107 protein-coding genes, 4 pseudogenes, 1 riboswitch and 1 other annotated feature (1 of these 113 cut by a window edge) are annotated in these 100,818 nt (G+C 34.5%); of the genes and pseudogenes, 39 read left to right on the forward strand and 72 right to left on the reverse strand.

Translation table 11 applies throughout. The annotated features are described in order from the left end of the window. Together JR050_RS11080 and JR050_RS11085 are read right to left on the reverse strand one after the other, a co-directional pair. Positions 1-264: the 5' portion of a hypothetical protein gene (locus JR050_RS11080; protein ID WP_204203558.1), read on the reverse strand. It extends 171 nt beyond the left edge of the window; 264 of the gene's 435 nt are visible here — the first part of the coding sequence; it begins with the start codon at positions 262-264; its stop codon lies beyond the left edge, outside the window. Positions 265-304: 40 nt separating this feature from the next. Further along, on the reverse strand, positions 305-604 hold the full coding sequence (locus JR050_RS11085) for a hypothetical protein (RefSeq protein WP_239454290.1): 300 nt from the start codon (positions 602-604) through the stop codon (positions 305-307). A gap of 311 nt (positions 605-915) precedes the next feature. Between JR050_RS11085 and JR050_RS11090 the strand changes: the two genes are divergently transcribed. After that, the gene (locus JR050_RS11090) at positions 916-1,677 is read left to right on the forward strand and encodes a hypothetical protein (protein ID WP_204203559.1); all 762 of its coding nucleotides are present in this window, start codon (positions 916-918) and stop codon (positions 1,675-1,677) included. A 21-nt stretch (positions 1,678-1,698) separates the two neighbouring features. On the opposite strand, the gene JR050_RS11095 is transcribed toward JR050_RS11090, so the two are convergent. The 3 genes from JR050_RS11095 to JR050_RS11105 form a co-directional block, all read right to left on the reverse strand. Continuing rightward, positions 1,699-2,049 (reverse strand): hypothetical protein, encoded by a 351-nt coding sequence (locus JR050_RS11095; protein WP_204203560.1) that lies wholly within the window; start codon positions 2,047-2,049, stop codon positions 1,699-1,701. A 61-nt stretch (positions 2,050-2,110) separates the two neighbouring features. Continuing rightward, on the reverse strand, positions 2,111-2,467 hold the full coding sequence (locus tag JR050_RS11100) for a hypothetical protein (protein ID WP_204203561.1): 357 nt from the start codon (positions 2,465-2,467) through the stop codon (positions 2,111-2,113). A 200-nt stretch (positions 2,468-2,667) separates the two neighbouring features. Beyond that, the gene (locus tag JR050_RS11105) at positions 2,668-3,525 is read right to left on the reverse strand and encodes a hypothetical protein (RefSeq protein ID WP_204203562.1); all 858 of its coding nucleotides are present in this window, start codon (positions 3,523-3,525) and stop codon (positions 2,668-2,670) included. Between the two features lie 171 nt (positions 3,526-3,696). On the opposite strand from JR050_RS11105, the gene JR050_RS11110 reads away from it, so the two are divergent. After that, entirely contained in the window at positions 3,697-4,533 is an 837-nt protein-coding gene (locus JR050_RS11110) for a vanadium-dependent haloperoxidase (protein ID WP_204203563.1), read from the forward strand. Positions 4,534-4,570: 37 nt separating this feature from the next. Here the strand turns inward: JR050_RS11110 and JR050_RS11115 are convergent, their stop codons facing one another. Beyond that, on the reverse strand, positions 4,571-5,431 hold the full coding sequence (locus tag JR050_RS11115) for a bifunctional 5,10-methylenetetrahydrofolate dehydrogenase/5,10-methenyltetrahydrofolate cyclohydrolase (RefSeq protein ID WP_204203564.1): 861 nt from the start codon (positions 5,429-5,431) through the stop codon (positions 4,571-4,573). A 39-nt stretch (positions 5,432-5,470) separates the two neighbouring features. Continuing rightward, positions 5,471-5,556, reverse strand: a riboswitch (ZMP/ZTP riboswitch). A gap of 195 nt (positions 5,557-5,751) precedes the next feature. Between JR050_RS11115 and JR050_RS11120 the strand changes: the two genes are divergently transcribed. Next, positions 5,752-5,946, forward strand: coding sequence for a hypothetical protein (locus JR050_RS11120; RefSeq protein ID WP_204203565.1), 195 nt, complete (start codon positions 5,752-5,754; stop codon positions 5,944-5,946). 51 nt (positions 5,947-5,997) lie between these two features. Here JR050_RS11120 and JR050_RS11125 read toward each other — a convergent pair whose 3' ends face one another. The 3 genes from JR050_RS11125 to JR050_RS11135 all read right to left on the reverse strand — a co-directional run bounded on the left by JR050_RS11125 (position 5,998) and on the right by JR050_RS11135 (position 10,173). After that, the gene (locus tag JR050_RS11125) at positions 5,998-7,287 is read right to left on the reverse strand and encodes a UDP-N-acetylmuramoyl-tripeptide--D-alanyl-D-alanine ligase (protein WP_204203566.1); all 1,290 of its coding nucleotides are present in this window, start codon (positions 7,285-7,287) and stop codon (positions 5,998-6,000) included. A gap of 100 nt (positions 7,288-7,387) precedes the next feature. Then, positions 7,388-8,764: a Mur ligase family protein gene (locus tag JR050_RS11130; protein WP_204203567.1), complete on the reverse strand. Its 1,377-nt coding sequence runs from the start codon at positions 8,762-8,764 to the stop codon at positions 7,388-7,390. Between the two features lie 110 nt (positions 8,765-8,874). Further along, entirely contained in the window at positions 8,875-10,173 is a 1,299-nt protein-coding gene (locus tag JR050_RS11135; protein WP_204203568.1) for a YheC/YheD family endospore coat-associated protein, read from the reverse strand. 145 nt (positions 10,174-10,318) lie between these two features. On the opposite strand from JR050_RS11135, the gene JR050_RS11140 reads away from it, so the two are divergent. Continuing rightward, positions 10,319-11,419 carry a YheC/YheD family protein gene (locus JR050_RS11140; RefSeq protein ID WP_204203569.1) on the forward strand — a complete coding sequence of 367 codons (1,101 nt, stop codon included), beginning with the start codon at positions 10,319-10,321 and terminating at the stop codon, positions 11,417-11,419. Positions 11,420-11,491: 72 nt separating this feature from the next. Next, complete coding sequence (locus tag JR050_RS11145) at positions 11,492-12,826, forward strand: YheC/YheD family endospore coat-associated protein (RefSeq protein ID WP_204203570.1); 1,335 nt, start codon at positions 11,492-11,494, stop codon at positions 12,824-12,826. A gap of 91 nt (positions 12,827-12,917) precedes the next feature. Here JR050_RS11145 and JR050_RS20695 read toward each other — a convergent pair whose 3' ends face one another. Both JR050_RS20695 and JR050_RS11155 read right to left on the reverse strand, forming a co-directional pair. Then, positions 12,918-14,222 carry a YheC/YheD family protein gene (locus JR050_RS20695; RefSeq protein ID WP_204203571.1) on the reverse strand — a complete coding sequence of 435 codons (1,305 nt, stop codon included), beginning with the start codon at positions 14,220-14,222 and terminating at the stop codon, positions 12,918-12,920. Between the two features lie 41 nt (positions 14,223-14,263). After that, the gene (locus JR050_RS11155; protein WP_204203572.1) at positions 14,264-14,467 is read right to left on the reverse strand and encodes a hypothetical protein; all 204 of its coding nucleotides are present in this window, start codon (positions 14,465-14,467) and stop codon (positions 14,264-14,266) included. Positions 14,468-14,604: 137 nt separating this feature from the next. Between JR050_RS11155 and JR050_RS11160 the strand changes: the two genes are divergently transcribed. The 3 genes from JR050_RS11160 (at position 14,605) to JR050_RS11170 (ending at position 17,065) form a co-directional block, all read left to right on the forward strand. Then, complete coding sequence (locus JR050_RS11160) at positions 14,605-14,763, forward strand: hypothetical protein (RefSeq protein WP_204203573.1); 159 nt, start codon at positions 14,605-14,607, stop codon at positions 14,761-14,763. Positions 14,764-14,899: 136 nt separating this feature from the next. Further along, positions 14,900-15,688, forward strand: a complete 789-nt coding sequence (locus JR050_RS11165) for a YheC/YheD family protein (RefSeq protein ID WP_283244074.1) — start codon at positions 14,900-14,902, stop codon at positions 15,686-15,688. A 69-nt stretch (positions 15,689-15,757) separates the two neighbouring features. Next, complete coding sequence (locus JR050_RS11170; RefSeq protein WP_204203575.1) at positions 15,758-17,065, forward strand: YheC/YheD family endospore coat-associated protein; 1,308 nt, start codon at positions 15,758-15,760, stop codon at positions 17,063-17,065. A gap of 53 nt (positions 17,066-17,118) precedes the next feature. On the opposite strand, the gene JR050_RS11175 is transcribed toward JR050_RS11170, so the two are convergent. The 5 genes from JR050_RS11175 to JR050_RS11195 all read right to left on the reverse strand — a co-directional run bounded on the left by JR050_RS11175 (position 17,119) and on the right by JR050_RS11195 (position 20,189). After that, positions 17,119-18,423 carry a YheC/YheD family endospore coat-associated protein gene (locus JR050_RS11175; protein ID WP_204203576.1) on the reverse strand — a complete coding sequence of 435 codons (1,305 nt, stop codon included), beginning with the start codon at positions 18,421-18,423 and terminating at the stop codon, positions 17,119-17,121. Between the two features lie 69 nt (positions 18,424-18,492). Then, positions 18,493-18,891: a hypothetical protein gene (locus tag JR050_RS11180; protein WP_204203577.1), complete on the reverse strand. Its 399-nt coding sequence runs from the start codon at positions 18,889-18,891 to the stop codon at positions 18,493-18,495. Positions 18,892-19,219: 328 nt separating this feature from the next. After that, positions 19,220-19,573, reverse strand: coding sequence for a YheC/YheD family protein (locus JR050_RS20700; protein WP_346726744.1), 354 nt, complete (start codon positions 19,571-19,573; stop codon positions 19,220-19,222). Positions 19,574-19,690: 117 nt separating this feature from the next. After that, positions 19,691-19,948 carry a CotY/CotZ family spore coat protein gene (locus JR050_RS20830; RefSeq protein ID WP_204203673.1) on the reverse strand — a complete coding sequence of 86 codons (258 nt, stop codon included), beginning with the start codon at positions 19,946-19,948 and terminating at the stop codon, positions 19,691-19,693. After that, positions 19,887-20,189, reverse strand: a complete 303-nt coding sequence (locus JR050_RS11195) for a hypothetical protein (protein WP_204203579.1) — start codon at positions 20,187-20,189, stop codon at positions 19,887-19,889. The genes JR050_RS20830 and JR050_RS11195 overlap by 62 nt, the downstream gene beginning before the upstream one ends. Positions 20,190-20,425: 236 nt before the next feature. Between JR050_RS11195 and JR050_RS11200 the strand changes: the two genes are divergently transcribed. Together JR050_RS11200 and JR050_RS11205 are read left to right on the forward strand one after the other, a co-directional pair. Further along, a complete protein-coding gene (locus JR050_RS11200) occupies positions 20,426-21,058 on the forward strand; it encodes a DapH/DapD/GlmU-related protein (RefSeq protein WP_204203580.1) in 633 nt (210 codons plus the stop codon). Beyond that, the gene (locus tag JR050_RS11205) at positions 21,058-21,885 is read left to right on the forward strand and encodes a beta-keto acid cleavage family enzyme (RefSeq protein ID WP_204203581.1); all 828 of its coding nucleotides are present in this window, start codon (positions 21,058-21,060) and stop codon (positions 21,883-21,885) included. The genes JR050_RS11200 and JR050_RS11205 overlap by 1 nt, the downstream gene beginning before the upstream one ends. A gap of 142 nt (positions 21,886-22,027) precedes the next feature. Here JR050_RS11205 and JR050_RS11210 read toward each other — a convergent pair whose 3' ends face one another. Further along, positions 22,028-23,416: a UDP-N-acetylmuramoyl-tripeptide--D-alanyl-D-alanine ligase gene (locus JR050_RS11210; protein WP_204203582.1), complete on the reverse strand. Its 1,389-nt coding sequence runs from the start codon at positions 23,414-23,416 to the stop codon at positions 22,028-22,030. A gap of 165 nt (positions 23,417-23,581) precedes the next feature. Here JR050_RS11210 and JR050_RS20550 point away from each other — a divergent pair, with 165 nt between their 5' ends. Further along, positions 23,582-24,913: a YheC/YheD family protein gene (locus tag JR050_RS20550; RefSeq protein ID WP_204203583.1), complete on the forward strand. Its 1,332-nt coding sequence runs from the start codon at positions 23,582-23,584 to the stop codon at positions 24,911-24,913. Between the two features lie 398 nt (positions 24,914-25,311). Here the strand turns inward: JR050_RS20550 and JR050_RS11220 are convergent, their stop codons facing one another. The 4 genes from JR050_RS11220 to JR050_RS11235 form a co-directional block, all read right to left on the reverse strand. Then, positions 25,312-25,746: a CotY/CotZ family spore coat protein gene (locus tag JR050_RS11220; RefSeq protein ID WP_204203584.1), complete on the reverse strand. Its 435-nt coding sequence runs from the start codon at positions 25,744-25,746 to the stop codon at positions 25,312-25,314. 82 nt (positions 25,747-25,828) lie between these two features. Next, positions 25,829-26,848, reverse strand: coding sequence for a YheC/YheD family endospore coat-associated protein (locus tag JR050_RS11225; protein ID WP_204203585.1), 1,020 nt, complete (start codon positions 26,846-26,848; stop codon positions 25,829-25,831). A gap of 11 nt (positions 26,849-26,859) precedes the next feature. Next, positions 26,860-28,083 (reverse strand): ATP-grasp domain-containing protein, encoded by a 1,224-nt coding sequence (locus tag JR050_RS11230; RefSeq protein WP_204203586.1) that lies wholly within the window; start codon positions 28,081-28,083, stop codon positions 26,860-26,862. A 55-nt stretch (positions 28,084-28,138) separates the two neighbouring features. Further along, the gene (locus JR050_RS11235) at positions 28,139-29,461 is read right to left on the reverse strand and encodes a YheC/YheD family endospore coat-associated protein (protein WP_204203587.1); all 1,323 of its coding nucleotides are present in this window, start codon (positions 29,459-29,461) and stop codon (positions 28,139-28,141) included. Positions 29,462-29,596: 135 nt separating this feature from the next. Here JR050_RS11235 and JR050_RS11240 point away from each other — a divergent pair, with 135 nt between their 5' ends. After that, on the forward strand, positions 29,597-30,691 hold the full coding sequence (locus JR050_RS11240; protein ID WP_204203588.1) for a YheC/YheD family endospore coat-associated protein: 1,095 nt from the start codon (positions 29,597-29,599) through the stop codon (positions 30,689-30,691). A gap of 57 nt (positions 30,692-30,748) precedes the next feature. On the opposite strand, the gene JR050_RS11245 is transcribed toward JR050_RS11240, so the two are convergent. Together JR050_RS11245 and JR050_RS11250 are read right to left on the reverse strand one after the other, a co-directional pair. Next, positions 30,749-32,050: a YheC/YheD family endospore coat-associated protein gene (locus JR050_RS11245; RefSeq protein WP_204203589.1), complete on the reverse strand. Its 1,302-nt coding sequence runs from the start codon at positions 32,048-32,050 to the stop codon at positions 30,749-30,751. A gap of 95 nt (positions 32,051-32,145) precedes the next feature. Next, positions 32,146-32,535 carry a hypothetical protein gene (locus tag JR050_RS11250; RefSeq protein WP_204203590.1) on the reverse strand — a complete coding sequence of 130 codons (390 nt, stop codon included), beginning with the start codon at positions 32,533-32,535 and terminating at the stop codon, positions 32,146-32,148. A 239-nt stretch (positions 32,536-32,774) separates the two neighbouring features. On the opposite strand from JR050_RS11250, the gene JR050_RS11255 reads away from it, so the two are divergent. Both JR050_RS11255 and JR050_RS11260 read left to right on the forward strand, forming a co-directional pair. Continuing rightward, positions 32,775-33,026, forward strand: coding sequence for an LSm family protein (locus tag JR050_RS11255; protein WP_204203591.1), 252 nt, complete (start codon positions 32,775-32,777; stop codon positions 33,024-33,026). An 89-nt stretch (positions 33,027-33,115) separates the two neighbouring features. Then, positions 33,116-34,084, forward strand: a complete 969-nt coding sequence (locus tag JR050_RS11260; RefSeq protein WP_204203592.1) for a CgeB family protein — start codon at positions 33,116-33,118, stop codon at positions 34,082-34,084. Positions 34,085-34,202: 118 nt separating this feature from the next. Here JR050_RS11260 and JR050_RS11265 read toward each other — a convergent pair whose 3' ends face one another. Together JR050_RS11265 and JR050_RS11270 are read right to left on the reverse strand one after the other, a co-directional pair. Next, positions 34,203-35,195, reverse strand: coding sequence for a glycosyltransferase (locus JR050_RS11265; protein WP_204203593.1), 993 nt, complete (start codon positions 35,193-35,195; stop codon positions 34,203-34,205). 51 nt (positions 35,196-35,246) lie between these two features. Further along, positions 35,247-36,431 (reverse strand): glycosyltransferase family 2 protein, encoded by a 1,185-nt coding sequence (locus tag JR050_RS11270; protein WP_204203594.1) that lies wholly within the window; start codon positions 36,429-36,431, stop codon positions 35,247-35,249. 537 nt (positions 36,432-36,968) lie between these two features. On the opposite strand from JR050_RS11270, the gene JR050_RS11275 reads away from it, so the two are divergent. Then, positions 36,969-37,142: a hypothetical protein gene (locus JR050_RS11275; protein ID WP_204203595.1), complete on the forward strand. Its 174-nt coding sequence runs from the start codon at positions 36,969-36,971 to the stop codon at positions 37,140-37,142. Between the two features lie 97 nt (positions 37,143-37,239). Here JR050_RS11275 and rfbD read toward each other — a convergent pair whose 3' ends face one another. Genes rfbD through rfbA form a run of 4 tightly spaced genes read right to left on the reverse strand, consistent with a single transcriptional unit; the run spans position 37,240 to position 40,543 of the window. Next, a complete protein-coding gene (rfbD, locus tag JR050_RS11280) occupies positions 37,240-38,106 on the reverse strand; it encodes a dTDP-4-dehydrorhamnose reductase (protein WP_204203596.1) in 867 nt (288 codons plus the stop codon). Positions 38,107-38,124: 18 nt separating this feature from the next. Beyond that, positions 38,125-39,099 (reverse strand): dTDP-glucose 4,6-dehydratase, encoded by a 975-nt coding sequence (gene rfbB / locus JR050_RS11285; protein WP_204203597.1) that lies wholly within the window; start codon positions 39,097-39,099, stop codon positions 38,125-38,127. Between the two features lie 15 nt (positions 39,100-39,114). Continuing rightward, positions 39,115-39,660, reverse strand: coding sequence for a dTDP-4-dehydrorhamnose 3,5-epimerase (rfbC, locus tag JR050_RS11290; protein ID WP_204203598.1), 546 nt, complete (start codon positions 39,658-39,660; stop codon positions 39,115-39,117). Beyond that, positions 39,650-40,543: a glucose-1-phosphate thymidylyltransferase RfbA gene (gene rfbA, locus JR050_RS11295; protein WP_204203599.1), complete on the reverse strand. Its 894-nt coding sequence runs from the start codon at positions 40,541-40,543 to the stop codon at positions 39,650-39,652. Before rfbA ends, rfbC begins: the two co-directional genes overlap by 11 nt. 294 nt (positions 40,544-40,837) lie before the next feature. Between rfbA and JR050_RS11300 the strand changes: the two genes are divergently transcribed. Both JR050_RS11300 and JR050_RS11305 read left to right on the forward strand, forming a co-directional pair. Then, complete coding sequence (locus JR050_RS11300; RefSeq protein WP_204203600.1) at positions 40,838-41,308, forward strand: CotY/CotZ family spore coat protein; 471 nt, start codon at positions 40,838-40,840, stop codon at positions 41,306-41,308. 131 nt (positions 41,309-41,439) lie between these two features. Further along, positions 41,440-41,829 (forward strand): annotated as a pseudogene (locus tag JR050_RS11305) (CotY/CotZ family spore coat protein); the annotation flags it as partial. Between the two features lie 138 nt (positions 41,830-41,967). Here JR050_RS11305 and JR050_RS11310 read toward each other — a convergent pair. Next, positions 41,968-42,426 (reverse strand): CotO family spore coat protein, encoded by a 459-nt coding sequence (locus tag JR050_RS11310; RefSeq protein ID WP_204203602.1) that lies wholly within the window; start codon positions 42,424-42,426, stop codon positions 41,968-41,970. A gap of 187 nt (positions 42,427-42,613) precedes the next feature. Between JR050_RS11310 and JR050_RS11315 the strand changes: the two genes are divergently transcribed. Next, on the forward strand, positions 42,614-43,417 hold the full coding sequence (locus tag JR050_RS11315; RefSeq protein ID WP_204203603.1) for an N-acetylmuramoyl-L-alanine amidase: 804 nt from the start codon (positions 42,614-42,616) through the stop codon (positions 43,415-43,417). 30 nt (positions 43,418-43,447) lie between these two features. Here JR050_RS11315 and fabI read toward each other — a convergent pair whose 3' ends face one another. After that, positions 43,448-44,224 carry an enoyl-ACP reductase FabI gene (fabI, locus tag JR050_RS11320; protein WP_204203604.1) on the reverse strand — a complete coding sequence of 259 codons (777 nt, stop codon included), beginning with the start codon at positions 44,222-44,224 and terminating at the stop codon, positions 43,448-43,450. A gap of 199 nt (positions 44,225-44,423) precedes the next feature. Next, positions 44,424-46,280 carry a monovalent cation:proton antiporter family protein gene (locus JR050_RS11325; RefSeq protein WP_204203605.1) on the reverse strand — a complete coding sequence of 619 codons (1,857 nt, stop codon included), beginning with the start codon at positions 46,278-46,280 and terminating at the stop codon, positions 44,424-44,426. Positions 46,281-46,611: 331 nt separating this feature from the next. Here JR050_RS11325 and JR050_RS11330 point away from each other — a divergent pair, with 331 nt between their 5' ends. Further along, positions 46,612-47,784, forward strand: a complete 1,173-nt coding sequence (locus JR050_RS11330) for an FtsW/RodA/SpoVE family cell cycle protein (RefSeq protein ID WP_204203606.1) — start codon at positions 46,612-46,614, stop codon at positions 47,782-47,784. Positions 47,785-47,860: 76 nt separating this feature from the next. Next, a complete protein-coding gene (prpE, locus tag JR050_RS11335; RefSeq protein ID WP_204203607.1) occupies positions 47,861-48,601 on the forward strand; it encodes a bis(5'-nucleosyl)-tetraphosphatase PrpE in 741 nt (246 codons plus the stop codon). A gap of 56 nt (positions 48,602-48,657) precedes the next feature. On the opposite strand, the gene JR050_RS11340 is transcribed toward prpE, so the two are convergent. The 7 genes from JR050_RS11340 to JR050_RS11370 form a co-directional block, all read right to left on the reverse strand. Then, entirely contained in the window at positions 48,658-48,942 is a 285-nt protein-coding gene (locus JR050_RS11340; protein WP_346726745.1) for a DUF4030 domain-containing protein, read from the reverse strand. Positions 48,943-48,945: 3 nt separating this feature from the next. Next, on the reverse strand, positions 48,946-49,698 hold the full coding sequence (locus JR050_RS11345) for a DUF4179 domain-containing protein (protein WP_204203609.1): 753 nt from the start codon (positions 49,696-49,698) through the stop codon (positions 48,946-48,948). Beyond that, positions 49,698-50,180 (reverse strand): sigma-70 family RNA polymerase sigma factor, encoded by a 483-nt coding sequence (locus JR050_RS11350; protein WP_204203610.1) that lies wholly within the window; start codon positions 50,178-50,180, stop codon positions 49,698-49,700. Before JR050_RS11350 ends, JR050_RS11345 begins: the two co-directional genes overlap by 1 nt. Positions 50,181-50,364: 184 nt before the next feature. Continuing rightward, the gene (locus tag JR050_RS11355) at positions 50,365-51,219 is read right to left on the reverse strand and encodes an RluA family pseudouridine synthase (protein ID WP_204203674.1); all 855 of its coding nucleotides are present in this window, start codon (positions 51,217-51,219) and stop codon (positions 50,365-50,367) included. A gap of 50 nt (positions 51,220-51,269) precedes the next feature. Further along, positions 51,270-52,067 carry an NAD kinase gene (locus tag JR050_RS11360; RefSeq protein ID WP_204203611.1) on the reverse strand — a complete coding sequence of 266 codons (798 nt, stop codon included), beginning with the start codon at positions 52,065-52,067 and terminating at the stop codon, positions 51,270-51,272. A gap of 27 nt (positions 52,068-52,094) precedes the next feature. Continuing rightward, positions 52,095-52,712 carry a GTP diphosphokinase gene (gene yjbM / locus JR050_RS11365; RefSeq protein ID WP_204203612.1) on the reverse strand — a complete coding sequence of 206 codons (618 nt, stop codon included), beginning with the start codon at positions 52,710-52,712 and terminating at the stop codon, positions 52,095-52,097. 37 nt (positions 52,713-52,749) lie between these two features. Then, a complete protein-coding gene (locus JR050_RS11370; RefSeq protein ID WP_204203613.1) occupies positions 52,750-53,124 on the reverse strand; it encodes a UPF0738 family protein in 375 nt (124 codons plus the stop codon). A 168-nt stretch (positions 53,125-53,292) separates the two neighbouring features. Here JR050_RS11370 and JR050_RS11375 point away from each other — a divergent pair, with 168 nt between their 5' ends. From JR050_RS11375 to JR050_RS11395, 5 genes and pseudogenes are all read left to right on the forward strand, one after another. Further along, positions 53,293-53,883, forward strand: coding sequence for a CYTH domain-containing protein (locus tag JR050_RS11375; RefSeq protein WP_204203614.1), 591 nt, complete (start codon positions 53,293-53,295; stop codon positions 53,881-53,883). Between the two features lies 1 nt (position 53,884). After that, the gene (locus tag JR050_RS11380; RefSeq protein ID WP_249421859.1) at positions 53,885-54,517 is read left to right on the forward strand and encodes a lytic transglycosylase domain-containing protein; all 633 of its coding nucleotides are present in this window, start codon (positions 53,885-53,887) and stop codon (positions 54,515-54,517) included. Between the two features lie 323 nt (positions 54,518-54,840). Next, positions 54,841-55,245 carry a globin domain-containing protein gene (locus JR050_RS11385; RefSeq protein ID WP_204203616.1) on the forward strand — a complete coding sequence of 135 codons (405 nt, stop codon included), beginning with the start codon at positions 54,841-54,843 and terminating at the stop codon, positions 55,243-55,245. Then, positions 55,238-56,098 (forward strand): annotated as a pseudogene (locus tag JR050_RS11390) (ClpXP adapter SpxH family protein). Before JR050_RS11385 ends, JR050_RS11390 begins: the two are co-directional and overlap by 8 nt. Before the next feature lie 110 nt (positions 56,099-56,208). Continuing rightward, positions 56,209-56,385, forward strand: coding sequence for a hypothetical protein (locus JR050_RS11395; protein WP_204203617.1), 177 nt, complete (start codon positions 56,209-56,211; stop codon positions 56,383-56,385). Between the two features lie 41 nt (positions 56,386-56,426). Here JR050_RS11395 and pepF (JR050_RS11400) read toward each other — a convergent pair whose 3' ends face one another. Then, entirely contained in the window at positions 56,427-58,244 is a 1,818-nt protein-coding gene (gene pepF / locus JR050_RS11400; RefSeq protein WP_204203618.1) for an oligoendopeptidase F, read from the reverse strand. Positions 58,245-58,505: 261 nt separating this feature from the next. Here pepF (JR050_RS11400) and map point away from each other — a divergent pair, with 261 nt between their 5' ends. Beyond that, a complete protein-coding gene (gene map, locus JR050_RS11405; RefSeq protein ID WP_204203619.1) occupies positions 58,506-59,255 on the forward strand; it encodes a type I methionyl aminopeptidase in 750 nt (249 codons plus the stop codon). Positions 59,256-59,601: 346 nt separating this feature from the next. On the opposite strand, the gene JR050_RS11410 is transcribed toward map, so the two are convergent. The 7 genes and pseudogenes from JR050_RS11410 to mecA form a co-directional block, all read right to left on the reverse strand. Then, complete coding sequence (locus tag JR050_RS11410) at positions 59,602-59,892, reverse strand: zf-HC2 domain-containing protein (protein ID WP_204203620.1); 291 nt, start codon at positions 59,890-59,892, stop codon at positions 59,602-59,604. After that, positions 59,882-60,037: pseudogene (locus tag JR050_RS11415) on the reverse strand (sigma factor-like helix-turn-helix DNA-binding protein); the annotation flags it as partial. The gene JR050_RS11410 and the pseudogene JR050_RS11415, both read right to left, overlap by 11 nt. A gap of 184 nt (positions 60,038-60,221) precedes the next feature. After that, positions 60,222-60,380 (reverse strand): hypothetical protein, encoded by a 159-nt coding sequence (locus tag JR050_RS11420; RefSeq protein WP_204203622.1) that lies wholly within the window; start codon positions 60,378-60,380, stop codon positions 60,222-60,224. Between the two features lie 68 nt (positions 60,381-60,448). Further along, entirely contained in the window at positions 60,449-62,263 is a 1,815-nt protein-coding gene (pepF, locus tag JR050_RS11425; RefSeq protein WP_204203623.1) for an oligoendopeptidase F, read from the reverse strand. Between the two features lie 17 nt (positions 62,264-62,280). Next, positions 62,281-63,513: a competence protein CoiA gene (locus JR050_RS11430; RefSeq protein WP_204203624.1), complete on the reverse strand. Its 1,233-nt coding sequence runs from the start codon at positions 63,511-63,513 to the stop codon at positions 62,281-62,283. Positions 63,514-63,580: 67 nt separating this feature from the next. Continuing rightward, entirely contained in the window at positions 63,581-65,092 is a 1,512-nt protein-coding gene (gene cls, locus JR050_RS11435; RefSeq protein ID WP_204203625.1) for a cardiolipin synthase, read from the reverse strand. 60 nt (positions 65,093-65,152) lie between these two features. Then, on the reverse strand, positions 65,153-65,836 hold the full coding sequence (mecA, locus tag JR050_RS11440) for an adaptor protein MecA (RefSeq protein WP_204203626.1): 684 nt from the start codon (positions 65,834-65,836) through the stop codon (positions 65,153-65,155). Positions 65,837-66,336: 500 nt separating this feature from the next. Between mecA and JR050_RS11445 the strand changes: the two genes are divergently transcribed. After that, entirely contained in the window at positions 66,337-66,996 is a 660-nt protein-coding gene (locus JR050_RS11445) for a YjbE family putative metal transport protein (RefSeq protein ID WP_204203627.1), read from the forward strand. Positions 66,997-67,035: 39 nt separating this feature from the next. Here JR050_RS11445 and spxA read toward each other — a convergent pair whose 3' ends face one another. Next, a complete protein-coding gene (spxA, locus tag JR050_RS11450; protein WP_204203628.1) occupies positions 67,036-67,431 on the reverse strand; it encodes a transcriptional regulator SpxA in 396 nt (131 codons plus the stop codon). A 376-nt stretch (positions 67,432-67,807) separates the two neighbouring features. On the opposite strand from spxA, the gene JR050_RS11455 reads away from it, so the two are divergent. Then, complete coding sequence (locus tag JR050_RS11455; RefSeq protein WP_204203629.1) at positions 67,808-67,999, forward strand: hypothetical protein; 192 nt, start codon at positions 67,808-67,810, stop codon at positions 67,997-67,999. Positions 68,000-68,028: 29 nt separating this feature from the next. On the opposite strand, the gene JR050_RS11460 is transcribed toward JR050_RS11455, so the two are convergent. The 6 genes from JR050_RS11460 to JR050_RS11485 form a co-directional block, all read right to left on the reverse strand. After that, positions 68,029-69,231, reverse strand: a complete 1,203-nt coding sequence (locus JR050_RS11460; RefSeq protein ID WP_204203630.1) for a putative glycoside hydrolase — start codon at positions 69,229-69,231, stop codon at positions 68,029-68,031. Positions 69,232-69,382: 151 nt separating this feature from the next. Next, entirely contained in the window at positions 69,383-70,318 is a 936-nt protein-coding gene (locus tag JR050_RS11465) for an ABC transporter ATP-binding protein (RefSeq protein ID WP_204203631.1), read from the reverse strand. After that, positions 70,311-71,390, reverse strand: coding sequence for an ABC transporter ATP-binding protein (locus JR050_RS11470; protein ID WP_239454293.1), 1,080 nt, complete (start codon positions 71,388-71,390; stop codon positions 70,311-70,313). The genes JR050_RS11465 and JR050_RS11470 overlap by 8 nt, the downstream gene beginning before the upstream one ends. An 18-nt stretch (positions 71,391-71,408) precedes the next feature. Then, positions 71,409-72,425, reverse strand: coding sequence for an oligopeptide ABC transporter permease (gene opp3C / locus JR050_RS11475; protein ID WP_204203633.1), 1,017 nt, complete (start codon positions 72,423-72,425; stop codon positions 71,409-71,411). Beyond that, positions 72,425-73,354 carry an oligopeptide ABC transporter permease gene (gene opp3b / locus JR050_RS11480; RefSeq protein ID WP_204203634.1) on the reverse strand — a complete coding sequence of 310 codons (930 nt, stop codon included), beginning with the start codon at positions 73,352-73,354 and terminating at the stop codon, positions 72,425-72,427. The genes opp3C and opp3b overlap by 1 nt, the downstream gene beginning before the upstream one ends. 150 nt (positions 73,355-73,504) lie before the next feature. Further along, positions 73,505-75,187, reverse strand: a complete 1,683-nt coding sequence (locus JR050_RS11485) for a peptide ABC transporter substrate-binding protein (protein WP_204203635.1) — start codon at positions 75,185-75,187, stop codon at positions 73,505-73,507. A gap of 339 nt (positions 75,188-75,526) precedes the next feature. Between JR050_RS11485 and JR050_RS11490 the strand changes: the two genes are divergently transcribed. The 4 genes and pseudogenes from JR050_RS11490 to JR050_RS20840 all read left to right on the forward strand — a co-directional run bounded on the left by JR050_RS11490 (position 75,527) and on the right by JR050_RS20840 (position 79,637). Beyond that, positions 75,527-75,904 (forward strand): DUF3899 domain-containing protein, encoded by a 378-nt coding sequence (locus JR050_RS11490; protein ID WP_204203636.1) that lies wholly within the window; start codon positions 75,527-75,529, stop codon positions 75,902-75,904. Between the two features lie 48 nt (positions 75,905-75,952). After that, positions 75,953-76,195: a binding site (T-box leader), on the forward strand. A gap of 52 nt (positions 76,196-76,247) precedes the next feature. Then, positions 76,248-77,234, forward strand: a complete 987-nt coding sequence (trpS, locus tag JR050_RS11495) for a tryptophan--tRNA ligase (protein ID WP_204203637.1) — start codon at positions 76,248-76,250, stop codon at positions 77,232-77,234. 951 nt (positions 77,235-78,185) lie between these two features. Continuing rightward, positions 78,186-78,683, forward strand: a pseudogene (locus JR050_RS20835) (HAMP domain-containing protein); the annotation flags it as partial. Beyond that, entirely contained in the window at positions 78,678-79,637 is a 960-nt protein-coding gene (locus JR050_RS20840; RefSeq protein WP_430392879.1) for a methyl-accepting chemotaxis protein, read from the forward strand. The pseudogene JR050_RS20835 and the gene JR050_RS20840, both read left to right, overlap by 6 nt. A gap of 55 nt (positions 79,638-79,692) precedes the next feature. On the opposite strand, the gene JR050_RS11505 is transcribed toward JR050_RS20840, so the two are convergent. The 10 genes from JR050_RS11505 to JR050_RS11550 all read right to left on the reverse strand — a co-directional run bounded on the left by JR050_RS11505 (position 79,693) and on the right by JR050_RS11550 (position 90,843). Continuing rightward, complete coding sequence (locus tag JR050_RS11505; RefSeq protein WP_204203639.1) at positions 79,693-80,445, reverse strand: YjbA family protein; 753 nt, start codon at positions 80,443-80,445, stop codon at positions 79,693-79,695. A gap of 249 nt (positions 80,446-80,694) precedes the next feature. Then, a complete protein-coding gene (locus JR050_RS11510) occupies positions 80,695-80,904 on the reverse strand; it encodes a YuzI family membrane protein (protein ID WP_204203675.1) in 210 nt (69 codons plus the stop codon). A gap of 247 nt (positions 80,905-81,151) precedes the next feature. Continuing rightward, positions 81,152-82,072: an oligopeptide ABC transporter permease gene (gene opp4C, locus JR050_RS11515; RefSeq protein WP_204203640.1), complete on the reverse strand. Its 921-nt coding sequence runs from the start codon at positions 82,070-82,072 to the stop codon at positions 81,152-81,154. Between the two features lie 10 nt (positions 82,073-82,082). Further along, entirely contained in the window at positions 82,083-83,048 is a 966-nt protein-coding gene (opp4B, locus tag JR050_RS11520) for an oligopeptide ABC transporter permease (protein ID WP_204203641.1), read from the reverse strand. A gap of 36 nt (positions 83,049-83,084) precedes the next feature. Then, entirely contained in the window at positions 83,085-84,833 is a 1,749-nt protein-coding gene (gene opp4A, locus JR050_RS11525) for an oligopeptide ABC transporter substrate-binding protein (RefSeq protein WP_204203642.1), read from the reverse strand. Between the two features lie 64 nt (positions 84,834-84,897). Then, positions 84,898-85,887 (reverse strand): ABC transporter ATP-binding protein, encoded by a 990-nt coding sequence (locus tag JR050_RS11530; protein WP_204203643.1) that lies wholly within the window; start codon positions 85,885-85,887, stop codon positions 84,898-84,900. A gap of 1 nt (position 85,888) precedes the next feature. Continuing rightward, positions 85,889-86,908 (reverse strand): ABC transporter ATP-binding protein, encoded by a 1,020-nt coding sequence (locus tag JR050_RS11535; RefSeq protein WP_204203644.1) that lies wholly within the window; start codon positions 86,906-86,908, stop codon positions 85,889-85,891. Positions 86,909-87,657: 749 nt separating this feature from the next. Beyond that, positions 87,658-88,437 carry a DUF2268 domain-containing putative Zn-dependent protease gene (locus JR050_RS11540; protein ID WP_204203645.1) on the reverse strand — a complete coding sequence of 260 codons (780 nt, stop codon included), beginning with the start codon at positions 88,435-88,437 and terminating at the stop codon, positions 87,658-87,660. Between the two features lie 199 nt (positions 88,438-88,636). Then, a complete protein-coding gene (gene fabF, locus JR050_RS11545) occupies positions 88,637-89,875 on the reverse strand; it encodes a beta-ketoacyl-ACP synthase II (protein WP_204203646.1) in 1,239 nt (412 codons plus the stop codon). Between the two features lie 35 nt (positions 89,876-89,910). Beyond that, positions 89,911-90,843 carry a beta-ketoacyl-ACP synthase III gene (locus tag JR050_RS11550; RefSeq protein ID WP_204203647.1) on the reverse strand — a complete coding sequence of 311 codons (933 nt, stop codon included), beginning with the start codon at positions 90,841-90,843 and terminating at the stop codon, positions 89,911-89,913. A 212-nt stretch (positions 90,844-91,055) separates the two neighbouring features. Here JR050_RS11550 and JR050_RS11555 point away from each other — a divergent pair, with 212 nt between their 5' ends. After that, positions 91,056-91,301, forward strand: a complete 246-nt coding sequence (locus JR050_RS11555) for a hypothetical protein (RefSeq protein ID WP_204203648.1) — start codon at positions 91,056-91,058, stop codon at positions 91,299-91,301. Positions 91,302-91,553: 252 nt separating this feature from the next. Here JR050_RS11555 and JR050_RS11560 read toward each other — a convergent pair whose 3' ends face one another. From JR050_RS11560 to JR050_RS20555, 5 genes are all read right to left on the reverse strand, one after another. Beyond that, positions 91,554-91,739 carry a ComZ family protein gene (locus tag JR050_RS11560; protein ID WP_204203649.1) on the reverse strand — a complete coding sequence of 62 codons (186 nt, stop codon included), beginning with the start codon at positions 91,737-91,739 and terminating at the stop codon, positions 91,554-91,556. A gap of 14 nt (positions 91,740-91,753) precedes the next feature. Further along, positions 91,754-92,713 carry a BMP family ABC transporter substrate-binding protein gene (locus JR050_RS11565; RefSeq protein WP_204203650.1) on the reverse strand — a complete coding sequence of 320 codons (960 nt, stop codon included), beginning with the start codon at positions 92,711-92,713 and terminating at the stop codon, positions 91,754-91,756. Between the two features lie 106 nt (positions 92,714-92,819). Continuing rightward, the gene (locus JR050_RS11570; protein ID WP_346726746.1) at positions 92,820-93,692 is read right to left on the reverse strand and encodes an NAD-dependent epimerase/dehydratase family protein; all 873 of its coding nucleotides are present in this window, start codon (positions 93,690-93,692) and stop codon (positions 92,820-92,822) included. Between the two features lie 170 nt (positions 93,693-93,862). After that, positions 93,863-94,594: a hypothetical protein gene (locus JR050_RS11575; RefSeq protein WP_204203652.1), complete on the reverse strand. Its 732-nt coding sequence runs from the start codon at positions 94,592-94,594 to the stop codon at positions 93,863-93,865. Positions 94,595-94,717: 123 nt separating this feature from the next. After that, a complete protein-coding gene (locus JR050_RS20555; protein WP_283244070.1) occupies positions 94,718-94,840 on the reverse strand; it encodes a hypothetical protein in 123 nt (40 codons plus the stop codon). A gap of 175 nt (positions 94,841-95,015) precedes the next feature. Between JR050_RS20555 and JR050_RS11580 the strand changes: the two genes are divergently transcribed. Continuing rightward, the gene (locus JR050_RS11580; protein ID WP_204203653.1) at positions 95,016-95,201 is read left to right on the forward strand and encodes a YjzD family protein; all 186 of its coding nucleotides are present in this window, start codon (positions 95,016-95,018) and stop codon (positions 95,199-95,201) included. A gap of 99 nt (positions 95,202-95,300) precedes the next feature. Here JR050_RS11580 and JR050_RS11585 read toward each other — a convergent pair whose 3' ends face one another. Together JR050_RS11585 and JR050_RS11590 are read right to left on the reverse strand one after the other, a co-directional pair. Then, positions 95,301-95,486: a YjzC family protein gene (locus JR050_RS11585; RefSeq protein WP_149220265.1), complete on the reverse strand. Its 186-nt coding sequence runs from the start codon at positions 95,484-95,486 to the stop codon at positions 95,301-95,303. A 95-nt stretch (positions 95,487-95,581) separates the two neighbouring features. Continuing rightward, positions 95,582-95,893, reverse strand: a complete 312-nt coding sequence (locus JR050_RS11590) for a metal-sulfur cluster assembly factor (RefSeq protein WP_204203654.1) — start codon at positions 95,891-95,893, stop codon at positions 95,582-95,584. A 176-nt stretch (positions 95,894-96,069) separates the two neighbouring features. Between JR050_RS11590 and JR050_RS11595 the strand changes: the two genes are divergently transcribed. The 5 genes from JR050_RS11595 to JR050_RS11615 all read left to right on the forward strand — a co-directional run bounded on the left by JR050_RS11595 (position 96,070) and on the right by JR050_RS11615 (position 98,935). Further along, positions 96,070-96,246, forward strand: coding sequence for a hypothetical protein (locus JR050_RS11595; RefSeq protein ID WP_204203655.1), 177 nt, complete (start codon positions 96,070-96,072; stop codon positions 96,244-96,246). A 93-nt stretch (positions 96,247-96,339) separates the two neighbouring features. Beyond that, positions 96,340-97,155 (forward strand): Cof-type HAD-IIB family hydrolase, encoded by an 816-nt coding sequence (locus JR050_RS11600; RefSeq protein ID WP_204203656.1) that lies wholly within the window; start codon positions 96,340-96,342, stop codon positions 97,153-97,155. Positions 97,156-97,259: 104 nt separating this feature from the next. Further along, positions 97,260-97,412 carry a hypothetical protein gene (locus JR050_RS11605; RefSeq protein ID WP_204203657.1) on the forward strand — a complete coding sequence of 51 codons (153 nt, stop codon included), beginning with the start codon at positions 97,260-97,262 and terminating at the stop codon, positions 97,410-97,412. A gap of 2 nt (positions 97,413-97,414) precedes the next feature. Continuing rightward, a complete protein-coding gene (locus tag JR050_RS11610) occupies positions 97,415-97,612 on the forward strand; it encodes a DUF3813 domain-containing protein (RefSeq protein WP_204203658.1) in 198 nt (65 codons plus the stop codon). A 168-nt stretch (positions 97,613-97,780) separates the two neighbouring features. Then, positions 97,781-98,935: a hypothetical protein gene (locus tag JR050_RS11615; protein WP_204203659.1), complete on the forward strand. Its 1,155-nt coding sequence runs from the start codon at positions 97,781-97,783 to the stop codon at positions 98,933-98,935. Positions 98,936-99,582: 647 nt separating this feature from the next. Here the strand turns inward: JR050_RS11615 and JR050_RS11620 are convergent. Then, on the reverse strand, positions 99,583-100,701 hold the full coding sequence (locus JR050_RS11620) for an IS110 family RNA-guided transposase (RefSeq protein ID WP_204201818.1): 1,119 nt from the start codon (positions 100,699-100,701) through the stop codon (positions 99,583-99,585). Positions 100,702-100,818 lie beyond the last annotated feature (117 nt).

The following is a 100,818-nucleotide window of genomic DNA, read 5'->3' on the forward strand; positions in this document are numbered from 1 at the left end:
GATTACGCCATGTGAAACTCCAGATAAGATAGATTGAGAATTTACAAGGGAACCAAAAAGAACACCCACCCCTGCCCCTAGCACTACATTAGAGATTGTAAGTATCATTAATGAAAAAGGAAGAAGGAATAAAGTGTGCATGGAAATCGTTAAACAAATGATGCTACTACACACGATTGAGACAATCATTCCATAGCGATCCGTAAACAAATAACGTCTTCGATATAAAATCGTATACATGACTAAGCCAAATACCAATGACAAAAATGAAAAAGCACCAATTAAAAAAATGATGATCCTCCCCTTACGTCCGTTTCGCTGAAAGGGAAATGAGTATGGTGGACGAGATAAACAATACTTCTATGAAACCTAAAAAAATCAGGTTATTCTGTGCCACAGCTCCAATCATTGGAGCCATCACTCCCATCATTAAGCCATTAATATATCCTGTTAATAACGTCTGATAATCAAAAAGAGAACCGAAGATCGCTCCAATAACCATTCCTATAACTGTTGTTCCAATGGTCACGTATACAAATTTTAATGGATATTGATAGATTAAGATTACACCGGCACTTATTGAGAAAAATCCTCCTGCCATCATTGTTATGTTCATCCCTAATTGGAAACCAATTAATTTTCTTATTTTAGATAAGTATAAAAACAAAAAGGAAAGAAGGATAAAATTAATAAACAAGAGCACGCTTAAAGCACTTATATGCTGATACCTCCTTTTACACAAAGTATCTAATACAAACAATTATGAAATTTAAGCTTGTCGTATTACCGATATATTGTAGGCATTTCTGTTCAGTCGACACATTCTTGCCTCTTTGCCCATACATACCGTGTGAATACCCATATATTAGATGTATGTATAGTATTTAATCATTAGTGAAAGGAGTGACGATAATTGTGAAGCAAATGAAGATTTGTCCTTCTTGCGGTTATACCGTTGACTTAGATACCATCCACTTCTCTTCTTGTTGTGAACAAGGAAATCAGCCAACGTTCCCTTCAGAAAATAGTACGTTTTCTCCTGAAGCACTCGCTGAAATAAAAGAATGTATTGAACAGGCAAATGAATTGCTATTATCTATTGGATTAGATAATGAGGAGGATGAGATCAATTTAAGGTCTTTCCAATTAAGCATGAGAAAAATCAAAGGGCAGTTTATTACCATATCGGTTACATGCAACGAAGAAAGTTTAAAAGTGAAAGGTGTATTAAGTGAAGTAGGCTTGGATTTCATCATCTTAGAAACAAATGTGGAAAATCTGCTACTTATTCAAACTGAACGGCTAGTGTTTATTGAACACCATGATGACTCCAATCAAAATTCTTGCTCTGACCAAGAACTACTATGTATTGATGATGAATTACGTAGAAATTTAATGTTATGTTTTAGTGAAGTTGTATCAAGAAGTCCTTACTTATTAAATTTGTTTTTTGGATTGAAGCTAAATTTGTATCTTGAAAGTTTTTTAGGTAGTGTCATCTACGTAAAATCTGATAATGAGAAAAGTGAAATAGAAGGTACCCTAACAAAAGTCGATAACAGAAAAATAGAATTAAAAAATAACGATAATGAGAAACAAGGGATTGATTTTGATGAACTTTGTTATATTGAAATTGAAATGCAGAAACTCGCTGGAATGAGTTTATTTAGAGCATAAATAAAAAGGTTGTATTCGAACTTATAGACGAAACAACCTCTTATTATTCATAACACTATCCTTTTTGTTGTTTCTGCTAACATTACTAGATTTACTAGACTGACCTTCATTACTTTTATCAGATTTTCGATCTCTTAATTCATCGAATTTATCTAGTGCCCGCTCAAATTCTACATCTGTCATTTGATTTCTAGCCCACATAGAACAAAGCATGGCATAGGCAATTGAAATCGTTTCTATTTCAATATTTACATTTACATCTACATCTGAATTTCCACTTTGCCCGATATTGGATTTATTCAGAATAACATTTTCATTTTCTTCTTTCTTATGAAAAGCTGCAACACGATTATTTTGTTTTTTCTCTTCCATTATCTATGACCCTTTCATATAAGTCACATGGGAAGACCCGTTCTTCCCATGTGAACTGATATTAGTCTTCAATATCAACGTTTTGATCTTGATCTTGGTCTTGATCTGTTTCTTGATCAGCCTCAGCTCTGTTCTTCGCTCTAGCTTTTGAATCCGAATCCGATTTTGACTCAGAATCAACATGCACTTTTAAATCAACATGAGCGTTACCACTATCACTTACTTTTGCGATATTCGTATTTTTGTCAACGTTCTTTACTTCATTTTGACTATCAACATCTGTATCATTTTTTAGATCGTTATCTACATAGTTATCATTTTTAGCTTTTGCATTTGAATCTGAATAAGAATCAGCGTTAGCTTTATTTCTATTTTTGTTTTTATTTTCGTTATCCCCACCTGGAAACCATACACTCATTTTTCTTACCTCCTTTCAGTTTCTTACTAGCATTATATTTTAGTTTGTAAAACTTGTATGGACAAATCCCCTAGGGTAAACGTGGAATTTTAGTATATTTACCCTATAGCTTGTATTATATGAGACTATAAAAAAAAGAACCCCAAACAAACCGGGTGGTGCCAGGCACCACCCGAATTTTGTCGAATAAACTGGATTCGTTACGATAACTCTAGTAAGACGTTGCTGCCTTGGTTTTGCATGAGGTCAAAATGAAGACCATCGTTTAATCCTGCTAATCTTAATTGGAAGAGATTTTCGCAAAATGGTATGGGGAAATCACAGAAGCACGTAAATCTTCGATGAAAATCATGAAGGTGTTTGTTGTGTCCGTCTTTATCATTTCTACAATGAAAACATGTTTGATCGTGATATTTATGGTGTTTGTTAAACTTGGACCCATGCAATCTATCACCTAAATGATCATCTCGTCTATTATTTTTACAATTACGATGTTTTTGTTTACAGTGTTCGCAATGTTTTTTATTATGGCTTTTCTTTGTTCTATGACCATGACCGTCACAATTTATTCGATCACAAATATTGCATCGCTCTTCACGTTTATGATGTTGATGAGGACAACTACAATGTTTTTTGTTACGGTTCTTCTTATCTTTATGACCATAACAGTGACCATCACAATCAGAACGATTACAAATATTACACCGTTTTTCTTGCATTGAAGTATGGTGATGTTGATGACAATGGTTGAAGCTGTGACCGAGTTCTACACATTTGCAATGACGGTGTCCGTTAATCGAACAAAAGCGATTTTCTGACTTTTTATCGAGCCAATTAATTTTACCAATTTTATTGAAGGGTACTGAAATGATAGAGTGGTCATCTCTTTTCACATCAACAAAATCCCTGCCAACGTGACATACCTTTCCTTTTACCTTGCCTAAAAATTCTTCACTTTCCAGGTGGCTAATATATTTAAATCTAGCTGCATCCATCCCTATTTTAGTTTGATAATTTTTAACCAATGTTTGATCCTTAATTTCATTTTTTATATACATATATCCCTCCTATTCTCACCTACTATCAAGGTATGCAAGACAACTTAGGGGTTGTATAGACGATTGTCCATACTCTAGTATTTCTACCTAATTTATAGGCAGAAGCTTATACTTCATGGATTTCCCAGCATAATCATATTCTAGTATTCGTAGTTGGAGGGAGGTGATATTATGTCATATGAAAAGTGGTCAGAACTACCATACGCTGGTGAAAGAACTCCACCACGAAATGGTGAGGAACCGTTAGCAAGCAGTTGGACATTGAATTATTTAAATCGTGATACTGAAGGCTCTTATGTTGATGCTGATGGGAAAAAGATTAACCTTACAATAAAAGATCCCCATCAAATAAATTGGGAACAACAATTAAAGAAAGTACTTGATGCCGAGCAGCAATTATCAGAAGAAGACAAACTGTTGGCTACTTATTGGGGGACAGGTGTTCCAACAAAACAAATTACACCAATGATGGACATTTTGATTGATACGTATGGCGTAACAGCAGCCCGTGCAGCCCGAATGTTAGCAGTTATGCATTCTGCTTTAAATGATGCGTTTGTCGTAACGTGGGATTTAAAATATGAATGGGATGTGGCTAGACCAAATCAATTGAATCAAGAACTAGAAACTCTTTTATGTACACCAAGACACCCTTCATATCCATCAGGTCATGCAGTAATCGCAGGCTGCTCGGAAGTTATGATGAGTTATTTCTTCCCTGCAGAACGCCATAAAATTAAGAAGCTTGCAGAAGACTGCGCAGACTCCCGACTATATGCTCTCGTTCATTTTCCGGTTGATAATTCAGAGGGACTGCGATTAGGTCGCCAAATAGGGGATCTAATAATTAAAGAAATAAGAAAACAAAAAGATGAAAACCTGCGCCCGATAGATAAACCGTATACGAGGTCTAAACGCGCAAAAATATTACCTGATTTGAACTCACAAGCCATACCTTTTAACTTTCCTTCGAACTGTTCCTCTTTGGTTAGAAAAGAAGAACAATAAAAAAGAGAGGATTTCTCCTCTCGTACATAAACAACTATTAGTTATTAATCTTTATAGACTTGTTAGCTCTATGCTCTGCTGACTCAACTGTATGTTTAAGAAGCATTGATATTGTAACGGGTCCTACTCCACCCGGAACTGGAGTAATCGAACTTGATTTTTCGAAGCAAGCATCATAATCAACATCGCCGATATTTCCTTCGTTATAACCTGCATCTAATATGACAGCACCCTCTTTTATCCAGTCACCTTGAACAAATTTCGGTCTTCCAACAGCTGCAATTACTATATCTGCCTGTTTTACAAAGTCAGGTAAATTGACTGTTTTGGAATGACACATCGTAACTGTGGCATTTCGATTTAAGAGTAACATTGATACCGGCTTACCAAGTATCGGGCTTCTGCCAATGACAACAGCATGCTTTCCTTCTACTTCAATATCGTAGTAATCAATGATGGCCATAATGGCTGCAGGTGTACAGCATGGATATTGTTCGAAGCCAAACGAAAGCTTTCCAAATCCACGGCTTGTTACACCGTCTACATCTTTTTCGATCGCAATCATTTCAAACGCAGCACGCTCATCAATATGCGAGGGAACTGGATGTTGCAGAAGAATTCCGTCCACTTGAGGATCATTGTTTAACTCTTCAATACATGCAATCAGTTCTTTTGTAGTTGTCTCCTCAGGTAAGTGAATGCGCTTAGACTGAATCCCCAGTTTCTCACAGGCATTCCCTTTCATCTTTACATAGGTCTCTGAGGAAGGATCATTACCAACTAAAATCGTTGCTAAACAAGGAGTAATATCATCATTTTTCAACTTTTGCACTCGCTCTATTAAGGAGTCCTTAATAGCTTCTGCAACTACTAAACCGTTTAAAATCTTCGTAACCATTTACCTTGTCCTCCTTCTCCTTATCAAGTAAGGCAGTCCTTACTATGCCCAGACGACCGGCGTTCTTGTTTTATCGCAGCTCCCTTGTGGTTGATTCCACATTGTCGTCAGTTACTACGAATTGTTAAGCATATTTTACCATAGGAAATACGAATGTTCAAACTTGTAATATATCTTTTTGTTCGTGAATGGTAGATTAAATAAAATATAAATCTATTAGATATTTAACTATTTTTATAGACTTATTCATCATTTGATGAGCAAGCTATATTTTCTTACATTTTATGTAGTGGCTACTAAAATAAGGGGTGTGAATAGTTATGGGAATTAGGAACAATCATCAATACTGCTGTACTTGTGAAGAAATATTTATAGGCTTCGAGGTCGATGATGAAGTGTTCGTAGAAGTTGTTGCTGGACCTGGAGGTTCCAGAACAATTAGAGGAACAATTGTAGAATTTGGTGACAATTCTGTTGTAATTGATGAAAAAAGCAATCGTATCACTCGTGTATGATGTGAAACAGCCTCAACCAGGTGCAAAATTAAAGAGGGGGTATTCCCCTCATTAATTTTTCTTACTAGCTAACTTTTTACATAACATCCTCATACTAGAATGAATAAGGAAAACCGTTTTGGGATTCAAGTTTCTGTGTAATACTCCTAGAGCTTCACTATTATTTATACAGTAAATAATTTTTCCAGAGAACCTTTCTTCGATCTTATCCCTGAAAAATTTTGTTACTCCCCCAACAATTATTATTAAATCCAGTTTGTCATCAATTTCTATATTTTCTACATTATATAAAATAGATTCCTTAACTACTGCTATTTTTTGTTTATCTTTATCAATATTATTTAAAACATCTAATGAATTGTGAAAATTAAATTGATCTAACCCAGTAGAATCCTTTAGCATCAACGAACCATTAATACCCTTAAATAATGTTATGTTCTTTTCCTCAGGTAGAAAATTTTGTAACTTTCTAGAAATATCCTCGAGCTTCATCCCTAGCTTATACGCTAAGATAATGGCAGCTGTTGCTTCATACACCAAATCCTTCCCGTACCCCCTGATTAAGAAGCTATGTGATTTATCGTTATGTGATAGCGTAAAAGTCATTTGATTAGTTCCATACGTAAGATCCTTGATACAAAAATCAACATTTTCTTTTTGACCAAACGTAATCATATTATTCTTCAATTTAACCCATTGAACAAATTCATCAATATCTAAATTTATGATCACATTTTCATGCTGTTCCAAATTTAATAGATAGGTAGAAAGTTCATTTTTGTGATCAGTAGAGAAGTCTGTGAGGACTGTAAACAATGGTCTATATAATTGATAAGTCTCATTTATTTCTCCGAATGGTGTTTCGATGATAGTCGCAATTTTATCCTTTTTTTTGAATAGTAGGTTTATCAAATTTCCCAATCCGTTCATTTTCTTTAACCTATTGAAGGTTAATCGATCATAAAGCAACCAGTCTACCATCTCTTTTAATGAAGAACGTATCTGATTTACTAGCAGTAATACAAAAGGTACTTTTGATTTTCTTCGAGAATGGTTAATAAATTTCCAATATGCCCTTGAGACATTTTTCACTTTAACAACAGATACATTTGATTCCAGACTTCTAATCATTTCTGGATTACTAGTCACGATCACAATTGAATCCAATCCTGAATTAACGATAAGTTCATTAGTAGAGTTGAAATGAAAGATCATTGAATTGCTAGTCCAAACTGTACTGTAATTCTTTTCAATAATCGTTTTTATTAATACATTTTTTCTGCCGTGTACAACCTTTCCACCTATAGGTTTCAATACATCTTTCAAGTAAAAGTACACCATTTTATTCCTCCAAAAAAAACTTATTTCTTTATGTTTATTTCAAAAAAAATAAAATGGAAGGGCTACTATAATCTATTACAGAAAAAATAGATATATAGTATTAAGCTTTTAAACTTTCCATAAAAACTCCGAAGGATTGTTTCATAGACGTTTTTACTAGCACCACAGAGTCTTTGTCTACTAATCTTGGTAATATTTTTTGAGCTTCTATAGGAGATTCAAACATGTAAACACGCTTCCGGTCAAACCCTAATTCTACAGCCCGCTTTCCAATAAGCCTTGCATCTTTACCTATTGTAATAAGTGATTGAATTCCACTTTTAGCCACCATATCTCCTACCGAGAGGTGAACATTCCTTGATTGATCTGCTAACCACTTGATATCTCCAATGACTGCAATTTTCTTTTTTCCTTTTGATATATTCGTTAAAACGTCTAAAGCTGATTTGATCGAAGTAGGATTTGTACTCCAAGTATCATCTATTAAAATGGAGCCATTTATTCCTTTCTTTACTTCACTATGGCGTTCAATATGTTGAAACGTTTTTAAACGTCTTCCTGATTCTTCAATACTAACTCCTAACTTATAGGAAACTGCTATGGCAGCAACGGCATTATACACATTATGCTCCCCATATCCAGGAACAAATAGCTTAAATTGCTTTCGATTGTGGCTAAGGATAAATTTCATCCCGTTTGTTTCATATTTGATTCCAATAATTCTAAATTCAGCTTTTGGCGTCTTTCCATACCAGATTATTGTTCCCTTATATTTTGTTAAATCCAGCTTTTGAATATTAACATCATCTCCATTTACGACTACTGTACCTTTATTCCCTACACAATCAAAGATTTTTGCTTTCTCCTGCATATAGGATTGAAAGGAGGGAAATCCGTTCAAGTGATCTACTCCGATTGATGTTAAAACACCAATTTGGGGTCTAAAATAATGGCAAGAAGCTTTCATATGTCCGATACTTGCAACAGCAGCTTCTATTACGGTCACATCTGTTTGGTCATCGACATTTAATAAATAATGTAGATTCATAGCTGTAGCATTTAAACTTCGACTCGTTTTATTTACATTTCGATCGTGCTTTAATATCCAGCTAATCATTTCCTTCGTTGTTGTTTTTCCACAAGTTCCCGTTACAGAAATAAAAGGAATGGAAAAAAGCCCCCTATAATAATGGATAAATCTCCAATATGCTCTTCTTACACTTTGGACCTTAACAATCGTTACTTGAGAACCTAAATTTTTTATTTTCTCTGGCCTTCTTGTAACAATAACAATTGATTTCAATCCTGGATGAATCACAATATCCCTATAGTCATGTAAATGAAAAAACATCGTATGATCCTTCCAATTCGTGCTGTCATACTTTCTATTTACATGTTTAACGGAGGGATTTGAATGACCACTTACGAAATACCCACCAATTGATTCAATAAATTCTTGTAGCAGAATGGTTTTCAAGTTACAGCACCCCTAAACATTTTTGTCTTTATATGTTTATTAGGAAAAAGAGATTTGGTAAGGGCACTTACGTTATTTACACAAAATATTTATCTTAGAAATTTCATTGTTTAAAAGCCTGCTAACGTTTTTGCGTATTCTAACGGTGTTGTTAATAACTTATAGAATATATGAGGAGGTATTTCTCCTTTCTTCGTTTCAACTGAATATCCACCCTGTAGTTCAAGTAACCAAATCCTTAGATTGGAATCGACGATAACATCAAACGCAACATCACCTAAATGGATTCCCTCATTTTCTATTAATGAAGCGATTTTTGTACAAACTTCAATCATCTTCTGCTGAATTCTTTTGGACTCCTCATTACTAATCGAAAATAGCTGTCTAAATCCTTCATCTGCTTCTAAAAGTCCAGCCCTATTTCTTGAATTTGTAATTATGCTTTCTTCATTTGATATTCTTGTTGTTATTCCAGGGCAAAACCATTTTTTGTATCTGTCTTTTTGTAGATAAACACGGAAATCAACTATTCTATTTTTATATTGAAAAGGGACTGATTGTTGGATTAGATAGGATCTCCCATACATCTTCGTCATAACGAATGAGGATAATTGATGCCAAGAATACAAGATAGTTAACTGGTTGAATGCATCCTTAACAACATATCCCCGTTTTGTTAGTTTAATCGAATACATCCCTTTTCCTTGATAAGATTGATTCGGTTTAAGATATACAGACCCATATTTGTTTAACATATAAATTAAACCTTTTGTACTTTTAAATGGAATCGTATGTGGCAAATATTGCTTCAATATATGATTTTTAGATATTAATTGATGCTGTACCCACTTTGATAAGTGCTGTGAATAAAAAACTTTATTTCCAATTATTTGAACGAAATGATTATACATTTTACTACTCATCGAATCCTTATTTACAAAGATTGCATTAGGATAAGGAAAAATTCCCGGTTTCCAACTCTTCTCTGTTGGACTATAATAATAGCCTTCAATTATTCTTTTATAGTAATTGACAGAATCCTCAGTAAAAGTATAGATAAGTCCTTTAATTGAATCATAATCAACAAATCTCATAAGAATTAACTGAAGCAATTCTTGAGTTAAATCCTTCTTTCTTCTGCAGCCTAATATACCGATAACTGGTCCTATCCTAATAGTATTTTCTAGCACCTTCACCTCAAATGGAATTTCTATAGGCAGTTCAATTCCCTTTTCAAAATAAGTAGGAATACTTATAACATCTTGTTCTATTAGTCTGTTCTTTTTGACCTTTAATACCTCTTTGCATTGCCCAATCTGCAATTCAACTGTTCTGCCTAATTCTTTATATTTCTCCTTATTTATCTCTATATATCTTTTCCCTTGTTCATTCAATTGGACTTTAAACATTCCTTCACTCCCCTACCAATTAATTATATGCAAGCTGTTAAAGGCGTGTTTAGACAAAAAGGCTAAAAGGACATGAAATTAGTCTATTCACTGTTTTTCCAATTGAATAGGATATAAAATCACAGAATGATAAGGAGTGAATTCATTGTCTTCTACAAATAACGTAGGGATTATTTTACCTGATAAAATATATAAGAACATGTCCAATATGACTCCCGATGTAAGGTGCATGCTGAACTTATTTGAAAAAGCAGCTAAACATAATAATATTCGTCTCTGCTATCTTACATTAAATCGGATAAGGCCCGATAAAAGGACAGTAGAAGCATTTATCATGGTTGGAAATGAATTTGTTTTTAAAGAGGTGGTTCGACCAAAAGTCATTTATTCGAGAATTATCGACTATTCACCTATCTGCCAAGCTCACATTAAGTCACTATTAGAAAGTGGCATTACGGTCTTTAATCGACCTAATTATGATGTCGAGAAATATACGATTCATCAATTACTAGAAATAAACAATTTGTTAAAGAAACATCTCCCTTATACCCTTCCATTAACCTTACAATCACTAAAATTAATGATGAATAAATATAACAGTTTAATTCTTAAACCAAATTATGGCGAAAAAGGAATGGGCGCTATGAAACTTGATAGAAGTGGTAAGTATTGGAGCCTTTCTTATAAGCTTTCTGGGGAATTGGATGTCAGGCATGAATACTTTATTAACTCATTCCCAAGTATTCTATTATCGAGGATTAAAGAACGAAAATACATTATTCAAGAAACAATTCCTCTTGCAACATATATGGGATCTCCCTTTGATATGAGAGTAAGTGTACAAAAAAATATAGAAGGTAATTTTACCGTTACTGGTATCATGTGTAAGGTTGCAAAACAAAATGATTTTCTAACTAACGGCGCACAAGGAAGTTCAACTTATCTAATAAAAAAGATTCTTCCTGAAACGAATATTATAACTTCTCCCTCTAAGCTCAGAAAAAATATTTTCTCTATTTCATTAGGGATTGCACACTATTTAGATCATCAATTTCCTCATCTGGCAGACTTGGGATTTGATATCGGTGTAACAAAAGATGGTGTGCCATATTTTATTGAATGCAACTTTATTTCAGACTATTTAGGTGGAATTATTGCAAACGGTAAACTTCTAGCTGAAGAATGGAGTTCTGTATTTACAACTCCAATAGATTATGCAAAATATTTACTAGATAAGATGGACTAAGACCCCAATCAATTTTTTTTATGTTTCATATAATAATCCTAAAATTGTCCTTTTTGGTTGGAGGAAAGACCGATGTATAAAATTAATATAGATCATTCAACGTCTACAGTAAGACTCCCATTCCACTCGAAGAAATATTCATATTTAACACATACACATGTAAACTTAACGTATGGTATTCAAGAATACAGGGTGTTTGTAGTTTTAGATCCATCATTGTCTGATGGAGAAATAATTGTGTCTGCAAATATCATAGAAAAGCTTTCAATTCCTCTAGAACCGCTATTCGACTTGAAAGTTCTAGGTCAAAACGGGATAAAGATCGGACCTTATATTGGGATATTAGCAGCCTTATCTTCCGAGAAACTTTCAAGAATTGTGTCATCATTAACTAGCTATGTGCATCACTACAAACAAATAGGCGGTTCCATTATTGCCTTCTCATTAGAAGGGATTGATAAAAAGAACCAAGTAATAGAAGGATATTTATTCAATCCGCAAACAAGGCAATGGATAAAAGGCAATTATCCATATCCAGCTTCTTTATTCTCTATCGTCGAAGCAAACTTAACGGATAAGTGGCAACAATTTCAATCAATCATGCATCATTTTAAATCTGAACTTAATGATTCTGTTTACAACTTTCCTAATTTTGATAAATGGGATATGTACAAAATGCTAAAAAATGAGTTTCATCAACATTTACCTGAAACAGTTGTTTATCAATCTCCATTAACAATTATAGAAATGTTAAAGAAACATCGAAGTGTATACATTAAACCAATGAATGGCCGTTTAGGAAGGCTCGTCTATAAAGTAATAAAGACAAAGAATGGAGCCATTGTCCAATTTGGAGGTAGGCGTAGAGAACAAGATCGATATTTTTCAAGCAAAAAACAGTTTATGAGATTCTTCTATTATTCTTTAAAGAATGATGATTATTTAATACAACAAAGCATTTCGTTATTGACCTATAAACAGAGAGTGATTGATTTCCGAGTCATTTTAGTGAAAGATCATAAAAAAAGGTGGAAAATACTTGAAACCGTTTCACGGTTTGGGGCTGACCAAAGCATTGTAAGTAATATCTCTTCAGGTGGTCGAGCTGAGATTGCTCATAAGACTTTTACTGAGAGATTTCATATTCCAATTGAATTACAAAAGGATTTGTTCCAAAGGATTCACAATCTTGTCCTTAACTCCATTCAGAAAATAGAATCCAACGGTTACCACTGTGGTAATATTGGGTTTGATATCGGTATTGATCAGAACTTCCATTTATGGATTATTGAAATTAATAATCAAAATCCTGACCATTATATCGCTCTATCTGCAAATTCAGCGCCTCTTTTTTATCAGGCTCGATTTCATAACATGATTTATGCGAAAAGACTAGCTGGTTTTTAAGGATTTCTTTAGGATATAAATGTGTTGATTATAAACATAGATAAACTAAAAAACTGAAAAGATTCTTCGTCTTTTCAGTTACATATTCATTTTAATTATTGAATTCACTTAACGCTTTTGCATACTCAATAGGAGTCGTCCATACCTTCCTATAGATGGCTTCTGGAATGTTATATAGCCTCTCATCCACCGCATAATTTATTTGAACTTCCAAAATCCATACCTTTAAATTTGAATCAACAGCAACGTCTAATGCTACATCTCCGATGATCTGTTTTTTACTCTTTAGCTCCCTACATACAGCCCTGCATGCTTCAATTATTTCATGTTCAATTGTCTTTTCCTCGTTAATCGTAAATCCAAATATGAAACGAGACGCATCATGATACGATAAAACTTTTTCTGTATACTTTAAATTCGAAACTACACATCCTGGCATTGATACACGGCAGATGATTCCGGAACAATTCCAATTCCTCGTGGAATCTTTTTGTAAGTAAACTCGAAAATCCACCATTCTTTTTTCAACTTCTTTGTAGGATACATCCTGTTGAATTAAATACTTTCGTCTTTTTGTTAATTTTTTCAATATTTGTCCAAGCTCACTTTTGCTCGAAACATTCATGATTTCTTTCCTTTTTGTTTGTACCTCGAATCCAACATCCGTCTTTACTATCTTAAAGATTCCGTTCCCTCTCGATAGATTTGTAGGTTTGAGATATACGCTATCATAAGTTTTAAATGTTTCAATTAAGCTATCAATATTTCGTAATCTACGTGTATAAGGCAAATAATGCCTTACTTTTGTTTTATAAAGTAACTCCCATAGCTTATTCTTCGTCATTCGGCAATTGTTTACTATTTTTGTACCTTCCTTTATTAACAAATCATACTTGTCTTTTTTAATAAATGTCCGATTGACAATAACACTAGGTAATGGAAACCTCTCCTCAATCCATTCACCTTTTTCTGTATAATAATAACCTTTACAATTTTTCCTCTCGAAATCGATCAAATCCTGTGATGTAACGAATATAACCCCTTTAACTTTTTTATAAAAATACAGACGTTCCTTTAATAGTTCTAGACGGTTAGGGGTAATAAATGAAGACTGATTGGATACAAGTATTGAAATTAATGGACCAATATGAATTTGGTTCTCTTTTAAAGCGATTTCATATAATGCATCCCGTGGTAATGAAAACTCGTTGGAAATAAAAGGATCTATTCCTACTTCACATTCTTCCAGATTACTATTCTCTTCAATTATCTTTGTTAGTTTTACTGTCCCGTAATTTAGGATGATTTCCTGTCCAACCTGGAGTTTATATTCCTTAAGCACTTTGCCATTAAATTGAATTGAACTGTTCGGTTGTTGAATCCATCTTATTTTCACTTTACACCCTCCCCGTTAGAAAAACTTGGCTAGCGCCAAGTCTATAGACGCAGACTAGGATCTATCATTATCGTGTCATTAGTTATCGTTGTATGAAGGATTAACTGGATCTCAACGGTTGCAGTACCAAAGCTAATCATGATTTGCCTATTTTTTTTAATGCCTAAAATTCCCGCCAGTTCTGGATGAATATACATAGCTCCCCGCAACTTTTCTTCAGCTAAAATAGTGATTTTTTTGTCCATATAAGTTCTCCTTCATCTCCAATATGTTCCTTTTTTAAAATATTCATTACTTTGGAATTTGTGATTAGTATCAGGATTGATGAACGTTCCTTTATGAATGGCATTTAATATTTATATGAAGGAAGGAGGTACATGGAATGATTGAAAAAATCGGTATTCTTGTTTCAGAGAGGCATTTTAACAAGCTTCTTAACGGCCGGAGGTCTATTTCCAATCATTATTATGACGCGACTGCTCAATCAGTAAACTTAACACTTTTTTATATCCCGCTTAGCCTAACGGAGGTTGAACATTAGAGTAAGGTGAAAGCTTTATTGTTTGACCACAATGAAAACAAATATAAAACAGTATTAACACCTCCTTTACCAAAGGTTATATACAACCTTGTTAGTCTCAAATCGTCAACAAATAAAAAAACTTCAAAAGCAAGGATTGATCATATTCAATTCAACTCCTTTTAAAAATGGAAAATGGCTCATGCACGAGTTACTTAGCAAGGATTCGGAATTATGTAATCATTTACCTTACACGTTAGAGGCTACGATGGAAAATATAAAAATCATGATGAAGCAGCATGACCGCCTTTTTATAAAGCCCTGCTATTCCAACATTGGAAAAGGCATAATGCATATGAATAAGACCGAAACTGGTGAATGGGTGTTACATGTACGGAATGAAAGGCAAACATGGATTCAAATAAACTTTCTACATGAACTTCCAGAAGTTTTAGTCAATGCGATTACTTCAAGACCGTATATTGTACAGGAAAGAATAACACTTGCGAAATACAAGGGAAGGAACTTCGATACCCGTGTCATTGTACAGAAAAACGAGAGCGGAGAATGGGCCATCACGGGGAAGGTTGGAAAACTTGCTCAAATGGGAAATGTAATTACCAATGTTGGGCTAGGTGGAGATTTCGCAGACATTATGACATTTCTAGATCTGAACCCTCAATTTTCTTCCAACATTATTTGTGAAGAAATAGATAAGCTTTCCTTAAAAATTGCTAAGTATCTTGAAAACTATTGTTATCATATTGCTGACTTAGGAATGGATCTTGGAGTTGCACAGAATGGAATGATTTATTTTATAGAATGTAATTTTAGAAGTCAGTACAGCGGGATGGAGAAGAATACAGACCTGCTCGCTATATGTGAAAACGTATATGAAAATCCAATAAGATATCGAAGCTTTTTATTACGTCAAATGATAACTTAGAGTGTCCTTAAAACCATTTCATCAAACCAGTCATATCATAAACAAAAATGTTGAAGTTAGGTGATAAACATGAAATTGATCTGGTCAACAAAATGCCCCAAGGATACTATAATTCTAAATATGGAGGCACTCCCCCGTCATTTTAAGAGTAACAATCAAGTTACTCTTTACATTGGCTCATTAAGTAAAGACGTAAAGATTCAAAACAGTTTTATGCTTTCTCAAAATGTGATGATCGTCCCTCATTCTTTAGGAAATGGTTTTACTTTTCCAGATGACCTGGATGTCGAAGTTAAATTCGAAAAATCCTCCATTATTGTCGGCCCGGCTATCTTATTAATTACTCCGGAATATTATCCAGAGATTACGGAGGAATTTCTAAAATTGTGTGAAGTTCACATAAAAAGTAAAAAACAATTTAAGGGGCTTTTTTACGTATGCCAAAGTTCTGGAATCAATATCCAATCTGAAACGATTACAGGGTATTGCTTCGTACCAACTGGCTCAAAAGAAAACCAATGGATAAAAGGAGTATTCCCTTATCCTCAAGCTGTTTTTAATCGAACAAGAAAGTTAGATCACTCCATCTATGAAAGTCTAAAAAACGCGATAGGAGATCGGATCTTTAACAGTGATTTTGTTGGAAAATGGAAACAATATAAATTATTTTCAGCCAATAAGAATTTAAAATTACACCTTCCTGAAACTAGAAATTTAACTAGCAAACATGTTATCTATGAGATGTTGGATAAATACAAATCAGTGTATTTAAAACCTCATAATTCTGCAAATGGAAAAGGGATTTTCTATTTGCAGAGATTGAATGGAGGGTACTTACTTCAGGATACCGAAAACCATACTCTTACGTTTCCGTCGATGAAAAAAGTGGCTAATTACTTTAGAACTAATAAAGTGACCAGTGATTATTTGGTTCAACAGCCCATTCCCTTTAAACATAACAACCGGAATTTAGATTTTAGATTTTATATGCAAAAAAATAAAAAGAAAAAATGGACGTCACCAGGTTTCACTGCAAAAATATCGAAAGAAAATAGTATCAATACGAACTTTAAAAATCGGGATCTATTACTATATGGAATGGAGGCACTTAAGTCTATTTACAATCTTAATCAATCAGAGGCATTGGAAAAGGCAAATGAGATGTTCTCTATTTGCAGAAATGCTTGTGAGACAATCGAAATGCAAGGGATTCATTTAGGTGACGTTGCATTTGATCTTATTTTGGATCAACAGAAAAAAACCTGGATACTAGAGCTGCAAATCCGATATGGCCGCGATAATCATATAAATAAAAAGACCTTTAAGAAGCTCATGACAAATCCAATAGAATATGCAAAGGTTTTAGCAGGTTTTTAGAATAGTAAAAACGGAGTGACTTAGGGCTGTTGATGCTCCTCATCACTCCGTATTTAAAATCCGGCTAATGTTTTTAAATAATCTAAAAGTGTTGATAGAACCTTCTCATATGTTTTGTACTCATCATTAAGATATGCAGCCATGTCATGGTCTTGGAACAAATGATTAATCTCGAGGATCCAAACATTCATGTTTTTATCAACTGTTAAATCAATTCCTAAATCTGCATAATGACCATATTGATCGAAGGTTTTTCCGATATCTTTACAAATTGAGCAAATTTCTTGTTCCTTCCATCTCAATTCCTCATCGGTTAATTGAAACATGCTCTGAAGTGCCATGTAGCCATCTTGAACATCAGAAGGATCATTTGTATAAATCTTTTTCTTCTCACCAAATCGTGCGATAAATGCATTGCAATTCCACTTTCTTTTTTGATTCTTTTGCACCATCATTCGAAAGTCGATATTTTTCCCCTGTTTCTGAAAGGCAACATCTTGTTGAATAATATAGCTCCCCTTCTTTACTTTGCTCTCTAGGTAATTAAAGAGTTCCTTAAACGTTTGAATTTCTTCTATTTCTGATGACCTTTTTATTAATTGATAGCCTTTGCTTACTCTTTCAATCTTACAAATACCATGACCGTACGTGCCATTGATCGGCTTAAAATATACACTGGAATACTTATTTAACATGTAAGCTAACACCTGTTCATTGTTAAACTGTTTTGTCTCCGGAAAGTATTTGAGGATATTTGAATGCTTATTTAGAAGCTTATACAAATCCCATTTATGATAATATCTCGTATTGAATATTCGATCCATACCAATAACGGTTTCTAGTTCACTCAGTATTTTACTTGGAATTAATGTTCTTCTATATAATGCTGAAGGATAAGGAAATACTCCTTCTTTCCAACAGTTCATTGGGTCAGTAGGATCCAAATAATACCCTTCAATGGTTTTTGTTTTTAAATCAATACCTTCAGAGGAGAAAGCATAGATTAATCCTCTTACTTCTTCATAATTATGGACGTAATCGTCGAAGTCATCTGCCAGTAATGGTTCTAAATCCTCTTTTTTATTACACAGGAGGAAGCCGATTACTGGGCCAATATTTAATATATTATTTTCTAATTTAGAGTCAAATGGAAGGTTGATTGGAAGGGTAATTTGATCTGTGAAGTGATTCGGTAGTTGGATAGATTCATTGGATTCTTCATTGGAGAATTGTACTTTCATATTTTTATGGCACGAACCAAGTTGTACGTTAATTACATTGTTTACTAAATTATTATTTAAAGTTGAAGGTAGAATAATTGTATCTTTTTCTTGTTCGTTTTCCCATTGAACATTCATTGTTTCAACTCCTTTCTTATGTAGATAGAGAAGCCTTCACTTTAAAGTGAAGACTTCTTCATTTACTTATTAGTTATCAATTGGAATATATCCTAGAATAATCCCTAGTATAATTAACGAAAACAGACTTTCAGATGAAACTACTGAGCATACACAGCATAAGTTAACTGTGAATTCAACTTCTTCAAATCCAATGTCATTACCATTACCATTACTATTACTAATACTCACAGAATTCACTAACCCTGAAATTCCAGGAATTGCTGCAAAATCAGGCCCAAGAAAACTACCTCCTGGAAACTCTAATTCTGCTGTTGCGTCATTTACATCATCCACTATTCCAAATCCTAGTACATTTCGATTGTCACCAACTAGAGCTACAAACAGTCCCTCTCTTTTCGCTTCTCTTAATGCATCTCTGATTTCTTCTAGTGCTAATTTGTCACATGAGAAATGTTTTACTCCCATTCTAAATCCTCTCTTGAATTTTTTATTATTGTAATTACGTAAATACATGTTTAGTTTATACTCGGTAGAGGATTCAGAAACGGCGATTGTCTTAGGACAAGGGTACAATTAAAAATTCATAGATTGTAGTCTCGTTTAGATATATATCAAAAAAACATATGATAAAATCATATTCTTCTTTTATTAAGTAAAACTCATGTATTTGCATAAAGCCAGATCTAAATCAATATATTATCAGGCTAGATTATTTAAGGTGTTATATGCTAAAAAACTGGAAGGGTATGACAAAAAAAACTGAAAAGGAACCTTTTCTGTTTTAATACTTTTTTCAATATCCTGATAAAGCCTTTGCATGTTCAATAGGAGTCGTCCATACCTTTTTATAAGACCCATCCGACAGCAGTTGATACAGCCTTTCATCCACTCCATAATTAATTTGAACTTCTAACAGCCATATCCTCTTGTTAGAATCAAGGACAATATCAAGAGCTACATCTCCAATGACTTGACCCTTTCTTTCCAATTGATGGCAAACTTTTTTACTTATTTGAATGATTTCTTTTTCTAAAGTTAATGCTTGAACCTCATCAAAATCAAATATTGTTCTAGCTGCTTCCCTATAGTATTTACTTCCATTAATCCGAAGTGAATCATTACTTGTTGTCCTAGGGATAAATGATATTCAAATATTATTTAAATAAATGTTTCCATCGTTTTCCCTCAGCCACTTTATCTTCATTTTGAATGTTTCCTACATAGAAAATAAAAAAGTGCCTTAAAAAGCACTTTGTCCAATGGGCTACCATTTCGGTTCAATCTCAATTTTCTTTAACAGATCAACATCGAAACATTGAACTGCACAGAAACAGTTTAGATCAACTTCTACACATTTATTGGTTCTTTCTAATCGTGCTAAGTCACATATGGAGTCTGTAATGTATCCATGGATATCTAATGGGCGAAGCAGGGAAATCTTCGCACAGCAAGTCTTTTCATTAATGTGTATAATTCGAAAAAAACTTGTATGAAAGTGCGATACTCCTCCTCCTAGATACAGTTAATTCAACATTATATAAAGCGTCGATAGGTAAGTTTATTTCCCTCGTCAATTCTGAACACATAGCTATTTCATTATATTTCAGTTCAATATCCTCTTTTATTTTCTTTTTTATTTTTAACGTGCCAAAATGAACAACTTTATGTTTTTCAGTTGAGAGATTTTTATCTTTTAGGAAATGTTTATTGAAATAAATGAAATCTTGGCTTTTCTCATTACGTTCTTTCCACTTTATTTGCATTTAACATCCTCACAATCAGAAAGATATTATTTAATAATCAATGAAGAAATAAAATTCTCTTGATTATCTCCCCACATCGAATCCTTTATTTTTATACTATGATACAAATGTTGCTAGTGATTGTGTATATATATAGGTGATTTAAATTTTTCCCCCAATTTCTTCTATTACCTTAACAATACTTAACATATATGAATATGATACTTGAGAAAACAACAAAAAATGAGGGAATAACAATGAATTTATATGTCGTTGGTTTAGGTTATTTTGATTTCAAGTTAATTGATTCTATTAATGAAGTTAATCCTACATGGTCTAGTTATGGTTATCTTTCTAAAAGGAAGATAAAAAGATATAAGAACTACTCTACATTTCCCATTATTGGTAGTTATCACTTAATTTCAGAATTAGCTAAGGGAGAAGACAATTATTTTATCAATAACAAGCCTAAAGATCCTAATGTAACAAGAATGCTTTTATCCAAAGGTTGTAAAATACCAACTCTCATCCATCCATCGATTGACATGAATATGGTAAAAGTTGGCCAAGGAGTAATTTTGCCACAAGGTTGTTCAATTGGGCAAAACACTACTATAGGTAATTACGTAACTTTACGAATGAATTGTCTAATCTCACATGATGTAAAAATTGAAGACAACGTGTTTATAGGTGCAGGTGCTACTATTGGGGGCAGATCCACACTTAAGAAGAATTGTTATATTGGATTAGGTGCAGTAGTAATGGGAGTAACAATTGGGGAGAACAGTGTTGTTGGAGCTGGTGCAGTTGTTGTTAACGATGTACCCCCAAATACAGTGGTTGTGGGGGTGCCTGCCAAGCCCTTAAAAAAAGAAAGAGGTGAAGAATAATGGAAAATTTAATTATTAATTTTGCACCAACTGGCATGATACCAACAAAGAAGCAAACACCATATGTACCAATATCTCCAAAGGAAATAATTGATGATGTATCCAATAGCACTAAATTCGGGGTGTCTATTGCACATTTGCATGCAAGAGACGATCAAGGAGCCCCAACATATAGGAAAGAGGTATATGAGGAAATTATTTACGGTATACGGGAAAAACACCCTGATTTAATATTGGTAACCACTACTAGTGGACGAAATTATAATGAGTTTGAAAAGCGTTCAGCAGTCTTAGAATTAACTGGAGACCTAAAACCCGACATGGCAAGTTTAACATTAAGCTCTCTTAACTTCCCTAAAACCGCAAGTATAAATTCACCAGAGATGATATTGAAATTAGCAGAAAAAATGCAAAATAATGGAATTAAACCAGAATTGGAAGTTTTTGATCTAGGAATGATTAATTTCGCAAAATATATGATTAAAAAAGGTCTTCTAACTCCTCCCTACTATTTTAATATTTTATTAGGGAACATCTCGTCAGCTCAAGCAAAATTAAACCATCTAGCTTTATTAATATCAGAATTACCCGATCAATCCTACTATTCATTAACTGGTATTGGTGATACTCAAAAATCAATGGTTGGGCTAGGCGTCCTAATGGCAGATGGGGTAAGAATAGGATTAGAAGATAACATTTGGTTAGATAAGAAAAAAAATATATTAGCAAAGAATTCAGATCTTCTTGAGCGTGTTGTAAATCTTGCAAAAGCTTATGAACGAAATATTGCTTCCCCTCTGGAAGTAAAAAGTAAACTTAAACTTTAAAGCCTTGTAGTAACTCATCATTACTATCCTAAAGAACCACCGGTTTTATTTCTAACCGGTGGTTCTTTAAGTTATAAGATTATTTCAAGTACTTATACCAGTACACATCTAAAATAAACATATTGAATATTGTTAATATAACTTAATGATTTGTCTTTAATGAATTTATGAGAGTACCATATGAATCTTTTATTGAGGTCTTGAGTAACACAACCGTATCACTATCTAATAGCTCTCTTAGCTTTACTTCTGCTTCTTTTAAAGTTTGAACGTGAATTATATTTTCTGGTTGCATTCCCATTTGTAATGCTTTTTCCTGAATTGGTCTTGCTCCATTTCCGATAGTTATTGCAATATCTATTTTGCTTCTTGTGATCAACTCTCCAACTAGAAGGTGTGCTTTTCTAGATCCTGTACCAAGATAATGCATCTCACCAAGAACTGCTATTTTCTTTTTCTTTGGATATAGCTCATTAATTGCCTTTAACGCAGCATATATTGATGTTGGATTTGAACTCCATGTATCATCAATTAAAATACTTTCTCTCATACCTTTTTGAATCTCAAAATGTCTTTCAATATGAACAAAGTCTTTCAATCTTTTAATAGATTTCTCTATGGGAATACCTAGTTCAAACGCTGCAACAATAGCGGCTATAGCATTATAAACATTATGCTCACCTACACCTGGAATAAATACTTCATATTGCTTTCCACTTGTATTCAAACAGAAGTTCGTACCTTCTTCTTTGAATTCCAATTCATCTGCAAAGAAATCGGCTCCTTCATTTAGTCCAAAATAGATAACTTTTCCTTTAAATTTATTAAGTTTAATTTTTCTAATATTCATATCATCATAATTTAACAATATCGTTCCGTTTTCTCCCACAGAAGTAATAATGGTAGACTTTTCTTTTATATAATCATCCAGTTTTGGAAACTTATCTAAATGATCAATACCAATAGATGTAATGATTCCGATATTTGGTTTAAAATAACGACACGTATTTTTCAAATTTCCTTTATTCGCAGCTGCCATCTCTATAACAGCTGCTTCCGCATCCTCTTCCAGACTAAGCAGATATTTAAGAATTCGAAATGGTGAATTTCGATTCTTAAATGTTTTGTGTACCTTTTTTGTTTCACTAAGAATCCAAGAAAGCATTTCTTTTGTAGTTGTTTTTCCACAAGTACCTGTTATTCCAATTACAGGTATGTTAAATAACCCTCGATAGTAATCTATAAAGTCCCAATAGGATTTCCCAACATTCTCAACAAAAATAATGGTAGATGATGAACTCACTCTTTTTATTACTCTAGGACGATTAGTTACAATAACCACCGATTTCCAATTGGGGTATTTTTTCCATTTTACCCTCCTTTGCTTCGTATCAAATATTATGGTGTTCTTCAGATCCCAATCGGCTTTTTTAATCCTTTTCTTAACATCTCTTATTACAATATTTCTGTCTCCACAATACAATGTTCCATGTATTACATTTAGTATAGAATTTACTGTTAATTCCTTCATATACAAACTCCCTTTTCAATCATTTTCTATTATTCTATTTTTAGATATGAAAAAGGTAACAAATATTAATAATATTTCACATTACATGTCTTTCTCCCACACCATTTATATTTCTAATGAATAAAATATTTGAGAATCTTTTTAAGTGAAAGTGGTGTATATAGTGTGGTTAGAATACTCAGAGATAAGAGTACTACAAATTGCTTGACCATCAATCCTAATCTTCTTCATAATTATTCCTATTCAAAACTTTGTAGTGAGATTGAACTAAAGTACGGTTGTTCTACTCAAACTATACAGATTCAGCAATCCATGAATGTTGACGATAATGTAGTATTACTATCTGAAGATCTCATTGAACAATTTGCAATCTCCACTTATTGCAATTACGAAATTCAGTTAAACAATAATAAACTGGAGATTGGTCCATACTTAGGAATATTGGCATTTCCTACCAACCATGAACTTCTGAGGCGATTAAACGGTTTAAAACGATATGTTACTTATTACGAAGAAATTAAAGGAGCAGTTCTCGCTTTCTCTTTTGAAGCAATCAACACTTCTTCAGATAAAATAAAGGGTTTTTTATATAACCCAATATCAAATAAATGGGAGAAAGGAGAGTATCCTCTACCTAATAGCATCTTCAATAAAATACCGGTAGATACGAACGATAAATGGAATTACTTAGTAAAGAATTTAGGCATTAACATATGTAATTATCCAACCTTTAATAAATGGCACATGTATGAGTGGTTTCAACACAATCCAAAATTGAAAGACACCTTGCCTTCTACTCAATTAGTTGATAGGTCAAATCAAATATATAAATTTATAAAGAAATATAAAAACGCTTATTTAAAGCCAATAGGTGGTACATTTGCAAATGGCATTATTAAATTGACCTATAATGCTAAGTTTGTTACAGCTAGCTATTATAAGAAGGATAAGAAAAGACATATAATTAAGTCGTTAAACACTAAGAAAAAATTTAATAGATTTCTCTTGAAATTCTTAAAGAGTGAGAAGTACTTGATTCAAGAGGCAATTGACCTCATTCAGCATAATGGGAGTATTATAGATTTTAGATTGATATTTGTTAAAGATAAAGAGGGGACATGGAAAGATTTAGGTTTATTTTCGAGATTCAGTGCGAAAGAAAGTAGTGTTAGTAATATAAATGCAGGAGGAAAAGCGTTTCATGGAGATGTCACTTTGAAGGATGCATTAAAGTTATCTGATGAACAATTTAAGTTATTTAGGAATAATTTATCTTCAACTTGTCTTGAAGCAGCTAAGGAACTAGAAAAACATCTTCATCACTGTGGTAATCTAGGTTTTGATATAGGTATAGATAAAACAAATCAGTTATGGATAATAGAAATTAATAATGAAGATCCTGATCATAGGATTGCTATAACTGCAAAAAAGAACCATATTTTATATCAAGCTAGGTTGTTTAACATGCTTTACACAAAGAAACTAGCTGAATTTTAATGATGTTTAACGATAGAAGATGCTGACTCAAAAGGTCGTTCAATGACGACCTTTTAGGGTCAGCTTTTTGTTTTATCTCCTATTTTGTTTTTTTGTTTGTTTTCTTAAAATCCTCTTTAGGTAATCTAATATATACACATAGTGAAATGGAGCGTAAGACACTTGACTCCTGCAGGAGGTGGATAAAAGGTCTCTGGCCCCACAGGCGAAGCGGAGGAAAGCAAGTGTCTGGAGCGGAATGGAACATATATCATTTTAAGTTAACAATTTATTACCTAATAGAAAGAAAAGAGGCTGTCCCAAAAGTCATCTATTCATGACTTTTGGGACAGCCTCTTTTCTTATTCTTAATTTTTGTTATTAAACCAAATTGTGCCCAAAACACTTTAAAATAAAAATTACCATTTAGGTTCGATTACAATTGATCTTAGTAAATCAACATCTAGACATTGAACTGCACAGAAACAATTTACATCTATTTCTGTACAAATCCTTGTTCTTTCTAATCTTGCAACATCACATATTGAATCAACAATGCATCCTTGAAAATCGAGCGGACGTAGAAGAGATATTTTGGCACAACAGGTTTCCTCATCAATGTCTTCTATTCGGAAAAAGCTTGTTTTAAAATGTGAAATCCCATTAGATTTACGTTCAAATCCAACTAATTCCAACGGACCATTACTTTCTGTAAAAAGCATAAACGGAAGGGTATCTACCTTTATGAGCTTTGCTAGAAGACTACTAAAGCAACTTGTAGGACAACCACCTAGCTGGTCTTGCTGCGATTTTAGTTCTAAAAGGGCAGAGCATACACAGTTTTTCCCTCGCATCTTCCCTCCCTCCAATCCACATGTTTTACTATATGATATAGTATGAACCCTTTAATGGTGCAGGAATATTAAGGATTTAGACTTAGTTACTTGACCTATTTGTTAAAAATATTGCATATGGAATAAGTCTTTTTGCTACTTCAAACTCCCTATGCTTGCATCCAGGTCTCCAATTCACTTCAAATATCCATAGCTTTTGGTTCCCATCAACGCCAACATCAATCCCTAATTCGTCAAAAGATCGATTATAAATTTGATCCATATGATAAGAAAATGCAATGGCGAAATGTTCTAATGTCCTTCGCATATTAAAATACTGTTCACCGAATTCTTCTTGAAGAAAGATATCTAATTCTCCCCTATAACCCCCGCTACTCACATTACTTATCATTTTCCCGCTACCACTTACGCGGGGATAAATTAATGTAATTTCCCATTCTCCGTTTCCATTTTTCTGAACATGTAGCCTAAAATCATAAGTTAGCCCCGCTTTTGTCTTGCATTCAATAAAAGGTTGAACAAGATATTTCTTTTCATTCTTTAAATCATTTACTAGATCCAATATCTCATTTTCCAACAACTTACGATTATGATCTCCTTCAGTCAACTGATATTCCCCATCACCTATTTTTTCTAAAAATAACACTTTGCGTCCCTTACTTCCCGAGAATGGTTTGATGACAATTTTATTGTATTGATTAAAGAGTTCGAGTACTCTTTCTCCATTCTTTAATTTGTTGGATGGGATTAAATAATCAGCAAAGTCCTTTGCATTCTTTATTTTTTTATAAACCTTCATTTTAGTGCCAACAGGAAAACTGGTGAAAGGAATCTTTTCCTTTAATTGCTTACGAATTTGAGATTGAGCTTCTGTTTTAGGACCACTTATATTTAATATGACGTCAGGAAAATCTACTTCCTGCTGCTGCCAAATTCCATCAATAAATTTCCACCCTTGAATTTTTTCTAACTCAAAGTCAACGGAATGATAAGAGAAATAGACAAAGTCTACCCCCTCCATTTTAGCAACAGCTGCACAAGCAAAAGCCTTTTTAACCTGAGCAGGCGTTTTTCGATAATGAAGCATTCCAATTAACGTCATTTTCAACACCCCTATAATGGCTCTAAAAAAAACTTAATCTCTTTTGCTGCGTTTATCGCAATCTCCTTTGCTTTTTGAGGAGTCTCGGCAGCAGCTAACACATACGCATATCGATCTCCCATTGATAAAGGAGGAGAAAGGATACTTCCCTTCCTTGGTTTCACATAAACATCAATTACTCCTTCATGCATGGATGCACGTTTCTTCCCTGTTACCTTTAACAATTTCCCTCTACTATTGACTGTTAGATATTTTCCGTACACATACCGATGATGTTGTCCTTGGAGATTAGGTACTTCTCCTAAATAAAGTGATATAGTCTCCTTTACTAAATTAACACCAATTCCTTCATGGATAATTCGGTTCATTGCCCCACCAGACATACGTGGATTGATCTCAATGAGTTTCCAGTCTCCATCTACTAGTCTTATTTCAAGATGACAAGATCCATTGATCACCCCAAGAGTAGAAGTAATACTCTCGACTGTTTCCACAAGTTTTTGATATTCGATTTCTTTAAGGATAGCTGGGAATAAATAGTCAGTTACAATAAACCGGTTCATTTTTGTAATTTTTTGTTCAACCACTCCAACAATATGAACCTCACCATCATGAACCAACACTTCCACTAAATATTGCGGTCCTTCTAAATATTCTTCGATTAAAACAGAATATGGATTTAAGGATAAGAATTTATTCAATCCTTGTTTAAGTTTCTCTTTCGTGTCTACAAGAATGACATCTTTTGATCCATTGGATACTGGTGACTTGATAATAAGAGGTAATGATGAATGATGTCGCTCAATACAATTATGAAGTGTATCAATATGTGGTCTGAACACGTCAAACATTGGTGTTGCTGGGTGGTCAATCATCATTTCTCTAAAACGTGTTTTATCTTCCATTAAATACAATGCATCTGTAGATAAATTCGACAGTTCCATTTCATTTGATAATGTTGCTGCTAGATTTACAAATGGATCAATAAAGCTTATACATCCCTTGATTTCTTTACCTTGTAACTGAAGCTTCTCAATTTCGTTTAATAGAAGTTCTTTATCTAGTAAATTCTCAAAATAAATCATTTGATGTACTTCACAAAATTCTTCTCGTTGTTGGATAAATTTTTCTCTATCCGTAAAAAGTACAACAAAATATCCTAGTTCTTCCGCCGTTTTTAATGCATCTCTACTAGTACCTGATTTATTGCTCCCGATAAATAAAATCGTTTGCATATTTTCATCTCCCAAATCTCTATTGTTAGGAAATGTTATTCCCATAATTATTCTGTTAAAATCCCGCTAAACATTTTAAATAAAGCATGTTAGAAAGTTTAATTTGTTCATATAACTCACGATCACTAACATACAAAGGTAACGCATCATTTGGGCTGCGGTGATTCATTTCCAATATCCAAATCTTTTTGTCAACATCTATGCCAATATCAATTGCGAAATATCCGTAATTCATTTTTTTCTTATCAAAACATTGACAAGCTTCACAAGCTAGTTGAAAAATCCTTTCTCTCCAAATAGGAACTTCATCATCAGTTAACCTCAAAATATATTTTAAAGTTTCATCCCCTTTTTCTACTGTTCCTCCACTTGAGCGATTACTTACGATACTTTTAGGTACTCCATTTCTCCCAATCCATCCTAAACATTTCCAGTTTCCAGTTCGATCCTTTGTAACAAAAAGTCTAAAATCCGTAACACGTTGTTGCTGAAAGACAAGGTTTAGTTTTTGCTGAATCAAATACTTTTGTGAAGTAAGAGAATTAGATAAATATTCACTTATCCCCATTTCATCCAAATTTAACGTATGATTTTCATCACCTTTACGATAACGAACAGTGTAGAGATTATCTTCTTTGTGTATCTCCTTAATGTTCTTTCCCTTTAGTCCTGATAATGGCTTTAGAAAGACTGTTTCTTCTTTTTGTAGTCTAGATTGTACGTCAGCTGGTCCAGTATATAAGGATGTAGTTGGCAAGTATTGTTTTAGTGTTTCAAACTCATATAGTAATTGGTGAACATCCCATTTCGACAAATTTTTGTAATTGAAAAAGTTAGAACCAATCTTCTTCTCAAAGTGTTTACGCCACCTTTTTTTCATAGTAATCTTTCGATAAAAGGAACTAGGATACGGAAATGTCCCCCATTCCCATTTAGCTTCTTTAGGGTTATAAATATATCCAGAAATATGGTTTTCTTTATGTTCAATCCCTTCAAATGAAAATGCTATTATAGCTCCTCCGATTTGTTTATAGTGTTGAACATAGTTTAGAAGTTTTTTAACTTTCCTTTTTAATCTTGTATTTGTTTTAGCGGCAAGAATCCCAATGTAAGGTCCGATTATAAGTTCGTCTTGATCTACTATTAACACAAATTGACAATGTAGTGGAAGATGAAGTTCTTTTGCACAACCTGAAGAAATGATACATGTCTCCTTTGCAATCGTGTCATCAGGAATTAAGTTTATTGATATGGCATTTGTACCGAAGCGTAATACTAAGCTTTGACCTTTAATTTCTCCAATTGCCTTTAAAATATCTGGATGTATCATAAGCTTTCCTGTTGAGCATTGATCCTCAGCTATCGAAATTAGGTTCATTTATATCCCTCAATCTAATTTTAGTTCTCATTTAAAATATTCATTTTCAAATGATTTGTGATAAAACTTCATTTCTCATGAACATCTAGTGTTTTTTTCACATTATTTATCTATAGGGAAGAAGGAGGTTGAATAATGAAGAATACAATGGGGATTTTTATTTCTAAAAGAAAATATCAGCATTTATTAGATGGCAGAAGTTACAGCTCAAATTACTTTTATGAACAGGGAGCGAATGATTGTAATCTGTCAATTTGCTATGTAACACTAAATGATTTGTCATTAGAAAAAACCGAGAATGTAAAAGCTCTCTTGTATGATAAGGATGAGGAGAAGTATAAAGAAAAACTAATACCATTACCTAGAGTGGTATACAACCGTGTTAGCCAAAAGAGTCAACGTATAAGAGATAAGCTCAAGCAATTAATTAACTTGGGATATTACGTTTTTAATGCCCTCCCATTTAAAAATGGAAAATTCATAATGAATCAGTTATTAGAAAAGAATGCCGAGATTGCATCTCATCTTCCTAAAACATTGGAAGCTACTGAATCAAATATTAAACGAATGATGAACCAATTCAATAAATTGTTTATCAAACCATTTTATTCCAGTATTGGTAAGGGCATTATGTATATGGAGAAAGTAGAGAATGGTGATTGGATATTACATTTTCGTGACGATAAACAAAAGTGGCATCAAACAAAATTTACTTATACAATACCGGCTCATGTTCTAAAAGCCATTTCACAAAGACCCTATGTTGTTCAAGAACGAATACCTTTGGCTACGTATGATGGAAGATCATTCGATACACGAGTTATTGTCCAAAAAAATGAAACAGGAAACTGGGGAATTACAGGTATGGTCGGCAAGCTTGCTCAAAAAGGGCATGTAATTACAAACGTAGGTATGGGTGGAGATTTTTCAGATATTGTCACCTATCTATCTATGAATCCAACCTTTTCTCCTGAAGAAATATGTAAGAGTATTGAAGACCTAGCTTTAAAAATTGCTCATGAGCTAGAAAAATATAGTTATCATATTGCTGATTTAGGAATGGATATTGGAATAGCAGAAGATGGAAAGCCATACTTTATAGAGTGTAATTTTAGAAGTCAGTATAGTGGTATGGAAAAAGATCCATCATTAGAAGAAGTTTGTAAAAGTTTATATGCGAATCCTATACGATACGGTAGCTTTTTATTAAGAAAAATGAATGAAATATGACTATTCGTCTACTTAAATTAACAGAGTAGGTATGTTTTTCACACATACCTACTCTTTTTAAAAACCTGCTAGTGTTTTCAAATAACCCAATAGGGTTGATAACACCCTTTTATATGTCTTAAAATCATCTCCAACATATGCTGCCATATCATGACCTTGGAATATATGATTAACCTCTAAAATCCATATATTCATATTTTGATCAATAGCTATATCAATTCCTAAATCTGCATAATGACCATATTGATCAAAAATATTTCCAATCGCCATTGACATGAAGATTATTTCTTGTACCTTCCGTGTTAACGCCTCATTAGATAGTTCAAACATTTTCTGCAAAGCCTCTATACCTTGATTAACTTCAGAAGGGTTATTCGTATAGATTTTATTTTTTAACCCATATCTAGCAATAAAAGCAGTTAATTCCCACTTTTTCAGACTGTTCTTTTGTACCATTAGTCTAAAATCTATATTTCTTTTTCCTTTTTGAAATCCTACATCTTGCTGAACAATATATTTTCCTTCTCGAATATTTTGGTATAAATATTGAGTAACATCTTTCTTTGTTTGAAACAAAAGAATCTTACCAGATCTTTCAATGCAATCATATCCATCCTGTGTTTTAACTATCTTTACTATTCCATATCCTCTCGAACCTCTTGTCGGTTTTAAATAAACGGAATTATATTTATTTAGCATATTTATTAATATCTGATTATTAGTTAATAATCTGGTTTCAGGAAGGTATTTCTGAATTGAATTATGATTTTTTAATAGCTCGTGAAGTTTTGATTTATTGTAATATTTATCATTAAAAAAGTGTTCCTTTCCTATAACCACATTGAAATGATCATTAAGCTTATTACGTATCAATGTTCTCCTATACATAGAAGCTGGATAAGGAAATATTCCACTTTTCCAAATTTCCAAACCATCGGAAGGATCATAATAATACCCACTTATTGTATGATTTTTCTTGTTAACACTGTCTGAAGAAAATACAAATATAAGTCCACCAATTTCACTGTAGTTGTGTAAATAGTCTTCGAAGTCCTCTAATAGTAATTCTAATTTCTCTTTTTTATTGGAAAGTAAAAACCCAATTACAGGGCCAATAAATAGATTATTAGCTTCTAATCTTGCCTCATAGAGTAAATCGATAGGTAATAAAAATGTATCACTTAAATACAAGGGTAGAATGATAGATTCGTTATCTATTTCATCTGAATAAGTTACCTGCAAAGTTTTATTCCAAGATCCAAAATGAAGCTTAACTTGTTTTGATAAAACTATATGTTCTAATTTCATTGGTAAAGTAACAGTGTCTGATGCAATATCTTTTTTCCATATAATTTTCATAAAATTTTCACCTCTCTTTAATATATGATGTAAAAATGATAAAGCCTTTACCATTTGTATAAGGTAAAGGCCTTTTTTTCTAAACTAACTTAAGGTTACAATTCTTCAAGAAATTCAATTGTGATTAACCCTAGGATTAATAAAACGAGTAATAATCCTAAAATTAGAGAACCAGAAGTTAATTCACTAGGAACGATGATCGAACCTACACGGCACAAATTTACATAGAAATCTAAATCTGGAATCTCAATGGAACCAATCAAATTTTCTAATGAAGTTGGTAAAGAATCTACAGATGCTACTGGTGCACCACCAAGATCAAAACTTAATTGAACTATTGCATCATATATTGTTCCTACTTCACCAAATCCTAGAATATTATTATTTTCCCCAACCAGAATCACGAACTGCCCACTAAGATTGTTTAGTATTTCTCGATAGTCTTGTCTTGCAAGATTATCACAAGAAAAATTTTGTAATCCCAAAGACCTCACTCCTTGTAATTTTTTGTAATTACGTAATTACAAGCTTAGTGTATTCTGAGTAGAAAAAAGTGAGTTGGCACTTGTCTTAGTACAAGGGTGTATTTTTAAATACTTTAAGTAAATATGTTTATCTTAATTAATTTATCTTGTAAATGGATGCAACTGCCCTGTCATGATTAAACTCCTTTGAATATACTACTCTAGAATCTTTTATTTTAATTATAAAAGGAGTGAGTTAAGTGGGAGTACGGAAGTTTCAATCATGTCATCATGATTGTTTATGTAAGTTGTTAAAGGAGTTTGAAGGTGAGGAAGTTACCATCAGAACAAAATCAGAGGATGTCATTGAAGGAGAACTCATAACTGTTACAATGAATTGTTGTGTGAAAATAGTAGAACCCGAATTGTACTCACCGTATATTGGAGAAAGACTAACTATTATTCGTTGCAAAGACATTGAACATTTTTCAGTAAGTTTATTAACAAACTAGATATACCCCTGGTAAAGTAATAAGCCTTTTCAAAAAGGTAAATTACTTTATTTACATAAGACAAAAAATATTTTTTTAGGAGATTTTTTATGAGGATTCTATTGATCATTTCTGGTTATAAAGGTATTTATCCATATCTTGAGAAATCTATTAAGAATGCTCTTGAACTATCTAGGCATTCTTGGATTTCAATTTCACCAGAACTATCAAACCAAAATATTGAAATAATTAAACATTTTCAACCAGATCTTGCTGTATCTATTGTTGGATATAATCTAGATAAGGAACTGATTAAATTTTTACAACAATTAAATATTAAATTTGGATTATGGTTAACTGAGGATCCATTTTATATTGATTCTTCTATAAAGCTTATTGAAGATATAAATTATATTTTTACAATTGATTTAGGAGCTTATGAGTTCTATAAAAGAAATTACCCTCTTAAAAATATTTATCATTTGCCTTTAGGTACTGATCCATCATTATATTTCCCTATACAATCAGCTGACAAAGTTTATGATATATGTATTGTTGGTTATCCTTACCCTGAAAGAGTTGATATTGTTAATCAAATTCTTGACAATACTACCTTCACAATTATATTAGTTGGTCCAACTTGGAAAAGATATTTAACTAAACAGAAGCTAAAATCAAATATAAAAATTATAAACAAATGGCTTGAACCAGAAAAAGTAAGAGAAATATTTAATTATTCGAAAATTATTATAAATAGTCATCGCTCCCATCAATTTTCAAAGAATAAAAATTCTTTAGGAATTGAAAATAAAAGTATAAATAATCGTACATTCGATATCGCAGCTAATGGTGGATTTCAATTAATTTCTTATAAACAAGACCTTGGTTTTCATTTTAATAGGAATAATGAAATCATCCCCTTTACAGATAATAAGGAATGTTTACATCTAATAGATTTCTATTTGGAAAATGAAGAATTACGAGATAATTATAGTAATAATGCACGAGAAAGAGTATTAAATGAACACACTTTTGAGCACCGATTGACTTATTTAATTAAGTGTATTTGTGAAAATTAAGATCAATTTATAGATATGTATCATACATTGAATTTAATAATTACATCTTTAAATATAAAAACAAATAAAAGTTGTACAATTATAAATGTACAACTTTTTATTTGTATTAATTGAATCTCTAGTTAGCATTCATGTTTTTTATTATTTCATTTGACAAGTCATATGGGTGTTCTAATTCCCAATACAGCCCTCTTTTATACATCTCTCTTACCTCTTTTTCAATAAATTCTCCAGAATTATAATATCCATATGACCATGGAATTTTCCCTAAAATAGATTGGCCGAAATTTTTTAAGGTTTTCTTATAATCATTATAAAGTTGTATAAATGGACTCGTATTATTTTCTCCTAACCATTCATTTATCGCCCAGTTAATTGATCCAGAATCAATACCTGAATAATGTATAAATCGCAAAGTTTGGCCTTCTACCATGTAGTTCTCACCCTCTTTTGTAAGATTTCTAGTTAAGAGAGACCATGTAGCATAGTTGTAACCAAAATGTTTTAAAATATATATATTAAAAAAGCCTGGTGCAAGATTAATCCACTTCTGGTCCGTAAATAATCCAGCAGGTATATCATCATAACAATAGAAAAATAATCTTTCTGCCCACCAATTTATAAATCTATTTGCTTCCTCGGACCTCTTTATAGCAAGAAACCCCAAATTAAATGCTCCGTGCTTCAAGCTACTTATCTCCATATCTATATTTCCTGGTTTTAACATATGGGGAGTCAAAACAATAGACTCTCTTTCTAATACCTCATTTAGTTCGCTAAACTCCGAATAAACTATAATATCTGGATCTAAGTAAACAAATTTATCCTCATCTAAAAAATTATCTAACATATATCTAAATAATTGACCTTTAACAGCTGTAGATGCTTCTACAATTGTATGTTTAAATATAAATTGGTCAAAGTTTGAAAAACCAATATCTTTAGAAAGTACGATATAATCAAAGGACTTAAAATTCTCAGCCACTTGATGAACTTCTCTTTCAGTCAAACAAACAAGGAACTTTATTCTAGAATCAACTTTTTTAACAGACTCTGCCAAAGCCATTGCCTTTGGAAGGTAATTTGCACAAATGGAAGTACATATTATCATTTTTTTCCTCCTTACAAATTGATATTATTAGGTTAAAAAATATACCTTAATCTATAATGGACCGAATGATGATTTATACTTTTCAATAAGAGTAGCTTGCTGATTAATAACTTCATCTTTATGAGACAAAATTTTGTCAATATAATAGTAATCAATTAACTCAATGTTACCGCTTATATAAACACTTTTAATATTTCCTTTAATTGGTATGAAGAACATAGGGTCGGAAGTATGAAATAATGTATAATTGTTTTTTTGTTTTATTCCATTTGAATTCACTTGGTTAATATCAGCTGATAAAATCTTCCCATCATTTTCTTCATAAATGATTTCGTTTATCCTTACTCTACACCATTTCCCTTCAACCGGATCAAATCTAACACCTAAAATACGATTAAATTTAGAAAGGTCAAAATTCAACTCAAAATTACTCATAAAGTGGTTAAAGCTATTGAGTACAATACGTTCTTTATCATTAAAACCATTTCCTGTATCAACAAAGATTTGAGCACTTTGCTTAGGTGATACTCTATTTTCAATTAAAATTCTGATATTTTTTATAAAAAGATTTTGATGATTTCGGAATATCTGTTCAAACATTTCTGTATTATGATTTACTAAATTAGTAGATCGAGATTTTGCTTTTATTCTGTAAAAAAATAATACTTCCGGAATTCTATAAACAGAAACTCCTAATTCAATTAAAGAAAGCCAAAAATCATAATCCTCCATCCCGTGTATCATATTAGAATTATAGCCTCCAACTTTTTCCCAATCTTTCTTCCTGAAAAAAGCTGAATTAAAGATTACATTGTCCAATATTATTGTTTCAAAAGAATACTCTGGTAAATCCCATTTCCCTCTTCTACTTCCAAAAAATTCAGCCTCACAGTAAACAATTCCTAAATTTTTATTATTTTCAAGTAAGTCTACTGCCTTTTCAAGATATGTTCTTCCAATTTTGTCATCTGCATCTAGTGGTAAAATATACTTCCCCTTTGCTTCTCTTATACCGATATTTCTAGCTATTGAAGGACCCTGATTTTCAGTAAATATTACCCTGGTTTTCGGTTTCTTATATTGCTTAAGAAGAATATTTGTATATTTATCTGTAGAGCCATCATTTATGATAATAATTTCAAAATCTTGAAATGTTTGATTTAAAACAGACTTAACCGCTTGATCAATGTATTTACCATAATTAAAACAAGGAATAATTACACTAACTTTAGGCATTACATTCTCTCCTATTCAGTACGATTGAATTAATTTTCTTAGTATTATTTTTTTCTTTATTAGAAACTGATGAATAAATAAATAATTGGCTACTAAATTAGTAATTTTAATTTATCTTAATAATTGCTTTATACTAAAAGAAAAATCAAAGTCCTCCATTGTTCTCATACGAAATTAAACAAACTAATTGGTATCGAGAATGAAAAAGGTTAGTTAATTAAAAATTGGTAGTATTGCTTCTACTTTCATAAAATTCATTATTTTATATAATATTATTTTTTTTATAAATTGGTACTATTACAATAAAGAATGATAAATTTTCTATATTATTCCTCAACTCAAATATTACCTTTTTATATATCAAAGAACCAAACTACACTTCTAATAATCTATAAAACAAAAGTTGTAAAATACTAGGATAGTTTTATATTCACAACTTAGTTAAGTTCTATACAATTTGACTAGAATGATAAATGAGAGATTGTATCCGAGTGGGGAACAAAATACAGGTAAAAAATATAATGAAGACTTTAAGAAATGATTGTAGACCTCTATCTTACTGGCATCTCAGCCAAGGATTTAAGAAGGGAATATGGCGTATCTGAAGTGATGATTTATGCATGTGTAAAGAATTTCACCCCTATTCCAACGAAGGATGATTCAACGGTTACGGCCAATGAACTAACGAAAAATTACCAGACTTGTGTCTAAAATATTGACTCTAGTCCAAGTATCAGGTGCAGGACTTTGCATTTATCATTTCAAAGCTCTGCACTTTTATTTTGCATTTTATTAAGAGTTATAGTTGTTATTTATATACATTTCTTTTTAAAAAATCTTTTAACGCATCTCTCCAGTGAGGCAATAATTTAAACTCATTTATTCGTAAATTCAAATGATCCATAACTGAATATTTTGGACGATTAGCAATTCTAGGAAATTCTTTTGTTCCACAAGATTTTAATTCAATGTTGATACTTAATTGATTAAATAACTCATTTGCTAGTTCATACCAAGAACAACTTCCTGAATTTGAGACATGGTAAGTTCCATATTTTGAAGACTCCATAATTTCAATAACGGACTTTGCTAAATCAAGAGTATAAGTTGGACAGCCAATTTGATCTTTTACCACCATAAGTTGACTCTGTTGCTTTGATAATTCAATCATTGTTTTTATAAAGTTCTTTCCATTGGTACCAAACACCCATGATGTTCTTATGATAAAGTATTTTGAATGAAAATCACGAACAAAGCATTCCCCAGCTAGTTTGGATAGTCCATATATATTAATAGGATCTGTCTTTGAGTATTCATTATATGGTGTATTACTTTTTCCATTAAAAACATAATCAGTGCTTATATAAACTAGTTTTGCTTGAATACTTTCGGCTGCTATTGCTATATTACGAGTACCTATACCATTAACTAAAAATGACAAGTCAGGATTACTTTCAGCACCATCCACATCAGTAAATGCTGCACAGTGAATAATAATATTGGGATTTACTTTGGTGACTTGGTTGAAGACCTCCACCTCGTTTGTTATGTCCAATTGATCTCTTCCGAAACTAAACACAGTATATCCAAACTCTTTCAACACTAAAACCAATTCTGACCCTAGTTGCCCTTTAGCTCCAGTGACAAGCACCTTTTTTATAATGTTTCCCTCCATTCTATAAAATCTATTAAGTTATTGTTTTATTTTTAATGACTTCCACCATTTTTGATTAGATTTATACCAATTTATCGTTTCTTCTAATCCACTATCAAACGAATATTTGCCCTTCCATCCTAATTTAGTACGAATCTTCTCAGAATCTATAGCATATCGAAAGTCATGACCTAGCCTATCGTCCACGAATGAAATCATATTCCTTGAAACTCCAAGCTCATCTACTATTTTTTCTACAACTTCAATATTCGTTCTCTCATTGTTACCACCAATATTATATACTTCACCTGGTTTTCCTTTTTGAAGGACCAAATCTATAGCTGAACAGTGATCTTCAACATGCAGCCAGTCTCGGATATTTTTGCCGTCTCCGTAGACCGGTAACAATTTACCTTCTATTGCATTAGTAATCATAAGGGGAATAAGTTTTTCGGGAAACTGAAATGGACCATAGTTATTAGAACATCTTGTAATATTCACATGCAATCCAAATGTTTCATGATATGAACGAACTATTAGATCAGCACTTGCTTTACTTGCAGAATAAGGACTATTTGGTGCTAAAGGTGTTTGCTCCGTAAAATATCCTATTTTACCAAGTGAGCCATACACTTCATCAGTTGATACTTGTATGAATTTCTTAATATTATTTTCTTTGGCAACATTTAATAACGATAATGTTCCTAATACATTTGTTCTTATAAATTGATCTGAATGTTTGATACTCTTATCTACATGGGATTCTGCTGCAAAGTTTACAATTATATCAATACCATAGGATTTAATAATATACTCAACGAGTTCATTATTTACGATGTCCCCTTTTATAAAAGTATAATTCTTATAATCTTTAATCCTACTTAAGTTATCCAGATTACCTGCATAAGTTAATAAATCTAAATTTACAATGTAAATATCTTGATAGTTTTTAAGCATATAGTAAATAAAATTACTTCCAATAAATCCTGCTCCACCGGTTATTAATACCTTCACTTAATGCACCTCCCCCTAAAAGTTTAATTCTGAATGCTTCAACAAAGGTAATTGTTGATCTTTGATTGATAATATTGGATTAGAAATTGGCCATTCAATACCAATATTAGGATCATTCCACAGAATTCCCCGATCGAGCTTCGAATCATAGAACTGGTCAACCTTGTATAATAAATGTGTATCCGGAACTAGAGTACAAAAACCATGAGCAAATCCAGGTGGGATTAATAACTGTTTTTTATTCTCCTCACTTAAAATAATACCGAACCAATCCCCAAACGTATTAGAGTTCGGTCGAATATCAACAACCACATCATAAATAGCACCTGTACATACGCGTACTAATTTAGTTTGAGCCATTGGATGTAATTGATAATGTAGCCCTCTGACAACTCCAGGTTCCTTAGATAAGGAATGATTATCTTGAACAAAATCATAATGTATTCCATTTTGTTCTAGTAATCTCTTATTATAGCTCTCCATAAAAAAACCTCGACCATCAAACTTAACCAATGGTTCTAATATATATACACCTTTAAACTTCGTTTCGTTAATCTTCATCTCCCACCTCAGTTAGTGAAGCTTTTGCAATCTTAATCAGGTATTTACCATACTCATTTTTCATTAAAGGCTTTGCAAGGTTATATAACTGTTGACTTGATATATAACCCTTCTTAAATACAATTTCTTCTATACATGCAATCTTTATATTTTGATGTTCTTCTACAGATTTAATAAACTGAGATGCTTTTAAAAGTGAGTTGTGGGTTCCTGTATCTATCCAAGCGATTCCTTCTCCGAGCAGTTTCATGTTTAACTCTTCACACTCTAAATATTTGTTATTAATATCTGTTATTTCTAATTCTCCTCGATTAGAGGGAATAATTTCTTTGGCAAATTCAATCACTCGATTATCATACAAATACAAGCCTGTTACAGCATAATTGGTTTTAGGTGATGAAGGCTTCTCTTCAATAGAAATTACCTTTCCTTCTTTATTAAATTCAATGACACCAAATCGTTCTGGATCATCTACTTGATAGCCAAAAACTGTTGATCCAATATTATTTTTCACTGCATCCAATAGAATGTTTTGAATTTCAAACCCATAAAAAATATTGTCACCTAATATTAATGCCACATCATCATCACCTATAAAATGCTCACCAATTAAGACTGCTTGTGCAATACCTTCAGGGGCAAATTGAATTTCATATGAGATAGATATTCCTAAACTAGATCCATCACCTAACAGCTCTTTATATCGGGGAGTGTCACGGGGAGTTGAGATAATCAATATCTCTTTTATACCTGCATACAACAGTGTTGAGAGAGGGTAGTAGATCATTGGTTTATCAAAAATAGGTAGTAAATGCTTGGAGATAGATTTTGTTAATGGATACAATCTCGTCCCACTCCCCCCTGCTAAAATAATTCCTTTCACATTAATCCTCCTTCCCAAAAATGAAATAACCTATTTTTCTTTAGGTATTATATGTGAACGAATTACCAGTGTTTGGGTATTGAGGAATAAAATCTTGAGTAACAAGTGCATCTAAAATTAAGTAGAAGAGTACTGCTCTTAAATTTTTCTCAATATAATATAGAATTTTTTCAAAACAAACGCTTGCCCATTTTTCCCCCATAAAGGCAACTCGCCCATACCAAACTCCTAATAAGACATATTCTATATTGACGATAAAAAGTCAAAACAAAAATTTTAAGGAGTGAAATATTCATGAGTTGTTCAAACAATAACTGTGTATGTGATGCAGTTCAAAACATCCTAGACCAACAAGAAGCTGTTGAAGATCAATGTCCTACAAGTTGTTATACAAACCTTTTAGCACCTACAGTTGCACCTGGAAGAGATACAATTCCTTTTATCCTTTACACTAAAAAGGGTAAGCCATTCAGTGCATTTGGTGGTATTGGTGGAGACAGCTTTAGAACACCTTTCTTCCGTGTCTCAAACCTTGATGGTTGCTGTGCAACACTTGAACTACTTGAGCCGGACTTAAATGGTGGAGGCGTTAATGACTGTACTTCTGATATTGAAGAAATCATCTGCAGAACTGAAGAACTTGAAAGAACTGGATTCTGTATCGAAGTTGACTTAGACTGCTTCTGTGCTATCCAATGTTTAAGCCCAGATTTAGTAGAAAGTGTGTTAAGCGGAGCTGGCAGACACAAAAGAAAACACCGTTAATAGCTTTACAGATTGAAAGGGACAGTTATTGTCCCTTTCTTTCATTTTAAAAAATGGGTATTAGACCTTAACACAATAAATCTAGTCCTCCTATAAGATGTTATGAGTCTATAAAAATAGGAGGCAAAAAGATGAGTAAAGAATTGAATTGTGTATGCGATGCTGTACAAAATATTCATGATTTGCAAGAGGCTGTTGAAGATCAATGTCCTACAAGCTGTTTTAGTAACTTGTTGTCACCTTCAAACTTTTTAGGTGATACAATCCCATTCATTCTTTATACAAAGAAGGGTGAACCTTTTAAGGCATTCGGAAACATTGGTAATGAAGATTGTTTCAAAACACCTTTCTTCCGTGTAGAAAACATTGATGATTGTTGCGCAACTCTTTCATTATTAATGCCAGATTGCAGCGACATTTGTGGCGTAAATAACTTAGTTAAAACAGCTTTTTGTATTGAAGTAGACTTAGGCTGCTTTTGTGCTATTCAATGTTTAGATCCAAGATTAGTAGTAAACTCTTTTCCTACACCAACAGTCGTAGCAGGTGTTGAAGATGAGGAAGAGGAAGAGGATGAGGAACAAGTAGAAGATCATAGTCATGGTCGTAAAAGAAGAGGTCATCGCCATTAGAAAAGAATCGGGTTTTCCCGATTCTTTTTATAATCCAATAATTGAAATATCTTTAATCTCTTGAAGTGATAGTTGAACTTCATAAGGCTCTGATACTGTATTAATTAATACAATTCCTTCATTAAATCCAATAACTTTTCCTCTATATGTTTCAGATTCAGTTTTAATCTGGCATGTAGACTTCGGAACATTTGCTGGTAATTTTACAAAGAACTTAATCTTCTCTTCTATATTTAATTCTACAAATCTCCTTCTTCTTGATTTCCGATTTTTAGGTGTATCCACAACCTTTTGCGGTACTTCCTCTTCTTCAACCGTTGGTATTTCATTTTGTGAAACTTCAACCTCAGCTTTTGGTTCCTCTTTAACTTCAGTAAACACTTTTTTCTTGGTTACTACGTGCTGCATCTTAGCCGTAATTGCCGAAAAATTCGGTTGTGATATATACATTAGTGGACGTTGCTTAACCGTTTCTTTGTTTATCATTTTGTCCAACCTCCGCCTCTTTTCAATATTCATCTATTAGTATGCTGACTTTCATTGTTATGTGCCTATTCATAAAAGAAATGTTCCTACAAAAAGCATAAATTCAAAAAAATTGCCAGATTGTCCAAACGTATCACTCTTGTCCTTCGTATATTGTAGTAAAGCTACTTGAAAGGAGGAGAAATAAATGAAACTTTATTTAGATCCCGGACATGGTGGTACAGACCCTGGTGCACAAGGAAATGGACTTAAGGAAAAGGATATAAATTTAGATATTGCTCTTAGAATTCGAAATATTTTACTAAACAATTATGATAATGTTGATGTGCTAATGAGTCGGACGGGTGATACAACGAAAAGCTTAGAGCAGCGTACAAATGAAGCAAATGCTTGGGGAGCTGATTTTTATTTAGCCATTCATTGTAATGCGTTTAATGGCTCTGCACAAGGATATGAAGATTATATCCATAGTAGTTTGTCAGATAGTTCAACAACGGCTACCTACCAAAACATCATTCATGCAGAAGTGGTGAAGTTGAATCAACTTGTTGACCGTGGAAAAAAGAAAGCTAACTTTCACGTTTTAAGGGAATCAAGCATGTCTGCAATGTTAAGCGAAAATGGGTTTATTGATAATTCTCATGATGCAGCATTGATGAAAGATCCCACTTGGCGCCAAAGAGTTGCACAAGGTCATGTAAATGGGTTAGAAAAATCATTTAATATACAGCGCAAACAGACTAATGATACAGATACAGTTTATAAAATCATTGCAGGTTCTTTTAAATCTCGAGGAAATGCAGATCAACGCGTGGATTTTTTAAACTCCCAAAATATCGAGTCATATGTTGATACCGTTATAATATCAGGCGAGACGTGGTACCGTGTTCAAGCAGGAGCTTTTTCAAGCCGTGAAAATGCAGAAAGACGATTAACGGTAGTGAAAAATGCAGGAATAACAGATGCGTATATTCTCTCAGAAAAAATATAAAAAAAGAAAGCGGAGCATCCCGCTTTCTTTTTAGTTCGCTAAAATATTATACCCAGAATCAACGTGAATCATCTCACCTGTGATTCCGCGTGACATGTCACTGAAAAGGAATACTGCTGTGTCTCCAACTTCTTCTTGAGTTGTTGTACGGCGAAGTGGTGCTTTTTCTTCGATTTCTTTTAGAATCGAGTTAAAATCACTTACACCTTTTGCAGATAGTGTACGGATAGGACCTGCTGAGATTGAGTTTACACGAATACCTTGTTTTCCAAGATCGTTTGCTAAGTATTTCACACTCGCATCAAGAGAAGCTTTTGCAACTCCCATTACGTTGTAGTTTCCTACTACACGCTCTCCACCAAGGTATGTTAAGGTAACGATGCTTCCACCTTCAGTCATTAAATCCTTTGCAACCTTTGAAACGGCTGTTAACGAATAGGAGCTAATGTTGTGAGCTAACAGGAAACCATCACGAGTTGTGTTCATGTAGTCACCGTTTAGTTCTTCTTTGTTCGCAAACGCGATACAATGTGCTACTCCGTGAATTACACCGACTTGTTCTTTTATAGATGCAAAGCACTTTTCAATTTCTTCATCACTTGTAATATCACATGGTAATACAAGTGAATCATTTCGATCTAACGTTTCTGCTAAGTCACGTACGCTTTGCTCTAATCTTTCACCAGCATATGTGAAAACAAGACGAGCGCCAGCAGTATGTAAGGAGCGAGCAATCCCCCATGCTATACTTCTTTTATTCGCTACTCCCATTACTACATATGTACGACCTTGTAAGGAAATACCCATATCTATCTTCCTCCTACATTTTATACCTTGTTATTAGTACCTAGTCATAGTATATCATAATGATTATGAAGTTGACTAGCACTTTACAAAATAATAGCTGCGATGAAGTTTTTCGTTCTTTTACTATTATTGAGAAATCACTCTCAAACTCACATCTACTACCTATACAAAAAAAAGAAGCCATATATAATATGACTTCTTACTCTCTTCCGTATTCTAATACCATTTTTAACTCATCAACATATTCTCTTGATCCAGTCACAATGAGTCGGTCTCCAAATAGTAACTCTGTGTCTCCATGAGGCACGATAGTATCTTTCCCTCTGAATATACGAACAAAAATAACGTCTCCTGTGAACGGGAAATTACGTAATTCAATTCCATTATATAAACTGTTTTTCATATTGATTTGATATAACGCTGTTTCTTGGTTTGTTAGTATGTTCATGACACTTGGCGCTTCAATCAAGGCACGTAACAACGTTTGAGTTGATGTTAGTACGGAGAACACTTCTACTTCATGTCCTTTCAACTCCTCATCCACATCAGGTGACTCAGCACGGGCGATAACACGCTCAACTCCATTTTCCTTAGCATGAATCGCGATTTCTTTATTTACCTCTTGGTCACCTGTCGTAACAACTAAAATGTCTACATTAAAGATGTCATGTTTCTTTAATTCCTCAAGTGAGTAGCTTTCTAATTCAACGATTGAAAAAATAGAATCTGATACTTGTTTTTCAATTTTGTCCTGTTTGACATGGAAAAGACTTGTTTCATATAAGTTTTTATTTAGCTCAAGTGTTGTAGGTAATGTATATTGATTTGCTCCGATAAATGCAACCTTCTTTTTCGGACCTTCAAATTCCTGGGTTGGGAACAACTTTTTAAACGCAATTGGTGTAATGATACTCGTAATGACTGCAACTAAAATTAACGCTCCAGACATTTTTGCATCTATAATACCGATACGTTCCCCAATCGTTGCAGCTGCAATGACTAATGATAGGGTGGAAGTTAGTAAAAACCCTGAGGCTAGAACAGTCTTCGTATCATACCAAAATCTCATTAAGTACACCGGGAAAATCTTCGAGATAAAAAGAGCAATTAATAATAATGGAATTAAATAAATAACCTTTGGATCTTCAAATAATGACCATACATCTAGATTTACCCCTACCATTACGAAGAATATCGGAATTAAAAACCCGTATCCAAATGAATCAAGCTTATGAACAAGGTCAGCATTCGGGGATAGTAAGGATACTAATACACCCGCTAAGAATGCTCCTAAAATATTTTCTGCTCCTACAGATTCAGATACACCAACTAATACGATAATAAGTGTAAACACTGCTCTCGTTCCAATTTGTATCGTTCCTTTTGACATTGTTTCCAGGAATGAACGGTTTCTGAAACGTTTTCCAAGAAAATAGAACGCTACACCTGCTGCGAATAAAATTAACAATAGCCACATGCTTCCTTGTCCTTCACTATACAGTGAAACAAAGACAGCAAGTAAAATCATCGTTACTAAGTCAGCGATAACAGCAACAAGTAATATCGTTTGACCAACTGATCGTTTCATAAGGTTTGCTTCCTTAAGTGTAGGCACAACCACGCCAAGTGAGATCGTCGATATAATTAGCGTCATTAGGAAGGCATTTTCTATAAATCCTGTCCAAACAAATATATAAGATAAAAGTAAAGAAAGGCCAAAAATCCCTATAAAAATGAGTGTAGAAAGTAGAAAGGCGTTTGGAGCATCCTTTCCATTTGATAACTTTTCTTTCTTTTTCTTTCCTGCAAATGCGGTAAAATCAATTTCTAACCCACTTAAAAACATTAAGAATATAAAGCCAAGTGTAGACAATGTTTCAATCCACATATCGGGTTCGATTAAATTAAAGCCTGATTTCCCTATAATAAGACCCATTAAAATCTCAGCAACGACGACTGGTAAGAAGTTTAGCCTAAATCGATGCATTAATAATGGTGTCAGAAAAGCTACTAATACAACAATTAATAAAGAAGTAACTGATCCATGATGTTCCATTCATTTTCCCCCTTTTACAAAAGGTCCTAAAATACTTTTTTCTTAGACTTATTACTTTTATTCTTAAAACCTTCTGATAAGTACTTGTTCGTAAACTTGTTCATCCAAAATAAGATGAAGTACCCATTTATTACTAGCATCCCACAAATGAGTAGAGATATCACGCAAAAACACTCTGATTGGATAATTAGTTGTTTTTTTGTCATAAAGTAATGAATGAAGACGAATTATGTATGTACCCTATTTTTACTAAAAGTAAACCAAATTTGTATTCTAGCCAAAAATTAGTAAAATGAAGTTAGTGAAAATGAATGTAATGAAGGGATTTGTCATGAATACTGAAAAAAACGCACAACAGCGTATTGATTATAGTTTATTGTTTATTTTATTTTTATTAGCTATTGCTAGTACAGTAGCAATTATAAGTGCTCAACCTACTTTACCAGAAAAACTAAAGAATATTAACTTCGTAGCTCAACAGTGGCAATGGTATGTGGTTGGCTCTGTTGCAATAGCCGTTACGATGATTGTTGATTATGATAGATTTAAGCAAGTTGCTTGGTACTTATACGGATTTGGCTTTTTGCTGTTAGTAGGATTAGAGATTAACTTTCCGAGCTCACTCGTCCAAACGATTAAAGGTGCGACAAGCTGGTACAAGCTGCCTGGTATCGGAAATTTTCAGCCATCCGAGCTAATGAAGATTTTCTTAATATTAGTTTTAAGTCAAATTATTGTGAACCATCGGGAAAAATATGTAGAAAGCTCTGTTAAATTAGATTTGTTTTTGCTAGGAAAATTATCGATAACGACTATTGCTCCTCTTCTGCTCTTAGTGAAACAACCTGATATGGGTATGTCGATGGTATTTATGTCGATCTTTGCTTCCATGTTAGTTGTATCTGGGATTCGCTGGAGAATATTAGTATCAATTACTGCTGCATTTTTATCGTTGGTTGCACTACTTGTATATACGTTTTTTGCGTTTCCTGTCTTTTTTAAAGAGCATCTATTAGATGACTATCAGTTGAACCGATTTTATGGTTGGCTAGCTCCCTATGAGCATTCCAATGCACAAGGGTTCCAGTTGATTAAATCTCTCCTAGCAATTGGCTCAGGTGAATTATCCGGAAAAGGATATCTTCAAACAGAAGTATTTCTACCTGAATCACATACTGATTTTATTTTCGCCATTATTGCTGAGCAATTTGGGTTTATCGGTGCAAGTATTGTGATCGCATTATTTTTCTTATTAATATATCGAATGATTCACATCGCACTAGAATGTAACGATCCATATGGAAGCTACCTTTCTGCTGGAGTTATCGGGATGATTACTTTCCAAGTGTTTCAAAATATCGGAATGACGATTGGGTTATTACCGATTACCGGCTTGCCTCTTCCTTTTATTAGTTATGGTGGTAGTTCCCTTGCGACGTATATGTTAGCGATAGGAATTATCTTGAATGTTCGATCTCGTACAAAGAAATATTTATTTGATTAGAAGCAGCTTACCGCTGCTTTTTTTATTTTGTAATTGTTCATAATAGTAGGAGAGCAATTTGGGAAGGAGAATTTTCATGCAAATCGATGTAATTGGAGACATTCACGGTTGTTATGAGGAGTTTGTCACATTAACAAAAAAGCTTGGATATGAGTGGGACAATGATATCCCTATTCACCCCGCTGGACGTGTTCTAGCTTTTGTTGGAGATTTAACAGATCGAGGTCCGGAGTCTATTAAAGTAATCAATATAGTCCATAAGTTAGTAATGGAAGAAAAGAAGGGTTACTACTGCCCAGGCAACCATTGCAATAAGCTATACCGCTATTTTTTAGGACGAAAAGTTCAAACTACTCACGGATTAGAAACAACCGTTGCCGAATATCAGGCACTCAAGCCAAAGGAACGTAATCTTGTGAATAACCGTTTCACAAGGTTATATGAAAGTTCACCCTTATACTTGCAACTAGATGAAGGGAAACTCATCGTGGCTCACGCAGGAATACGTGAAGACTATATTGGCCGAACTGACAAAAAAGTTCAAACGTTTGTGTTATACGGTGATATTACCGGAGAAACCAACCCTGACGGTACGCCTGTCAGACGTGATTGGGCACAAAACTATACTGGCTCACGATGGATTGTATATGGACATACACCAGTAAAGGAGCCCCGAATTATCGGAAACACCATCAACATCGACACAGGGTGCGTCTTTGGGGGCAAGCTAACAGCGTTTCGTTATCCAGAACTCGAAACTGTCTCCGTCCCTTCAACGATGCAATACGTTGAGGAGAAGTTTCGGTCGTTTAAATAAAGAAAAATCGGCACGGTGCCTAGCACCGTGTCGATTTTTCTTTATTTTGGTTTATATTAATTTATTTGTTTCTTGTCTTTGCTTCTAACTACAATTTTGTATGGATATGTTTTGACTACATCTTTTAGTTCATCTGATTTAAGGAATTCTTCTACTGTTTGCTCTACCTTTGCTGCACGTTCTTTTGCATCTTTGTCTGTACTTTTTATAGATGTTTTCAGGATGATTTGTAACGGTGATGGATGGAACGAATAGGCAAAGCCTGTAACCTCATATTCTTTTTTACCCATCATGCCATCAATGATTACAGGGAACACATCTGCACCCCATTTATTCTCAATTTCCTATTGCTCCAAATCAATTGTCACGACATCAATGGAATACTTCCCAATCTCTTTCCCTTCTAACGTTTGATGGAAGGTATTTTTTAATTCTTCAATTCTCTTTTCTGTTTTAGGGATATCTATTTGAAAATTAACAGTTTTATCGGTGGGTGATGAATAACCGTATCCATAGGTTAAAATATTGTAGTTATTCTCTTTTAGTTTTGTGACTGCTGTTTGTATGTTTTGCTCAATAAGCTTTTCTTTTTCTGTCATTTCTCTTGGTTTATGATCATATTGCACGGGTTCTGTTACTATAACTGTATATGCATCATACCCTCTAGCTTTTAGTTGGCTGTAAACAATTTTTTCTACATCCTTCTGTATGGCTTCATTTACATCCTTCACATGAATGTCAATTTCCTTCTTTCCATTAATTCCAATACCGATTCCATCAACTTGATAACCCTTGTCTGATAGTTCATCCCATATAACCTCATTTAGTGGCTTCAGATGTAGAATCTGATTTAAATATGGAATTTTTGCCGCAACCTCTGCCATGGTTGGTGAAACAAAGATTGAACCGAATAATAAACCGAAGGCTACTGCAGCAGCTCCAGCACAATAGATTACTTTCATTCTTTTATGATTCTTTTGATTGAAATTCTCGTTTGCAATTCTTTGATGCACTTCCTTTTTAATTCGTGTCGTAATATCTGAATGATAATAGTCCTCGCTGTATGACTTCTTTGCTTTCTTTAACTCGTTATCCATTAAAACGCCTCCTTTTCATTTTTAAGCATCTCAGAAAGTGCAAGCTTCCCTCTTTTTAATCGAGTTTTAACAGTGTTTGAATTCACCCCTAGTGCTTCACTAATCTCCGTAATTTTTAAATCATGGAAGTAATGAAGAATAATCACTTCTCGATATTTTGGTTTTAGAGAGAGAACTTTTTGTAGTAACTGATTGTTCTCAGATCTTTCTACATATGTATCTTCTAAAGTTTCACTTCTTATCAAATGTTCTAATGCTTCTTTTTGAAAATACAAGATTTTATATTTTTTTCTGCGGACAAAATCCTTTGCAGTATTGACAGCGATACGGTAGATCCAAGATTTTATTTCAGCATCACCGCGAAACTTATCTAGATGACGGTAGCATTTAATAAACACTTCTTGCGCGATATCCTCAGCCAGACCTTTATCTTTCACAAATGAATATGCTAATAAATACACCTTTTCAGCATATAACGTCATTAGATCATCTAGTATTTGGTCCTTATCATTTTCACCTAAACTAGCCTCACGTTTGTCATGAAGTAAGTGTACCCTTTTGTATCATGTTGCTACCTCCCTTCCTTGCTTTCTACCCTTTAGACCAATTGACTTTTATATTGGTTTCATTTTACATAAAAAACTAGCAATGATTAATCATTGCTAGTTAAAGTAAAGAATTCATATCGAGAGGTAACGGAATCTCAAAATACATATGTTCTTTTGTTATAGGATGAACAAACGACAATTCAGTACTATGTAGTGCTTGACGATTCATGAGTTTACGTGAGCCGCCGTACAAATCATCACCTATTAAGGGATGTCCCAAGTACGCCATATGTACACGAATTTGATGCGTTCTCCCAGTCTCTAGTTTTAAGGATACGTGTGATAAGTCTTTATATCTTCCGAACACATCAAAGTGAGTGATCGCAACTTGTCCATCATCTCTTACTTCTCGTTCAATAATACTGTCATCTTTTCTCCCAATTGGTGCATGAATGGTTTTATGATCTTCTTCAACAATTCCGTGCACAAAAGCTTCATATCTTCGTTTGATTCCACTTACCTTTTGCACTTTTGAAAATAAATGATGAGTATATCGATGCTTCGCAACAATCAAAAGTCCAGACGTATCACGATCCAGCCTATTTACGATATGAACTGTACTTGAAATATTGTTTTTTTCGTAATAGTAGAGAATTGCATTTGCAAGCGAACCAGTTGGGTGCTCACGAGAAGGAATAACAGACATAAATGGTGGTTTATTAATTACAAGAATATAATCATCTTCATATATAATACATAATTGAATATTTTCTGGCAGCAGATCACCGCTTCGTTTTTCAGGAGGGAAATGGACCTTTAGTACGTCCCCCTCCTTCAAAACATATCGGACTGTTACAGGGACATCATTGACAAGTATATTTCCCCCACCAAATTTTATATCTGTTAATGCTACTTTTGAAATCTCTTGTCGTTTCAAAAATTCCCTAACTACTATTCCAGAAGCATCATTCATTATTTGCCATTGTAGTGTAAATACGTTCACGTTCGATTGAATGCTCCTTCTTATTTGTCACCAACAAACGAATCACGAACTCTCTTCCAAAATGGGAATGTTCGAAAGCGAGCAAATTTTACTTTTTCATTCGCAACACGATATTGAATGGATTTTACATCCTTATGTAAAAGTGTTAAGTGATCAATTGTAATTTGGAAATCCACATCGTTAATTGGTCTCAACATACACGTATGGTGTTTTGGTAAAACAAGTGGAGAACCGACCGTACGGAATACACGATTGTTTATGGATGCCATTTCTGCAATTTGAATGGCTTCAATCGATGGATGGAGTATCGCGCCGCCTAATGCTTTGTTGTATGCTGTACTTCCAGTTGGAGTCGAGACACATAAGCCATCTCCACGGAACGTCTCAAAATGCTGGCCGCGAATTTCCACATCCATCACGAGTGAACCCTCAACTGCTTTCACAGTACATTCATTTAAAGCTAAATACCTCGCTTCTTTTCCGCCATTTAAATGTCGTACAATGACTTCTAGTAGTGGATATTCAACGGTTTGATACGGTGTTTTCGCAATTGCAATCACAAGCTTTTCTACCTCTTCTGGAACCCAGTCTGCATAAAAACCTAAATGACCTGTGTGAACACCGACGAAAGCTGTTTTATCTAAGCGCTTACTATATCGATGAAAAGCATATAAAAGAGTACCATCTCCACCTACTGAAATGACAATATCGGGTTGGTCTTCATCATAAATCAAATCAAAATCTTGAAGATACGTTCTCATTTTCAACATAAGCGTATTGGATATATTGTCACCTTTACTCGTTATAGCAAACCTCATGTAACGGTCCCTCCTCTTTTTTATGCATTATTTTTTCCTCGAAAATATCGCTTGTGCCTCTTGTATTTCATCACGTATTAAGGACATTTCCTCATCTAATCGGAAAGCTGCCTCTGCTGCCCTTTTTAAACGCTCTTGAATATTGGTTGGAATTTGTCCTGAGTATTTATAATTTAATGAATGCTCAATCGTTGCCCAAAAGTTCATGGATAATGTTCGAATTTGTATCTCTACTAATATGTTTTTCTCACCTTGAAGTGTTTCAACAGGATAACGAATGACACAATGGTACGATCGGTATCCACTGTCTTTGTTTTGGGAAATGTAATCACGTTCTTCAATAATTTCAAAATCTTTTCTCTCTCGTAACAGCTCAACTACTGATTTAATATCTTCAACAAACTGACACATCATGCGGACTCCAGCAATATCTTGCATTTCTTCCCCAATTTTGTCTAAGTCAATTTGCTTGCGAATTGCTTTATCTAAAATGCTCGGAATTGGCTTTACTCTACCTGTTACAAATTCAATCGGTGAATGTAAGGAATTTTTTTCATATTGTGTTCGGATTCCTTTAAATTTAATTTTCAATTCATCGATTGCTTGCTTATATGGAGCTAAAAACACATCCCAGTTTTCTATCATCTACTTACACCACCAGTTAATTAACTTACTCGCCAGTCTATTTAACGAATTGAGCTTCTACTTCCTCAACCATTTGATCTCCATAGTTTGCATTTCCTTCAATATTACTGATTACATATTGAAGTTCTTCAACGATATGTTCTAACACAATTTCTCTATTATTGAGGAACAGAGTAACCGTTGCTTGTTCTGCAAGTACTTTTTTCAAATCAGCCCAATGCTCTTTTGGCAATGGTAAGTAAACATATTCTGCTGGAGTTTCTAATATGTAAATAAATGCGAATTGATTGGAATCAACTAATACTTTTCCTGCAGGTGATAGCTGCTCTGCATCCATTTCTGTATCATTACTTTTTATGTAAAGTCCCTCGTTTTTCCAAGTAACTTCTTGTATAGATAGTTTTTGACTCATTCTTTTACTCCCTTCTTAAACGAAACCAAACTGACTTTTTGAAGTGAAAATTGCTTTAATTTATTTTACCATATAAATACTAACACTATAATAATTCAGGTTATAGTATAATAGGAATCGTAGATTTTAGGAAGAATGGACTTCTATCCGAGAGAGGAGATAAAACAAATGAATCAAGAAATTGAAATTGAATTTAAAAATTTACTCTCAAAGGATGAATACCAAACTTTGCTGACAGAGTACTCCATAAAAAGAGACGATATTGTCTTACAACAAAATCACTATTTTGATACGATGAGCTTTGCTCTTAAAGATAACGGTGCTGCACTTCGTATTCGATATAAAAAAATGACTTATACTTTAACATTAAAACAGCCTTTGCCAGAAGGATTACTTGAAACACATCAGACGCTAACTGATCGCGAAGCAGCTGATATGTTAAATGGTGGCCCCCTTGTAAAAGGCGACATTTATAAAATAATAAAGAATTTAAATATAAATCCAAGTGAAATTCGTTATTTAGGGACGCTTGAGACAAACAGAGTCGAACTTCCTTATGAAAATGGAATTCTTGTGTTTGATCATAGTTCTTACTTGAATGTAGAAGATTATGAGCTTGAGTATGAAGCCAAGGACTACAACGAAGGTAAGATACAGTTTGAAAAGTTTTTAACGAAGCATGACATTCCTACTCGTCAAACTGACAATAAAATCAAGCGCTTCTTCAATGAAAAAAAGAGACAACTGGAGGGATCATAACTTGAATATTAACCAAATGAAAATGATGTTAGAAATCCAAGCTTTACGTGGTTTTTCTGGACAAGGTGTAGAACAAACTTCAAATTCAGATAATATGTTTCAAAATATGTTAACAGAATTCTTATCAAATGGATTAGATTCAACGAAAGATTTACTTTCTAGCTTACCTCAGGCTGCCGAAAGTATTACATCTAGCATGCCTAGTTTAAACCTAAATAAAATCAAATCATCCTTACCTCCTATTGAATTAGGAAGTATCGATAGTATGATCCAGCAAGCTGCTGACAAATTCGGGGTAGATTCAAAATTAATAAAAGCAGTGATTAAGAACGAATCGAATTTTAATCCTAATGCAGTGAGTCACGCAGGTGCTAGCGGACTGATGCAGCTAATGCCTTCTACAGCTAGAGGCTTAGGTGTTGCGAATATATTTGATCCTGCTCAAAACATTGAAGGCGGAACAAAATACTTACGCCAAATGCTGGACAAATACGACGGAAACATTAAACTCGCACTTGCAGCCTACAACGCAGGTCCTGGTAACGTAGACAAACACGGAGGAATCCCTCCATTCAAAGAAACACAAAACTACGTAAAGAAAGTTACAAACACATACAGCCAGTTAAATGCTTAACTCACTAAAAATCACCTAATTAAAACTTAATTAGGTGATTTTCCTTTTGTAGGGCAACATAAGCATGTTGACTTTTTAAGATAAGCCTCTTTAACACTTTAAAGGAGTGGGGGCCTATCCCCCACTCCTTTAAAGTGTTAAAGTTAGGTGTTTTGTGGTGAGTTGTTGTAGTACATTGACGATCCTAGTACTAGGTTAAGTCACTTTATTTGAAGTGTGATGAAAACGTTGTTAAAATGATTTACAAGCATTGGAATTTGAAGTAGTTACTACTCTTATGTACAAGAAAAAGTAAGTATTTCTTGAAAAAAGGAGTTATTTATATGACTGAACGATATTCATCCCCATTTGAAGCAATGGGTGAGAGCGTCCTACATTCTTTAGTGGATACATTTTATAGTAAAGTTAGTAAACATCCAGATTTGATCCCTATTTTCCCTAAGGATTTAACGGAAACTGCACGTAAGCAGAAGCAATTTTTGACGCAGTATCTAGGTGGGCCTCAGGTTTATACCGAGGAACACGGACATCCTATGATGCGTGCTCGTCATTTGCCGTTTGAGATTACACCAAAACGTGCTGCTGCATGGCTTTCTTGTATGAGAGAAGCGATGGATGAAGTCGAATTAGAAGGTAACCTTAGAGATGAATTTTATCATCGACTAGTGTTAACAGCTCAACATATGATCAACACTCCTGACTTAGGGGAGGAGATTTCCCGTGATTGATAAACATGAGAAATTAGCATGTCTCGAATCCGGGAAAAAACCGCTTGAGATTTATGTGTTTATCGATCCTTTATGCCCTGAATGTTGGGCTCTGGAGCCAGTGTTAAAAAAGCTACATCTTTAATTTGGATCCTATTTTTCAATTAAACATATTATTAGTGGGAAATTAGCTACATTGAATTTACGAAAAAGAACGAACACAGAGAATCTTGCCTCCGTTTGGGAAAGAACAGCTAGCCGTTCTGGAATGTCTTGTGATGGAGATGTATGGTTTGAGAACCCAATTTCCACACCATACATTGCTTCTATTGCCATTAAGGCAGCTGAACTTCAAGGCAGACGTGTTGGTTTAAGATTTTTGCGTAAACTTCAAGAGCTATTATTTTTACAAAAACAAAATATCTCCGATCAATCAGTCTTGGTTGAATGTGCTAACAGTGTTGGATTAGATGTTGATGAATTCAAAAGAGACATTCATTCAGAAAGTGCAGCTAAAGCGCTTCAATGTGACCTCCAAATCACAACCGAGATGGAAGTAGACCAGATCCCTACTCTCGTATTCTTCAACCAAAATATTGAAGATGAAGGTATGAAGGTCACCGGTTGCTACCCATATGATGTATACGTAAAAATAATAGAAGAGCTTCTTGGTGATAAACCTAATCCAGCACCATTGCCTTCTCTTGAAGAGTTCCTAAAACAATACAGATTTGTTGCATCAGTCGAAATTTCGGTAGTATATAATATGCCAATACAAGATGTAGAAAAAGAAATGAAGAAGCTTCTCTTTAAACAAATAGTTGTACTTGTACCAGTAAAATACGGAACATTTTGGAGATATACGGAAAAATAATGTTGAACGCCATACTATGGCGTTTTTTTATTGCTTCCAGATCCTTTCGCATGTTCTATCGCTTTACTGAATATAATGATACAAGCATACGATTGTTTGGAGGTTATAGTATGAAGTGGAAAGTAGTTGCTGCCGTTCTTGCCTTTGTCGTAATGTTTTATTTTCAAATACTTGGAATGATGAATTTGGCACCGTTATATATAACAACCCCTCTCTTATTCTTCGTTATTTTTGTCATCATGCTTGGGTTAAATAACCGAAATCGGTTTAGAGGTTTTAAAGGTTAATCCAAAAGAAAAACGTCTGGAAATAATCCAGACGTTTTTACTTATCCTTCTAACAATTGTTCCATTTCTGTAAGCTTTTGCTCAAACACTTGAAGAGCTAAACGAATTGGCTCAGGAGACGTCATATCGACTCCTGCCTTCTTTAATACTTCAATTGGATAATCAGAGCTTCCAGCCTTTAAAAACTCAATGTAACGATCGACAGCAGGTTGACCTTCTTCTAAAATTTGCTTTGATAAAGCAGTTGCAGCACTGAAACCAGTTGCATATTGGTAAACGTAGTAATTGTAATAGAAGTGTGGAATACGTGACCACTCTAATCCAATTTCCTCGTCAATGATGATTTCATCACCAAAGTACTTCTTATTTAACTCATAATACATACTTGTTAATAAATCAGGAGTTAGTGCTTCACCTTCTTGAGCCTTTAAGTGAATGGCATGCTCAAATTCTGCAAACATCGTTTGACGGAATACTGTTCCACGGAAGCCTTCTAAGTAATGATTTAATAAGTATAAACGTTTTTTTTCGTCATCAATTGTTTTTAATAGGTAATCATTCAGTAAGTTCTCGTTACATGTTGATGCTACTTCTGCAACGAAGATTGAGTAATTCCCATATACATATGGTTGTGTTTTACGAGTGTAATAACTGTGTACAGAGTGACCAAACTCATGAGCCAGTGTGAAAAGGTTGTTCACATTATTTTGCCAGTTCATTAAGATATATGGATTTGTTCCATATGCTCCAGAAGAATAAGCACCGCTTCTCTTTCCTTTGTTCTCTTGTACGTCAACCCAGCGATTTTCATATGCTTCCTTTAGAATATCTTGATATTCCTCGCCAAGTGGCGCAAGTCCGTTTAAGACATGATCTTTTGCTTCATCATAGGTTACTTCCATCTTTGTTTCTTTAACAAGTGGAGTATAAAGGTCATACATATGAATTTCATCCAAGCCTAGCACTCGCTTACGTAATGCTACATAACGGTGTAATAATGGTAAATATTCGTTTACAGTATTTACAAGATTTTCGTAAACTTGCTCAGGAATATTGTTGTTGCTTAATGCAGCTTCGCGAGCTGATTTATAGTTACGAACACGAGCATAAAAGTTATCCTTCTTCACTGTTCCTGCTAACGTACTTGCAAATGTATTTTTATAATTTCCGTATGTTTCATATACAGCTTTGAACGCGTCTTTTCTTACACGTCCGTCACTGCTTTCTAAAAAACGGATATAACGGCCATGAGTAATTTCAATTTCTACCCCATTTTCATCCTTAATGCTAGGGAACTTTAAGTCAGCGTTATTTAACATCCCAAACGTCGTACTTGGTGCACTCGTTACTTCTGATGCTTGAGCAAGTAGGGATTCCTCTTTGCTGGTTAATACGTGAGGACGAGTTCTCGTAATCTCTTCAATTGCATGCTCATACACTTTTAGCTCAGGCTTCTCATTTAAAAATGATTGAATCTTGTCTTCTTCAATTGCCAAAATTTCTGGTACAACGTATGCTAATGCGCTAGAAATTTGAGTATAAAGGTTGGATGCACGGTCATTTAACCCTTGATAATGAGAGTTTGTTGTATCTTGGTCATAACGCATATGAGCATATGTATACAACTTGCCCATTTTTAACAATACTTCATCTTGATATGTAAGTAGTTGAAGTAACGTATCAGCAGATTCACCTAGTTTCCCTTCAAACTCAGCGGCTTTCGGAATGGATGCTTTTACTTCTTTAAATTCAGCTTCCCACGCTTCATCTGTCACATAAATATCTTCTAATCTCCATGTGTCTTCCAAGCGAACTTCACTTCTTGTCGGCAAAGCCTTTGTTGCAGTTTGTTCTGCCATATTACTTGACCCCCTATATATGTAGTAGTAAGTATTTTAATTACCGAAATACTTGCAATATAACTATTCGATAATTATGAGTTTATTCCCTCTTTATTTTGCATATATAATAGTTTTTACGAGTAACTTTTTTTTATCCTTCGCATATACACGATATAAACGTAAGCACGAAAATTTATGATTCACATCATTTTCTGTTATGATAATGTCATCAAAGATAAGAGAAAATGAGTTATTGATATAGATAAGGAAGTGACTAATTTGATTACATTTAAATCTGAACGAGAAATAGAATTAATGCACCAAGCAGGAAAATTACTTGCAAGCTGTCATAAAGAAATTGCAAAGCTAATCAAGCCTGGGATTACGACACACGAGATTGATCAATTTGTTGAACAATATTTAAAAAAGCACGGGGCAACTCCTGAACAAAAAGGATTTAATGGCTACGAGTATGCGACATGTGCATCCATCAATGATGAGATATGCCATGGATTTCCCCGGAAAGAGCCTTTAAAAGATGGCGACATTGTTACTATTGATATGGTAGTAAACTTAAACGGCGGTCTTGCAGACTCAGCCTGGAGCTATGCTGTAGGGAATGTAAGCCCTGAAGCACAAAAATTAATAGAAGTAACGAAAGAAGCATTATACAGAGGAATTGAAAAGGCAGTAATGGGTAACCGAATCGGAGATATTGGCCATGCCATTCAAACGTATGTAGAAGCAGAAGGCTTCTCGGTTGTACGTGACTTCATTGGGCACGGTATTGGTCCTACCATCCATGAAGAGCCACAAGTTCCTCATTTCGGTCTACCACACCGGGGACTTCGCTTAAAGGAAGGAATGGTCATTACAATCGAACCTATGGTGAATATCGGAATGTGGAACTCAAAAATGGATTCAAATAGCTGGACAGCAAGAACAGTTGACGGATCACTATCTGCACAATATGAGCATACGATTGCGATTACGAAACAAGGTGCACTGATTTTAACAGAACAAATATAGAACCTGGCATTTGGCTTGGTTCTTTTTTGTATTTAGAATATGTTGATTATGGTATTTGACACATATGTTGGGATTTTGATGCATATGTCAAGTGGTTTGAAGCATAAGTTGGAGATCTTGATGCATATGTCAGGTGGTTTGATGCATAAGTTGAGGATTTTGATGCATATTTCGTTCGATGATTGTTATGTAGTGGTGTCGCATAGCCCTTTGCGAGCCAGAACCTCCACTTTCAAGCCAAACTTCTTATTATTGTAAACCAATCCTGTTATCTTGCGAGCCGAATTAGCTCAATTACATGCTATTCCCCATAAAATGTTAAAAAGACTTAGCTTTGGCTAAGTCTTTAATCAATAAAAATTGAAATCATTATGATGATCATATACAGTAACGCAAAAATTAATGCTCCGTTTAAAATAATTTTACCATAGTAATACTGCATAACATGACTTGTTTCCTTTTCAGAATCCTCTTCTTCAACTATTCGTTCAATTAGGATCGGCTCATTCATTAAACTGTGTAACTCCGTGCAATCCTTACAGATTCCCAGGTGACTTTCAATCTGTTTATTCGTTGCATTTGAACAATCTTTTTCAATATAAAGTGGCAATAGGTCCCTGACTAAATTACAGTTCATATGATTCACCTACACTTTTATTTAGACTTTGTTTAAGCGCCAATTTTGCTCGATGTAAATTCGTCTTTACTCTAGAAAGCTTCCAATCTAGAATTTCAGCAATTTCCTCATAAGTTAACTCTTGATATTCACGTAAAATGATTAACAATAACGTAGACAATTGTTTGTATGAAAAGTTTCAGATTCTATTTAAAAATTATTAAACGTGCATAGAAGAATACACTTTATCACTTTAAAGGAGTGGGGGACAGACCCCCACTCCTTTAAAGTGATAAAGCGTTAGCACCTTCAAAAAAAAGTCCAATGCATGTCTGCATTGGACTTTTAGGTTAAAAGATTTTCGGCACGTCTGGTGAAGGTGGGAGTAATTCCTCTTCGTTCAGATTCGATTTACTCTTATTTTTCATTGATTTTGTCACACCGTAGGCGACCGCTCCTGCGCCTAGTAAAGTTAATGTCCATGTCATCCCTTTTTGCCCTTTTCTCATGCTGACCAGCCCCTTCAACTTAAGCTTTAGTATAAATTCCCCTTAACTCGAAAGAACTATGCAATACATTACGACAGCATTGATTCAAGTTGAGTCAGTCTTGCTTCGAATACGGATAGTGCATCTTGTATCGGTGCTTGTGACGTCATATCGACTCCTGCTTGCTTTAATATTTCAATTGGATAGTTAGAGCTACCAGCTTTTAAAAACTCCATATAACGGCTTACAGCAGGTTCTCCTTCTTGTAATAGTTGCTTAGATAATGCTGTTGCAGCACTAAAGCCTGTTGCATACTGGTATACGTAATAATTCATATAAAAGTGTGGAATTCTTGCCCATTCATATTGTGATACTTCTGATAAAACTACATCTGGTCCATAATATTTAGTTTGTAGCTTTCTATATTCATTGCATAAGAACTCTGGTGTAAGTGCAACACCGTTTTGTTCAGCAATGTGAATGGAATGTTCGAATTCCGCAAACATTGTCTGTCTGAACACTGTTCCAACAAAGCCTTGAAGATAATAGTTTAAAATGTATAGTTGCTTTCTTTCATCACTTGTATTTTTTAATAAGTAATCCGTTAATAATGCTTCATTCGTCGTGGAGGCAACTTCCGCCACGAAAATTGAGTATCGCCCGTATGAATATGGCTGTGACGTTTGAGTTAAATACCGATGAACATTATGACCAAGCTCATGTGTTAATGTATACACATTTCGGATATTGTCTTGCCAATTTAATAATATGTATGGCTTTGCCCCATAAGCTCCTGTCGAATATGCCCCACTTCTCTTCCCTTTGTTTTCCAGAACATCTATATGCCTGTTATCATACACCGATTGAATTCGAGCTTGATAGTCTTCCCCAAACGGAGCTAAAGATTGTAAAACAATCTCTTTTGCCTCCTCATAGGATATATTCATTTGGACATCTTCAATGATTGAAGGTGAAAGGTCATATAAATGAATGGAATCTAACTTTAATGCTTTCTTTTTCAAATCATAAAAACGATACAATAAAGAAAGATTGTTTGACACTGTATCAATTAACTGATCATATACCTTCTCAGGAATGTTATTAGGATATAAAGCAGCTTCTCTAGCCGATTGATATTTACGAACAGTTGCTACAAAATTTGATTTCTTAACCTGACCATTTAGTAAACTTGCAAATGTATGGACATGTTGTTTGTATGTTGTTCCTACAGCTTCATATGCTTCTTTTCGTATTTTTCGATCTGAATTTTCTAATAGACTTCCATATCGACCGTGAGAGATTTGAATTTCATTTCCGTTTTCATCTAAAATGGTTGGGAACTTAATGTCTGCATTGTTTAGCATGCCATATGAAGTAGAAGAACTACCTGCAACTTCTAAAATTTGTGCTAATAATGCCTCTTCCTCAGAGGAACGAACATGTGGCTTCATCCTCGTTAATTCATCAAACATATGACGATACTCATTTATCTCTTCACTTTCATTTAGAAAGACTTCGAGCTTATCTTGTGGTATTTCTAATAACTCGGGAGTCATAAACGAAATCTCAGATTGTACCTTTGCATATAAAGAAGAGGCTCTCTCATTCATGCCTTGATAAAACGTATTGGTTGTATCTTCATCATTCCTCATATGAGCATACGTATAAAGCTGACCCATCTTGGTCAATATTTCATCGTGTAGAGTTAACGCTGCTATTAAGTTTGCAGATGAACTAGACAATTTTCCTTTGTATAAACGTATTTTAGGTAACAAGTCTTGAACAACACGAAACATTTCCTCCCACTTATCATTCGTTTCAAACATATCCTCTAATTCCCATGTTAAGTTTGTAGGTATTTCACTACGATTTGGTAATTCCTTACCTTTCGAATTGCTTGTCATCACATGTCCCCCATTTACTATTTTTTCCTTTCATAAATACTTCGAGATACGAAATCATAATCCTTTATTTTTTTGCTCAATGCCTTCAGCTTCTCTTCATCAGATTGTAGTGCTTCCTCTATGTTTATAGGAAACTGAACATTTCTTCGTTTTATAAATGTGGACTTGTTTTTACAGGATAAAATCCCGAGTGTCACAAGACTATTCAAATATTCCATTATCGCAAAAGAGTAATGAGAGTTCTCAATAAAAGGTAAGTGCCGAATGATAAAATGATCTCCCTTTGCTCTCTTATTAAAATATTCATACGCTTCATTATAGGAAAATGAAAATGATATATCCATATTTCCGATAAAATCTATTAAAATCCAAGCTTGCCAAATAATTGCCGGAGTTTGAATCCAAAACATTGAGGGTAAAGGGATACCAACTTCAGAAGGGAGTAACGATGGATATATTTTCTTTTGATATAAAAATAAAAGGAGTTTTCTAGTTTGAGGAGATTTGGTATTTGCTGAAGTTAGCCTCCAGTTTCTCTTTACATGTAACCACTCTAATGCAAAAGAGTTGCTAAGTTCCATTTTGTTAATATGGTTTGTAATGAAGTATGCGTTTGGGGTTTGAATATCAAAATTTGCATACACAGTGTTTCCATGAAGTGGGATTATGTTATGTAGGAAGAGGAATCGTTCAGTTTGTGAACAGTAATAAAGGAGTGTTGGCCTTGAATGAAGTATTTTGACAAACTGCCAATCAAACGAGGTGATAGAAAATCGATTTTGACTAATTCGTTTTAAACGATTGGCTCCTAAAATCCAAAGAACTTTATAGTGATGACGTAAGTAATTGTCATTTCGCTCTTGAAAGCGTCCTTTTTCAATTGTAGCGCATTGGTATTCAATCATATATCGTTGATTCTTAATTTCTACATATAGATCAGGGCGTTGCTTCATTTGTGAAAAATACGGTTCTATAATAGGTGAATAACCTTGACGAACGAACCAATCATAAAGTTGTAATTTCCCTTTTAAATGATACTGAGACTCTCCTTCAGAAAAAGAATCACATATTGTTTTACTCATGTGAGCAAAATGAGGAATTTTCATTGTTCCAATTTTCATTTGTACTCGTTGTTTACAGCTCGGACAATGAAAGAATTCTTCATCATTTCTTAAACTAAAGAGAGCCTCTCTTGACCAGTTACTCGTTAATGAAATAACTTCACCCTTTGAGTTTTGGGCAACTAACATTTCATTCACTCCTTTATAAACATTATATATAATCACGCAGTCACGCTACATTAGGTGACTGCGCAGCTCATAGCAATGGTGAAAGAAGTCTGGATAATGACTCAAATAATCGTTGTCGCAATGGACGTTTTGAAAAAGTTCCATAATCTATCTCTGTAGATTGAGCCAAATCTTCTTGAAAATCTAGAACTAAAGATTTAATACTGTGAGATTGGTATAAATATGCATTTACCTCAAAGTTTAAATGAAAACTTCTCATATCTAAGTTTGATGTTCCGATTGAAGCAAGGTCATCATCAATAATTAAGAATTTACTATGCATAAAGCCCTTTTCATATTCGTAAACCCTTACACCTGCTTCAAGAAGTTCAGGAAAGTATGATCTTGAAGCATAAAAAACAATTTTTTTATCTGGACGCTTTGGAATAATTATTTTCACATCTATTCCTGCAAGGGAGGCAATCTTTAATGCAGACAATATATCTACATCTGGTATTAAATATGGAGTTGCAATCGAAATTGATTTTTTCGCAGAAGCAATCATTTCAAAGAATATATTCTTTATGACTTCCCACTCATTATCTGGTCCCCCTGAAATAAGTTGTACTCCGCCATTTCCTTCTGTGTCAACATAGGAAGGAGATAAGTAATTGGTCGTTAGCATTGTTTCTCCGGTCATATAATACCAATCTTGCAAAAAGATTAATTGAAGGCTACGAACAGCTTCACCGTGTATGTACAGGTGGGTATCACGCCAAAATCCAAAATGTTCATTTCTTCCTAAATATTCATCACCAATATTTAGACCACCAACAAAACCCTTTTTACCATCCACCACAATAATTTTACGATGATTTCTAAAGTTAACTTTATGATTTAGAAAAGCTAGTCTTACAGGTGAAAAAGGAACAATTTCCACTCCAGCTTGGATCAAGTCTTGAATAAATTCTTTTGAAAGTTTCCAGCTACCAACAGCATCATACAAAAATCGAACCTCTACTCCACTCATAGCTTTTTCAATTAAGATATCCTTTATCTCACATCCGATTTTGTCATCCCTTACAATATAATACTCAAGATGAATATGATTATTTGCTTCCTTCAATACTTCTAGAATTTTAGAAAAGGTCCCATCACCATTTGTGAGTACCTCAGAATATGTCTTTGAAGAAACAGGGCTTTTTCCTAACCTTTGAGCCAATCGATATAATCTTATCTGATGTTCATCGATATAATGAGGAATTTTCTGTGTATGAAATCGTGTTCCTTCAATCTTCAAGAATGTTCTCTCATCTATCATCGCTTTTTCTTGGAATAACTTATTTTTTCTCACGTTTCTTCCAAACAATATATAAAAAATAAAACCCACAATCGGAAATACTCCTAAAACAATTAACCATGTAATCGTTTTAGTAGGATGACGATTTTCAAGGAAAATAACAAACCCTGTTAATACAGCAAGAATTGAAAAGATGACACTTAATATACCAAGAAATTGCTGGCCAATTACCGTTTGAAGTCCGTATAATAATAGGATTGCAAATGTAATAAATAACATTACCTGAATGATTTTTTTCATAATATTTGTCCCCCTTTCATACACAACGTGAGTAAAAAACCGATTCCTTATTGGAATCGGTTAAGGGTTTAATTGAAAATGATGACTGATCACAGTTAATGCTTCTTCTTTAATAATCTCTTTTCCGTACTCCTCTAATCGATGGATTGTAAGTTGACTTTCAATGCCATATTCTAATAATAAACTTAATGTATTATCCAATTGTTCTTCTTCAATATCTTCAGGGAATTCTACATAAAGATAATAGTTGTTTTCAAATAAGAGTAATCGATTGTTACAAGATTTTAATTGATTACGATGACTTAATGATATAACATCTTCAAAATCTTGAAAGCGAATAAGGAACTGTAATGACTCATCCTCTATTTCGTCCAGTATTTCATCAGTTTCTTTTTGCTTTGTTTGGAAATGTTGATCAAGTAACGACTCTATTTTATCATCTACTGGGAGATCAATTGTTTTGTCATCGGCTAAGGAGAGTTCAAATTTTTGGCCATCCATCGAAAGTTGTGCCTTTGTAACTACAACCTCTATTCCTTTTTCCATCGCTTGAACTTGAATCCATAATGGGCCTTCAACAGAAAACTCCTCTTGATGGTGAACCTCATCCATCATTTCCCAGAAAAGTTCTTCACTTCTTTCGCGGTTATACCAAATTTCTTCCCGATCAAAACCACGCTCTTCGATATCACCATAGGTCATATAAAATTTTACAGTATGTTCATTTATGCGCTCAATTTCCATCTTCACCTCTCCCTTCTCATTTAATCTACTGAAGGGACTTATTACCCCCAGAGCGGAGTGTACTATCATAGTACCCATTTTTCTATTTATTAAATCGTATCATACAAGCTTTATTGAATCGACTAAAGAGAATCGAAAAATCGAAATGTAAAAACTTGACCTATTACTTATATTTTATGACAAATAATAAATTTAGGGAAATAAAAACGCCTATTTTTCAAAAATCAAACGTTCGCCTATTTTTTTGTGAGATTACTATCTCTCTTATCTAAATATATCGGTATTATGCTACACAAATATCTATAAAATCCAAAATACTAACTTCATTCTATTTCCCCTAAAGAAATATCTATAGCTTGACAGGTTGCCTATTTAACCGTATATTGAGAAAGTTAAAATAATAGAGACTTCGCCTTGTCACACATAGTCATATCAATCTATTAGTAATCTGAAATTATGTTTGACAAAGCCTACTAAAAAAGAATAAGGGTGTATGGAAAGTGGATTTAGAATTTCTAACAGCATTACTCATCATTATAGGAATTGATATTGTATTAGGTGGAGATAATGCCATTGTTATTGCACTGGCCAGTCGTAATTTACCAGAATCAAAACGAAATAAAGCAATATTCTTGGGAACAGGATTAGCTATTGTTATTCGCGTTTTATTAACGATTCTTGCAGTCTATCTATTAAAGATTCCTTTCCTTCAGTTAGTTGGAGGAATTCTACTGATTGTGATCGCATATAAACTATTAGTCGACAATGAAGATGATATGAATATTAATGCAGGTGTTACGTTATCTGCTGCTGTGAAAACAATTGTATTTGCGGATATTGTCATGGGCTTCGATAACGTTATTGCAGTTGCTGGTGCAGCTCAAGGGAACATTTTATTAGTCGTAATCGGGTTACTTGTTTCAATCCCAATCATTATTTGGGGAAGTAAGTTAATTTTAATGTTAATGGAACGTTTCTCAGCTCTTGTATATGTCGGTGCAGGTATTTTAGCTTTTACAGCTGGTAAAATGATGACACATGAATCAAGATTAACCGGCTTCTTTGATACGTATGCTTCACTTCAGTATATCCTTCCTATCTCTACAGTTATACTCGTGTTAGCAGCAGGATACGTAAAAAACAAAATAGCTAAAGCATAAAAAAACTTCTACAACTATAATTAGTTGTAGAAGTTTTTTTTAGTTTACAAGGCGTTGAGCTTCACGTAGTTGATACGTACGAACTTTTCTCGGTAGAAATCTTCTAATCTCATCCTCATTGTATCCAACTTGTAATCTCTTCTGATCAATGATGATAGGTCTTCGTAACAGACCTGGATGATCTTGGATTAGCGTATATAGTTGTTGTAGTGGTAAAGATTCCACGTTAACATTAAGCTTTTGAAAGATTTTTGAACGTGTAGAAATAATTTCATCTGTTCCATCTTCTGTCATTCGCAAGATTTCTTTAATCTCTTCGATAGAAAGTGGCTCTGACATAATATTTCTTTCTGTATAAGGTATTTCATGCTCTTCTAACCATGACTTCGCTTTGCGACATGATGTACAACTTGGTGATGTATATAATGTAACCATCTATACTTCACTCCTTTATTTATGATAAGCAACATGTAATTGATAATGATATTCATACTTATTTTAAAATAATTACTAAGTAGAAATATATATTTATTATATACGAAATTTCAAAATAAGAATAGAGTTATTTCTTGACTTTTTTTGACTTTTTAGTGAAGTAAAATCATACCTCCTTTTGGTCAAACTACTATGTATACTTATTAGTACGTTTTATATGTACAAAAAGTTTCACCTTTTTTAAATATTTTCCCGAAAATAATATTTTTGAAACATTTTTCTTTTCATCACTTATTTACCTTTTCAAATGAGGAGACATTGTCTAAAATAGAATTATAGTAGCAATTTTGTTTCTAACTCATGTAGGAGGTACATAATGGCACAATACTTTATTGATTTCACGTTAGTCTCCTTATTAATCATCGGACTTACTGCCATTTTAGGCGTATTATTAAATGGAATTGGTGAGAGATTTTTTGGTCGAGGAAAAGCAGGCTTTGAATCTGTCCATCATTCTACACACACACAACTTGGCTGGAATAATGTTGGTGGGAAAAAGAAGAAGTAAAAAAATGCATCGATATCGATGCATTTTTTTTACTTTAACGGCGTATAATCCACATTCCGTGTATAACTATTTCCTGCGTTCCATAGCAAGAACTCTGAAATCCCTTGCTCATTTAGCGCTCTTATTTGAGCTTCTACCTCTTCTTTTCCGTAACTTTTATAATTTCCTTTACCTAAGTAAACTGCAGTAAAATCCTGAAGCCATGGCCTTGAAATTGGGGGGCTATTTAGCTTCTTTAACCGTGCACTCTCTACCTTACTATATTCTGAAACTAGGCGATAAGGCTCTAAATCAGGCTTATGTATGCCAAAATAAGAAGTCCAATGACTTGGATAGATCATCGATGAGATTACGTCTACATTTTCAGAAATCTTTGAGAAGTTCTGTCCAATTCCTGGTGCTTCTGGAATGGTAGCTGCATAACCAAAAATATCTACAGAAACCTTTACATTATAGGGTTTTAATTGTTCTCTCGCATACTGAACGAAATCTGAAACAGCTTGAACTCTTGCTTGAACAGGATCTAATCCTTTATCCTTATACACTCCCATACTATAAGAGAGCTTTCGGTCCATTCTTTCAAATCCTTCTGGAAATCTAACGTAGTCAAATTGTATTTCCTGAAAACCTAACTTTGCAGCATCAATTGCAATTTGAACATTATAATCCCACACTTCCTTTAGGAATGGATTCACAAATGAATCTCCAATTCCATTACTCCATACGTGATCATTTTCTATAAATGATAAGTCTGGTTTTGACTTTGCTAATATGGTGTCTTTAAATACAACAATTCTGGCGATAGGGTATATTTGATGTTTTTCAAATATTTTCATATTATATTCGACATTTTGAATATATGGCTTACTAATAGAAGTATACGGTGATGATTCGTTTGGTGTGTATGTAATATTTCCAACATCATCTTTTATGTCGATTACCATTGCATTTAGATCAGAACTATTAACTAACTGCAGTAATGAATTGATTTTTCCATCCTTAAACGATCCAGCACTAACATATATACCTCTTACAGCTTCTGGATATTGAAAAGTAAAACCTGAATCAAAAACAAATCTCGTCATATTCGCAGGTAATGTCTTATTAACAAGACTTATCTTTCGAACTTTATGATCGTTTATTTCAATACTTTCATTCGCACGTATAGTAGTAGAGAGTAACATTGTAGAAGCAATTGTAAGAATAGCAATTTTAAGAGTGTTTACATTCATGATTACTCTCCTTTCATTTTTAAGTATTTATTATTATTATTATATAGCTATTCATTTTTCCTTACGTATATATTTAAATGTTAATCATTGTTATTTTTAAAAGATAACACCATAAAAAAGCAATTGGCTCATATGAACCAATTGCTTCTTATTATTTATTGCTTTTCGCAACGTATTGCTTATATTCAGATTCAGAGCAATACACAAAATGTCCAGGAGTGATTTCACGCATTGTTGGCTCTTCATCTTCATAATTGTGGATATCAGGATTGTACATAATACGTTTTCTCGTTTTTTCTGTGTCTGGATCCGGAAGTGGAATCGCAGATAGTAAAGAACGAGTGTATGGATGAATTGGATTTGCATATAGTTCATCACTAGTAGCAAGCTCCACAATTTTCCCTCTGTACATAACTCCGATACGGTCACTGATATACTTAACCATAGATAGGTCATGGGCGATGAAAAGGTATGTTAATCCTTTCTCTTTTTGAAGTTTCTTCAGTAGGTTAACAACCTGTGCCTGAATCGAAACATCAAGTGCAGAAATAGGCTCATCGGCAATGATAAAGTCAGGGTCTACCGCTAACGCACGTGCTATACCGATACGTTGACGTTGTCCACCTGAGAATTCATGCGGATAGCGGTTAGCATGTTCTTTGTTAAGACCTACAGTCTCTAAAAGTTCATAAACCTTTTCCATACGTTCTTTACTGTTTTTCGCAAGACCGTGGATATCAATACCTTCAGCAATAATATCTGCAACAGTCATACGTGGGTTTAAGGATGCATATGGATCTTGGAAAATCATTTGCATTTTGCGATTGAATTTCTTCAACTCTGCCTTTGACTTCTTACCGTGAACATTTTCACCTTCGTAAAGAACTTCTCCACCTGAAGCATCATATAGACGGATGATGGTTCTACCAGTCGTTGATTTACCACAACCAGACTCACCTACTAGTCCAAATGTTTCTCCTTTAAAGATGTCAAAAGAGATTCCATCAACTGCTCTTAGAATATTGTTCTTCCCTAATTTAAAGTGCTGTTCAAGGTTGTTAATCTCTAGTAATTTTTCATTACTCATTTTTTGCACCTTCTTTCACACCAACAGAAGATTTCCCTGCACCAATACTACGGCTTTCTTTCATACGTTGTACAGTTGCTGGTGGTTCTACCTTTGGTGCATCTGGATGTAATAGCCACGTAGCTGCATAATGAGTATCAGATACTTTAAACATTGGTGGCTCTTGCTCTAAGTCAATTTGCATAGCAAACTCATTACGAGCAGCGAATGCGTCCCCTTTTGGTGGGTTTAGTAGATCTGGTGGAGAACCTGGAATTGCATATAAGTCACTATCACCAGATTCTAAGCTAGGCATTGAGCTTAATAATCCCCACGTATAAGGATGTTGTGGATTATAGAAAATTTCCTCAGCCTTACCAATTTCAACAATTTTCCCTCCATACATTACAGCAACACGGTCAGCCATGTTTGCTACAACTCCAAGGTCATGTGTAATGAAAATGATAGACGTATCTGTTTTCTTTTGTAAGTCTTTCATAAGCTCTAAAATTTGTGCTTGAATCGTTACGTCAAGTGCAGTTGTTGGTTCATCAGCAATAAGAATTTTAGGATTACATGCTAACGCAATTGCAATAACAACACGTTGACGCATACCACCCGAAAATTGGTGTGGATATTGCTCCAAACGAACTTCTGGTTGAGGGATACCAACTAGGCGTAATAGTTCCAATGCACGCTCTTTCGCAGCCGCACGGCTAACCTTTTGGTGCTTGATAATCCCCTCCATAATTTGATTACCAACCTTCATAGTAGGGTTAAGTGAAGTCATTGGATCTTGGAAAATCATTGAGATATCAGATCCCCTGATTCCTTGCATTTGTTTTTCTGATAATTTAGCGATATCTTTACCATCAAATAAAATCTCACCATTTTTGTATTTCCCTGGCGGAGTTGGAATTAATTTCATGATAGATTTCGATGTTACTGATTTACCAGATCCAGATTCACCAACGATTGCAAGTGTTTCTCCTTTGTATAAGTCAAAGTTTACACCACGAACTGCCTTAACTTCTCCAGCATACGTCTCAAAAGAAATGTGTAAATCTTTCACTTCCAAAATTTTCTCTGTCATCTCTGTCACCTACCCTTTTTAATCGCGCATCTTCGGATCAAGTGCATCACGTAATCCATCTGCTAATAAGTTAAAGCCGATCATTAAGATACTCATAACTACTGCTGGGAAGATCATCATGTGTGGGAAAATTTGTAATGATCTATACCCATCCTCAATCATAACCCCTAATGAAGCATTTGGTGCTTGAAGTCCTAATCCGATAAAGCTTAGGAAAGCTTCAAAGAATATTGCACTTGGAATAGAGAACATCGCATTGATGATAACAATTCCTAAAACGTTAGGAATTAGATGCTTCATGATAATTTTACTATCAGGTGCACCTAACGTTCTCGAAGCAAGTACGAATTCTTGGTTTTTCAACTTCAATACTTGACCACGAACAATACGGGCCATTCCCGTCCAACCTGTAATGGTTAAAGCGATAATAATCGATGTTAAACCAGCTTCTAATACTAGAATCATAAGGATTACAACAACTAAGTTTGGAATCCCAATTAAAATCTCGATAAAACGCATCATATAGTTATCGACGCGACCACCGTAGTAGGCTGAAATTCCGCCGTATGCAACACCAATAACCATATCAATAATTGCAGCAGCAAATGCGATGAAAAGGGAGATTTGAGTACCTTCCCATGTACGAGTCCAGATATCACGGCCTAGTCCATCAGTCCCAAAATAATAATATTCTCCTTCTTTGCCTTTAGCAGCATACACGTCATTGCCATTTGAATCCTTACCGTCAAGACTTAGCCAACCGATATTTTCCAATACAGGAACTTTTGGAGGCATTTTGGCTCTTGACAAATCTTGATCATCAATACCGTACCCAGTCATTAATGGTCCAATAAAAGCCATTGCTATAACAATGATGACCATTACTAAACCAAACAAAGCAGCTTTATTTTTACGAAGTCTAAGCCAAGCATCTTGCCAATAAGTTAAACTCGGCTTTTCGATTCTTTCACTTTTATTTAAATCAATTTGGGCTGGTTGAAAAAGTTCTTTTGATATGTTTTGTTCTGTGTTCATTACCCTTTACCTCCAGCTAAGCGAATACGTGGATCAACAATTCCATATAACACGTCTACAACAAAAATGATAAAGATAAATAATGCAGCGAAGAATATAGTAGTACCCATAATCATTGGATAATCGTTTGTTGTAATAGAACGAACAAATTGTTCACCAAGACCTGGAATAGAGAAGATTTTCTCAATTACTAGCGTCCCAGTCATTAAGCCAACTGCCATCGGACCAATAACTGTAATTAATGGAATTAATGAGTTACGTAATGCATGTTTGAATACGATTGTTGATTTTCTCATCCCTTTTGCTCTTGCCATTAAGATGTAATCTGAATGTAATACTTCAATCATTTCTGTTCTAATAAAACGAGCGGCAGTTGCCATTGGGAAAATCAATAATGCAATAGTTGGAAGAACAGTATACTTTGGACCCTCCCAGAAAGCAACTGGGAACCATCTAAGTTCTACACCAAGTACATATTGCAATAATCCAGCAAAAATAAACGACGGAATCGCAATACCAAATATAGCTACTAAAGTTGATATATAATCAGCCCAAGTGTTTTGATATAATGCTGAAACGATTCCTAATAAAATCCCTAAAATTGTACCGATTACCATCGCTTGGAAACCTAAATAAGCAGAAGGACCGATACGATCTAGAATTAAATCTGTTACACCACGATTATCAAATTGGAATGATACCCCTAGATCTCCCTTTAGAAGGTTACCTACGTATTTTACGTATTGGACAGGCACTGGATCATCTAGTCCATACTTCTCTAAAATAACTGCTCTTTGTTCAGCAGTAAGCTTAGCTTCGTTGGAAAAAGGTGTACCCGGCATGAGCTTCATTAAGAAGAATGTTGCAGAGGCAATAATAAATAAAGTGATAAGCATGTAGACAATACGTTGAAGTAAGTATTTTGTCATGTTGCGCACCTCCTAAAAAAATAAATGACTAATAAAACAAATTAACAATTATAAATATTCACCAATATTCGACAATTCTCATACAAGGGAAAAGAGAGTATGTCTTTTTATAACATACTCTCTTATATCCTTTTAGTTAGTTAAAGCTTATTATTTCGCTTTACCTTCGATATAAGCCCACTTGTAGCTGTAGTCAGGTCCAAATGAGTTTACATATACGTTCTTAACGTATGGTTGCCATAATTGTGCACTACCACGTTGGTAAAGTGGAACTAGTGCAGCATCTTCTTCAAGAAGGATGCGCTCTGCTTCTTGTAGAGCTTCGAAACGTTTAACTGGCTCACCAGCTAAAGTAGTCTTAGCATCGTTTACAAGCTTATCATACTCAGGGTTTGAGTAAGCCATCTTGTTGTGACCACCGTCAGTTAACCATAAATCAGAGAATGTCATAGCATCTTGATAGTCAGGACCCCAACCAGCATTTTGAATGTCATAGTCCATTGCATCATCAAGCTCTAAACGTTGCTTGAATGGTACTTGTTGTAGTTCAACAGTTAAACCAGGTAGAGTAGTTTCTAATTGGTTTTTGATGTACTCGTCAATCTTTTTAGCTGTTTCAGTATCACCAGTTAAGTAACCGATTGATAACGCATCTTTCCCAAGAGTCTCTAGACCCTTCTTCCAGTGTTCAGCAGCTTTTTCTTTGTCAGTCTTGTTGAAGTCACCGTACTTAGCACGGAAGTCTTCACCAGTTTCTGGGTGTGTAACGAATTCAGCTGGTACTGCATAGTAAGCAGCCTTAGAACCGTTGTTTAGGATTACATCAGCTAATCCTTCTTTATCAATCGCAAGGTTTAATGCCTTACGGATATCTAGGTTAGCAAGAGCTTCGTTCTTTTGGTTAAGCTTTAGGTAGAACAGTGTTGGTTCACCATATGTTCTGTAGTTTGGATCAGCAGAATACTTATCAACGTATTCAGCAGATAATCCTACGCGGTCGATTTGACCAGTTTCATATAAGCTTACAGCAGTTGCAGGGTCTTTAACAACTTTAACATTGATTGTATCAAGTTTTACAGTATCTTTATCCCAATACTTTTCATTCTTAGTGTAAACCCAACCTTCTTCATGCTTCCACTCAGTTAATGTGAATGGTCCGTTGTAGATTAAGTTTTCAACTTCAAGTCCGTAGTTTTCACCTTGAGCAGTACGGAACTCTTCGTTTTGTGGTAAGAATGTAGCAAATGTTGTTAATGATAAGAAGTAAGGTGTTGGTCTTTCAAGAGTTACTACTAAAGTCTTATCGTCTTCAGCAACTACACCTAATTGATTTAAGTCAGTGATTTCACCAGCGTTGATTTTGTTAGCGTTCTTAATGTCACCCATAATGAATGCATATTGTGAAGCACTAGCAGGATCAACAGCTTTTTGCCAAGCGTATACGAAATCCTTAGCAGTTACAGGAGTGTCGTTTGACCATACTGCATCACGAAGTTTGAACGTGTAAACTAATCCATCTTCACTTACAGTGTGGCTTTCAGCGATACCTTCAACTGGTTGGCCGTTTTCACCAAGTCTGTAAAGTCCTTCGAATACTTCAGACATTACTTGGAAAGCAACAGCATCCGTACCTTGGATTGAATCCATAGTTGGAATTTCAGCTGAATCAATAATGTTTAAAACTTGCTCTTCTTGTGTAACTTCAGGATCTTTCTTTGTGTCATCTCCTGCACCTTGATCAGCAGGTTTCTTATCTCCGCCACCACATGCAGCTAAGAATAAGCTTAGTACCATTGATAGTACTAGTAGCATCATCCATTTTGACTTTCTCATGGATAGGTAACCTCCCCTAAATTTAAATTTCTTTTGAAGATTTTCATCTACAATTCGTATTATACAAGTTTTCTAACTATTTTGTATATATGTTTTTTTACACTTTTAACAAAAAACCCTATTTAATTACGTTTGTGTTACAGAAAATAGTGCAAAAGTCCTAGTTTAAAAATTAAGAAACACACCGACTTTATATCCAAATATTGCTTATTTATGTTTAATTTTGTATATTTATATCTATTTCTTTTCATAGTTGCTTGATTTCCACAGTTTCTATATCATTAATTATGGATGGTTTATGCAACTATTATTCTTTTCTTATATAAATAGGAGGATTTTATGCGAGATTTCTCGATTACAAAACAAATAGCTATAATTTCTTTACTACTATTAATAATATCTTTCATCATCCCTTTTTTTACAGATGCTGGTTTCACACTTGTTTCTATAATTAATAGTATGTTTATTGTAGGGATGATTGCTTTTCTTATCAGCTCCTTTCTTCTTATTTTAAAGGTCGGCTTTTTCGATGCAATCACACATAGCTTCCGTACATTCTTTAAAACCTTTTCTAAGCAAGGGCAATTACTCGGTGATGATCTAGATCAGATGGCAATGCCTTCAGAGTATGAATACTCATTTGCCAAACCTTTAATCATAGCAAGCTTAATTATCATTGTTATTATGATAATATTTTTAGTTATTTATTACCTTTAGTATTGAAAATGATATTTTCATCCTTTATAATAAGTAAAAATTTACTAAACACATGCGATGATAAAGATAGTATATAGTAGTAAGTCTTCTCAGAGAGCCTGGATTAGCTGTGAACAGGTAAGGCGCTATTATAGAATGGGCTTTTGAGCATTTAAACCGAAATGTAATTACAGAGTAGGCTTTAACGCAGTCCTAGCGTTACTAAGGACTCCATATGTAGTATGGAAGTAAAGTGATTTTGCAAATTTGCGCAAAATAATTAGGGTGGCACCACGGTCATTCGTCCCTATCCATAGGGATCGAATGGCCTTTTTTATTTGTAGAAATATTGGAGGGATTATTAATGAAGACAATTTTTTCTGGTTTACAACCGACAGGAACGATTACTTTAGGAAATTATCTTGGAGCGTTACGTCACTTCCCGCCTCTTCAAGATGAGTTTAATTGTTTCTATTGTATAGTCGATCAGCATGCAATCACCGTTCCACAAGATCGACTACAACTTCGTAAAAATATTAAGAGTTTAGCGGCGCTTTATATTGCAGCTGGTATTAATCCTGAAAAATCAACAATCTTTATTCAATCAGAAGTTCCGGCACACGCACAAGCAGGTTGGATTATGCAATGTATTTCTTATATCGGTGAACTTGAGCGAATGACACAATTCAAAGATAAATCTCAAGGAAAAGAAGGAGTCTCCTCTGCTTTATTAACATATCCACCGTTAATGGCTGCCGACATTCTTCTATATAATACAGATGTAGTTCCTGTTGGTGATGACCAAAAACAACATTTAGAGTTAACACGAGATTTAGCTGAACGATTCAATAAAAAGTATAATGACATATTCACAATTCCTGAACCTCGAATTTCTGAGGTTGGTGCAAGAATTATGTCTTTACAAGAACCAACGAAGAAAATGAGTAAATCTGACCAAAACATAAAATCAACAATCTTCTTATTAGATGATGAAAAGCAAATTGAAAAGAAAATCAAGAGTGCGGTTACGGACTCAGAAGGAATTGTAAAATATGATAAGGAAAACAAACATGGTGTTTCTAACTTGTTAACTATATACTCTATCCTTTCTAATAAAACAATTCCTCAACTAGAGTCAGAGTATGAAGGCAAAGGATATGGAGACTTTAAAGCTGATGTTGCAAAAGTAGTAATCGATAGCCTAAAACCGATTCAAGAAAAATATTACGAGTTACTTGACTCTGCTTTATTAGATCAGATCTTAGATGAAGGTGCTGAAAAGGCGAATAAGGTTGCTTCTAAAATGCTTAAGAAAATGGAAAACGCCATGGGGTTAGGAAGGAAAAGATAGTACCTTTCGATACTCAACTCTAATTGTCAAACTCAAAACCCATTCTGGTTAAATTTCGAAGAAGATATAATTACAATAAATAGACTGTAGACACTCAAAATTTTATGAGTGTCTTTTTTGTTTAAGTAATGATTAATAATGGATAAATAATCCATATATAAATTTTTTAAACATTAAGACATATAGGTCTTTTTTCATGCTATAATGATTTTAATATTTTCAGAAATTTGTCGAAATTTAGGAGGCCTTTTCATGAAAAAAGTGAAAATCAAACTATTTCCGCAGAAGAAAAAATTAAAGTTACCTTCTCGTGGAAGAAGAGCATTCAACATCAAGAATATTAAGGGTTTAAAAAATTTGCGTTTTAAGCCACAATTTCATGGAATAAGTTTTAAGATGAATGCTGCATTTATCATTTCATTAGCAGCGTTTGGAATCATTCTTAGCGCAATCATCATTCCATTTATCATTTCAAACCTAAAGGACTCCATCCAATCTCAATCTTTGTCTGTTGCAAATACACAAATGAAGACTTTAGAAAACTATATGGATACAACAGTCGAACAATTGCATTTAATGAGTGATAATCTAGTAAATTTAGATGATAAGTCAATAAGTGATGGATATTCGAAGATGAGAGGATCTAACCCTCGTTTTCTAGATATTTATCATATCGGAGCTGACGGTAAAGAAGTTATGAGAAAAGGTTTAACTACTGTTCTCTCAAATCGCTCAGATGATCCAGTTGTAAAGGCTCTGAAAGAAGAAGACTTCTATATTAGTCCCCTTCAAGTAAGACAAGAAAGTATGGGAAACAATTTTACGTTTGAAGTAGCAACCCCGGTTACCGATTTACTTAATCGACCGATCGGATACATTGGAACATATTTAGATACTTTTGCTATTTGGAAGCATGTAAGAGGAGAAAGTGATAATTCTTCTAACCAAAAAATGTATCTCGTTTCTAAAGATGGATTTGTAGTTGCTGCAGATGACCAAAAATGGCTAAAAAGTTTTGTGTCTCAAGGTAAAGTACAACCACTATCTAATCATGAAGGTGTTCAAGATTTAACTACTCGTTTATCTAATGCTAATAAGAGTAAAGGATTAATCAATGGAGTTGGAACATTTAAAAACGAATTAGGGGAAGATCAAGTCACAGCATATTCTTATAATAAAGAATTAGGAGTAGCCATTTTCGTTGAAACTCCAGCTTCTGTTGCCTTTAGTTCTGTTTCATCACTTCAAACAATAATTTATGCACTTATTTTGGTTTCGATAATTGGTATTGCGATTTTCGGTTATCTTTTCTCAAGACGTATTGTTACACCGCTACAACAACTTATTGATGTTACTCAAGATGTGGCAAATGGTGATTTAACAAAGAGAATTACAATTAAGCGTAAAGATGAAATTGGTACACTTGCAACTTCTTTCGATCATATGATTGAAAATTTACAATCAATTGTTAAACGTACACAACAGGCTTCTCAACTCACTTTTACTACTTCAAATGATTTAAGAGAAGCAGCAAAAGAAGCAGCGGCATCTTCAGAGCAAATCACTGCAGCAATTGATGAAGTGGCAAAGGGTGCTGAACAACAAACGTCAATAAGCCAAGAGACTGATGAAAAGGTAACTGAGTTCTTAAAAGTAGCCATTCAACTTGAAGATCAAAGTGAAACTGTAATTGATACAGCAAAGGATACACAACATAATATCTTCTCTAATCAAGAAATATTAGAAAAGTTAATAAGTGGAGTTCAAAGCTTAGCTGAAGCGACATCTGATTCTTCAAAAGAAGTAATTCGACTAGAGGAGCGTACGAAACAAATACGTAAAATAACAGTCCGATCTAATGAAATTGCTAGCCAAACAAATCTACTCGCTCTTAACGCAAGTATTGAAGCAGCTCGTGCAGGAGAACATGGAAGAGGATTCTCAGTTGTTGCAGATGAAGTACGTAAATTAGCTGTTGAAAGTAATAGTGCAACAGTTGAAATTGAGACAATCATCAAACAAATTTTAGAATCTATTGAAATTGTTAGTACAAAAATGACTGACAGTATTGAAAAAGCGAAAGATGAAAGTAAATCAGCTGAGCTTGCTAAAAATGCATTATCAGAGATTGTACATTCAATGGACAAAGTGCTAGTATCTGTTAACTTTATGGCAGATTTACTTAGTCAGCAAAAAACATATATTCAAACGATCCAAGATCATTCACGAGAGGGCTTATCGTACGCATTACAAGCAAGTTCTTCTACACAAGAAGTAGCAGCTTCTTCGATTCAAGCTACTGGTAGTATGAATGGAGTTATTGAAAACATTGATTTATTACTTAATATGGCAAAAGATTTAAACGAATCTGTAAGTCAATTTAAAGTAATAACAGAAGAATAATGGAAATGAGGGATGCAACATTTGCATCCCTCTTCCTTATTATATGTATTTAATTTTAGTTCACTCTTGTTTCTTGTTCTAGTTCCCAAAGCTTCTCGAAAAAGGGTTGTCCTTTTATTAGATTCTCGCACAATTGTAGATGGCGTTCGCTCCAGCCATATTGCACTTCTTCTAACAAACTTCTCCACGCTACTTCGAATTCCATTTCTTGAATTTCTTTATATTTCGTAGGATCCCAATCTGTGAACCAATACCTGATTTCTGCTACATTTTTAGACATATACAATTGGTCCAATACCATAAACAAAAGCTGTTTAAGTTGTCGTTCTTTTCTTGTTAATCCGCTCATTAAATGAGGAGACGGGGATAATATATGATACTCTTTCGCGTTCGTATCTTTAACCTTATTAAAATTGTATTGTGTTTCCTCTTGATCGGAGACCATATCATAGACTAATTGCTCTTGCCTTGGAATGAGTCTACTTTTTCGAATTGGTATATTATATCCAATCGTATCAACGGCTAGTATACCTACACCGTCTGTGATAACAAAACAATAATCTAGCTGAATACGTTCATGATTTTTACGTAAATATGCTTTTTGATATACATCATTCATTAATTGACCGGGCAAATCCATCAAATCATTCTCAATATAATGGAACAACGTTGTCTCAACTTTAATTAGTGGGACTTGGTCTAAAAGTTCAACCCGATCGTCTTTACGCCATTCGTGAAAGTGACAGACATTATATCCGTTTTCCTCACCTTCAAACCAGTTAACCCATACGTCATGCAGATACAACATGTAGTACCCCTCACTTTATATCTGTTTATTATCAAACAGTATGAGCAAATTCCCGTAAATTTATTCCAATCTCGGTAACTTCTTGCACATCTTTTTAAGAGAGAGGTGTTTTCGAATAGATTGTTATATTTTGAACAAGTCTAAAAAGACGTAATTATAAGGGTTTCGGCAATATTTTCGTCAAATCAAAAAAATAATGAAAATCAACAACGTTTTAGTAAATTGCTTAAGAGAAAGGTAAAATCATGATTATCTTCCTGATGACGGGATATAAATACTAAGCCCGATAATTGAGACTCCTAGTGGAAATAGATAACACTCAACTCTCCTCGAAATGAAGTAAAGATAATCAATGAATCCATGACCTGTTGTAAGCAAATTTAAGTAAGCAATTGTAGAAATCCCACCAATTACAGCTACACCGAACCCTAATAAAAATAAAAATAAACGAAAGACCATCAAACACTCGCCTCCTAAACTAACAACCTTGTCCACTCCTTCTTTATATGTATGACAATAAGGAATAGTTATATGTACAAACCTGATAAAAGTTGAAAAAACTTGAAACTAAAAAGTAGCTCCATCTTAATTTCTTATTTATATAAATGGCCACTACAATCAACTCTTATTTCAAAATCAACATTTAACACTGTTATATAAATAAAAAAATCTATCACATGTATGTGACAGATTTTTTTAGTCATCATTATCGACTTGATTTCGGGTTAAAGGCATCTTTTAATCCCTCACCAACGAAGTTAATCGAAAGGATTGTTAATGTAATAGCTGTTGCAGGTGGTAGCCAAATCCAAACCTTCTTACTTAATACGTCTGGACTCCGTGCCTCTTGTAGCATATTCCCCCACGTAGGTGTACTTGATGCAACGCCAAATCCTAAGAAACTTAAGCCTGTTTCAACTACAATCATAACAGCTAATGTAAGTGTAGCTTGAACGATAATTGTAGACATGACGTTAGGTAATAAATGTTTCGAAATAACTTTAAATGGTGAACAACCAATCGAAATGGCACTAAGTGTATATTCATTTTCTTTTTCAGCTAAAATTTTACTTCTAACTAGACGAGCTAAGCCTCCCCACGATAGGAGACTAATAACAACGATTAACGTTACTAATCCTGATCCTTTAAAGATCGAGCTTAGCACGATAACAAAGATTAGGAATGGAAAAGTTAAAATGAAATCTGTAAATCTCATTAAAATATTATCCACCACTCCACCAAAGAATCCTGCTGTTGCTCCGATAACTGTTCCGATAACTGTAATACAAACTGTAATCGTAAACGCTAGCATTAAAGAAACTTGCCCTCCATATAAAAGGCGTGCAAATATGTCTCTTCCTGCTTTATCTGTCCCGAAGATAAAATCAGAACTTGGTTCCTTTGCCATCTGTGACAGATTCACCTTAATCGTTTCTTCATATGGAATTGTAATAAATGAGGCAAAGGTTGTAATGAGTGTTATAAAGATAAGGAATATTAACCCTAGCATTGCGGGTATATTTCTCACAAACTTCTTCCTAGCTATTCTCCATGGAGACTGTCCGCGTGTTACAGTCTTCTTATTGCCGAGCACAACAGTCGTTTCATTTTGAGTAACTGGTTCCATGGTTTCACCTCTATTCTAATCTAATACGTGGATCAACTATACCTAATAGAATATCCGCAAGTAAATTTCCAATCAAAGTGAATACTGTGAGCATTAAGGTAATAGCCAGAACGACTGAATAATCACGAGCACTGATGGATTCTACGAATAGATATCCAATTCCAGGGTATGTGAAAATCGTCTCTGTAATAACAGCTCCACCTACTAAACTAGCGAAGTCAAACCCAATAAGTGTAACAATTGGGATTAATGAATTGCGTAAAATATGTCTGTTGTAAATGGTTGATTCCTTAGTACCTTTGGCTCTTGCTGTTCGCACATAATCTTTTCTTGCACTTTCAATCATATCGTTTCGCAAAAATTGTGTGTAACTAGCAGTGGCAAAAGCACCTAGGACGGCAGCTGGTAAGATCGAATGCTTTAGCTTACTTAAATAATATTCAAGCGTACCTGGTTCAACTCCAATACCAATACTTCCTGTAGCTGGAACCCAGTTAAGTTGAAATGAAAATAAATAGATTGCTACTAACGCAGCCACAAAGCTTGGAATTGCTAATCCTAAATAGTTATAAAAAGAAATTGCATAATCACCTAAGCTATATGGACGTCGCCCTGCATAACGCCCCATGAAAAAGGCTAATACGTACGTTATTAATAAGGCAAATATAGCTAAGAATATTGTGTTCGGAAGTCTCGAGCCAATTAGCTCCATTACAGGTAACTTGTGATTAAATGAATCTCCAAAATCTCCTTGTAGAACCCCTCCAATCCACCTTATATACTGCTCATGAATTGGATCATTCCATCCCATCTTTTCACGCATCTCATTGATATACTCAGGGCTTGAATTTAAAGGATCTACTTTACCAGTAAGTGCATCCCCTGGCATTAGCTTTGCCAGGGTAAAGCACACTACTGAGATAAGGAAAAGTAATGGAATCATTCCTAGTAATCTACGAAGAGTGTAAACTAGCATTATGATTTCCCCTTATCTGTTGTATTGTAATCGTGACTACTCTTGTTTAACCCACCATTTGTGTACGTCATTTTGTACTGTGAATGCGTTAGCTTTTGTACCTTGTACACGCTTGTTAACAGCATAAACATCAAGTGGTTGGAACATAAAGATCATTGGTAGTTCATCGTTTACAAGTTTTTGCCACTCGTAGTAAATTTCCTTACGGTGTTCTATTACATCCTTACTTGCATCTTCAGGGAATTTAACACCCGCTTTAATAAGTTCATCAGACTTTTCGCTATACCATCTCCACATGTTCCATTGGTCTGTACTTAACCAAATTCCTGCTGGATCTGGATCTGTTGCTAAGCCCCATGCGCCGTTAAATGTGTCAATTGAAGGGTCATCCGCATCTAGAGAATCGTAGAAAAGGTTAAAATCCTTTAATGCTCCACCATTTAGACGAGCATCAATTCCAACATCCTTCCAGTTCTGTAGAATGTATTGAGCACGTGGCTCTGCAGTAGAAGTACTGCTCATTGCATCAAAGTTTACAGTGAACTTCTCACCCTTTGGATCTTCACGGAAACCGTCTCCGTCTTTATCCACGTAACCAGCTTCATCAAGTATCTTCTTTGCTTTTTCAGGATCATACTCGTATCCATTGATTTGATCATCTGGAATCTTAGCCCAAGATACAGATGGGAATGGTACGTTAACTAGTTGACCTAATCCATTACTGAATCCATCAAGAATTCCTTGGCGATCTAAAGCATGTGCCATTGCTTGGCGAAGTTGCTTATTTTGGAATTTAGGGTTATCAGATACTACAACACCTTTGTCTGCATCCCAACGGCCCCAGTCAAAGCCAATATAGCTATAACCTAAGCTTGGTTCTTCGTGTAAAACTAAGTTATCTAATTCCTTAATTTCTGGATATTGATCAGATGGAGCACCAATGATATCGATTTCTCCACTTTCTAGTAAACCACTTGCTAGAGCTGGGTCAATGACTTTGTATACAACTCCATCTAGAAGAGGTCTACCTTGCCAGTAATCATCAAAGCGTTCGAACTCGATCATTTCACCTGGAACGATGTTCTTCACTTTAAATGGTCCGAAACCAACAGGTGTTTTACGAACTTTATCAGAATCTACCATATCCTTAACTGCTACACCTTCGTAATGTTTCTTGTTCATAGGTACTACCCATAGGTTATCCAGTAAATTTACGATTGGCTCTTCAACAGTAATACGGATTTCGTAGTCATTAAGTACTTCAATACCTTCGATTTTGTCTGCTTTACCATCTTTATATGCTTGTGCACCTTTAATCATAGAAACGTTTGTGAAACGTTGTCCAGCATATTCAGGGTCAGCAATAACATGCCATGCAAACTCCATGTCTTCAGCAGTTAATTCTTTCCCATCATGCCATTTAACGCCTTCTTTAATCTTGAAAGTTAATTGAGTATTGTCTTCAGAGAATTCCCAAGTTGCAACATTTGGTTCAGGTAATAAATCATCACCTGTTGAAATAAGTCCTTCAGCCATGAAACCTAACGCAAGAGAATCATCTTCTCCTTCATAGAATGCAAACTCTAGAACACCTTTAAACGGTTGAGTGAATGCATATGTTACAGTTCCACCTTCTGTAGGTTCATTCGATGTTTCTTCAGTTTTTGCAGGCTCCTTGCTTTCTTCCGGTTTCTTCTCACCGTCGCCAGATTTCCCACTACATGCAGCAAGGAACATTGACATTACTAGTAGCATCGCCACTAGCCACAACATTGACTTCTTCATTAATTTCCCCCCAATTAGTTTAATAGAATAATTTCACTTTAAAAGAAGCTTACGAGAACTAGAGTTACTTATATAAGTGACAAGCTACTCTATGTCCTGGCTTCACCTCCTTTAAAGAAGGCTTTTCTTGCTGACATTCAGGCATCGCATGACGGCAGCGTGGATGGAACGTACACCCAGAAGGAGGATTAATTGGACTCGGTACATCACCTTCTAGTATGATTCTATCCTTCTTTTTTCTTGGATCTGGTTCTGGAATTGCAGAAATTAAAGCTTGTGTATATGGATGTAATGGCTCGGAATAAATGCTATCCTTACCTGCCACTTCTACTAATCCACCTAGATACATAACACCTATCCGATCACTCATATGTTTTACAACACTTAAATCATGAGCAATAAAGAGGAATGTTAAGTCAAATTCATTTTGCAATTCTTTTAGTAGGTTTAATACTTGTGATTGTACGGATACATCTAGAGCTGATACTGGTTCATCTGCAATGATCAACTTCGGTCTAAGGGCAAGTGCTCTTGCAATTCCGATACGTTGTCGCTGCCCACCAGAGAATTCATGGGGATATTTGTAATAGGCGTCTTCCGGTAATCCAACCTTCGTCAATAGCTCCATTACTTCGTTTTTTAGTTCTTTAGTTGATTTATTCGTGTAGTTACGGATGGGCTCAGAAACAAGGTCTCCAACCATCATTACTGGATTTAGCGAAGCGTATGGATCTTGGAATACCATTTGGAAATCTTGCCTAATTTTGCGGAGTGATGTTCCTCTTAGGTTTGTAATATCTTTTCCTTCAAAAATGATTTGACCGTCTGTTGGATCTAGTAATCGTAATATCGTCCGTCCTGCAGTTGATTTCCCGCAGCCCGACTCTCCTACTAATCCAAGTGTTTCTCCCTTTTTAATCTCGAATGAAATGTCATCGACAGCTTTTACAGCTCCTATATTCTTACGAAAGAAACCACCTTTAATAGGGTAATAGGTTTTTAGATTCTTAACTTCTAATAGTACGTCTTTTTCAACGTTTGTTAGTTGACTCATCTTACGCTTTCACCCCTTCTTTAGGATAGCTCATATCGTAAAGTAGACAGGATACTTCGTGCCCTGCTTCAACCTCTGCAAGTAATGGTGAAACCTTTCTACATTCAGCTGTAGCTTGAGGACATCGATCAGCAAATCTACACCCAATCTCTGGCATGTTTACTAGTGATGGCACGATACCTTTGATTGTACTTAATTCTTCTACTTCTTCGTCCATTCTAGGAATTGCACCCATTAATAACTTGGTGTAAGGATGTTTTGGATCATGAAATAATGTATCAACATTTGTTTTTTCAACAATTTTACCTGCATACATAACAATTACTTCGTCACACATTTCAGCAACTACACCTAAATCATGGGTAATAAGGAGAACACTCATATCATTAACTTCTTGAATTTCTTTAAGTAGCTCTAATATTTGTGCTTGTACGGTTACATCTAAGGCAGTTGTTGGCTCATCTGCAATAAGTATTTTGGGTTGACAGGCGATTGCGATCGCAATCATAACCCTTTGCCTCATCCCGCCAGATAGTTGATGAGGGTATTCATCTACAATCTTTTCTGGTCTTGATATTCCTACACTTTTTAATAAAGCAATACTCTTTAACCTAGCCTCGTTCTTTGTTAAACTCATATGATTTAATAACGCTTCTTGAATTTGATAGCCGATTGTAAACACCGGGTTTAACGATGTCATTGGTTCCTGGAAGATCATTCCTATATCTTTGCCACGAACCTTGTTTAAGTCTTTGTCTTTTAACTTAGATAAATCTTGGTCTTTGAACAATATTTCCCCTTCAAGTATCTTTCCATTTTCCTTTGGTAAGAGTCCCATAATTGACAGTGACATTACACTCTTTCCACATCCTGATTCTCCTACAATACCTATTATTTGCTTCGGCTTGACGGCAAAGCTGACACCATCAACTGCGTTAAAGTACTTTCCTCCGATTTTAAAACCTGTTTTTAAATTCTTTACTTGTAATAACGGTGCTACATTACTTTTAATCTCGTTCATATCACACCTCAACTTAGTTTAATTTCCCAATGTCATTTGATTCACATATTATTACAGAATAGTTACAATTGCAAGACTATTTTTTAAATTTGTAATATTCTATTTAAATATAATAAACTAAAACCCTTAAAATAAAAGTTTAATTTCAGAATGTAGCGAAATGGTACTCGACTCCTGCGGGAGCAGTGGGACAGGTGAGACCACACAGGCGGTAACGCCACGGAAAGCGAGTGCCATGGAGCGGAATTCACTTAGTTATACAGAAATACATTGAAATAAGAAAAGACTGTAGAAAACTCGAAATTATTCGAGTTTGTCTACAGTCTGAAAAGAGGCTGGGACATAACTAAATAAATCATCCTGATAGGCGAATAATATCTAAATTATTCTACCTATTAAATATTATACTTTTTTCGTACCCTTTGATATTTATTAATCATGTTAAGTGGAAGAACTAGTTCGTTCCATTGCGCTGCAGACACTCGCTTTCCGCGGGGAGGAAACTGAGCCTCCTCAGCTACGCCTGCGGGGTCTCAGCCTTTCCTCTACTTCCCGCAGGAGTCGAGTGTCTTCCGCTCCATTCCACTAGTTTTTAAAAATAGTATGCGAAATCAAACGAATCTATTGAAAGCAACAAATAAAGACCCGAACTATTAGGTGAAAGATATTGCCTAATAGTTCGGGTTTATCATTGGCTGAAATACTTATGTCCAAGCCTCTTTATTTCTTTAAGAATTTGCTTTTAACTTTTAAGTCAACCATTTTAGGATTTCCAAACTGTCCATTCGTTCAACGTTTGAAAGTTTCTCTTTCTTTTTATCTATACATTTGTTAATGATATGAGCACCTACACAATATCCTAGCATCTTAGGATAACCGCTTCGTCCATATAAAAGGTTGTTATATTCGGGATCTTGTTCCTTTACATCTTTATTTGGGAAAATGATAGTTTTCCACCATTTCTCTAATTTTTCTTCTGAATAATAGGAAATCCAATTCGCATTATAGGATTCTCCGCATATCTCCTTCACTGCATATTCCGCTAGTCCTTCAAGTATGATTACATCGAGAAGCGTCATTTCTTCCTCTTTTTTTGAAATTTGATTTAACCTACACACATGGTGGTATTCGTGAACTAGTAATGCTTTTATCTCTAAAGCTCCAATTTCTCTTGGTAAAAATAGAAATAGTTTATCCTTAAATGCGAGTCCAGCTTTTCCATTTTCCTTCATCAACTGAGCGTTTCTTTCATTTAACGGCAAAATAATGATAGGAATATCAGGTCCGTTCCATTTTTTTCGTATTGATTCAAATAGCTTCTTAACTGTTGACCAATGATTTGCTTTAATAAATTGTTGAATTTCATCCTTTCTTGTAAATATCGAGGGCTTATACATCCCAAATGATGCTAAATGTTGATAAATATCTACTGCCTTCCCCTTCTTAAAATACGTAATAAGATTTTCACAAAGTTTAACAGGTTGGTCTCCATATTCTTTTAACCAACGGTCTGTTTGAATGATTGACATTTCCTCACTCCATTTATCATAAACTTAATTCATATTATGAAAAGGCTTTTTGAGAAGGTGTCAATTCATTACAATATTTTTTTGAAACTGATATAGATTTTTCTAGTTCTTTCCTATTTATAATGTAACTGTATAAAAATACCACTTTATAATTAAATCATAAAAAAACCTGCACTTTTGAATGCAGGTTTCTGGAATGTTATTCGTATTTTTTGAAGACTAATGTTGCATTATGACCACCAAAACCGAGCGAGTTACTAATAACGGCATATACATCCTGCTTCCTTGCAGTGTTAGGTACATAGTCTAAGTCGCATTCTGGGTCTGGTGTTTCTATATTAATTGTCGGAGGGATGACTCCTTCTGCAATTGCTAATACAGAGAAAACTGCTTCTACTCCTCCTGCTGCACCTAATAGGTGACCAGTCATTGATTTTGTTGAGCTTATCGCCATTTTATAAGCGTGCTCACCAAAAACTTCTTTAACTGCCATTGTTTCATATTTGTCATTGTATGGCGTACTTGTTCCATGAGCATTCATGTACGTAATTTGGTCAGGTTGTAGTCCTGAGTCTTCAATCGCTTGTCTCATTGCACGAACTCCACCTTCACCAGCAGGTGCTGGTGCGGTAATATGATATGCATCACCTGTTGCTCCATATCCAACTATTTCAGCGTATATTTTTGCCCCACGAGCAAGAGCATGATCAAGTTCTTCAAGAATTAATATCCCAGATCCTTCTCCCATTACAAATCCGTCTCGATTTAAATCAAACGGTCTGCTTGCTGTCTTTGGATCATTGTTAAAGGATAAAGCCTTCATTGAACTAAATCCAGCGAATGCCATGTTTGTGAGTGGAGCTTCTGTTCCACCTGTTACCATCACGTCAGCATCTCCACGTTGGATGACCTTAAACGCGTCACCAATCGAATTAGCACCAGACGCACAAGCTGTTACGGTACATGAGTTAATTCCTCTCGCACCTAATGCTATAGAAACCTGACCTGCAGCCATATCAGGTATCATCATCGGTACATAAAACGGACTTACTCTTCTATAGCCTTTCGCTTGGAAATTTTGATATTGTTCTTCGTGTGTTTCCATTCCACCGATTCCAGACCCAATCCACACTCCAACACGTGGAGCCATTTCCTCTGTAATGGTTAAATTTGCATCTTTCACTGCCATTAAGGAAGCTGCCATTGCATATTGTGTGAAGCGGTCCATTTTCTTTGCATCTTTTCGATCCATGAATTCTTCAACATTGAAATCTTTTAACTCTGCTGCTACTTTTGCTGGAAAATTATCAGCATTTACCCTTGTGAGAGGAGCAATACCTGATACTCCATTGATTAAGTTGTCCCAAGTTGTCTTTATATCGTTCCCTAGAGGTGTAACTGTTCCAAGTCCCGTTACGACTACACGCTTCTTTTTCATTCTCGTACACTCCTTAATTTTATATAAAATTAATATTATTTACCCCATCGAAGTGCAATTGCACCCCATGTTAATCCTCCACCAAATCCAACCATAACAATTAAATCATCGTCTTTAATTCTTCCACTCTCCAATTCTTCAACAAGTGCAATGGGTATGGAAGACGCAGATGTATTTCCGTATTTATCTACAGTTACAGACATTTTTTCAATCGGTAATTCAAGGCGTTGCCTTGCTGCTTCCATAATTCTAATATTCGCTTGATGTGGAATAAGAAAATCAACGTCTTCTTTCCCAAGTCCCGCTTTCTCTAATACATTAATACAAGAATCACCCATCTGTCTAACTGCAAACTTAAATACTTCTCTACCGTTCATGATAATATATTCATCTTGGTATAAATGCTTTGCCCCAGTCCCATCAGACCCTAGTTCAAAGGATAAGATTCCTCTTCCCTCTGAAACTTGGCCAATTACTGCTGCACCTGCACCATCACCAAATAGTACAGCTGTATTTCGATCATTCCAATCTGTAACTTTAGATAACTTCTCAACACCGATAACTAAGGCATGGCGATATGTGTTAGATTCAATAAATTGTTTTGCCATTACCACCCCATACATAAAACCAGCACAGGCTGCACTCACGTCAAAAGCAACTGCATTCTTTGCTCCTAATCGCTCCTGAATTAAACATGCTACAGACGGAAATGGTTGATCGGGTGTAACAGTAGCTACGATAATTAAATCAATATCTTCCGCTGATAAATTCGCATTCTCTATTGCTTTTTCAGCTGCGAAGAATGCCATATGTGATGTATCCACATCATCACCAGCTATTCTTCTTTCTTCAATACCAGTTCTAGTTCTAATCCATTCATCCGATGTATCTACAATTTTCTCTAAATCATGATTTGTGACGACTCTTTCAGGAAGGTAACGCCCAATACCAATAAATCCAGCATTCAAATGTATGACCTCCTTGTATACTTGTTATCAAATATTATGACTTGGTACTAATTTTATAGCAAAAAAAACTATTTGACAACTGTAATATTTTTTTATGACAAAGGACAATTGTCCCTATCGAATGTGAACGTTCTGTCATAGTGTATAGTAGAACTGGTATGTACTTCCCACAAAATACCAAAACTTCACTACTTTCATAGGAGGTGCAAATCATGAAGGAGCAAGAAAATGAACAAGTCGAAAGAGAACATCCTTTTGATCGTTTAATGTTCGGGAATCGTAATGAAGAATCTAGAAATTCACGCCCAGTTTCTAGACAAACAACTACTTCTCAAAATAATTTTGATTTTGGTAGTATGCTACAAAATGTTGACACTATTATGAGTTCCATTAACAAGTTTAAACCAGTTGTAAAACAATTTTCTCCATTATTAGATTTGTTAAAAAAACAAAAATAAGTCGATTTCTACTACAAATCATATTTATAGAGGGCTAGCGCTTTCGTATTGTGCTAGCTTTTTTTATATTGGCCCAAGGCTACTTACTTTTTTATATAACTCTTCTCCCACAGGATTCTCGTACCTGCCACTACAAACAACTTATTGCTAAAATATCAAAACTTAGCATAGCCTTAACACTGTCATCATCATGTAAACAGATATAAGAAAATAAAAAAGACGCAATTTACATTACGTCTCTTCGCTTGTAACTTATTTTTCTTGTAGTGCTTCTTGTTTACCTAGGTCATATGCATCAGACATAACCTTTGTTAATAACTCCATTACGGGTTGTAATTTTGCCATATCTAGTTCAATACCCGTTTCATCTAATAAATCTTTTGCTTCAGGTAAATATTTCATCGCAATTTGCATGAATTGCATTTGTTTTGGATCCATTCTTTCATTCTCCTTTAGTCAACCTGATTCGGTAAATTTCCCGTCTTAATATAAGTTTCGACCGATTCATTTATTTTTGCTTGTACTTCTGGCCTTACTTCTGAGCTGAATTTCCCCATAGTAATCACTTTATCATCAAAATCAAAATAAAGATTACCTGGTTTCAGCTTCCCTTCATTGAAGTCTTTAGCTACTACCTCATAAAGTAGATCAACATGTTGAACAGTACTTGTTAACACCGTTGCTTCACCTAGGTCAGATTGATCGGAAATAAATCCAATCGCATACAAGCCTTCTTCCTTTAACTTTTCAATCATCGGTACGTTAAAACCATCACCCGCTGGATATACAACATCCACACCAGAAGCAAGCATTTGATCTAGTTGTTGCATAGCAACATCAACATTATCCCAATGCTCCGTATAATTAATTTTCACTTCAACCTCAGGATTTTGATAATGAGCTCCCTCAAAAAAGCCATTAACTTCTGGTTGCCATTCAAATGCAGCGATAACTCCTACTTTGTTAGTTTTCGTCATTTCGCTGGCGACCATACCACCGAAGAAGCCCATCGCATCTGACTTAAAGTTCAAGCTAGTTACATTGTCTCCTATTACATCCCCGTTAAAACAGACGAAATGTATATTGGGATATTTAGGAGCTAGCTTATTAAACCAGCTTGCATATTCACTTCCATGTCCAAAAATTAGCGTAATATCCTTGTCCGAGAACTCGCGTATTGCATCCGAAACTGTATCTTCATTATCCATGCCTTCTTTATAAAATACTTCGGCATCAAATGCAGATTGTATTCGTAGTAATCCTTTATAACCCTTTGTACCCCATACCTGATCGTTCACCGTTTCAGGGACAAGCAAGCCTACCTTTTGAATAGCACCAGAGGATGACGAATTCGAACATCCAGAAATTAAAAATAATAGTATAAGTATAATAGCAATAATTGGCTTTTTCATTTATTATCACTTCCTTTTGAAAATGAGTTAGCCTAAAAAATTGTAAGCCTGTCCACCGTTATTTTACCCTTTAACCTCTAAATTGGTAAAGGATAAAAATAAAATACTAATAATCTGTACTTATTCTGTTTTTCACATGATTGCGCTGATGTTCAATTCCTTCTTGTATATTGACCATCGGTTTAAAAGAAAGTATGTTAGTTGCTTTTTTGTTTGATAGCTTTGCTTTTGACATACTTTTCTCTATATGAAGTTTAGTATCGATTAAGTCCAAACCCTTTCTCCATTCACCAATTCGACCAGATGTAATGTGGATAATTTCCTTTGAGGCTTGGATGCTTTTGGCACGTATTAATGCTTCGATCACGTCATCTATATATAGTATGTCCTCAGTATAAGATTCCTTTATGTTTTTAAATGGCTTCCGACTCTCAATTGCTTCAAATGCCTGTTGATAGGCAAATTGACTAGGCTGCCATGGACCATAAACTGTTGGAAAACGTAAAATTGCATATGAAAATTTCTTTTGATTATATTCGTTATTTAATCTCTTTTCCCAAGTTACACACAGTTCTCCTACCCTATTCCTTGGTTTATAATCAGTTTCCTCAGTTACTTCTTCGACGTCATGATCAATTGCTTCTAGTGTTGAAATAAAAATCAGCTTCGTCCCTCTAGTTTGACACCATTGAATTGTTTCACTAAGTAAATGTTCAAAGCTTTCTATATAGCTCTCATCCTCAATGCCTTCTGAATCATAACAGACAAATATCGCTTGTAATTCTTCCTCAATCTCCTCATCATTTAATGTCTCAAGAGAAATGAAGTTTGCATTACGTCCAATCTCAAACATCTTTTCTTCGTTCATATTATCGCGCTTCGCATCAAATGTATCGATACTATATACCTTTACTCCTTGTTCAAGTAATCTCTTCACAAGGTGAAAACCAACAAAGCCCATTGAACCAACCACCATCACATCTTCCAATTTATCATCCCCTTTTTTCACCTGTTTTTTATATGTATGAATGAAGTTTAAGTTGATATGATTTTATTTACTTGTCTTACTCATTGTGAAATTGTGTTTATCTATGTGGATTTTAACTCCTTTCATACAAAAACCCTTATATCAGTAGAATATAAGGGTAGTTATAAAGACTTTTCATGTTTTTCATAAAACTGTATGATACTGCCACCAATGCCAAAACGTTTTTCATTAACATGAAACACGAGTTGTATTGGGGCAAATTGTTTTCGATATTGTTCGTATAGTCTACTTAGCTTTTTGGATTGATAGGTTTGTTCATCTGTTGAAATCCAAATTTTGATAGGATTCGTTGCTTCGTAAGTCTCAAAGGACTTTAGTTTTTCAACCTCGGTTTGAAAATTTTGTTCATCCCATTCATAAGCAGCGCGTAATTCCTTAACGATTCTTTTATAAAACAACTTATTTTCTTGTTCATGTCTGACTTGAGCGCTAATGCTTAAACACGGATTTAACATGGCCACCGAACGAATATTTTCTCCCATTTCCTCCAATAACTTCAATCCTGTTAAGGCTCCCATTCCTTCGACAAGCACATGAATATTATCATTTAAAATTTCGTTTTTCATTACGATATGATATAGTCTCTTCGCCAATGTAATGGCCTTCTGTGATCCCCAGTTTGCTCCATAAAGATTAGAATAAAATACGGTATAGCCGTTCTTGAGAAAAAGGTCTACAAATGTGTACCTTCCTGCATTTTGAATCCAGAAACTCGTTGACCCATCCACAAAGTGATTACGGTCTCCAATAATAAAGATGGCAAACCCATTTGGGCGTTCTGGTGTATGAACAACATTCCATTCTCCTTCTAACAAAAAAAATCGCTGATTCATAAAGTATTCCCCCGCTTACTAATTCCCAAAAAAATTCGCTCCTAACTAATGTATGTTTAGAATTGAAAAATGAAAGGGGAAATGCCTATTTTTTTCTTAAATCCTCATTTATATCACATCCTTCTATATGTCTGTTTGGTTTAGTGCTTCGAGTAACTGCTCAAGTCTTTCTTTACCAGCTGGTGTTAAATTTTTTTCTTCCTGCTCCAATAAAAGATTCATTTCTTGTATTAATTCATCGTTCATTCTTATCCCCCTTTATTCTTGGAAAGTAAGGTGCTTTTCTTAATTCTTATCACCAAAGTAAGTACTTATATACATAAATATTCTTTCAATTCGAACTTATTTATTTTTGTAGGATTATTGTGATACAATATATCTAACTGTTTTACTATTCGTATATGGAAATTGAGGTGAAGTCATGCGTTATTTTTGGACATTTTTCTGGACTTTCTTATTAATTCAAATGACACTTTACGTAGTTAGTTCAATGCAAAGCGCTACATATAGTTTTCAAACAGGAACTATTGTTGCTGTCGTATTCTCTATCCTAATCTTCGTATTAGGAGATGCTCTTGTACCAAAGGAGCAAGCTGAAAAGCATTAATAAAAAGGCTAGCTCTTTGAATGAGCTAGCCTTTAATTTTATTGATAGACAACCAAATAAGAAAGTCACCTCTTGAAATTGTGAGGTGACTCCTACTTATTAATGACCAAACTTTGGCGCATAACTCCATTTTCGATTGTGGTTGGAGTTTTCCGGGAAGGTGTCCCCTGCCTTAAGTCTAACCTTCTTTGGGTTCATAACATTACTTCCTGTTTCACCAATTTCAATATAGATCCCATTATTTGGTGCCTTTTGACCTGCAGTAAATTGTCTCGATTGACCCACTTTGCACCCTCCTCGTTGTTGAAATAGGTTGCATAAGTATTTTACCCAAATTTCAGGTTTCCTTTCGCAAATCAAAAATTGGAAAGAAACAGTAGTTAATCTGCAATATTAAGAGCTATTTTTGCATACCGTGACATGCGGTCCTTAGACCAAGCTGGTGACCAAACGATATTGACATCAACATCATTTACCTCAGGTAAATCCATTAATGCTCTTCTTATATCCTCTGTAATCGTTCCTGCCAATGGACATCCTATTGACGTCAATGTCATTGTAATCTTTGCGATACCTTTATCATCTAAATCTACGTCATAAATTAAACCGAGGTTGACAATATCAACCCCTAATTCCGGGTCATTTACTGTCTCTAAAGCACCATATATACTTTCTTCCATAGCTTTATCCAAATCCCAAACCTCCTAATTGTATGTTTATTATTAAGTATAACCCAGGAATGAAAACTAATTAAGTAAAACGATTTTTAGTTTACAGAAAATTAACACTATTTTTACATTTTATATTGATATAGTTAACACGCTAGTGCTATTTTTAAATTATAACTATTTGAAAGGGAGTTTTACGTATGCATGAAAGTATGAAAATTTATCACCGTACCGGTAGTCAAATATTAATTACGAATATACCTACGTGTCATGATGGAAGTCTTTCATTTGAAATAATGAGTCGGCTCCAAAAACAAATTGATGAAATTAATGCGATAGCTGAACCCAAATCTACGTACGAATTCAAATCAACTTAACCACCTAAAGTTCTCCTTATATAACTATTTTCTTAGACAGTCTCCGGAAAAAACGATACACTTACTACAAACTACATATAAAGGAGAAACTAGATGAAACCACATATTATAGCAATTGATCTAGATGGTACTTTATTAACTGATAAAAAAGTTATTTCTTCTCGTACAAAACGTGCTTTAGAAAGCGCAATCGAAGCTGGTCATCATGTAGTAATTGCTACTGGAAGACCTTATCGCGCTAGTAAAACTTATTATCAGGAACTTGGACTTACTTCACCAATGGTAAACTTTAACGGCGCACTTGTTCATCACCCTACCTCACCTTCATGGGGAACTCATCATTCACCATTTGATATTCAAACTGCAAGAGATATCATTCATTCCATCGAAAGTTTTTCCGTGAAAAATATACTGGCAGAGGTAATGGATGATGTGTACCTTCATTATCATGATGAGGATATTATGAACTGGGTTGGCATGGGTAATCCGAAAATCCAAACAGGAAACTTGAAAGAAATTCTTCAGCATGACCCAACATCCATTTTAATTCATGCTGAAGAATCAAAACTTACTGATATTCGTGCCCACTTAACAGAATTTCATGCTGAAGTTATCGACCATCGAAAATGGGGTGCTCCCTTTAACGTAATTGAAATCGTCAAAAGCGGAATGAATAAAGCAATTGGATTAAAAAAAGTATCAGAACATTTCCAGGTTCCTGCTGAACGAATCATTGCTTTTGGAGATGAGGATAATGATTACGAAATGATTGAATACGCTGGTCATGGTGTTGCTATGGGGAATGCCATTTCAGAACTAAAAACAATTTCCAATTTTGTAACAAAATCCAATGAAGAAGACGGAATTGCTCATTATATTGAGGAAGTTTTACAATTACCTAAACAATAAAATTTTACTGCTAAATTGTTACCAGCATATGAACGAAACATTTTTCACACAATAGTAACTGACGCAGAAAGGGTAGCGTCAACATATTTGAGGGGGAATGTATCATGGGCCGTAGCAATAAATCAAAGCGCTTTGTTCAACAAAGTAACGATTTTATTACAAAGCACGATGAACGATTCCCGTACCGGTCTACTTTAGCTGATGCTGAAAGTAAGAAGTTGAAGAATGTTACAGAAAGTTCTTTTGGAGGCGTATAATAATGGGCAACCAACTTTTTCAGAAAGCTCGTGAAACTGTAGCAATTGCAACAGAGGCATCTACTGGTAACAGTTCGGTTGATCCACAAAAAGCGTTAGATGTGGCAAAAAATGCACTAACATCTGCTTATGCGAATTCCACAGATGCTGAAAAAGTACAACTTCGTCAAATGCAAGACGACCTCGATCAGTTACAATAGCAAAGTAGAATATATCATACCCTTTGATACGATGTTCTTTTTGTAAAGAATTGTTTTTTGATCTACCTAAAACCTGCGGAACGTATTCCGCAGGTATTTTCGTTTTCAACTTCTATATCTTCTGTTAAGATTGAACTAATCAATTCACTATTAGGAGTTATTGCATACATGAAGGTTATATCATTAAAGGACAATAAAAAAATAAACTCTATACAGTATCCATTAGATCTAATTGATACGTCTTTATTTTTCGTATCAAAGTCTACGACTACTTATCCATTAGCTGATATGACAATATATGAGAAAAAGAGCAAGCGTTCAAAGGAAATTCACTCTATAAACAGTGTAATTGATTTCCCCTATGAATATCCTTTTGTTAGCTACGCCACACACTCATCATCTGGCAATGTGGCTTTTTATACGTTTTTCCGCTTTAATTTAATTAGCAAGGAGTTACATGAAGTGGGAACGATTCATCTTCCACAAGAATCAGAGTTTGAAGGTATCTTCATGACAGATTCTGAAGTAATGTATAGTGTCTTTAACAAAGATGCAGACGAATCTGATGACGAAACGTCTCTTTACCTATTCGATGCAAAGAAACAACGTGTTTATACGATAGAAGATCGTTACTTGAGAAGTGCAATTTCTACACCTACGATCTTTCAGCGAAAGGGAGAAGCGCATCTGCTCTTAAATCCATATCTCGTTGATACATGGGAAAGTGAAGAATCTTACCGAAACCAAGAAGATGTTCCAGACATTTCGGCTCACTTTGAATACATTGGTGTTATTTCATTGAAACAGTTTGTGAAGGAATGCAAAGCTAATATTCCGTTTTCTATAACGATGATAGATTCAAAAGAAATAGATGGATTTACAAGAGTCATCGCTGAAAATATAGATTCCTTTTTCTACATTCGAAAGGATTATGCTACTCAAATTGTTGAACTTGTACAGGTTAATAAAGAAACCTTCAATAAGAGTATTTATCAATTACCAAACGGTTTTTCTTATAATACAATACGTATCTTTAATGATCATGTGTACTTCGTTTCAACAACAGAAGATTATTTTTATGCACCGATTAAAAAAGAAATTTTCCGCATCGAACATACATATTTCCAGCACTTAGATGACCTATTGAGTGTGTATGTACATTATATTGATGAGAGGTATATCGTTGCCGATTGCTGGACTCGTAAAGATGCAAAAGATTTATTTCATGTCGCAATTGTTGATAAGTTAACAAAGGAAGTTCAATATTTTAACGGTAAGTCAATGGCATGCGAAGTTTTTGATCAAACGGTTATAATTTATTAAGCTAGAGGAACAAGTTCGTTCCATTGCGCTGCAGACACTCGCTTTCCGCGGGGAGGAAGCCGAGCCTCCTGATATGAACGAAACTGTCAAGGCTCCCACTCTTCACCAGGTTTGGATTGTCTTTTGACCAACTCTAAGAAGAGAAGCTATTTACGGCTTCTTTTCTTGATTTTGTTAGTTAGCAAGCCATTCTGGCTAGAATAGCTCCTTCTTTAGCTTACTGACCACTTCTCACTTCTTTGTATGTCTGTCAAGTGGTCTCCTTGACTGTCATACAAAGAAGTGAGAGACTCCATTAAGCTATAGAAGGAATCTGTTCCTTTCTCCTTTTTTTGACTTGAATAGAAGTTAAGAACACGGCACGAAGGCAAAAATCTCTACTGCGGTTTACGCTCTGATATCCGTGGGTTTTCACATTTTATCTTTCCGTATAAAGGACTAATCCACTAACTCGGCACGTGCGTTAATCTATTTAGATATAGCACAGAGGAGGCCACGTGGGTTTTCCTTTCCGGTTTTTTTCTTTGCCTTCGAGCCCTGTTCTCAATCATCTATCTTTCTTCGTAAATTATTCGTGTGAAATTAAAGCCATACATAAAAAATGGATCAATAATACCTATATCACCGTAACATGACAACTTGTAAGATCAAAAACTAGCGTTTTTTACTTCTTCTACCTCTTGTGTAATAGCCCAAATAAAACCAGCTAATTCTCTGGCAACTGCAGTAATTGCTTTTCCACTTTCTTTTCCTCTTGATAATAATCGGTAATACTTTTTATGAAGTCGGTTTTGTGCTTTCCAGGATATCGCTTGAATAGTGGGGGACTGTCCATTTTGTCGTCTCATCAATTCTCCTTTAACTGACGGTTGATAACGATAACTCCATGCAGCTTCTACTAATAAGCGTCGTACATGACGATTCCCTGTTTTTGTGATGCTCCCTTGTATTCTTCTTTCACCACTTGAGTATTCACTTGGTATTAAACCAATATAGGCCATTAATTGTGTTGGTGATGAGAAACGTTTGAAAGAACCTATCTCCGCTACAAGACTAGTCGCAGTAATAAGAGCTACACCTCTTAGTGATTGTAAGGCTTGAATGGTTGGGGCGTGTACGCCCTCCGTTGCCTGAACTCTAATTTCTTCCTCTAGTCTTAAAATTCGTTGTTCTAGCTCTTTCAATTGATGATAATATTCTTGAAAGACCACACGTAGTTTGGAGCTTTCAAATTTTAATGCATCCAGCCATCTACGATATTTGACCGTCCATTTGTTCACACCTGACGGTGGCTTAATGTTATTACGAAGCAAAAATTTACTCAAACGGTGCCTTGCCCTAAGTTCATCTTCTTTTGCATCTTCACGACATCTTACAAGATCACGGAGAGCTTCATCCTCTTCGTTTGGAACATAGATGTTAGTTAATTCTCCTGCTCGATATAACTGAGCCAGTCGAATAGAGTCTCTACGATCTGTCTTAATACGTTCACCTGGTCTTTTAGGTATGAGAGATGGGGCTATCACATCACAATGAACACCTAGGGAAAGTAATAATCTATATAGTGGGTATCCAGTTGGACCGGCTTCATAACAGACTCGAAGAGTCTCGGTGTTTCCAAGTTTATTTATTAATTTCCTAACTGCTTCTGGTGTGTGAGGAATTACTCCCCAGTATCTCGGCTCTTCTCGCCCCTCATCCGCGATCGCAACTGCAATTTTTTCTTTTGATACGTCTAAACCTACATATTTTATGGTATCCTTCATAATAACTAGCTCCTTCCGTAATGTAGCTCTGATTTGGTTTGTTTTTACCAGTAAACATTCTAACCAAATTAACCTACGATGTTACGAGTAAGGAGCTAGTTTCGTTCATGATAACTC

Origin of the sequence: Bacillus suaedaesalsae, assembly GCF_016890225.1 — a bacterium.
GTDB lineage: Bacteria > Bacillota > Bacilli > Bacillales > SA4 > Bacillus_BS > Bacillus_BS suaedaesalsae.

Coding starts and splice junctions, on each gene's coding strand:
- mecA (WP_204203626.1), bottom strand. CDS start 65,836: ATGGAAATTGAGCGCATAAATGAACATACTGTAAAATTTTATATGACC.
- JR050_RS11385 (WP_204203616.1), top strand. CDS start 54,841: ATGACTGAACGATATTCATCCCCATTTGAAGCAATGGGTGAGAGCGTC.
- JR050_RS11260 (WP_204203592.1), top strand. CDS start 33,116: ATGAGGATTCTATTGATCATTTCTGGTTATAAAGGTATTTATCCATAT.
- JR050_RS11180 (WP_204203577.1), bottom strand. CDS start 18,891: ATGGGAGTAAAACATTTCTCATGTGACAAATTAGCACTAGAAGAAATC.
- opp4C (WP_204203640.1), bottom strand. CDS start 82,072: ATGGAACCAGTTACTCAAAATGAAACGACTGTTGTGCTCGGCAATAAG.
- JR050_RS11135 (WP_204203568.1), bottom strand. CDS start 10,173: ATGTTTAAAGTCCAATTGAATGAACAAGGGAAAAGATATATAGAGATA.
- JR050_RS11560 (WP_204203649.1), bottom strand. CDS start 91,739: ATGGATCCAAAACAAATGCAATTCATGCAAATTGCGATGAAATATTTA.
- JR050_RS11240 (WP_204203588.1), top strand. CDS start 29,597: ATGAAGAATACAATGGGGATTTTTATTTCTAAAAGAAAATATCAGCAT.
- JR050_RS11555 (WP_204203648.1), top strand. CDS start 91,056: ATGAAGGAGCAAGAAAATGAACAAGTCGAAAGAGAACATCCTTTTGAT.
- JR050_RS11605 (WP_204203657.1), top strand. CDS start 97,260: ATGGGCCGTAGCAATAAATCAAAGCGCTTTGTTCAACAAAGTAACGAT.
- prpE (WP_204203607.1), top strand. CDS start 47,861: ATGCAAATCGATGTAATTGGAGACATTCACGGTTGTTATGAGGAGTTT.
- JR050_RS11120 (WP_204203565.1), top strand. CDS start 5,752: ATGGGAATTAGGAACAATCATCAATACTGCTGTACTTGTGAAGAAATA.
- JR050_RS11315 (WP_204203603.1), top strand. CDS start 42,614: ATGAAACTTTATTTAGATCCCGGACATGGTGGTACAGACCCTGGTGCA.
- JR050_RS11225 (WP_204203585.1), bottom strand. CDS start 26,848: ATGACGTTAATTGGAATGCTTCATTATCGAAAAACGCCTGCTCAGGTT.
- JR050_RS11455 (WP_204203629.1), top strand. CDS start 67,808: ATGGCACAATACTTTATTGATTTCACGTTAGTCTCCTTATTAATCATC.
- JR050_RS11265 (WP_204203593.1), bottom strand. CDS start 35,195: ATGATAATATGTACTTCCATTTGTGCAAATTACCTTCCAAAGGCAATG.
- JR050_RS11200 (WP_204203580.1), top strand. CDS start 20,426: ATGAATTTATATGTCGTTGGTTTAGGTTATTTTGATTTCAAGTTAATT.
- JR050_RS11100 (WP_204203561.1), bottom strand. CDS start 2,467: ATGAGTGTATGGTTTCCAGGTGGGGATAACGAAAATAAAAACAAAAAT.
- JR050_RS20840 (WP_430392879.1), top strand. CDS start 78,678: ATGATTGAAAATTTACAATCAATTGTTAAACGTACACAACAGGCTTCT.
- JR050_RS11110 (WP_204203563.1), top strand. CDS start 3,697: ATGTCATATGAAAAGTGGTCAGAACTACCATACGCTGGTGAAAGAACT.
- rfbD (WP_204203596.1), bottom strand. CDS start 38,106: ATGGAGGGAAACATTATAAAAAAGGTGCTTGTCACTGGAGCTAAAGGG.
- cls (WP_204203625.1), bottom strand. CDS start 65,092: ATGAAAAAAATCATTCAGGTAATGTTATTTATTACATTTGCAATCCTA.
- pepF (WP_204203623.1), bottom strand. CDS start 62,263: ATGACAAGCAATTCGAAAGGTAAGGAATTACCAAATCGTAGTGAAATA.
- JR050_RS11565 (WP_204203650.1), bottom strand. CDS start 92,713: ATGAAAAAGCCAATTATTGCTATTATACTTATACTATTATTTTTAATT.
- JR050_RS11620 (WP_204201818.1), bottom strand. CDS start 100,701: ATGAAGGATACCATAAAATATGTAGGTTTAGACGTATCAAAAGAAAAA.
- JR050_RS11220 (WP_204203584.1), bottom strand. CDS start 25,746: ATGCGAGGGAAAAACTGTGTATGCTCTGCCCTTTTAGAACTAAAATCG.
- trpS (WP_204203637.1), top strand. CDS start 76,248: ATGAAGACAATTTTTTCTGGTTTACAACCGACAGGAACGATTACTTTA.
- JR050_RS11530 (WP_204203643.1), bottom strand. CDS start 85,887: ATGAGTCAACTAACAAACGTTGAAAAAGACGTACTATTAGAAGTTAAG.
- JR050_RS11175 (WP_204203576.1), bottom strand. CDS start 18,423: ATGAATGTTCAATGGGAAAACGAACAAGAAAAAGATACAATTATTCTA.
- JR050_RS11535 (WP_204203644.1), bottom strand. CDS start 86,908: ATGAACGAGATTAAAAGTAATGTAGCACCGTTATTACAAGTAAAGAAT.
- JR050_RS11210 (WP_204203582.1), bottom strand. CDS start 23,416: ATGAAGGAATTAACAGTAAATTCTATACTAAATGTAATACATGGAACA.
- JR050_RS11430 (WP_204203624.1), bottom strand. CDS start 63,513: ATGTTAGTTGCCCAAAACTCAAAGGGTGAAGTTATTTCATTAACGAGT.
- JR050_RS11205 (WP_204203581.1), top strand. CDS start 21,058: ATGGAAAATTTAATTATTAATTTTGCACCAACTGGCATGATACCAACA.
- JR050_RS20555 (WP_283244070.1), bottom strand. CDS start 94,840: ATGAACGATGAATTAATACAAGAAATGAATCTTTTATTGGAGCAGGAA.
- JR050_RS11195 (WP_204203579.1), bottom strand. CDS start 20,189: ATGCAAATAAAGTGGAAAGAACGTAATGAGAAAAGCCAAGATTTCATT.
- JR050_RS11310 (WP_204203602.1), bottom strand. CDS start 42,426: ATGATAAACAAAGAAACGGTTAAGCAACGTCCACTAATGTATATATCA.
- JR050_RS11105 (WP_204203562.1), bottom strand. CDS start 3,525: ATGTATATAAAAAATGAAATTAAGGATCAAACATTGGTTAAAAATTAT.
- JR050_RS11490 (WP_204203636.1), top strand. CDS start 75,527: ATGCGAGATTTCTCGATTACAAAACAAATAGCTATAATTTCTTTACTA.
- JR050_RS11300 (WP_204203600.1), top strand. CDS start 40,838: ATGAGTTGTTCAAACAATAACTGTGTATGTGATGCAGTTCAAAACATC.
- JR050_RS11270 (WP_204203594.1), bottom strand. CDS start 36,431: ATGCCTAAAGTTAGTGTAATTATTCCTTGTTTTAATTATGGTAAATAC.
- JR050_RS11355 (WP_204203674.1), bottom strand. CDS start 51,219: ATGAATGATGCTTCTGGAATAGTAGTTAGGGAATTTTTGAAACGACAA.
- JR050_RS11580 (WP_204203653.1), top strand. CDS start 95,016: ATGCGTTATTTTTGGACATTTTTCTGGACTTTCTTATTAATTCAAATG.
- JR050_RS11095 (WP_204203560.1), bottom strand. CDS start 2,049: ATGGAAGAGAAAAAACAAAATAATCGTGTTGCAGCTTTTCATAAGAAA.
- JR050_RS11275 (WP_204203595.1), top strand. CDS start 36,969: ATGATTGTAGACCTCTATCTTACTGGCATCTCAGCCAAGGATTTAAGA.
- JR050_RS11595 (WP_204203655.1), top strand. CDS start 96,070: ATGCATGAAAGTATGAAAATTTATCACCGTACCGGTAGTCAAATATTA.
- JR050_RS11460 (WP_204203630.1), bottom strand. CDS start 69,231: ATGAATGTAAACACTCTTAAAATTGCTATTCTTACAATTGCTTCTACA.
- JR050_RS11615 (WP_204203659.1), top strand. CDS start 97,781: ATGAAGGTTATATCATTAAAGGACAATAAAAAAATAAACTCTATACAG.
- JR050_RS11370 (WP_204203613.1), bottom strand. CDS start 53,124: ATGAGTCAAAAACTATCTATACAAGAAGTTACTTGGAAAAACGAGGGA.
- JR050_RS11470 (WP_239454293.1), bottom strand. CDS start 71,390: ATGACAGAGAAAATTTTGGAAGTGAAAGATTTACACATTTCTTTTGAG.
- JR050_RS11420 (WP_204203622.1), bottom strand. CDS start 60,380: ATGAGAAAAGGGCAAAAAGGGATGACATGGACATTAACTTTACTAGGC.
- JR050_RS11245 (WP_204203589.1), bottom strand. CDS start 32,050: ATGAAAATTATATGGAAAAAAGATATTGCATCAGACACTGTTACTTTA.
- JR050_RS11575 (WP_204203652.1), bottom strand. CDS start 94,594: ATGAATCAGCGATTTTTTTTGTTAGAAGGAGAATGGAATGTTGTTCAT.
- fabI (WP_204203604.1), bottom strand. CDS start 44,224: ATGGGTATTTCCTTACAAGGTCGTACATATGTAGTAATGGGAGTAGCG.
- opp4A (WP_204203642.1), bottom strand. CDS start 84,833: ATGAAGAAGTCAATGTTGTGGCTAGTGGCGATGCTACTAGTAATGTCA.
- JR050_RS11360 (WP_204203611.1), bottom strand. CDS start 52,067: ATGAGGTTTGCTATAACGAGTAAAGGTGACAATATATCCAATACGCTT.
- JR050_RS11155 (WP_204203572.1), bottom strand. CDS start 14,467: ATGGACAAAAAAATCACTATTTTAGCTGAAGAAAAGTTGCGGGGAGCT.
- JR050_RS11115 (WP_204203564.1), bottom strand. CDS start 5,431: ATGGTTACGAAGATTTTAAACGGTTTAGTAGTTGCAGAAGCTATTAAG.
- JR050_RS11330 (WP_204203606.1), top strand. CDS start 46,612: ATGAATACTGAAAAAAACGCACAACAGCGTATTGATTATAGTTTATTG.
- opp3b (WP_204203634.1), bottom strand. CDS start 73,354: ATGACAAAATACTTACTTCAACGTATTGTCTACATGCTTATCACTTTA.
- JR050_RS11510 (WP_204203675.1), bottom strand. CDS start 80,904: ATGGTCTTTCGTTTATTTTTATTTTTATTAGGGTTCGGTGTAGCTGTA.
- fabF (WP_204203646.1), bottom strand. CDS start 89,875: ATGAAAAAGAAGCGTGTAGTCGTAACGGGACTTGGAACAGTTACACCT.
- JR050_RS11345 (WP_204203609.1), bottom strand. CDS start 49,698: ATGGATAACGAGTTAAAGAAAGCAAAGAAGTCATACAGCGAGGACTAT.
- JR050_RS11085 (WP_239454290.1), bottom strand. CDS start 604: ATGATGGCAGGAGGATTTTTCTCAATAAGTGCCGGTGTAATCTTAATC.
- JR050_RS11395 (WP_204203617.1), top strand. CDS start 56,209: ATGAAGTGGAAAGTAGTTGCTGCCGTTCTTGCCTTTGTCGTAATGTTT.
- JR050_RS11325 (WP_204203605.1), bottom strand. CDS start 46,280: ATGGAACATCATGGATCAGTTACTTCTTTATTAATTGTTGTATTAGTA.
- rfbC (WP_204203598.1), bottom strand. CDS start 39,660: ATGAAGATTAACGAAACGAAGTTTAAAGGTGTATATATATTAGAACCA.
- JR050_RS11350 (WP_204203610.1), bottom strand. CDS start 50,180: ATGACGTTATATGCTGAAAAGGTGTATTTATTAGCATATTCATTTGTG.
- JR050_RS11410 (WP_204203620.1), bottom strand. CDS start 59,892: ATGAACTGTAATTTAGTCAGGGACCTATTGCCACTTTATATTGAAAAA.
- JR050_RS11465 (WP_204203631.1), bottom strand. CDS start 70,318: ATGAGTAATGAAAAATTACTAGAGATTAACAACCTTGAACAGCACTTT.
- yjbM (WP_204203612.1), bottom strand. CDS start 52,712: ATGATAGAAAACTGGGATGTGTTTTTAGCTCCATATAAGCAAGCAATC.
- opp4B (WP_204203641.1), bottom strand. CDS start 83,048: ATGCTAGTTTACACTCTTCGTAGATTACTAGGAATGATTCCATTACTT.
- JR050_RS11485 (WP_204203635.1), bottom strand. CDS start 75,187: ATGAGAAAGTCAAAATGGATGATGCTACTAGTACTATCAATGGTACTA.
- JR050_RS11170 (WP_204203575.1), top strand. CDS start 15,758: ATGAAATTGATCTGGTCAACAAAATGCCCCAAGGATACTATAATTCTA.
- JR050_RS11375 (WP_204203614.1), top strand. CDS start 53,293: ATGAATCAAGAAATTGAAATTGAATTTAAAAATTTACTCTCAAAGGAT.
- opp3C (WP_204203633.1), bottom strand. CDS start 72,425: ATGAACACAGAACAAAACATATCAAAAGAACTTTTTCAACCAGCCCAA.
- JR050_RS11505 (WP_204203639.1), bottom strand. CDS start 80,445: ATGTTGTATCTGCATGACGTATGGGTTAACTGGTTTGAAGGTGAGGAA.
- JR050_RS11540 (WP_204203645.1), bottom strand. CDS start 88,437: ATGTCAATCATTCAAACAGACCGTTGGTTAAAAGAATATGGAGACCAA.
- JR050_RS11600 (WP_204203656.1), top strand. CDS start 96,340: ATGAAACCACATATTATAGCAATTGATCTAGATGGTACTTTATTAACT.
- JR050_RS11235 (WP_204203587.1), bottom strand. CDS start 29,461: ATGAACCTAATTTCGATAGCTGAGGATCAATGCTCAACAGGAAAGCTT.
- spxA (WP_204203628.1), bottom strand. CDS start 67,431: ATGGTTACATTATATACATCACCAAGTTGTACATCATGTCGCAAAGCG.
- JR050_RS11230 (WP_204203586.1), bottom strand. CDS start 28,083: ATGCAAACGATTTTATTTATCGGGAGCAATAAATCAGGTACTAGTAGA.
- JR050_RS11125 (WP_204203566.1), bottom strand. CDS start 7,287: ATGGTGTACTTTTACTTGAAAGATGTATTGAAACCTATAGGTGGAAAG.
- JR050_RS11160 (WP_204203573.1), top strand. CDS start 14,605: ATGATTGAAAAAATCGGTATTCTTGTTTCAGAGAGGCATTTTAACAAG.
- JR050_RS11145 (WP_204203570.1), top strand. CDS start 11,492: ATGTATAAAATTAATATAGATCATTCAACGTCTACAGTAAGACTCCCA.
- JR050_RS11610 (WP_204203658.1), top strand. CDS start 97,415: ATGGGCAACCAACTTTTTCAGAAAGCTCGTGAAACTGTAGCAATTGCA.
- pepF (WP_204203618.1), bottom strand. CDS start 58,244: ATGGCAGAACAAACTGCAACAAAGGCTTTGCCGACAAGAAGTGAAGTT.